Below are 111330 nucleotides of genomic sequence, written 5' to 3'. Positions count from 1 at the left end.
CTGTTCGACTGCGATGGTGTACTGGTCGATTCCGAGCCGCTGGTAGCCCGCGTGCTCTCGGAGATGCTGACCGAGCGCGGCTGGCCGCTGACCCCGGCGCAGGCCGGTGAGGTGTTCCTGGGCCAGTCCGTGGCCCACCTGGCCGGACTGATCGAAGAACGCACCGGCAAGCCGTTCACCGAGGAATGGCTGGAAGCATTCCGCCAGCAGCGCAACCGGGCACTGGAACGCGACCTGGTTGCGATCCAGGGTGCGCCCGAGGCCGTGCGTGCGATCGCCGCCGCCACCGGCGGGAGGATCGCCTGCGCGTCCGGTGCGGACCTGCACAAGGTGAAGCTGCAACTGGGCAAGGTCGGCCTCCTTGATGCCTTCGGTGCCCACGTGTTCAGCGGCCAGGACATGCCGCACACCAAACCGCATCCGGATGTCTATCTGGCCGCAGCCGCTGCGCTGGGCGTGGACCCGAAGCGTTGCGCGGTGATCGAAGACACCGTGACCGGCGCAACGGCCGGTGTGGCCGCTGGCGCTACCGTATTCGGTTTCAGCGAAGGCGGTCCGCACCACAGTACGCCGGAGGCCCTGCGTGCCGCGGGCGCGCAGGTGATCTTCCAGCGCATGGAAGACCTGCCCGCCCTGCTTGCCGCCCATGCGGTCGACGCAGTCGCCTGATCCGCTCTCAGCCCGCAGCGCCCAGCCAGGCGCTGCGGCGCTTGCCTGCGTAATGCAGGGCAAACAGATACAGGCCGGTCAACAGCTGCAGGAACAAGGGTGGCAGTGGCGCATAGGTAATCCACGCCGATGGCTCGCCCTGCCCCATCGCGCGCGCCACGAAATTGGCGACCACGGCCAGTGTGAACACAATCGATGTCCAGCGGTGCACAGGCCGTGCCCAGTGGCCGCGATTCATTGCTGGCGCCTCGCCTCGGACCGCGCTTCGATCATTTTCCAGCCATTGCCGGATGGATCACGGAATCCCGCATCCACCGCACCATAGCGTTCGATCGGTTCCTGGGTGAACTCAACGCCCTTGGCCAGCCATTCCACATGGCGCGCCCGGCAGTTCTCCACCGCCAGCACCAGCGGTGGCATCGCGCCCTTGGCCACCAGCTGCTGCAGCGCCAGAGCCGTAGCCGCGTCATGGGTGGGCGGGCCTGGCACGAACAGACCCAGCTGGAAACCGTCCTGGCCGGGGCTGCGTACGGTAAGCCAGCGATAGCTGCCATTGCGTACGTCGGTATGCACCTCAAAGCCAAGCGTGTCGACGTAGAACGCAAGCGCTTCATCTTGGTCGCGCACATATAGGCCGACCGTGTTCACAGTGTTTGTCATGGGACCTCCCTCAGGTGCGGTCCACGTTAGCAATCCGTTGCCGGCAGCGCTTCTCCAAAACTGCGGTATCGGCCGGCGACCGTCCCCATGAATGCGGGAATGCGTGATAGTACGCATTTTCCAGAAATATTAAGTGCGCATTATGTGATATCAATCACTCAAAGCGTTTCAGCAGGCGTGCGATAAGGGCCGCGACTCCCCACCCCGCTGCACTTCTGCACCTCCCTGGAGCGCGCCATGCAGGATGTCTCGCCGCACCAATGCAAGGTGGTATCCGAACGAAACTGGTCGCTCAGCACCTTCATGGAATTCTATGAGCGCGTGCTGAGCCCACGAATATTCCGTCCTTACGGAAAACTGCTGGCGCAGGAGATCGCTGCGGACATCCGTGCCGCACCGGGTGCTACCGACATCCTGGAGGTCGCCTGCGGAACAGGGGTAATAACGGCCAACCTGTACCAGGACCTGACCAAGCCGCTGGGCCTCAATCTGGTCGCCACGGACCTGTCGGCGATCGCGGTGGACGTGGCCCGGAGCGTATTGAGCGCCGAGCTTCAACATGACGTCCCACTGCTTTCCGACGTCGACATGGCCGAGCTGCCCTTCGCGGACAACAGCTTCGACATCATCGTGTGTGGTTTCGGCTTGATGTTCCCTCCCGACAAGGCCAGGGTTGCCCGCGAATTCAGGCGCGTACTTCGCCCAGGAGGCAGGGTCTATGCTACGGCGTTCCACTACAACCAGTTGTTTGAACTGGCACGCCAGCAGTCGCAGAGGCACTTTGGCATGCCATCGCGACTGATGGATGCGGCCCTGAGCCTGACCGATCCGTCCCCCATCACGCGCGCCTTCGCGATCGAGGGGCTGGATCGCAGCGACGGCGAATGCGCCGCGCTGCGCCCGCTCGCGTTCTCGCTTGGCGAAGCTGATGTCCGCGAGTTCCTCTTCAACGCGTGCATCCTGCTGGAGGAGTTCAATCAGTGCGATACCCCCAGCCGGGAACGCCACCTCGATGCGATGATGGAGGCGATCCATGTACAGGTCCCAGACCAGTGCTATCGGGTGGAGGCCTGGCTGATAAGCGGCAGGATGGATCCGACGGGTGTGGCCCTGCCAACGGTCATTCCGCCCGCTGATTTCCGGCCCTTGCTCGAGTTCCGCAACCTCTCGCGCCTGACGACGTCGCCGTGCCCTGTGGGCTCGCAAGCTCCATCCTGCGCGCAGGCCGTGGCAGCCTTCCACGATGCCAGGGTGCAGTTCCTCGCCGACCATCCCGCTTATCCCGAGCACCAGGTCGAGACAATGCGCCAGCATGAGTACGCGCGGCTGGATGAGCAACAAGTGACCTACCTGGATCATGTTGGCGGAACGCTGCCACCTGACAGCCTGCTTGAGCAGGACTACCAGGCGCTCAAGAAGACCATTCTCGGTAATCCGCACAGCGGATCGAAGGCGTCCCATGCTGCCTACCAGAAGGCCTGCGATGAGATCTACGCCTTCTTCGGATGCACGTCGGAGGAGTACGAGATCATCTTTACCGCCAATGCCAGCAGTGCGATTCGGCTGGTGGCCGAATCATTCCCCTTCCAGCAGGGTTCGCAGCTACTGCTGACCAAGGACAACCACACATCGGTGCATGGCTTGCGGGAGTACGCCACCTCAAAGGGGGCGATGGTGAAGTACATCCCCCTGGACGATGACCTGCTGCTGCATGACGGGCTGATGGAGCGTGCGTTGCAACGGCTCCAGCGCGGTGCGCCGCACCTGCTGGCATTCCCGGCGCAGTCCAATGCGACCGGCGTCCGCCACGATCTGGCGTGGATCGGGAAGGCCCAGCAGCAGGGCGCGTGGGTGCTGTGTGATGCGGCGGCCTGGGTTCCGCAATCACGGCTGGACTGCACGATCCATCGTCCCGACTTTGTCGTAGCGTCCTTCTACAAGATCTTCGGCTACCCCACCGGCGCAGGTTGCCTGCTCGCCCGGCGGGCCGCCCTCGGCATGCTAAAGCCACCCTCCTTCGCGGGCGGAGGCGTCTGCTACTACTCGGGACCGTGGTCGCCCACCGATCGCCTGCTCTACCGCGACGCCGGCCAGCGTTTCGAAGTGGGCACGCCCAACTATGCGGCCTTCCCGGCGATCGCCAGAGGCTTCGAGTTCATCGCCGCGATGGGCGGCGTAGAAGCGCTGGCCAAGCGCTCAAGCGCCCTGGCGGCGTGGACAGACACGCGATTGTCATCCCTTCGCCACCGCATCAAGGGTGACCTGCCGCTGTGCCGGATCTATGGGCCGCCTCCCGCGCTAAAGGGCGCAACACTGATGCTGAACTTCTTCGACTGCTATGGCTCGATCATGCCGCACGCACGCATCAAGCGCGCCGCAGAGCGTTTCGGCATAACCCTGCGCAACGGCTGTTTCTGCAACCTCGGTGCCGTGCAGCAGGCGACCTACGCGACGGCAGGCGCCGAACACTGCGAACTGGACAAGACCGGAAAGATCCTCGACTGCAAGACCTTCGACGAGAAGATCCTCGAGAAGGGAGATTGTGGCGCGGTCAGGATTTCATTCGGGCTCGGATCCAATTTCGCCGACGCCTACCGCTTCTGCCTGTTCGCCAGCTGCCTGCTGGATACTGATGTTTCCGGGCTGGAGGACCCGGCAGAGGAGACGCCAGCGGAGACGGCGGACACGCTGATCGCCGGCACCGTGCCAGCCTGATGCTCTTCGAGGGCACTCCCTCAGGCGCATCGCGGGAGGTTGCTTACGCGGAGCGTTCGCTGGCAACTGCGGCGCGACGGCGCTTTTCCAGCACCGCGATGTTCAGGTCCGGGCGCTGCGCGGCACGTGCGTGGCATTCCGGCACGGTGGCGGGTAGCGATTGGCCGGCGCGCTCGCGCTCCCGCACATTGCCCGGACTATCGCCGGTGATGTCACGGAAGATGCGGCCGAACGTACCCAGGCTGGACCAGCCGGTCTGGGCGGCGATCTCGGTCACCGGCAGATCGGTGTCGCGCAGCATGGCCACCGCCCGCTCGATGCGGCGACTGAGCAGGTAGCGGTGTGGCGGCAGCCCGAAGGCCTGCTTGAACGAGCGCGCGAAGTGCGCCGGCGATACCGCACTGACCTCGGCCAGGCGCGCGACTGACCACTCTTCGTGGCTGGCGCGGTCCATCCGGTCCTTGGCGCGCAGCAGGCGCCGCAGTAGTTCGGGGCTCTGGTTCATGGCGTCACCGCTTTGGCCAGATGATGACGTGCTGCACGCCGTGCCTCAGCCGCCTGCTCGCCAAGCCAATCACGGAACGCGCTGACCTTGACGCTGCCGCTGCGCGCAGTTGGTGCCACGAACCAGAAACTGCGGCCGTCACTGGCCACACCTGGATGAGCCTGTACCAGTCGCCCGCTGTCCAGCTCTGCCTGGAACAGGATCGGCGAACCAATGGCGATCCCCTGCCCCGCAATCGCCGCACCGATGTCCAGGTGCTCGACAGCAAATGGTGCAACAAAATTCTCCCGCGCCGGCGGTGGGATCTGTCCATGAGCGGAGAACCAGACTGCCCACCAGTCTGGTCGCCCGAGCAGCGCGACATCCAGCCCGCCACGACCCAGGTCACGTGCGGCTGGCAGCAGCGACGGTGCGCACAGCGGTGTGAATACGCTGGGAAACAGGGGCGTGGCCTGCAAGCCGGGCCAGTCGCCATGCCCGTTGCGGATGGCCGCGTCGAAACGACCCGCTGCCAGGTCCTGCGGTTCCGCCGATAGATCCAGCTCCAGCACAAGCTGCCGGTGACGCGCGCGGAAGCCGCCCAGTCGCGGCGTCAACCAACTGGTGCCCAGCGTTGGCAATACGGACAGGCGCAGTCGCGCTGCATCCATGTCCGCACCGCGCATGAAACTGGCACGAAGTGCATCGAATGCCCTTGTAGCCTCCTGCGCGATGCTGGCACCGGCAACCGTCAGTTCCACATGCTGTGCGTGGCGCAGGAAGAGGCAGGTACCAGTCTGGGCCTCCAGCCGCCGCACGTGGTAGCTCACTGATGCCGCAGTGGTGTCGAGCTCTTCGGCGGCACGCGCGAAGCTGCCCAGCCGCGCCGCCGCCTCGAAGGCGCGGATGGCGGCAAGCGATGGCAGCTGGCGTTGGGTGACCATAAGTGTGACTTAGCCTGAGCCCCGATATCTGCGTGGTCAATCCCCCGCGCACCCGCAACGATGGAGGCCCTTCGGTAGGGGATCACGCACATGGATCGACGGCAGTTCCTGGCCACCCTGACCGCTACGGCGGCGTCCAGCGTCCTGCCCTCCGGGTGGGCCCTGGCCAGCCACAGCGAAGACTGGAAATGGCTGCAGGGCAACTGGCATGTCCGGCACCAACGCCTCAAGGAGCGCCTGGCCGGCGATACCCGTTGGGAGTCCTTCACTGGCTCCAGCGCGGTCTGGCTGACCCTGGGCGGACTCGGCACCATCGATGACAACGTCATGGCGCTGCCTTCGGGCCCCTACAGGGGCCTGGGCGTGCGTGCGTTTGATCCGGTGTCTTCCATGTGGTCGATCTGGTGGATCGATGGCCGCAACCCTGCCCACATCGAAGCCCCCGTGCGCGGCGCTTTCGAGGGCGATGCCGGCAGCTTCCGCGGCACCGACCGGATCGACGGGCGCCCGATCGACGTGTGGTTCCGCTGGCATGACATCCACGGCGAGGAGCCGTGGTGGGAACAGGCATTCTCCGACGATGCCGGTGCGCACTGGGAAGTGAACTGGCGCAACTGGTTTCGCCGCACTGCGGCGGCCCCCTCTCCACTTCCGAGGCTGCCGGATGCACCGGGCGATTTTGATTTCCTGGTGGGCCATTGGAACGTGCGCCATCGTCGCCTGCGCGCTCGGCTGGCAGGCAGCGATGCTTGGGACGTGTTCAACGGCACCCTGCACAACTGGCCGGTACTGGGAGGCTTCGGCAACGTGGGTGACAATCTGATGCACGTACCTGGAGCGCCGCTGCGTGGCATGGGCATCCGCGCCTGGAACGCGGCTGAGCGGCACTGGCTGAGCTGGTGGCTGGATGGCCGGGAGCCGACCCGGATCGGCGTACCACTGCGCGGTGGTTTCGAGGCCGGAGTCGGCCGCTTCTTCGGCGAAGACCAGCACGACGGGCGAGCGATCCAGACGCGGGTGATCTGGTCACGCATCACACCGCGTTCGGCGCGCTGGGAACAGGCGGCCTCGACCGATGGTGGGCGTAGTTGGGAAACCAACTGGGTCAGCGATTTCGAGCGACGGGCATGAAGGCGCTGCTGGCCGTGATGCTGCTGGTGTCTGCGTCGCCTCCCGCGTCTCCATCGAGGGTGCTGCAGATCGTCGGCCCCGGCGAACGCTTTGCCCCGGGCGTTGCCTCCACGCAGTACGACGAGATTCGACTGACCTTGAGCCCCGACGGCAAGACCGCACTGTGGTTCAGCCGCAACCGGCCCGGAGGTCCGGGTGGGTATGACATCTGGGTCTCGCGCCACGACGGGCAGCGCTGGCGACCGGCGACGCCGGTCTCGTTCAACACACCGGGACGTGAGTTCGATCCCGCGTTCTCCGCCAATGGCAGTGTGGTGTACTTCTGTTCGGATCGTGCAGGCGGCCAGGGCGGCGACGATCTGTATCGGGTCAGCATGGGTAGCGAGGGTCGATTCGGGGAGCCGGTCAATCTTGGCCCCGCAGTGAACAGCGCGGCCGATGAGTTCGCGCCAATGCTCTCGCCGGACGCAGGCACACTGCTGTTCTCCAGCAATCGTGCAGGCGGTGCGGGCGGCCATGACCTCTACGTCGCAGCGATGGTCCGTGGCGTGGCGCAGCCCGCGCGGCCGCTGCCCGGAGACCTAAACACCGCGGCACAGGAGTTCGATGCCACCTTCCTGGGCGACGGCCGAACGGTAGTGTTTGCCCGCGCTCTGGACTTCGGCAATGCACCGGTGCGCCAGTTCATTTCCTACGTTCATGGGGGCCGTTATGACGCGGGCCATGCGTTGCCGGCCCCCTTGAACGATGCCTCCGGCGACAGTTACGGCGCGATGCTCGATGGCTCGCAACCCGACACGTTGACCTATTCGGCGCGGCGCGCGGACGGCACAGGGCTGGATCTGTACCGCATCCGCTACCAGATGAAGCGCCCTTGACGGTGGATGTTGTCGATTTCCGCAGCCCCGGTTCGTCGAGAGAATGAATACCCCAGGAGAAAATGTAGATGCCCTCCCATCAGTCCCTCGCCTGCGCCTGCGGCCAGGTCCGCCTGACCGCCACGGGCCAGCCCATTGCCACCGTCGAATGCTGCTGCGACAGCTGCCGCAAGGCCGGCGCCATGCTGCAGTCGATGCCTCGAGCGCCGGACGTACTGGGCCCGCATGGCCAGACGCATTTCGTAATGCATCGCAAGGATCGCGTCAGCATCGATGCAGGACATCCCTTGCTGCGCGCGTTGCGGTTGTCCAGCAGGGGCGGCAGCCGCCGCGTCCTGGCGAGCTGCTGCAATACGCCGCTTTTCCTGGAGTTCAGCGGCGGCCATTGGCTGAGTCTGTATGGCCTGTTGTGGCCGGCATCGACAAGACCCGCCGTGGAGATGCGGACGATGGTCAGTGATCTTGCTGATGCGTCTGCCCTTCTCGACGATGTGCCGAACCTGAAGACCCGGTCACTGCGGTTCTATGCCCGGTTGATGAAGGCGTGGATCGCCATGGGCTTCCGCAGCCCACGCATCGAGGTCGCCGGAGACAGCCATGTCTGAGCCCGAGCGGATCGAGATCGAAAGCATCACCACGCCCGGTCACATCCAGCGCGTGGATCGCGCCAAGTATCTCGCCATGCGCCACGCCTTGCTCTTGAGCTTGCCTGCGCAACCGCCGGGCCTGACGGTTGCGCAGGCGAAACAGGCGCTGTTGCCGCACCTGCCCGCCTCCCTGTTCCCGGCAGGGGCCACCGCCGGTTGGTGGTTGAAGGCGGTGCAGCTTGACCTGGAAGCCAAGGGCGTGATCGAGCGCGTCGCGGGCAAGCCGTTGCGCCTGTTCAAGCACCTGCCGGCCGGCTGATCAGCGCTGCGCAGGCAGTTCCAGCCGGTGCTTGCGGCACAGCCGATACACCGTGACCCGCGAGATCTGCATCTGCCGCGCGCACTCGGAGACGTTGTAGCCGGTCTGGCGCAGGGTCTGCAGCAGCACATCGCGCTCGGCCTGGCCGCGTGCGTCGTGCAGCATCGCACCCGGCAAGCTCGGGGCCGGTGCGCCCAGTTCCAGATCGCGCTCGCTGATCAGCTCGCCCTCGGCCATGATCGCCGCCCGCTGCACGCGATTGAGCAGTTCGCGTACGTTGCCGGGCCAGTCGAAGCGCCGCAGGGCCTGCAACGCTGCCGGGGCGAAGCCACGTGCGCGCACCGCATGGCGCAGGCGGAAGCAGCGCAGGAAGTGCTCGGCCAACAGCTGCACGTCGCCTCCGCGCTCGCGCAGCGGCGGCATCGGCAGCCGCAACACGTTGAGCCGGTAGTAAAGATCACTGCGGAACCGCCCCTGCGCCACTGCCTGCTCCAGCTCTACATGGGTCGCGGCAAGCACCCGCACATCGGCGCGCAGGGGCTGGCTGCTGCCGACACGCTCGAAGGTGCCCTCCTGCAGCACCCGCAGCAGGCTGGTCTGTGCTTCGGCGGGCAGGTCGCCCACCTCATCGAGGAAGACGGTGCCACCATGGGCCGACTCGAACACGCCAATCTGGCGCTTGTCGGCACCGGTGAAGGAACCGCGCTCGTGCCCGAACAGTTCCGATTGCACCAGGTTGGCCGGGATCGCACCGCAGTTGACCGCAATGAACGGCCTGCCGGCGCGGCCTGACAGCGCGTGCAGTGCATGCGCTGCCAGCTCCTTGCCGGTGCCGGTCTCGCCGGTGACCAGCACCGGCAATTCGACCGGTGCAAACTTGTGCAGGACGGTACGCACCGCGTGCAGTGCCGGGCTCTCGCCGATCAGTGCACGTGGCGTGCTGCCATTGCACGCTTCATCCGGCGGCGGGTCGTCAGCATCGAACTGCTGGCGCATTGCGCTGACCATGTCCTGCAGCCCGAACGGCAACGTAAAACGTGCCAGGCAGCGCTGCAGCAACGGCAACCACGCGGGCGGAGCGGCACCTGGACTCGGCGGCATTACCGCCAGACATGGCAGGTGCTGATGTTGTTCGATCCACGGCAGCAGCAGTTGCAGCGCGGCTGCATCCAGGTGCCGTAGATCAAGCACGGCGAGCAATCGATCGCGTCCGCGCAGGCCGATCGCCATGGCCGGATCAGGATGGATGCTGCGCACATACCAGCCCGCCGCAGCCAGCGCACTGCGCTCGCTGGCCGACGGCTCGCCAAACCACAGCACGCAACGTGATGTAGAAGCTTCCGGGACCGCTGCCATGCTTCCCCCAGCATCCGGACACCGTCGGCGGACTGTCAGCCAATCACCGGCGTGCCACCCTCCGCCGGGACCTCTACGGCCACCGCGGCGGCCTTTGTTGGGCGGATCCTAGCGCTTCGCTAAACGGCAGCGCAATGAGCGCCGCGTCAAGGAATGCACGGCTGAAGCCGCACCGTTGCAGTCCGCGCCGACGGCTGTAACAACAATGCGACAGTCCGCCGGGCGCCTTGCCCTGCGGCGCTTGGCGCGGCGCAATCGCAACATTTCTTCGACATGCCTGTAACACCCTGGCAGCAGCGATGCCTCGCACCGTGTCCGCCCCGTGTTGCCTGGTGGGCCTTCTGCAGTTGGCACGGTTGATGCGTGGTTCCGCCGCACCCATCGCGGGAGATCGGCATGGACGGTGTCACCCCAGTTCTTCGCAGACTCGGCCCCTCAGTGGCCGTCCTGCTGTTGCTGCTGCCGGGGGTTGCGGCAGCATCGGGCGCCCGCCAAGGGGTGAAGCCGCAACCGGGCGAAATCGTCCTGTTGCGCGATGTCTCGGCACGTCCGGCCTATCGCATGGCGCCACCGGGGATGGCATTGATTGCCGACCCGAAGCCGCAGCGCGAGATCGCCGCGGCCCTCGGCAGCGGTGGCGCCTCGACCGGCATGGACGAGCTCAGCGACGACGACTATGCCGGGATGGGTGCAGGCCACACTGCCATGGTCGCGGCGCCTGGCGGCACAACGGTAGAGCGCGTGACCCAACAGGCCCTGGGCAGCACCCTGGGGCGTGGCGGCGATGGCATGGTCGGCAGCAGCCTGGGCGGCGCCATGAGCGGCCCGCTGGGCGCGGTGGGCAACAGCACCCGCGGCATCGGCGATACGGTGCGCGGCGCGTTGGCCCAGTTCCCGCTGCAGGGCACGGCCCCGGCAGGTGGAAAATGAAGGCCCTGCACGGGTTGCTTCTGCTGCTCGCTGCAGCGCCCTGGGCGACCCGGGCCGATGACTACAGCGGCATGCTCGCCTATCTCGACGTCGCCCGCATCGACGGCCACGCACTGGCTGGCGCCAGCGGTGCCATCGCCGTGAACCAGGCCGCCGGCGACCTCAACCTGCAGGCCAATCTGCGCGGCATCGCCCACGGCGAACGCGCCGAAGTAGCGATCAGCGCCCAGCAGCTGCAGCGCGGCAACCGGGTGTTGTCGGCGCCGATGGAGGCGTCCGCGCTCATCGGCGGTAACGCACTGGCCGGTGCCAGCGGCATCGCTTCGATCAACCAGGCCAGCGGCATCGCCAACACGACGCTCAACGTCGTCAGCGCGACGCTGGCTCGACAGGGCATACGCGAATCCGACGACACGGCCCTGGCCGCCGAAGGTTCCGCGTTGGCAGGGGGGCGGGACGACGCCGGTCGCGGCGTTGCGACGGGGACCCGCAGCGCCGGTGTAGCCAGCACCGCACTGCGGGGATTCGACGGGGTCCTGCAACTCAATCAGATCGCGGGCAGCGGCAACGACACAGCCAACGTGCTTGGCCTGGTCGTGCAGGACCGCCCGTGACAACCACCCAACCGATGCACCACCTGATGAGAGAGAGGGCACCATGAAAGCGACCGTCAAACAGACCATGCTCGCCATGGCGATTGCCACTGCCTCGACCGCCGCTGCGGCCAATGGCTGGGACAACCAGAACGCCAATGCGAACATCAACCACAACCACACCGTCAGCGAAACCCGCAACGACACCCACAACCATACCGACAACGACGTACGCAACCGTACCGTCAACGTCAATGTGCAGAAGCACAGCAACATCCAGGCCGACGAACGCAAGGAGAAGAACAACCACGGCGTCGACGTGAACCTGGAGAAGGACCTGCGCCTGAGTACCGACATCAACTTCTCCGGTGACCCGAACATCACCGGCGACATCGATCTCGACTCCGCCGCCATCGCGGTGATCGACAACCGGCAGTCGATCAGCAACAACGCCACCAGCAACAGCCTGGTCACCAACAGTGCCTCCATCGGCGACAGTGTCGGTGCAGGCGCTTCGGGCAACCTCGGCTTCAACGTGGTGTCGGGCGACAACAACGCCCAGGACAACGCCGCGTCGCTGTCCGCTGCCGATGCATCCTTCAGCTTCGGCATGGCCGACGCTGAGGTGTTCGTGAACCAGGCCGGCTTCGGCAACGCCACCATGAACTCCGGCGTCACCAACGCCGCGGGCCTCGGCGGCAATGCCTTCGGTGGTGCTTCGGGCAACATCGGCGTGAACATCGCCTCGGGCAACAACAACGAGCAGAAGAACGCGCTCGCGGCCTCGGTAGCGACCACTGCGGTGGCGCAGTCGAGCATCAGCTCCAACCAGGTCTCCACCGGCAACACGGTCAGCAACGCCGGCTTCGTGCAGTCCTATACCGACACCGTGCAGGTCGGCATGCGCGGCGGCGTCAGCGGCCTGACCCTGGCCTACGGTGCCGGCACCTACCGCGGCACCGGCAACGCCTACCAGATGGCCAATTACTACCTGGACACCTGGAATGGCGAGCTGCCGCACCCGGGCGGCAACAGCACCGGCCACATCGACCTGGACAACGAAATCCAGAACGCCACGATGAACCCCAACCGGCCGGGGGTGGGCGGGCTGGGCTTCGATACGCGTGAGAGCGGTACCAGCCAGTTCGTCGAACTGGGCGTGGCCGATCTGTACGCCAGCCTCAGTGGCACGGTCAGCACCACGCGCTGGGTGAACGTCAACGCGACCAACACCTCGGCGTTGTCCGGCAGTGCCTTCTCTGGCGCCTCCGGCAACATCGGCGTGAACGTGGCGGCGGGCACCGGCAACCTGCAGGCCAACAGCCTGGCCCTGGCTGTCGCCCAGCCCAGCACCGGCGGCGGTGGTGGCAGCGGCGAGTAAGCGCAACACCCCGGCCGTCCGCCAATGGCCGGGTTCCCGGGAGCCCCTGTTCCTCCTCCCCCTTGGGACAGGGGCTCCCCCCTGCTGCCGGAGAACGTGATGATCCGTTGCCGCCTCTCGATGCGCCTGCTCGCGATGCTGTTGCTGCTGGGTACCACTTCCGCGTGGGCGGGCGAGGTGCGCTTCAGCGGCGTACTGCCCAATGGCGCGTTGCTGCAGCAGAGGGTGGAGAGCATGCAGGAGCGGCGCTACCGCAACGTGGTGCGCCAGCACACCGATTACAGCTGTGGGGCCGCCGCGCTGGCCACCATCCTGCGCCACGCCTACCACCTCGATACCGACGAGGCGACGGTGATCGAGGGGATGATGGGGGTCTCCGATCCCGCACTGGTGGCCGAGCGCGGCTTTTCGCTGCTCGACATCAAGCGCTACGTGGAATCGCTGGGCATGCGCGGCCGCGGCTACCGTATCGACGAATCCCGTCTGCGCACCCTGCGCGTCCCCGGCCTGGTGCTGATGGACGTGCGCGGCTTCCGCCATTTCGTGGTGCTCAAGCAGGTGCGCAACGGCATCGTGGAAGTGGCCGACCCGATCCTGGGCAACCGCAGCCTGGCGCTGCCTGAATTCCTTGCGGCCTGGCCATCACGCGCGGTGTTCGTGGTGATCGGCAGCGATTTCGATCGCAACACCGCCCTGCTGCAACCCAGCGAGCGGCCCAGTGCGCGCGCGCTCTATGCGCGGCAGGGGCCGATCACCGATGCCGAACTGGTCGACTTCGGCTTCAGCCATGCCGACCTGTTCTGAAGGAGGTTCGACCATGTTCCGCCAACCGCTGATGATGGCCCTGTTGCTGGCCTTCCCTGCCCTGCCCCTGCAGGCAGCAGAGGGCACGCCCGGTCGAGGCCTGAAGGAAATTCCGGACCCGGAACTGAGCCTGATGCGAGGCCGGTACACCGTGGGCGGCAACAACGTGGCCTGGTTCGGGGTGACCATGGTTTCGCAGTGGCAGGCCGGCAACGGCAGCACCCTGCAGGGCGCATTGACCCTGGCCATGGACTTCCGCGGCGGCGGTGCGCCGAAACTGAGCTTCCAGCCCAGCGTGCATGTCACCGCTGCAGATGCGCCACTGCCGGACACCCGCGGCCGCAGCATCGACAGCAGCGGCCTGGCCAACGCCAGCGGCCTGGTGCAGAGCGTACAGGTAGCCGGCGATGGCAACGTCGCCCGCAATGTCACCACGCTGAGCGTGCGTGATGGCGAGGTGCCTTCTGCAGTGAGCGATGGCGCGCGTTCGGTCAGCACGCAGCAGTCCGGCGCAACCGCGACCGCGGTGCTCGATGGCAACCAGGCCCGCCTGCTCCTGCAGGTGGATGGCCAGGGCCTGGTGCAGCAATGGATACGCAACGGCAGTGTCGGCCAGGGCATCGCCCTGGCCGGTGATGGCCAGATCGCCAGCAACCAGCTGCGGCTGGAGCTGGTGCGCGACACCGTGGGCGGCAACCTGCCGTTGAGCCAGAACGTGGCCCAGGCGATTGCGCTGAACCGCGGCATGGGGCCGGGCCAGTAGCACGGCGAGGCATTGGGGGAAGCGCTTCACAACGCAGGACACCAACATGCACACCCTTCTGAGGATCACCCCGCTGGCGCTGGCGGCGCTGGCGGGCACCGCGCTCGCCGCACCGCCAACAGGCGATGACGGCGCTGACGTGCAGGCCCTGGCCAACCAGCTGGAACAGCTGAAATCCAACTACGCACAGGAAGTGCGGCGGCTACGCGAACTGGACATGCAGGTGCAGGCGATGCAGGCGCGATTGAGTGGCCGGGTGGGCCCGGCCACAGCCACGCCCGCCGCGCCGCTGGCCGCGGCGGCCGCCGCGGCCGTTCCACCCAGCAGCGAAGGCTACGCCAGCACCGCTGCCGAGGCGCAACAGGCCAAGCAGGAATCACGGCGCAGCGTGGATGATGTCAAGCAGCAGCAATCCGCGCTGTTCTCGCGGCGCTTCACCATCGAGAACAGCCTCACCTACGCCCGCTACGACCGCAAGCAGCTCACCCTCAACGGCTTCCTCGCCCTGGACGCGATCTTCCTCGGCAACATCGCCATCGAGAACGTCGAATCCGATTCGTTGACCTACAACGTTGCGGCTCGCTGGGGCGTCAGCCCCAACCTGACGCTGAACCTGGATGTGCCTTACCTGGCGCGACGCACGGTCTACCAGAAGGGCGGTGCCGGTGGCGCAGCGGCGGCCGTCGCGCAGGAGGAAACCAACGGCAACGGCCTGGGTGATATCGGTCTGAGTGCGAACTACCGCCTGTTCGGCGAGCGCGGCTGGCGCCCGGAAACCGTGCTCACTGCCGGCGTGACCGCGCCGACCGGGCGCGCGCCCTACGGCCTGGACTGGAAGGTGATCGAGCGCGACGACGATGACTACATCCGTTTCGCCGTGCCGCGCGAGCAGCCCACTGGCAATGGCGTATGGCAGGCCAACCTGGGCCTGTCGATGGTGAAGACCGCCGATCCGGCGATCCTGTTCGCCAACATCGGCTACGTGCACTCGATTCCACGCGGGTTCAATGACATCGACAGCAATCCGGACACGATCAATCCCGGCGACGTGAAGCTGGGCGGATCGGTGTACTTCGGCGCGGGCGTGGCGTTCGCGTTCAACGAGCGCACCAGCCTCAGCCTGTCCTTCAGTGACCGCATCAGCGCCCGCGCCTCTACCCGCTTCGAGGGCGGCAAGTGGATGAAGGTGATCGGCAGTGACGCCAACGCGGCGTCACTGAATCTGGGCGTGACCTATGCGCTGAACCAGCACACCACCCTGGTGACCCTGCTTGGCATCGGCCTGACCCCGGATGCGCCGGACTTCACCCTGGCGTTCAAGATTCCGTACATGCTCTAGCGCCTGCGGCCCGGCCCGGCGACGGCGCGGCTGCGGCCCGCCGTCGTCGTCGATTCCGCCGCATCGGCACACATCCGCGCGATGACCCCGCATTGCGCGTCGATTCCGCCGATTCCCGCAGTCTCCCCGTTTCTAGCATGCCCCTGAGCCGGCCATTCCGGGCCTCGCGCCGAACAGGGTGCTCCATGTTGAACATCATCCGCGACGACATCATCGGCTGGATCGTGAAGGACCCGCGTCCGAAGGACGCCTTGACACACAATCACATCGTCGTCGACAGAGGCGGCGAAGCCATTCCGTGGAATACCTATGGCATGGAGATCGAATTCTGCACGCACGACAGTGCGATCTTCGCCTTCACCCACGTGGTCGCGGCACGCCTCAAACCCGGTGAAATCCCCTGGGAGAACAGCAAAAAGGTGAACCTTGGGCAGGACGGCCCATGGATGATCGAGTCGGATTCGGACAACACCTTCGAACTGGTCAGTCCGCCGCTGCGCTTCAACACGATCAGGTCCGCCTACGAATTCAAGGAGAAACTCGTACAGGCACTGCGTGACTCGGTGACCGTCACCGTGCCCCCGCAGCATGTCGGCATGCAGCTGGAAGACATCGCGGTTGATGACGTGTCGCCCATCGTCGCCTGCCTGTTCCACCGCTGGGAGGAGCGCTTCCAGTTACGCCTGCACGGCCTGCTCAGCGACGCCGCCCAGGCCAGGCAGCTTGACCTGGCCGTGCTGGACAACGATGGCTCGCATCCTGCCCCGCCGTCCAGCGAGTACGCCAGCTGGGCCAGCGTGGGCGATGAGATCAACGTGTACAACGTCGACGACGGCATCAACATCCCAGCGGGCCGCTACCGGCATCGCCTGCAGCAAGACACATGGCCCGACTACACGCGCCAGATCATCCTGGCCAAGTACAGCAAGTTCTGGTCAAGCGGGTTTTCCTCGCAGATGAACCTGCCCATGACCCTGCCTGGCTACTACCTGTACATGCTGCGCAAGACGGCCATGCCGCAGTACACCGCATTGGTGACCGGTAATGGGCAACATCCCTGCATCACCGAACGTGACAACCGCAAGCTCAATCTCTGGTACTGGCGGCACGTCCTGCTGCGGGCCAGCTGCGGCTACATCCTCAAGGTGGATCACCTGGACTCCGATCATGCCTTCGACCCGGTAGAGCTGCCGCGCTGTGCCGTGCTCTACCTGGTGGCGAGCAAGCTGCTGACCGGCGCCATGGCGTCGATCAGCGAACCGTTGCAGCTGGAGATGCAACGTGCAGCCTGGGACGCCAGCTCCACCCAGGCGATCGATGCGGACCAGGGCGCCACGCTGACCGAGGCCCAGCGCGACTGGGCGCCCTATCACAGTGGTCTGAAGGACCTCACCGGCATCTGGCTGAAGGCCTCGCTGATGGATGTGCTGCGCACGCAGGATCTGGCCACCTATCGATGGGCGGTGTCGAACCTGCCCGCCGTACTAATGGACCAGTCGATCTGGCGCAACGCGTTCGAGGACTGGGATGTGCTCAATGTACTCGAGCCGTTGCGCGAGCGTGCGGATGTGGACTGGAACGACCTGGACTACTTCCGGCGCCGCGGCCCTCGCGCGAAGCTGTGTGATCGCATACAGGGTGCTGCACAGCAGCTGGCCCAGTACCTGTTCGACCTAGGCGATGAGCAGCCGGTCATGCCTGGCCCGGTGGATCTGCCACCGCAGGATCAGCGCCGCTTTCTTGAACGCGACGGTGTCCCTGCCTGGGAAGCACGCTACGACACCCTGTACCGGCCGATCGTGACCGACGCCACAGGCCATCCGGTGCAACCGGCGCGCTATCTCGTCGAACACCGCAACAACTGACCCCCAACCACCCACACGAAGGAGAACACCAATGCCCCAGGTCTATGCCGCCGTAAGATCCGGCACCCAATGGTTGATTGCCCAGAAGCGCGTCACCAACAACTGGTGGAGCGCCTATGCCGCTCCGGTTCTGGTGATGGAGGCTGCAGCACTGTTGAACACCGCGCTGACGTCGGCAGATCGCGCCGCCCAGACCGACAGCGCCATCACGCTGCTGACCAACGCCGAGACCGCCGCCCGTACCGCCTGGAGTTCGGTGCCGGCCAATGCCGGTGCCATTGCAGCGGTCGCCGCCGCGACGGGGCAGGTTCAGACAGCCCGCAGCGTCAATACCGTCGAGGCGCTGCAGGCTGCGATTCCGTCCGTGCTGACCGCTGTCGACCGTGCCTCACTGGCGGCCGGGTTTGCGGGCCGCGTCGTGCTCGGTGCACCGCCCATCACCGTATGGCCGGATGCAGGGCTCGGCGCACGCATCGCTGCGGCACGGCTGGCGCTTGAAACCTGGGTTGCCGAACGGACGCCGGTGACCGTCAACCAGGCCGGGCAATGGGCACTTCCCGGTGGAGGAATGGGTGCTACCGAGGCGGCCGAAGCAGCGGCCCGTCGTGAGTTCGGCGAGGAAACGGGATTGACTCTGGATGCAGGCTACATCATGGACCAGGCGGTCGCGTTCTGTGACCCGCCGGACCGCGTGCTGTTCTTCCTGGTCAGCTTCGCCGCGCCCGCAGATGTCGACCTGGCGACATTGGCGACCACCCTCAACCAGAACCTTGCACCACGACCCGCCTGGATGGGCCGTCCGACATCGGAGTCGATCGTGGACTGGGAACTGTCGCGCGTACAGCAGGTGGAGCAGGCTGAGATTTCCTCCCGGCTGGGTGTACGCCAGCCGGTGGATCCGCCACCGACCGGTCCCGCGCACCGGCAGAGCATCGACTGGTATGCCGCGATCGCGCGCTACATCGAGGGCCTGCCCATCGAATGAGCCTGCGCTTGACGGGGCCGCGCCGGGTGCAGAAGCACAATCATCGAAACACCATGCCGACCAGCAATCCGCCCGTATCACGGCCCCGATCTTCACACCATTTCCCCCGCATTCTCCGTCGATTCCACCAATCCGCCAACAACGCTTCTTTCTACTCTGCATCCACGGTGAAGCACAGGCAGTTACGCACAACGCACCGTGACGCTGGATACCACGCACTTCCACCTTTTCGCAGGAGCAGGACATGGCATTTCCAACCGCGGTAAACGACCAGATCACCGATTCGGTCACCCAGGCCAACACCAAGGTGCTGGGCGATGCGCCCGCCGTGGCGGTGGGCAATCTGTACCAGGCCACCGCCCAGGCACTGGCCAACGCCGCCCACAACGCCACCAACGCGCAGCAGCAGTCCTATGTGACCGCGCAGTCGGCCACCACCATGGGCGTGGCCACGCTGTACTCGATCGATACCGCCACCACCGCCGTGGCGAGCAAGGAAATCCTCAGCACCCGCGTCCGCGGCCTGGGTTCCTGATCCGTCGTTCCGTAGCTGACCCGCCAACCTCAAGGAGCTCGACATGGCTTTTCCGACTGCAGTAAACGACCAGATCACCGATTCAGTCACCCAGGCCAACACCAAGGTGCTGGGCGATGCCCCCGCCGTGGCCATGGGCAATCTGTACCAGGCCACCGCGCAGGCACTGGCCAACGCCGCCCACAACGCCACCAGTGCCCAGCAGCAGTCCTATGTGACTGCGCAGGCGGCCACCACCATGGGCGTGGCCACCCTGTACGCGATCGATACCGCCACCACCGGCGTGGCCACCAAGCAGATCCTCGGCGCGTGATGCGCCGCCAGGCAAGGAGCTGAGCCATGGCATTTCCCACGGCCGTCAACGACCAGATCACCGACTCGGTCAGCCAGGCCAACCTGCAGGTGCTGGGCGTGGCGCCGGCCACGGCGATGGGCACGCTCTACCAGGCCACCGCGCAGGCGCTGGCCAATGCCGCCCACAACGCGACGCTCGCACAGCAGCAGATGTACGTCACGGCCCAGGCCGCGACCACGATGGGCGTCGCGCTGCTCTACGCCATCGATACCGGCGCCACCGGCGCCGCCACCCGGAAGATTCTCGGCTGAATCCAGTAAGTGCCGGCAGTCTCCGTTCCTGTAGTGCTGTCCATCCAAGGAGTTTCCACCATGGCATTTCCCACCGCCGTCAACAGCCAGATCACCGATTCGGTCTCGCAGGTCAACACCAAGGTGCTTGGTGATGCGCCAGCCATCGCAATGGGCAATCTGTTCGTGGCCACCAGCCAGGCGCTGTCCAACGCCGCGCACAACGCCACCAACAACCAGCAGCAGTCCTACGTGACCATGCAGGCCTCGACCACCCAGGGCGTGTCCACGCTGTATGCGATCGACACCGCGTCCAACGGCGTGGCCACCCGCGAAATCCTGGGTCTGCGCTGACGTGTCGGCCCGGCGTGACGCCAGCCACCGCGCCCCCGCCAAGGACGGCGTCACGCCGGGCCCCTGATCCATGCCCACATCGCCTGCCATCGGCTACCTCCTGGATGCAACCAGCAGCGGATCCGGACTGGCGATCGCTCTTGCACCATCGTTCGCGATGTCTGCCAGTTACCTGGCGATGGCCGACACCATCGGCCTTGCAATGCAGAACGCCGTCGCCAACCAGCAGCGCGGCCAGGTCACCGCCAGCGCAAGCCTGGCGCAGGTCCTCGCCTTGATCATCCAGAAGGGAGCCGTTCCGTCATGAGCACTGAGAACACCGTCAACAGCCAGATCGTCGACAGCGTCAGCGCGGCCTCCACCCTGCTGGTGGGGCAAGGACCCGCGCAGTCCTTCAGCATGCTGGACATGGTGCTGCTGGAAACGCTGGGTACCGGCATGCACAACGCCGTCGCCCGCCAGCAGGGGGCCAGCATGGTCAGCAACGCGGCGGTCACCGCCGCCTGCGCGAAGATGATCAACGCGCCCTGGCCGGTGCCACCGCCTGCTCCAGAACCGCCTCCGCCGCCACCGCCGCAGGTGATCCCCCTGCCGGGACCGGTGCCAGCCCCCCCTTCGCCTGCGGCCGTCATCGCCGCGGCCACCGCAGAAGGAAAGACCGCCATCAGCGTCCTGCAGGCACAGACCCACGGTGCCACTGCCGATGCTGCGGCCGCCAACGCCAGCCTGCACACGCTCGAGCAGCTTGCAGGCAACGGCACGGCGCCCGCGCCCGATCCTGCGCCCGACTCCACGCCTGGTCCGGATCCAGCAGCGGGTCCCGTCCAGAATTCCGCGCCAGACTCCACTCCGCACCCGTCCGCCGACGGCGCTGACGCCCCGGCCTGACACCGCGCCGGCCCTGCCCGGCCGCACCCGCCCATCAAGGAGCCCGTATGGACCCGCGCAACGTCAACGCCCAGGTCATCGATGTGATCAACCAGGTGCAGACGGCCACCATGTCCGAGACCGTGGTGACCACCAGCGGTGCCGGCAAGGCCTACCAGGCCGTGGCCCAGTCCGCCGCCATCGCCGTGCAGGATGCCGCCGATGCCCTGCGCAATGTCTCGACCATCGCCACTACCGCCGCCGGCGTGGCCATGGCCCAGTACCTGGCCACCGGCGATGAAAAGTATGCGCGGGTACTGACCCAGACGCAGACCATGATGCAGGGGGCTACCGAAGACTTCACCCGCGTTGGCAGCGCTGCTGCGAACGTCCTCAAGGGATTTCCGGCCAAGTGAGGCCGTCAGGAGCCACGCATGAGCGTTTTCATCAACGGTCGAACCACTCCGCAGACCAGCCAGCTGGGCCCGCGCAGCCGGCACGTACTTGGCCTCATCGACGGTGGCCACCAATGGCTGCAATGGGCCATCGACTCCCCTGAGCACCGCTACAGCTTCGCTGACGAAGGCGCCCTGCTGGACGGCATCCAACAGGGCCTGCATGGGTCCAGGCTGGCCTGGCTGCCCCAGGTAGGGTTGCAGGTCAGCCCGATCAAGCTGCTGAGCCTGGACAACGATGACCTTGACGTACTGCGGCGTCAGGAGCATGGCGAACACAACCGGCTTCTGGCCAACGAAGTGCAGGAGGTACTGGACAAGTACGACCTGCTGACCAATACGGCGTTGATGACGTTCCGGCCGTTCCTGGCGGCTATCGGCGCAGGCACCGCGCCGTTGTTGCAGCAACTGGACTTCCGCGAAGCCCTGCAGTTGCACGAACTGGCTTCGGAGCAGCGTGGCGCAGCCGATGCCGGGGAGACGCAGGCCGAGGCGGCGCGCTTCGCCCTGTTGCATGCACGCCGTCCCATCGAGTTTGTCGACTACTTCCACTTCTACCGCCTGGTGGCCTCCGGCGGCGGCAGCGCGGAACGACGCATCGAGGATGCCACGGAACTGCTGCGTGCCCTTTTGCCGATGCTGCTCGGCTCGCTCGACGGCCCGCAGCTTCCACAGTTGCCTTCACCGGAGCAGGTGCGCAGCGCCATTGCCGCCACGCTCGACGCCCAGCGGCAGATCGGCTATCCGCGCATTTCCCTTGCCGCCCAGCAGGCGGCGCTGTGCCTTGATCGCGGGGCAGGCGACCTGCTGGGACAGGCCCATGCACACCTGCGCAGCAGAGTGCATCGCCAGCTCGACGCTGCACAGGCATTCCTGAAGGAGCATCCGGTGGCCGGTGGCAGGCTCGGCCAGGATGGTGCCAGCGTGCAGTTCCGCATCGAAGGACGGCATCAGGAAGCGCGCGTACAGGTCGAGGACAATGTCATCACCCTGCTGGGATACCGTCGTTTTCTTGCTGATGCCGGCTCACCGGCGATGGTGGGCTACCTGGCAGGCGAGCTGTGAGCACCGCCGCATCTCCCGGACCAACCGGGCCCAGCCCCCAGCAGGTCGCCACGCAGCTGGCCATAGCCGCCAGCGCTGCGGTGGCGACCGGCCGCCAAGCTGCCCGGTTGCAGGCGCAGCAGATCCTGGCCGATGCCGAGGCAGCATTGAGCCATATCCTTGGGGGAAGCAACCAAAGCGCCCCCACTCCAAACCCACCAGGAGCACAGACCATGACCTTCCCGACCCCGCTTTCCGGCACGCAGACACCGGCGTATCCGGCCGGCAAGACCCCGATGGAGATCGCCCAGGAACTGGCGGACGCCGCCGTTACGGCCAGTGACGAAGGTGTCCGTGCCGGCATGGCGGTTTCCGAAGCGGCGCTAGAAGTGGCTGCCGAAGCCAGCCGGCGTGCAGAACAGGCCGCAGAGCTGGCGGTGCAACGTGCCGCCGAGGCGAACGCCCGATAGCGTCCGCAACGGCAGCCACGCGCCCCGGGCAGGCCTGCGCCTGCGCCGGGGTGTTGTCATTGCTCCGGAGTACGACGATAGCTGCGCGGGCTCACGCCCACCGCGCGGCGGAAGCTCTTCTCGAAATGACTCAGGTCGCCGAAACCGACCTGCAGCGCAACATCGGTGATGCGCAGTCGTTGCCCGCCGCGCAGCAGTTGCTTGGCGTGCTCGATGCGCAGCTGCTGCAGCAGCAGCTTGAAGGTGGTCCCCAGTTCGCTGCGGAACAGGAAGCCGAGGTGTGACTGGCTGACATGCGCCTGGCGGGCCAGGTCACCCAGGGTGACCGGTTCGGCGGCATGATCCTTCAGATACGCCAAGGCGCGCTTCAGCCCGTCATGCAGGCCTTCGTGCGACAGGCGGGGTGGATCCAGCACGTCGGGGTCCAGTGCGATGTCGTGCTCCGGCAATGGTGCCTGTGATGCACCACGTTCATGGACATGGTCCGTGCTGGCAGCGGCCAGCCCCGGCGCATGGCGCAGCAGGTCCTCACGACGGATGCAGCGGCCGCCGGTCATCACCGCCAGGCGTACCACCACCCGCTCCATCTCCAGCAGGTTGCCCGGCCAGTCATGCGCGCACAGCGCCAGCAGGACGTCTTCACTGAGCACATGCGGATCGAAACCGTGCAGCTCCAGCGCACGTGCGGCCAGTGCACCGATGTCCTCGACCCGCTCCCGCAGCGGCGGAATGTCCACGATGAGGAACTCCAGCCCGGCCAGCAGCGCCCGTGAGAACTGCTTCTCGCGCACCCGTTGTTCCAGGTCCGCACTGGTCGAAGCGATGACCCGTATCGGCCGGATCGCCTCCGCTTCGGAGCGTGTGGCATGCAGGCCGCGGATTCGATGCGACAGCTGCCCCTGCAGGATCGCCGGCAGCTCGTCCACTTCGTGGAAGTACAGCGTGCCGCCCTGGGCATGCGCGAACCAATCGTCGGGTTCGCCCGCAGGATGCGCACAGTTCACTTCAACGAACGGCCCCTGCCTGGCGTGGCCGCCGCTATGCAGCGCCGCAGCCAGTTCCATCTTCTCGGTACCGAACTCCCCGCGCAGCAGCACCGGCAGTCGACTGGCCGCGGCGCGTTCAATGAACTCCTCGATCTGCTTCAGTGCTTCACCCGCCCCCACCAGCAGCAGCGGCCTGCGCAGTGCCTGCTCGGCCCATGCCTTGGCTTCGTAGCGCTTGATCAGGTGCGCGCAGCGCTGTGCAAACTGCTCCCCCAGCACCAGTGCACTGCCGTCCAGCGGGCCGCACTCCCCTTCAAGATGCAGCTCGCCCAGTACCTCGCCGGCATAACGGATGGGCACCCGGTGTGATCGACCGCGCTCGGCGTCCTTGGCCGGCAGCGGCATTCCCGCTGCCATGCCTGCCATGTCGCCATGCAGCTGCACCTCGCCACCACGCATCGCCTTGTGCTGGGCCAGCTCCTTCACGAATGCGCCCAGCAGTTCGGGCAGCGACGGATAGGGCCGATAAGCGCGCTGCAGCATCTCACTGACTTGCCTGTGCATTGAAACTCCCCTTCGGAATGGCAACCCACTGCAGATGCAGCGGGCGATCACGCGATGCAGGCCGCTCCGGCGTCATCGCGGGATGCTGCGACGTCCACGCCGCATGCCGTGCCCGCAGGTCGCACCGCTGTTGCCGCGCACGCTGTCCGCTCCCGTTGCACCGGGAACTGCCTTCACCGCTGGAGGTCGGCACGGCTGACGTCGTCCAGGCCTGGGTCGTGCGCGCTGGGGCGGCACTGCCGATGACGCGCCGCCCAGTTACGTCCCGGCAATCGCATCCCTGGATTATGGAGAGCGAGTTTCCAGAAAATCGGCATGATAATGACGTGAATATCCGCGCCGGATACTCGTCGCAGCCAATCCGCCGGTTGCCGATGGATCAATCGCCTGCGGCGCGGTCTGCCACCTGGCCGGATGAATGGGAGTCAGCCGGGACGCTGGCGGCGTGGCGGCCGGCTCCACTATAGTCAGCACAGCTAGGCAGGCATGGTGCCTGCCCTCGAATCACAGGGAGTTGGACATGGGTCTGGTACAGGCGGTCAAGGGTGCGGTAGGCGGTGTGCTGGCCGACCAGTGGAAGGACTTCTACACCGTGCCGACGGGCCTGCCGTCCACGGCGGCCCTGTTCGCGGCGGTGCCGCAGGGCACCAATGCCGGCCGCGGCTCCAACACCAGCGGCTCGTCCAACATCATCAGCAACGGCTCGAAGATCGTGGTGCCGGAAGGCTACGGCCTGCTGCTGTTCCAGGATGGCGCGATCACCGCCTTCGTCGCCGAACCCGGTGGCTACGAATGGCGTTCGGATGATCTGAACTCGCAGTCGATCTTCGCCGGCGACGGCTTGGTCAGCACCTTCATCAAGCAGAGCTGGGAACGCTTCAAGTTCGGCGGCCAGCCCGGCTCGCAGCAGGCTGCGTATTTCGTCTCGCTGAAGGAACTGCCGGACAACCGCTTCGGCACCCAGTCGGAAATCTACTGGGACGACGGCTTCCTTAACACCCAGGTCGGCGCGGTCACCCGTGGCTCGTACACGCTGAAGATCGTCGACCCGATCCTGTTCGTGAAGAACTTCGTGCCGGCCAGCTACCTGCAGCCGGGCCAGGTGTTCGACTTCACCGATCTGGACAACGCCGCCGCCAGCCAGCTGTTCAATGAAGTGGTCGGTTCGCTGGCTCCCGCCTTCAGCCTGTACACGAACGATCCGAGCAAGGGCAACCGCATCACCAAGCTGCAGCAGGATTCGCTGGGCTTCGCGCAGAGCCTGTCGGCGGCAGTTGAACAGGGTTACCAGTGGAAGTCCGATCGCGGCCTGGCCATCGTCAAGACCGCCATCGTCTCCATCGAGTACGACGCCAACACCCGCGAGCTGCTGAAGACCGTGCAGCGCGCCGATGCGCTGTCCGGTTCGCGCGGCAATTCCAACCTGCAGGCCAGCGTTGCCCAGGGCATCCAGTCCGCCGGCGAGAACGGCGGCGCGGCAGGCCTGGTCGGCGTCGGCATGGCCTCGGGCATGTTTGGTGTCGGTGGCATGCAGCAGCCGACCACGCCGGCCGCCGATGATCCAGTGGCCAAGTTGAAGAAGGCCAAGGAAATGCTCGACCTGGGCCTGATCACCCAGAGCGACTACGACGCGCTCAAGGCCAAGGCGCTGGGCCTGTAACTGCAGGACGCACAACCACCATGTCTGATCCCCGAAACGGCCCACCGCCGCTGCCCGGATCCGCGCCCTCGACGCCGCCGCCCTTGCCGGCGGCGTCGCTGGATGGGCCGGGTTCGCCGCAGGACGTCCCTCCCCTGCCCGGCAGCTTCCCGCTGGACACCTCGAAGCTACCGCAGGCCATCCGCGATGAAGTGGAAGCGCCCGATCCGGTCGCCATCGACACTTCCGCCAGCGAGCTGAAGGACGGTCTCAACCGCTGCCCGAAGTGCGGCGCCACCGACATCCGGCCCAAGGCCGGTACCGATATTCTGGTCTGCCTGTACTGCCGTCACGAATGGCATGGCGCGCGGGTCGAGGAGGAATTCGGGCTGGGCGAGGCCATCGACCAGCTGCGCGGCACCGTCGTCGCCTCAGGCGCTCGTGACATCGATGCCGACACCTCGGCGTTGATGACGTTCAAGTGCACCGGCTGCGGCGCTGAGGTCACGGTCAATACCGAAAGCACGATGACGGCGCGCTGCCACTGGTGCCGCCATGTGTTCGGCGTCAACGAGCAGATCGCCAACGGCGCCGTCCCCGATGCCGTCCTGCCCTTCCATATCAAGAAGGACGACGCGGTCGCACGCATCCGCCAGTTCGTCGACAAGCGCCGGATGTTCGCGCTGAAGGCGTTCAAGGACCAGTTCACGCCGGAGAACGTGGTGGGCGTGTTCCTGCCCTATATGATCGTGGACAGCAATGTCAGCGCGGCCGTGGCCGGCAAGGGCGAGATCAAGACCCGCGAATACACGGTCGGCAGCGAGAAGAACAAGCGCACCCTGTACGACGCCGATGTCTACCAGGTCGAGCGCCAGGTGGATTTCACCGTCGATGACCTGCCGCTGGAATCCTCGGCTGAACGCGGCAATCTGGATACCCGCGCCAACACCAACAACATCATCAACACCATCCTGCCGTTCGATACCAAGAACGCGGTGAAGTGGAACGCCTCGTACCTGGCTGGCTTCACTTCGGAGAAGCGCAACCTGGATGTGGAAAAGCTGCGGCCGCGACTGGAAGACCAGCTGCTGTCGATTGCCCGCGCACAGGTGGAAGGCTCGGTGAAGCGCTACAACCGTGGCGTGCGCTGGGAACAGGAACAGCTGGAGGTGCATGGCACCCGCTGGGTGTCGATGTACCTGCCGGTGTGGCTGTATTCGTACCACCAGCCCGGCAAGAACGGCGGCATGCTGCACTACATCGCAGTGAACGGCCGCACCGGCGAAACCATGGGCAGCGTGCCCGTGCAACAGTGGAAGATGCTGCTGGCGGCCCTGGCCACCGGCACTGTCATTGAAGCCCTCGCAATCGCCTTCCTGGTGGCATCGACATGAGTGATGACAGTGGTCTCTGGCTGTTGGCGGCAGGCCCGGCCGGCGCAACCGCGCTGTACTGGGCGCTGTACCGCTATTACCGCAACACCGACAAATCGCATTCGTTCGAACACGAAACCGAGATCGAAGCCCAGCCGGTGACCGGCTCGGACCAGCAGGTGGGCCGGGTCACCGGCACCGAGGAGAAGCGCATCCGCGGTGACAACGTGTACGAGTACCGGAAACGGGTTGTGCGGGTGAAACCCGAGCCGTAGAACCAGGCCATGCCTGGCTGACGTGGGTAGTGCCGGCCGCTGGCCGGCATTCCTTTTGCTTCCAGACCTGAAAGGAATGCCGGCCAGCGGCCGACACTACCCTCAGCCAGCCTGCCCCAGCCGTACCTTCAACTGCTGGATCTCCTGTTCGCTGACCCCGATCGACTTCAGGTAACCCTCTGCACCACCGTACTGGCTGTGCAGTGCCGCCAGGAACTGCTCCATGTTGTCCGGTGCGGTACCGGACATGCCGGCCATCTTGCGGCCGATCTCCGGATTCTGCTTGATCAACGCCATGATCTGCGCGTTCATCGCGCTGTCCTTCGGCTGCCCTTCCAGGTAGTGCGCGGAGATTGCGTAGTTGTGCACGATCTCTGCCTTCGGCACACCCGCCAGGTCCAGCAGCAGGCCGGCGATGATGCCGGTGCGGTCCTTGCCTGCAGTGCAATGGAACAGCACCGCGCCATCCTGCTGTGCAGCGATGCGCTGGAACACCTGCTTGAACTGCGGCTGGCTGTGGTCCAACCATTGCACATAGGCCTCGCCCAGCGTATCCGGGAAGCTGGTCATCATCTTCTGCAGGTCCATCTTCTCCGTGCCCATCAGCGAAATGCGCTGATAGTCGAAGCGATCGTCGCGGGCCAGCAGATCCGGTGACTGTGCTTCCTCATCGGCGGTGCGCAGATCGATGTCGAGCTTCACACCGGCGGCGACGAGGGCATCACGGTCGGCATCGGTCAGGCGGCCAAGGTCGGCGGTGCGCACGAAGGCATCGGCGGGAATCGGCCCTTTGCTGCCCTGCAGGCCAGCGAAGGTACGCACATTCCAGGCACCCTGCAGCGGGATCACCCGCTGTGCATCGGCGGCGGCGGGCTTGGTGTTGGCGGCAGCCACCTGCCTGGCAGCGACGGCCTGTGGCGCATCAGCGGCAACCGCTGCGGCAGCCATCGGAAGGGCCAGTATCAGGGCCAGGGCGAGTTCGGTACGAGCGATCTTCATTGGAGTCTCCAGTCGAATCAGAAGTTGACGGCCACATCCAGGCCGAAGGTGCGCGGGTCGTTGAAGATGCCGCTCTGGCCCAGCGCTGCGCTGTTGATCTTGTAGAACAGGTGCTGCTCATCCAGCAGGTTGCGCGCCCACAGCGAGAACGACATCGTGGTGCCGGTGCTGTTGACCGGCACATCCACCAGCGCCACCCGTGCGTTCACCACGAACGAGCTGTCGGTCAGCATCTGGTCGTACTCGCTGGTGTAGTAGCCATCGGACCAGTTGCCGTCCACATGGAACTTCAGTGCCGAGAAGTTCGCGAACGGCACCAGGTAGTCGACCGACAGGCTGCCGGCGTTCTTCGGCGCCAGCAGCGGCTGGACCGTTACCTGCACCCCTGCACCGAACGGGTCCGTCGCGGTCTGCGCGTCGATCTTCGTATAGGCGTAGTTGAGGCCGAGGGTGAGGTTGTCCACCGGCATCACGTTGAACTCCAGCTCCGCGCCGCGCGACTTGCCATCGCTCAATGCATTGGTGGTGACCATTGTGGTGCGGGTCTCGCCACTGTTCGGGTCGAACGGCAGCGAGAAGTCCATCTGCTTGTGCGCGATGGTCGAATCGAACACGGCGAGGTTCAGGCGAGCACGGTTGTCCCAGAACTGCGACTTGAAGCCGAGCTCGTAGGCCGTCACTTCTTCCGGCCCGAACGCGGTGTAGTTGGTCGAGCGCGAGTTGGCACCGCCGGCCTTGAAGCCGGTGCTGTACTTGGCATAGACCATCGCGTGCTCGCCAAGGTCGTAGGCGATGTTGACCATCGGGTCGAAGCGGCTCCAGCGGTCCTTGAACGCAAGGTTGGTCGCCGCACCATTGACGATGTACAGGCTGCCCTTCTTGTCATCGCGGGTATAGCGGCCACCGGCGGTCAGGTGCAGGCGCTGCAGCGCCTCCGGGGTCCACGTGGCCTGGCCGAACACACCCAGGCTGTCGGTCCAGGCCTTGCTGGCGCGGTCGATGCGCACCCGCGAAAGATCCAGTGGATTGGTCGCCGGATTCACCGTATAGCTGTTGCCACCTGGGCCCCACACCAGCATGTTCGGGGTCTGCGCATTGTCACCGGCGGTCTCGTGGTAGTAGAACGCGCCACCGAGGAACTGCACCTGCGAGGTGTTGCCGATCAACTGGAATTCCTGGCTGTACTGGTGCTGGTAGACCTGGGCCAGGCTGTAACGTCCGAAGGGCGTACCGGCGCCACCATAGGCCGAGATCGCGTCAACCAGGCCCATGTCGAACTGGCCCTGGGTGAGTTCACGGTATGAACTGATCGACTTCAATTCCAGGTTGTCGTTCAGCGTCCACGACAGGTTCAACAGATGGCCACTGGTGCGGCCGGTATTGTCTTCCTGCGCGCCGCCGAGGATGGCGCTGTCGCGGCGATCCTGGCTGGCGCCGGCCTTTTGCAGCGGGCTCAGGTAGGCACCCGGTACCAGCACCTGGGTGTGGTACGGCGTGGTGGCGTCGTAGGAACGATCGAACGCGTACAGCAGCGAGAAGTCATCACGGGGCTGCCACAGCGCGGTCAGGCGTGCGCCACGCTTGTCGTAACTGTTGAAATCGCGCTCGCCACGCATCGGATTGTCGGTGGTGCCGCCACGCCTGGCCTGCACTGCATCGATCTTGAAGCTGACATCGCCCACCTTGGGCAGGTCGAGGTGCAGCGCGCTGTTGTAGCCGCTGAAGTTGGACACACCGGCACTGACGCTGCCGCCGAATTCACCGGTCGGCTGCTTGGTCACGATGCTCACTGCGCCGCCTTCGGTGTTGCGGCCGAACAGCGTGCCCTGCGGCCCCTTCAGCACTTCGATGCGCTCCACGTCGTAGAGCATGCTGCCCAGGCCCTGCGCACGGCCCATGAACACACCATCGACATAGATGCCGACGCCGGCATCGCGGGCCGGTTGGTTGGCGTCACCGGAGGCACCGATGCCACGGATGCCGATGTTCAGCGCAGAACTGCGGGTAGCGAACGGCGTGACCCGCAGTGATGGGATGGAGCCATCGGACAAGCTGCCCAGCGAAATCGCGCTGCGGTCCTTCAGCGCTTCGGCATCGACCACCGACACCGAGATCGGCGTCTCCTGCAGGTTGGTGGCGCGTTTCTGGGCGGTCACCATCACCTGGTCGAGGGCAACCACGGCACGGGCCGCGTCGGCGGACGCCGTGGCCTCGGCGCTGGGACTGTCTTCGGCATGGGCCAGCACCGGCAGCGCGGCGGCGATGGCGAGGGTAAGCAACGGGCGGTGCAGCGGGAGGTGGCGCATCGGACTCATTCGCGGAAGGAGGAGGCCGGCGCAGTCTGGAAGGCGGCAATTACAAATGAATGACCGTTCATTCACATCTTTTATGACGTACTATCCCGCCCTTGGACGCTCCTACCTCTCGCAATGACGCCGAAAACCGCCGTAGCCGTATCCGCTGACGACCCTGCCGCCGCACACGCCGAGGCCCAGCGCCGGCGCATCCTCGATGCCGCCCAGAAGTGCTTCATCACCCGCGGTTTCCATGCCGGTTCCATTGCCGACATCGCCGCCGAAGCCGAGATCAGCCAAGGGCTGATGTACCGCTACTTCGCCAACAAGCGCGCCTTGATCCTGGCCCTGATCGAGCGCCAGCTGCGCCACGACCAGGCCTCGATCAGCGAGATGCCGGCAGCATCGGACCTGGTGGACGGCCTGCTGGAGTGCTACCAGCAATGGGCACGCGGCGAAGTGCTGCCGATCCACGGCAACGCCATCGCCAGCGTGGCCCTGTATGCGGAGATCAATGCCGAGGCGCATCGCGACCCGGTGCTGGCCGAGGTGCTGCGCACCCACGACAAGCAGACCAGCGCTGCCATCCACGCCTGGTTGCGGCAGCGCGACGTCAGCCTGGGCCGCGTCGTGGACGAAGAGCGGATTGCCAGCCGAACCCTGCTGCTGCGGCTGCTGGTGGAAGGTCTGGCGATGCGCGCCGTGCGCGATCCGGGCCTGCCGCCGGAGCGGGTGCGGGCGCTGCTGGCCGACGCGATTGGGCGGGTGATCGCCGATTGAGCCACCCTCACACCGTCTCCCGCCTCGCCGGTTCGATACTCGCGCGGTCCACCCTTCCGAGGATCCTGCGATGGCTGCCCTGCTTGCCCGTAGCTGCCTGTCCGCGCTGTGCTGCCTGACCCTGCCCGCCCTGGCCCAGGACGCCTCGTTCGGCTTCGGCGAACAAACCACCCGCACCGAACAGACCACACAATCCAGCAGCACCCAGACCCGGACCAGTGGCGCGATGACCACCCAGACCACCACCAGCGGCAGCTCGCAGTCCGAGACACGCAGCGAAAGCAAAGGGATGGACGTGGACTTCGGCTTCCACGACAACAGCGATGACTGGGGCCATGACCGCCGGCGCGATGACCGCGATGTGCGCGACAGCGACCTGTTCGGCAGCTGGACACTGGGCCAGGAGAACGGCAGCAACTGCACCATCGAGCTGAAGAACATCGAATGGTTCGGTGGCTACAGTGCCTATGTGCCTGCCGGCTGCCCGGATGGCTTCTTCTCGGCCAATCGCTGGGTGCTGTCGGGCAACCAGTTGCTGTTGACCGACACCAGCAACACCGTATTCGGGCGCTTCCGCGCGTCGGGCGGAGGGCGTTGGTCGGGGTATCGTGAAACGGATGGGGCGCGCTTGTATCTCAATCTCAAGGGGCGCTGACCTCGAAAGCGAGGTAGCGGGCGCCGGCTGACAGCACGCCGCCGGGAACTGAATAGCGCACTCGCTAAAGAACACGCGCGCTGGGCCGATAGCAGGCCCGACCCAACGCTTTAAGGACGACGCGCCGTGTCTACGCCCGGATCCTACCCTTCAGGAATGAATTCATCCACACGCGAGGAACCCGCTCTGTGGTCGCGTGCGGCGTCAGTACTGGGAGTCATCATTGCGCATCGCTGGGCCTTCGCTGCTGCCGGCACTTTGGCGATGGTGGTGTTCTTCTGGCGCATCCGTTTCCTACCCAGCATCACCCTGACCGATATCGGTCTGGTTGCGATCGCGATCGTGGTGTTTTCCATCCTCTTGATGCTTGTTTTCCTAGCGACGCTGCTGATTCCAGCCGCGCTGCTAGTCGAATGGCATCAGAGGGGAATGATCTTCAGCGCGAGTGGTCCGCGTAGGCCAGGGTCCCGAGAGCGACACCTCGCATTAAACAGCATTCTCTCACTCCTTGTGGGGGCTGCAGTTGCACTGCTCCTTCTGTACGCGTCACTGGCCACAGCATTTGGCAAGAGCCATGACCATGCGTTTCTCATTCTCGTAGGTCTGGGCGCCATTGCCGCACTGGGCCCGGTGCTTCGCAAAACCACACCTTCAGCAACTGCTGAGCGTATAGCGAACACACGCCCTTGGAGGGGGCTGTGGCCACTGTCCCTAGCGTTTGCTTCTACGGCACTGTACCTACTGTACATGCCCATCTTCGTTCTCGTGGTGATTGGAACACATGAGGCGGCTACGGCCCTGACGGACTGGCAGTTCGGCCTCATGCTGTTGCTTCTTCCACCGCTCCACTATCTGTTCTTCCTCGTCCTGAGTTCACCCGCACGCCACAAATCCATTGCTGCCCTCGCTATAATTTTTTACGTAGTCATGTTTGCAGGCACACTCACTGAAGCGCTTGACCGCGCTGCGAACATCTTCCAGCTGGGCCTGTTGAAGCATCACAGCGTGGTGGTCTCCAGCGAGGGTTGCCGCATCGCTAAGTCCTCGCGCGTGGTGAGAGCGTGCCACAAATTGGAAGGATCCGGTGAAGCCCTTTACGAGATCCGGGACGTCCAAATCCTGACTCGCCTTGGCAGTCACGCCGTCATTGCCCGCAACCAATGGACCCCCGCGCAGCGAACCGGATCGGTGCCCATACCCAGTGCACATGTCCGGTCATGGTTCCCTACCGCTCCTGTGAAGGGCTTGCCACGGGCACCTCATTCAAGGGCACCCGCCGCCATGGTCGACATTCCAACGCAAAGACCCGTCCCCACGCCCCGAGCATCCCGAAAGGCGCCCGCTCAGCGCAAGACGGTCAGCTGCGTGGCGCGGTAGTCCGCCAACGCTGGCCAATAGCAATATGTGCGCGCGATCACAAGGTGGTCGTGGCACCCATTGGACTCACGTCGGCATCACCCGTCGGTGGCGATACATAACAAGGTTCGCACTACCGTAGCACCTGACTGCCGCCGCGCCCGCCCTCGCCACCCCGCCCTGAAAAGTGCCATGGACGAAGCCGAACGACTGCTTGAACTCGACCGCCTGCACCTGCTCGACACGCCACCAGAGCCTGTTTTCGATGCGATCGTCGCCGCCGCGCGTGCCGCTACCGGCATGACCATGGCTCTGATTTCAGTTGTTGCCGACGAGCGCCAGTGGTTCAAGGCCAACATCGGGCTGGAAGGTGTCAGCGAAACCGCGCGCGAGATTTCATTCTGCACCCATGCCATACAGCAGGACACGCTGTTCGAGATTCCGGACGCGCGCCAGGACCCTCGCTTCTCCACCAATCCCCTGGTGACCGGCGGCCCGCGCATCCGTCACTACGCGGGAATCTCGCTGGGCTCGGCGCACGGCGCGCGCATAGGAACACTGTGCCTGCTCGACCCGATGCCCGGTGTGCTGTCGCCTTCGCAACGCGAACTGATGGTGCATCTGGCCCGGGTCACCACCCAGGTGCTTGAACAGCGCAGCACCTTGATGGCACAGGTCGGCCAGGCCAAGGCCCTGCATCGTGAGCTGAAGCGCAGCGAGGACTTCCTGGAGCGCACCAACCGCGCGGCCCGGGTGGGTGGCTGGGAAATGGACCTGGTCAGCAACGAGGTCCGCTGGACCCGCGAAACCAAGCAGATCCACGGCGTGCGCAGCAACTTTGAACCGACGCTCGAAACTGCGCTCTCGTTCTATCGCGAGGACAGCCGAAACATCATCCGCACGGCGGTGCAGCGTTGCATCGATGAAGGCACGTCGTGGGAGGTGCAGCTGCCGATGACCACCGCCGACGGACGAGCCATCTGGACCCGCGTGGTTGGAGGCCGGCAGCAGGTCGATGGCCGGCCGCGGCTGGTCGGGGCCATACAGGACATCACCGAGGAGCGCGCCGCGCTGGATGCACTGGAAGCCAGCGAAACCCGCTACCGGCGGCTGTTCCACTACAGCCTTGGCCTGATCTGCACCCACACGCTGGAGGGCGTGCTGACCTCGGTGAACCCAGCGGCCGTGCAGTCACTGGGCTTCGATGAGAGCTACATGATCGGGCGCAGCTTGTGCGACCTGATGCCGCCGGAGAAGCGGGCCGCGTTCAAGGCGTATCTGGAACGCATCGCAGTCAACCACACCGATGCCGGCGTCATCGAGCTGATCGCCGCCGATGGTACCCGGCATTTCTGGGCGTATCACAACGTGCTCGACAACGAGGCCACCCAACCCTACGTGCTCGGCCATGCGCAGGACGTCACCGCACTGCGGATGCAGGAACAGCAGTTGCGCGAGATGTCCTTCAAGGATCCCCTCACCCAGAGCTACAACCGCCGCTTCCTGCCCCGCCTGGACGAACTGATCGACCAGCCTTGGGCTTGCCTGATGTTCGATCTGGATCATTTCAAGCAGATCAACGACACCCAGGGCCATGCACGGGGTGACACGGTGCTGGTCGAGTTCGCCGCCTTCCTGCGCGCTCCACTGGGGTCAATGGAAAGCGTAGTGCGTATGGGTGGCGACGAGTTCATGGTGGTGCTGACTGCACCGGAACCGGGACGGCTGGCCACGCTGGAGCAGTGGTATGCGCAGCATGCCGGGCAGTCACCCACACCCTTCTCGCTGGGCGCGACCCACCACGCACCCGGCGAGACGGTGGCCGACACCCTGCAGCGCGCCGACAGCCGTCTGTATCGCGAGCGTGCACGCGTGCGCACGCATCCGCGCCCCTCATCCTGAGGCTGCTCCTGTGGAGCCGAAGGCAACGGCTCCTGCCGTTGCCTTCGGCTCCACAAATGCCTGCACCGGGCCTGCGCCTACTCCGCTGCCAACGCCTGGATCGGGTCGAGCTGTGCGGCACTGCGCGCCGGGAAGTAGCCGAATCCAAGCCCGATCGCAGACGAACATGCCAGCGCGGCGAGCACCGGCCCCGCCGTGAACAGGAACGGCACACCCAGCGACAGCAGGCTGGACAGCGCACCGACCCCGAACGCGAACAGCACGCCCAGCACGCCACCGAACAGGCAGATCAGCACCGCCTCGATCAGGAACTGGCGCAGGATGTCACCCTGCCGCGCACCCACCGCCAAGCGCACGCCGATCTCGCGCACGCGCTCCTTCACCGACACCAGCATGATGTTCATCACCCCAACTCCACCCACCACCAGCGCCACCGCGGCAATGGCGGAGACCAGAGCCGCCATGGTCTGGCTGGACTTCATCACGGCCTTGCGGATCTGATCGGCGTTGTAGATGAAGAAGTCACGCCGCCCATGCAGCCGTTGCAGTTCGGCTGCCAGCGAGGCTTCGGCGGCGGTGGTCGGCACGTTGTCGCGCACCCGTACCGTGATGCTCTCCAGGCGCTGGCTGCCCAGCAGCCGTGAGGCGGCCGAGGTGTACGGCACGTAGACCGTCGGCGTCGCACCGCCGGCAAAGGCGCTTGCACCCACCACCCCGATCACCTCCACCGGCATGCCGCCCAACAGCACCGTACTGCCGATCGGGTTGCCGGTGAACAACGCCTTGGCCGCCTTCTGGTCGACCACGCCTACCGCACGATGCGCATCCACTTCGGCATCGGTGAAGAAGCGCCCAGCCTTCAGCCGCAGCCCGCGCACACGCGGCAGGTCCGCGCCCACGCCCTGCACCTGGGTGTTGGCACGGCGGCTGCCCTGCAGTGCTGCCACCGAGCCCGTCAGATTGGGGCTGACGCTGTCCACGTAGCTCAACGCGGCCAGATGGTCGGCATCGCCCACCACCAGTGTCTCGATCTCCGCCGAGCGCGGGTCGCCGAAATCGGCGCCGGGGAATATCTCCAGCGTGCTGGCGCCCAGTTCGTTGATCTGTGATTCCACCTGCGCCTGCGCGCCCTTGCCCAGCGCGACCACGGTCACCACGGCGGCCACGCCGATGATGATGCCGAGCATCGTCAACAAGGTCCGCAGTCGATGGGCCAGCATCGAACGCACCGCCATCCGCGCGGCCTCGCGCACCGCGTCCAGGCGTGCACGGCGCTCGGCGATCAGGGACGACCCGCGTTCGGCGATGGATGCAGCGGGCGCCACCACCGGCGCCCTCTCACCGCGATCGGAGACCACTCTTCCGTCGGCAATCTCGATCACCCGGCCGGCATGTGCGGCAATTGCAGCGTCATGGGTCACCAGGATCACCGTGTGGCCTTGCCCATGCAGGCGCTTCAGTTCGGCCATCACCTGCTGGCCGCTGGCGTGATCGAGCGCGCCGGTCGGCTCGTCGGCCAATACGATGGCGCCGCCGTTCATCAACGAACGGGCGATCGACACGCGCTGCTGCTGGCCGCCGGACAGCTGGCTCGGTCGGTTCGCGGTGCGTTCGCCCAGGCCCAGCGTTTCCAGCAGCCCGCGGGCACGCGCGGTGCGCGTCTCTGCATCCACGCCCGCATAGACCGCCGGCAATGCCACGTTCTCGGTGGCGCTCAGGTTCTCCATCAGGTTGTAGCGCTGGAAGATGAAGCCGAAGTGCTCGCGGCGCAGCCGGGCCAACGCATCCGGCGCCATCTGCTCGGTGGTCTCGCTGTTGACGCGATAGCTGCCTTCGGTCGGCCGGTCCAGGCAGCCGAGGATGTTCATCAGCGTTGATTTTCCCGAACCGGACGGGCCGATGATGGCGATGAACTCACCGGCGTCGATACGCAGCGAGACATCCTTCAGCACCACCACTTCACCGGCGGCCGAGCGATAGGCGCGCGATACGCCATGCAGTTCCAGCAGAGCGTCGGCCATGCTCACATCCCCAGCAGACTGGCAGCTTCCGGCTCAGCGCCGCTGGGCGCCTGGCCGACCACCACGTTCTCACCCGCCTTCAGCCCGGACAGGATCTGCACCGCCGTAGCAGTGCGCAAGCCCGTGCTGACCTCACGCTCGGTGACGCGGCCCTTGGCATCGACCACCTGCACCGTGCCGCGGTTGCTGTCCTTGTCTTCGGATTCGGTCAATGCGGTCAACGGCACCTGCAGTGCGTTGGCAGCACGTGCCAGTTGCAGGGTGACCTTCACCGTCATCGACGGTTTCAGCTTCAGGCCCGGATTGGCCACATCGAACAGGCCGGCGTAGTACACCGCCTTGGGCGTCTGCGCCGAGCCACCCGCACTGCTGCCGGCCACATCGGCAATCGTCGACGGCGCTGGCTCCAGCTGCTGCAGATGGGATTCGTAGCGGCGGCCACTCGGCCCCAGTGTCGAAAACCACAGCGGCTGACCGGGCGCGACCAGCTCGACATCAGCCTCGGCGATCTCGGCGCGCACGGTCATCGTATCCATCTGCGCCAGCATCACGATGGTCGGCGTGGTCTGCATCGAATTCAACGTCTGCCCGGCCTTGGTGACGATCGCCACGATGTAGCCGTCGCTGGGCGAAACGATGCGGGTATAGCCGAGGTTGATCCGCGCGGTTTCGACCTGGGTCCCGGCCTGGTCGATCTGCGCCTGCAGCGCGGCCATCTCTGAGCGCGCCGTATCACGTGCCACTCGCGCGGCCTCGAAACCTTCCTGTGACACAAGGCGCGACGCCACCAGTTGCGACTGCCGCTCGTAGACGCGGCCGGCCTGCACGTAACGGGCCTGGCTGGCGGCATGCTGGGCACGTAGCGTATTGGCAGCCGCCTCGGCGCTACGCAAGGCGATGCGCTGCGGCTGCGAGTCGACCTCGGCAATCAGGTCGCCGGCCTGCACGCGCTGGCCCAGCACCACATGCAGGCGCTTGACCTGGCCGGACACCTGCGCACCCACCGCCACCAGCTCCTTGGGATGGACCCGGCCCACCGCCTGCACGGTCTTCTCCAGATCCGCCACCCTTGCCGGCGCGGTGATCAGCGCGGCATCATCGCTGTCTGCAAAGGCCCACCAGCCGGCGGCGCCCGCAATGAGAGCCACGGCTGCGGCGATGGTCCAGATCCTGCGGTTGTTCATCGAAACGCCCGGCTGCGGGCGGCCACCCAGTGCGACCGCTGAGGCCGCAGTCTGCAAGCCAGGGGTGGACGTTTCTTGGAGCCACTGTGGAGATTGCATGGAGATCCGGCAGCCGTTCAGGCACGCCGCCGGCGGCTGAACCAGTCGATCCGTGTCCACGCAATCTCGACACAATCTCGACCGAGTCTCCATCAATGGCGGCTAGCCTCGGCAACCTTGCCGACTGCCTGCCCATCGTGCTCCGTCCCCATCCAGACCTGCCGTCGATCGATGTGTGTCGTGCCTACCTGGCCTGGTGCGCGCCTGCGCCGTGGCTGCTCGCCCTGGTGCTGGCATCGACCACGGCCTGGACGCTGGCCAGTCCGCATGTGCTAGCGCCCCTGCTGGCAGGCTTCGGTGCTGCCGCCCTGCTGTGGTTCCGCAGCGATGGGCCAGGCCACGCGAGCCGCCTCGGATCGCCCGCTTCGCTGGCGCTGATCGGCCTGGCGGTCTCGTCGGAGACGAAGCCAACCGCCGCCGGTGCCACGCTGCATCTGCCGCTCGCCCTCGCCACCCTGCTGGTCGCCACCCAGATGACGCTCCGCCTCCGCGCCATCATGCGCATGGCCACCCGCCTGCAGGCACGGGTGGATGCGGCGGACATGGCATCGCGCTGGGCCCGTTTGTCGGCAGCGCTATCCGCCCTCGCTGCGCGGAATCTGCGCGAAGGGCGGCCGCTGGCGCCGTCGCTGCATCGCACGCTGGTGCTGGCCACGCTGGCCTGGGCCGCCAACGAGGAAGCACAGGCCATGGAACGCCGACGATGACCTCGCCACTGACATCGCCCTCGCCCTCACCTGCTCACTTTCCAAAGCCGCATCACGCAATGAAACCCGATACCCGCATGCGCCAGGCGCCCCTGGTCCTGATTGCCGAAGACGAAGGCGAGATCGCCGACATCCTCGGTGCATACCTGGCGCGTTCCGGCCTGCGCAGCGTCCGCGCGGTCGATGGCGAGGCGGCCCTGGCCAGCCATCGCCAGCTACGCCCGGATCTGGTGCTGCTGGATGTGCAGATGCCGAGGATGGATGGATGGCAGGTGCTGAGCGAACTGCGCAGGCGTGGCAATACGCCGGTGATCATGCTCACCGCACTCGACCAGGACGTGGACAAGCTGACCGGCCTGCGCGTCGGCGCTGACGATTATGTAGCCAAGCCATTCAATCCGGCCGAGATCGTCGCCCGTATCCAGGCGGTGCTGCGGCGGAGTGCCAGAGAACCCAGCGATGCGCCCGGCGGGGTGATCCGCCAGGGACCGTTCGAGATCGACCTGCGCAGCCATGAAGTGACCGTGCGCACAGATGAGCAACTGCACGCGCTGACCTTCACGCTCACCGAGTTCCGCCTGCTGGTACACATGGCGCGCGCACCACGCCAGGTGCACAGCCGGTTGGATCTTCTGCACAACTGCCTGCCCGAGGGCGATGCGCAGGAACGGACGGTGGACAGCCACGTCAGCAAGCTGCGCCGCAAGCTGGAGGACGTGGGCGTCATCGGCATTCCGGCCACCATCCGTGGCGTTGGCTACCGTTTCCTGGACTGAATGATGAACCCCAAAGGCAAGAGCATCGGCCGCCAGATCACGCTGTCCATCACGGTCGCCTCGCTGTGCTCGACGGTGCTGTCGATCAGCGGCTTCTACCTGTTCTACTACCTGATGGAAGTGTTCTACCCGCGTTGGTACGACGAGCCGGAAACGATCATGCCATCGGGGCTGGAGTGGCTGTGGATCGGCTTGACCGCCTCCGTTGTCGTCATCTTCGCCACGCTGGTCGCCTCGCGCCTGACCCGCCGCATCATTACCCCGTTGAACTCGGTGGCCGAAAGCCTGCGCCGGGTCGCCAGCGGTGATCTGGAGGCACGTGCACGCGGTGGCGATACCTCGATGACCGAAGCCGCCACGCTGGTCAGCGACTTCAACTCCATGGCAGAGCGGCTGAACCGGATGTCCGAGAACCGGGTGTTCTGGAACGCCGCGATCGCGCACGAACTGCGCACGCCGATGACCATCCTGCGCGGCCGCCTGCAGGGCATTGCCGAAGGGGTATTCGAGCCCGGGCCGGAGCAGTTCAACAGCATGCTCACCCAGCTGGAAGGCCTGACCCGGATCATCGAGGACCTGCGCGTGGTCAGCCTGGCCGAGAGTGGTCATCTGGATCTTCGCCTGCAGCGCAGCGATGTCAGCGTGCAGGTGGCCGCGGTGGTGGAAGCCATGTCCGAAGCGCTGACCGAAAGCGGCTTCTCGGTGACCGTGGATGCGCGCCCGTCACTGGCCGACTGCGATCCCGCACGCATCCGCCAGGCCGTGCTGGCACTGCTGGAGAACGCGCGGCGGCATGCCATTCCGTGCCCGCTGCGGGTGGCCGTCACCCTGGCCGAAGGCCATTGCACCGTAGCGGTGGAGGACGGCGGCCCCGGCGTGCCGGACGAGTTGCGCGACAGCATCTTCGAGGCCTTCCAGCGCACCGATGTCTCGCGTTCCCGGCAGAGCGGTGGCTCCGGGCTTGGCCTCGCGGTAGTACGTGCGATTGCCGTTGCCCATCACGGAACAGCGCAGTGCCGGGCCACCGAACGTGGTGGCAGTTCGTTCGAGATCCGCTGGCCAGTGCATGCGCGCCGTTGAGGGCGCAAGGTTGCGGCAGACGCTGCTCTGGTAGCGGCCCACCTTGGTGGGCATTCGCATCGCTGAACGGCGCCGATTTCTCCACGCAATCTCCATCGTCCCTCCATGCCCGCTCCAAAGGGCTGCAGATACTGGGCGTGACCAGGGAGGCGGCAGGTATCCAGCCCCCTGCCCTGTCTCCACTTTGCCCAGGCATCCCCATGAAACACCCCCACGATCCGGCGGCCGCCGCCGGTAGCATCGGCCAGCAGAACGCGGCCGCCACCCTCAAGGCCATCCTGCGCACCTACCCGTGGCAGCTCACCGGCACGTTCTCGCTGGTGGCGATGGAAAATGCACTGTTGCTGGCGTATCCGCTGTTTGCCGGCTTCGCGGTGGACGCGATCATCCGCGGCGACATCGGCCACGCAATCTCCTACGCCGGCGTGGTGCTGTTGTTCTGGCTGGTCGGTGCCGCCCGCCGTGCGGTCGATACCCGTACCTTCACCCGCATCTATGCCGACCTGGCGGTGAACGTGGTGCAAGCACAGCGCAGGCTGGGCCAGGCCACCTCCACCTCAGCCGCGCGCGTTGTGCTGGCCCGTGAGTTCGTCGACTTCTTCGAGAAGCACGTGCCGATCATCGCCACCGCGCTGGTATCGATGTTCGGTGCGGCAGCGATGCTGCTGGCGATCGAGCCGCTGGTGGGCGCTGCAAGCCTGGTCGCACTGCTGGGTGCATTGTTGCTGCTGCCATCGTTCGCACGCCGCAACGAACAGCTGCATGGACGCCTGAACAACCGGCTGGAGCATGAGATCCGCCTGGTTGACCGGGTCAGTCCCTCGGTGCTGCGTCGCCACTACACCACGCTGTCGCGGCTGCGCATCCTGCTCTCCGATCGCGAAGCCGGTGCCTTCGTGGTCGTTGGCGCAGCGGCAGCGGTGCTGTTCGCGCTCACCATCGGCCGTCTCGCCACCACCGACGGGGTTACCCCGGGCCATGTGTATGCGGTGATGACCTATCTGTGGACGTTCGTCGGCAGCCTGGATGATGCACCGTCGATGGTGGATCAGCTGGCGCGGTTGAAGGACATCGGCCGGCGCGTCAGCCCCGGCATGGATGATACGGAGCACAAGGACGCCGCTTGACCGGTAGATGCCCACCTTGGTGGGCAACGATGTATCGCGGCGCCAACCAAGGTTGGCGACTACCGGGGCAACGGTGCCAACCAGGATTGGCGGTTACCTCGCGGAAGGACATCGGCCGCCGCGTCAGCCCCGGCATGGAGGATGCTGAGCGCAAGGACGCCGCTTGACCGGTAGACGCCCACCTTGGTGGGCACCGACACATCGCGGGGCCAACCAAGGTTAGCCACTACCACGGCAACGGCGCCAACCTGGAATGGGGCTTACCCGGAGGCTGCCGTGCGCCCGCACATCGCCAATGCACCGATGATCAACGCTTCCATGCTGCGGTCGAACTCGGCCTCCTGCGCCTTCCGATCCAGCGGGCGTCGCGTGGTATCCACCACCGCATGGCGTGAGTACACGGTGTCGGCCAACGCCACGGCGTGATAGGCCACGGTCGACAGCAGCCACGCCGCCTGCTCGAGCGGCAGATCATGCACGCGGCTGAATTCGGCATGGTGGCGCTGGATGCGCGCCAGCATCTCCGGTGTCTTCGCGCCGTGGCTGACCAGGAACGGCGCCAGGCCCGGATTCCCGTCCACCAGCGTCCGCAGTGAACGTTGGAACGCACGCAGATCCTCCTCGATGCTGCGCCGGCCAGCGGCATCCAGTGCCGGTGCCTGCCAACGCTCGAAGATCGCCTCGGCCACCAGCTCGCGCAGTGCCGCCAGATTCGCCACATGCTTGTACAGCGCGATGTGGCTGACCCCCAGCGCCGCCGCCACGCCCACGAAGCTCAGCCCCGGCAGCGTCATGGCAATGCCGGCGTCGGCGATGCGCTCGCGGGTGATGGTGGGCGGTCGCCCACGGGCAGCGGTCTTTTTCGGTGCAGCCATGCGGTAACGGTTCCTGCGCGGTGCGCGGGCAAGGGCTGTCATGGTGGACCGCAGCGACGCCGCGGTCAACGCGTCGCTGCGGTCCGTGGACAGGCCCCGGTTACGGCACGATCAATTTAGTTTAATATGATGTAAATAATTCGCATTTGCAGTGTCCAGGATCGTTGTCGATGTCCGCGTCCCCCACTTCAATCACCCCGGCCGGGCCGCTGCGCGGCGCCGACCATGATCGCGGCCTGCAGGCGCTGCAGGTCCAGGTGGTCGCGGTTGCACAGCCGTGCGCCAGCCTGCTGCGCCTCGTGGTCCAGCTGCCGGAACATGCAGAACTCGCGCCCTGGCAGCGTGCCAACACCGCCGTGCGCATCCAGCTCGGCGCCACGTTCGGCGATGTGTCACGGATCTACACCGTGCGCAGCCTCGATCCCAACACCCGCCAGTTCACCCTGGACGTAGTGCTGCACGAGGCGCCGGGGCCGATGCTGGCCTGGGTACGTGCGCTGCGCCCCGGTGATGCCTTCGATCTGACCGGACCGCGCCCCCATCTGCAGGTACCGCAGCGCGAGGGCACCTGCGCCCTCCTGTTCGCCGACCCAAGCGCCATCCCTGCCCTGTTTGCATTGCTGCAGCAGTGGCCGGCCGACCTGCGCGCAGAGGCCTGGATCGCCTCGGATGATGCATTCCCGGTAGACGAACTGCCCGCCATTGAAGGTGTCCGCGTGCTCCGCCTCGCCACCGGTGACGTGCCGTTGCTGCAGCAGGCGCGCCAACTGCGGCCGGAGCCCGGCAGCACGGTCTGGGCGGCCGGCGAGCGCGAGGAAATGCGTGCCCTGCGCCGCCACTTCATCGAAACGGTCGGCCTGCCACGCAGCGACGTTGCCGTGGCCGGCTACTGGAAACGTGGCGAGACCACCACCGAGACCGACCAGCGTCGCCGCCGCAACTACGAGCGCGTGCTGGCACGCGGCGGTGGCCTGCAGGACCTCGACGACCTCGCCGACGATATCTGATCCACCCCGCAGTATCCGCGCCCCGCGCTTCGTTCCACCCAGCCACAGATCGCCCACGCACCTCGCGTGCAGCACTGCCACAGCGGCAGTGCCGTGCCCTCTGCCAGCCATTCCACAGCCCGCGTCGTCCTGCCCCTGCAGGTCACAGACGGCGCCGTGCTGGCCGATCGCACGACCCACCACACGAGAACCGCCATGTCCCTCCCCCTGCGAACCCTGCCCCTCCCACGCCGCTCGGCGCTGTCCCTGGCCGCCCGTGCAGCGTTGCTGCCCACCCTGTTGATCGCCATCGCCGCGCACGCCAACGATGCACCCGATGGCGCCCGCCAGTTGCCCACAGTGAACGTGCGCGCCGACAAGACCACGCCTACCGATGCCTACGCCGGTGGCCAAGTGGCCCGCGGCAGCCGCGTCGGCCTGCTCGGCGAGCTCGACTTCATGGACACGCCGTTCAACACCACCCGCTACACCGCCGACTTCATCGACAACATCCAGGCGCCGGACCTGGTGCGGGTCATCGCACTGACCGACCCCAGCGTCTACAACAGTGGCTCCAGCGGTGGCATCACCGACTACTTCAACATCCGCGGTTTCGGTGTCGCCTCGTCGGATATCGGCTTTGGTGGCCTGTACGGGCTGATCCCCTACTACCGCGTCACTCCCGAACTGGCCGAGAGCATCGAGGTGCTGAAGGGCCCGTCCGCGCTGCTCAACGGCATGCCGCCCGGTGGCTCGGTGGGCGGTGCGGTGAACGTGGTGCCCAAGCGTGCCGGCGACACGCCGCTGACCCGCTTCACCGCCAGCTACGGCAGCGACGCGCAGTGGGGCGGTCACCTGGATGTCGGCCGCCGCTTCGGCGCGGACAAGCAGTTCGGCGTGCGCCTCAATGCCGTGCACCGCGACGGCGACACCGCCACCGACCACCAGCAGCACAAGACGCAGCTCGCATCGCTCGGCCTGGACTGGCGTGGTGAGCGCTCGCAGGTGTCGCTGGACCTGTTCAGCAGCCGCGACCATGTGGATGGCCTCAACCGTGGCGTCTCGCTGGCGCCCGGCCTGGCCGTGCCCCGCCCGCCGAAAGCCAGCACCCTGTTTGCACCGGACTGGACCTTCAGCACCGTCAAGGACCAGGCCGCCGCACTGCGCTGGTCGTTCGACATCAATGACTACCTGCAGGCGCATGCCAGCTACGGCCACGGCCATACCGATTTCGACTCCATCGCCAGTGCCACCACGCTGATCACCAACACCGCCGGCGACTTCCGCAACAACTTCGCCCACCAACGCTTCATCTACAGCAAGGACACCGTCGAAGCCGGATTGTCGGCGCGTTTCCGCACCGGCGCGGTCGATCACGCGCTGGCCATCAGTGCAGCCTGGTACCAGCACGACCAGAAGTTCGGCTTCAAGCGCAACCTGCTGGCCCGCGATTGGGTAACCAATATCTACAACCCGCAGTGGGGCCCTGCCATCGACCGCAGCTTCAGTGATGCGTCGCTGCCGAAGACCGCGGAAGTGCGCACCACCAGCTTCGGCATCGCCGATACGCTGTCCTTCATCGATGATCGTGTGCAGCTGACCCTGGGCATCCGTCACCAGACCGTGCTCAGCGATACCTTCGATGGCGGCACAGGCAAGCGCACCGCACGCTACGACGCCAGCGCCAACACCCCGGCCGGTGCACTGCTGTTCAAGGCCAGCGACCGCCTGTCACTGTATGCCAATTACATCGAAGGCCTGAGCCAGGGCAGCACCGCCCCGGCAACCGCCGCCAACGCGGGCGACGTGTTCCCGCCGTTCAAGACCCGCCAGCGCGAGGCCGGTGCCAAGTTCGACTTCGGCCGCTTGGCCAGCGCATTGAGCGTGTACGAGATCGAAAAGCCCAGCTCCTATACCGACCCGACCACCAATGTGTTCTCGTTCGGCGGCCAGCAACGTAACCGGGGCGTGGAATGGACCGTGTTCGGCCAGGCCACCGAACAGCTGCGCCTGCTCGGTGGCATCGGCTGGCTGCAGCCGAAGCTGACCCGTACCCAGGGCGGCATCAACGAAGGCCGGTTGGCGACGGCCACACCGCAATGGCAGGGCAAGCTGGGCGTGGAATGGGATGTGCCGACCGTGGCCGGCCTCACCCTCACCGGCAATGCGGTCAGCCTGTCCAAGGGCTACATCACTGCTGACAACAGCCAGTGGGTGGCGGGCCGCACCGTGTTCGATCTCGGTGCCCGCTATGCGACGCAAGCGGCCGGCCATCCGCTGGTGCTGCGCGCCACCGTGCAGAACGTGACCAACAAAGCGTACTGGGCGGGCAGCCTCGGCTCCGGGCTGGGCACGCCGCGCACCGCCCTGCTGTCGGCCACCGTCGATTTCTGATGCCTGATGCACGGGCGCTACGCCATCGCGCGTGGCGCCCCGGAGAACTGATGTGAGCGTTTCCCGTACCACCGCCGTGCTGGCCTGGCTGCCGCTGGTCTCACGCATCCTCGCCGCGCTGTTCGGCGGCTATGTGCTGGCCGCGCTGTGCAGCATCGCCGCACTGGCGCTGCCCATCGATGGCCGCCAGGCCGTGTTCACCGGCATGCTGGCCAGCTTCCTGCTGTACGCCGGCGCCGTGGTCTGGGTGTTCGCGGTGCGTTCGGCCTGGCGCGCATGGCTGGGCCTGCTCATCGCCGCGTTGCCCCTGTGGTTGATCGCACAGACGGTCGGCAACGGAGGTGGTGCATGAGCAAGGTCGATCGCACTCCGAAGCCACGCGGCATCCGCCAGACCATGTCCGACCTGCATATCTGGGTGGGGCTGCTGGCCGGATGGATCCTGTACGCGATGTTCCTCACCGGCACCGCCAGCTACTTCCGCGACGAGCTCTCGCGCTACACCCGCCCGGAAATCGCCACACCGTCCGTGTTGCCGGACGCCGCTGTGGTTGCGCAGCGTACCGTCACGGCGATCATGGCCGACACGCCTGCGGCCAGCCAGATCAACCTCAGCCTGCCGAGCACGCGCATGCCGTGGGTGTCGGCGATGTGGGCCAGCCCGGGCGGGCGTGGCCGGCATGGCTTCGACTCGGGCCTGTTCGACGCCAGCACCGGTGCACCGCTGCAGGCACGTGACACCGGCGGCGGCGACTTCTTCTATGCCTTCCACTTCAACCTGCACTACATGCCGGCGATGTGGGGCCGCTGGATCGTCGGCCTGTGCGCGATGTTCATGCTGGTCGCCATCGTCAGCGGCGTAATCACCCACAAGAAGATCTTCGCCGACTTCTTCACTTTCCGCTGGGGCAAGGGCCAGCGCTCTTGGCTGGATGGACACGCGGCGCTGTCGGTACTCGGCCTGCCGTTCCACTTCATGATCACCTGGAGCGGCCTGGTGATGCTGGCGGTGCTGTACATGCCGTGGGGCCTGGCAAAACTGCCGGACAAGCGCCAGCAGGCCGAAGTGGTCAGCGAGATGCGCCTGTTCCTGCCACCGCAGAAGGCCGCGGGCCAGCCTGCCCCGCTCACCGATGTCGGCGCACTGGTGCAACAGGCCGAGCAGCGCTGGGGAACCGGATCGGTGGGCAGCGTGCAGGTGCAGAACCCCGGCGACCAGAACGCACGCGTGGCCGTGGTGCGTGCGCAGTCCAGCCGTGTTTCGACAACACCGAACTATCTGCTGTTCGACGGCAGCGGCGGGCAGTTGCTGCAGGTCAAGGAGCACTCGGGCGTCGCCGCCGATACCCAGGGCGTGCTGTATGGCCTGCACCTGGGCCGCTTCGCCGATGCCGCCCTGCGCTGGCTGTACTTCATCGTCAGCCTGGCCGGCACTGCCATGGTCGGCACTGGGTTGGTGCTGTGGACGGTGAAGCGCCGTGCGCAGCTGCCCGATCCGCAGCGACCCTACTTCGGCTTCCGTCTGGTCGAGCGGCTCAACATCGCCACCGTCGCCGGCCTGTCGGTGGCGATGACCGCCTACCTGTGGGCTAACCGCCTGCTACCGACTGCCATGGACGGGCGCGCAGCGTGGGAGGTGCATGTGTTCTTCCTGGTCTGGGCGGGCATGTTCGTGCATGCCACGCTGCGTACACCCAAGCGAGCGTGGATCGAACAGTTCCTGCTGGCGGCGTTGCTGCTGGCACTGCTGCCGGTGCTGACCGCTATGACCACACCGCATCCGCTGTGGCGCACGCTGGCCGCAGGCGATTGGGCGTTTGCCGGGACCGACCTGACCCTGCTGACATTGGCCGCCCTGCACACGCTGCTGGCCTGGCGCACCTGGCGGCATGCACCGAAGGTGAAGCGCACACGGCCGTCTGCAGCCTCACGCAATGCGGTTTCCGAGGCCAGCGCATGATCCACGTCATTCTGTTTGCGTTGTCGCTGGCCGCGTTCGCCTGCCTGGCACTGGCGATGGAGCGCCATCAGCGGGACGTATTGCGGCGTGTGTTGAGCGCGCAGGCGACCGAGAAGCTGCGCGCGGTCGGCTGGGCGCTGCTGGTGTTCAGTGCGGTGTTCGCCATGCGCGGGCTGGGGGTGGGTTCTGGTCTGGCCGCGTTGTCCGGGCACACCAGCGTGGCCGCAGGTGTGGTGGTGGTGGCGATGGTGGCGCAAGGGCGGCGGGATCGGTAGCTGCCCACCTTTGTGGGCACCGGTGAAAGCGGCGCCAACCAAGGTTGGCGACTACCGGGCCTGCGCGGCGCTGCTTTGGTAGCTGCCCACCTTGGTGGGCACCGATGGAAGCCAGCGCCAACCAAGGTTGGCGACTACCTGGACCTACAGGCACCCATGCGCCGCTCGGCTCTACAGAAAAGAGGCCATGCGCTGCAGTTCGTCTTCAAGCGCGCCACGAAACACCTTGTCGCGGGCCAGTGACTTGCCGGCGTAGCCCACGCTGGACGCCAGTTCACCGTCGCGCACACTGAGATTGGCCCAGCCCACCACCTGGTCGTGCCACAGCATCGGCAACGCGTAGTAGCCGTATTGGCGCTTCGGCGCCGGCGTATACGCCTCGAACTTGTAGACCCAGTCCCACAGCAGCTCGAAGCGACGGCGGTCCCACACCACCGGGTCGAACGGGGCCAGCAGGCGTACCTGGTCGTCCGGCGCATGCCGGCGCGAGCGCGGATTCTCGTCGGCAGGCCAGTACCAGGTGGTGCCGTCCAGCGTGCAGCTGGCCAGCTGTTGCTTGGCCAGCTTCAACGCCTGCCGGGTCTGCTCGGCCAGATGTGGTGCGCCGTAGCCCAGCAGGCGTACCAGGTAGGTCAGGCTGGCCGATGGCAGCGGCGCGTACTTGCGCACCACCAGGTCGATCAAGGCGGCCGCGCGTTCAATCTGCGCCTGCGCGCTGGCATCGGCTTCTACGTGGTCGGCCACGGCGTAGATGCGGGTGCCGCTGTCGCGCCGCTCCACGCGCAGCAGGCCACGGTAATGCATGCCATCCAGCAGGTGCGTGCTGGCATTGCTGGTGCCGCCCCAGTAGTTGGTCACTCGCCCATGCGCGAACGCTTGGTCAACCTCGCGTGGATGCACGCTGCCGCGCTCGCGAACAAAGGCCAGCACATCCGCCGCACGGCGCTGGGTCTCGGCATCCCACGCACGCTTGGAAACGCGCGGGTGCATCAACGCCAGATGTTCGCGTGGCAGGAAGCCGTAGTTCACCAGGCAATCCTCTTCCACCGGCAGGCGCGCATAACGCCGCTCCAGATCACCGGCGCGGTAGTCCTTCACCCGGTGGCGCAGGGTCAGGTCCTGCGCGCGTGCCGGCGCGCGGATCGGGTCGGCCTGCACGAAGCCCAGCCGACGGATCGCGGTCAGCAGCGAGGTGGGTTTGAACAGCGTGCGCGCCACCGCGTGGCGGCGCAGATCATCGAGGGTGGGCGTGGCAGGCATGGCCGCATTGTAGATCCACGCCATGCATGGATGGGGCCGTGGCGAACCGTGCAACGACATCCACGCATGGCGTGGATCTACCGAAGCTCCAACACCTCCAGCGAACCGATCACCAGCGCACGCATGCCCTGCTTGAACTCGGTGATCACTTCCTCGTCCTGCACGCGGCGGCCGGTCAACACTTCGGTCTCGTCATCCACCAGCCCGTAGACCGTATCCGCACCGGCAATGCAGTAGAACGCGACCGTGGCCAGCAGCCAGCGTGCCTTGTCCAGCGGCAGGTCGAACACCTCGGCCACATGCGCCTGGTGCGAGGCGATCTTCTCCAGCATCGGCGTGGTCGCCACCGAACGGCGCAGCAGGTACGGCGGCAATCCCGGGTGCGCTTTCACCACCTCGCACAGTGATTCCACGAACCCCAGCAGATAAGCCTGCAGCCCACCCGGCGCATCGGCCGAGGCGCGCGGAATCTGCCAGCGCTGGAACACCGTATCGGCCACCAGCCGTTTCAAGGCCTCCAGATTGGCCACGCGCTTGTAGAGCGCGGCCTGGGTCACCGCCAGCTCGGCGGCCACATTGGCCATGGTCAGGTTCGGCAGGCCCAGCTTGATGCCGATGTCGGCCAGCCGATCGGGGGTGATGGTGGGCGGGCGGCCACGGGCCGGCGCCGGGATCTCAGGGTGCATGCTCATACCGTAGCGAGGGTGCCAGCAAAGGGACCCTCTTGTCCGCTTCATATAATTTAGTTTAACTTACTCAACTAATTCGGAATGCGTGTGGTTCGCAACCCCGCCGCCGTCCGCAATCGAGCCCGTGGCTCACTTCCCGCCAGGTCCCCACCCAGCCGACAACCCTGCGCTGCGCCCTCCCCCGTGCTTGCCGATGGCAGCGCGCCAGGCGCGTTCGCACCTGCGATTCACAGGAATCTGGCATGACCGTGTACCACCTTCCCTCCCCGCTGCAGCGCGCAGCTGCTGATCCGACTCGCCCGGTGATGCTCCCGCCGGGCATGGCCCGGCGCTACCAGAGCACCCCCAATGCGCGTAGCGGCCAGACGCAGGCGCTGGGCATCCGGGTGTCGGCCCTGGCACTGGGCCTGCTGGCCTCATTCGCCGCGCTGGCCGAGTCGACGCCGTCCACCCTGCCCTCGGTGCAGGTGCAGGAACAGCGCCGGGTGACCGGCGACTATGTCGGCGGACAGGTGGCCTCCGGTGGGCGGGTCGGCCTGCTCGGCGACAAGGATTTCATGGACACGCCGTTCAGTACCGTCAGCTACACCGAAGCCTTCATCCGCGACCGCCAAGCCAAGGACCTCACCGACGTCATCGCCGCCACCGACCCCACGGTGTTCAGCAACGGCGTCACCGGTTCATGGAGCGAAAACTACGCGATCCGTGGCTTTGCCTCCAACACCAGCGACACCACCTTCAACGGCCTCAGCGGCATGGCGCCGTACTACCGCACCTCGCCGGAAATGTTCGAGCGCATCGAGGTATTGAAGGGCCCGTCCGCCCTGCTCAACGGCATGCCGCCGGGCGGCTCGGTTGGTGGCAGCGTCAACCTGGTACCCAAGCGTGCCGGTGAGCAGCCGTTGCTGCGGATCAGCGCCAACTTCGCTTCCGACGCGCAGTTCGGCACCCACGTCGATGTGGGCCGCCGGCTGGGTGCCGACAAGCAGTTCGGCATCCGCTTCAACGGTGCCTACCGTGATGGCGACGGTGCAGTGGGCAAGCAGAGCAAGAAGGTGCAGTTGGGTTCGCTGGCGCTGGACTGGCGCAGCGAACGTGCGCGACTGTCGGCCGATCTGTACAGCGCCGACGACCGCGTCGATGGCCCGGCCCGTGGTGTCGGCCTGGCACCGGGCGTGGCAATTCCGCGGCCGCCGCGTGGCGACACGCTGATCAACCCGGATTGGGCCTACGTGGACAGCCAGGACAAGGGCGCGATGCTGCGTGGCGAGCTGGACATCAACGAACACCTGATGGCCTACCTGGCCTACGGCACCAGCAAGACCGACTACCGCTACAACGGTTCGATCAGCGCGCAGATCCTCAATCCGGCCGGCGACTTCACTACCGTGATCGGCCAGCTGGCGTTCGACATCAAGAAGCAGTCTGGTGACGCTGGCCTGCGCGGCAGCTTCCGCACCGGCAGCGTCGGCCACCAATGGGCCGCAAACGTGACCCACTACCAGCACACCCAGAACGACTACGGCCGCCGCAGCGTGCCGGGCTGGGACTGGACCACCAACCTATACGACCCGGTGTGGGGCCCGGCCGCGCCGTTCGTGGCACCGCATATCTCGCACACAGAGCTACAGCTGGACAGCATCGGCTTCGCCGACACCTTGTCCTCCGCCAATGACCGCGTGCAACTGACGCTGGGCGTGCGTCGCCAGCAGGTGGTCAGCGAGACCTTCAACGTGGCCAGCGGTGCGCGCACCTCGCGCTATGACGAAAGCGCCACCACCCCTGCCGCCGCGTTGCTGGTGAAAGCCACCGATAAGCTTTCGATCTACACCAACTACATCGAAGGCCTCAGCCAGGGCGCCACCGCGCCGATGACCGCCGCCAACGCCGGCGATGTGTTCGCACCGTTCCGCACCAAGCAGAAGGAGCTGGGCCTGAAGCTGGACCTGGGCAGCTTCGCACACACCTTCAGCGTGTACGAGATCAAGCGCCCGAGCAGCTACACCGACCCGGTCACGAATATCTTCTCGTTCGGTGGCGAACAGCGGAACCGTGGCGTGGAATGGGGCTTCTTCGGCTCACCGCTGGACGGCATGCGCCTGCTGGGTGGCGTGGCCTACGTGCAGCCGAAGCTGACCCGCACGGCCGGTGGCGTGAATGAAGGCCGCATCGCTACCGCCGTTGCACAGCGCCAGGCGAAGCTGGGCGTTGAATGGGATGTGCCCGCGCTGGAGGGTTTGACCCTGACCGGCAATGCCACCGCGATGTCGAAGCAGTACATCAGCGCAGACAACCGGCTGTCGGTGCCGGGGCGCACGTTGTTTGATGTGGGTGCGCGCTACAGCACCACCGTAGCGGGTCGACCGCTTGCGCTGAGAGCCAGCGTGAACAACGTGACCAACAAGGCGTACTGGGGTATGCCGTTGCTTTCCAGCCTGGCGCTGGGTGCACCGAGGACGGTGCTGTTGTCGGCCACGATGGATTTCTGACGGTTCACGATGACTCCATGACAGTCTGGCCCGGCGAACGCCGGGCCAGCTGCTGGAACCCGGCGCTTCAACAGGCGCGAACGCCCAGCAACTCGTCCAGCATGAGAAAGCGACTGCGACGGCTGAGCAGACGGTCCAGGAAGATGCCGATCCCCGAGCCGCCCATGCCGTAGTCATTGCAGATCCGGTAGTGCGCCGGTCCAGCGAATGCGACGCCGCCCTCACAGTCGAGTGCGTGCGGCAGGATCGCCTCGGCTTGGTAGTACGCCGCATTGCTGAAGCGCTCGTCCTGCAGCAAGCAGGCCAGATCCAGCAGGTACTCGCCGAACCCGGCATTGCCGCTGTCCTGCCAGATCTTGTTGGTGATCCGCGGGCGCACGGAATGTGCGCAGTCCAGCGCAACATCACGGAACCGCTCGGTGCCTGTGGCGACGTAATGGCGCAGGCATGCCATTCCGACGCCTGCCGAGCCAAAGCGGGTGTGCGGGCTCGCCGGCGCGCCGGCGGCGCCTTCAACATGCGTCGGCCAGACCAGTCTGCCTGCAATGCGAAGACCATGGGCGATATCGAAATCCAACGCCTCGGCCGCGGCCGCCAGGTAACGTCTGTCCCCGGTCACCTTGCCGAGATAGGTCAGGAACAGCGCGATGCCGCTTTGGCCGTCTCCCAGCCCCAGGCCCGTGCGGTCGCCGGCTTTCCAGTAGCGGCCCTGTGGGGCGCGTTGCCCAGCCGCCAGCAGCGTGTCACCGATCCGCGCGGCCACGGCAAGATGGGTCGGATCGCCCAGGCCCTGCCAGGCGTGCAGGTTCAACAGTCCCACTCCGGCTGCACCAAAGTACAGCCCGGGCAGCAGGAGCGCAGATGCATCCTCATTGACCTCATCCAGCAGGCGATGCGCCGCCTCGTGCCGGCCCGCGCAGATCAGCAGCAATGCGACACCACCACGACCGGAATACAGCCCCGAGGGGCAGCGCTGCGGTGTGGCTGCATTCTCGATCCAGTCAAGCACCCCTGGGGCCAGCGTGCCGGTGCGGCGCAGCAGGAAGAACGCAACACCGGTCGCTCCGAACTGGAGCGATACCGGATTGGTCATGAACATCTGCAGCCCTGCAGGCCACAGCCGGTCGGCGCGCGAAAGGTCACAGGTGGATGAAAGGTAGCGCTCGTAGCCTTCAAGCACAGCCGCAATCCGCCTTTCGGTCTGCGCGGCGGCCGGCGGTGCCGCGAGCAGCGCTGACCGTGTCGGGAACATCAACACGCCTGACTGCGGAGAGGGTGCCGTACGCAGGTGCCGCAGTGCACGGCCAATGTCCCAGCGCTGGCCGGGATCCTGATGCGTCAGTCCTACCACGATATCGTGCAGATCCATCGGCAGACCCAGATCGCCCAGCACCTGCTTGAATTTGTGCTCCAGCAGCGCGTCACGGGACAGATCCAGTCCGGACGCACAGAAGGTGATCATGTCGAAGATCAGCGCACCCAATGCATGGTGATCTTCCTGCACGGTCGGCCGCTGCGCCTGCAGCTGCTCCTGCGACGCGTAGCCGGGTGTCCAGCCCTTGGCCCAGTGAGAGTCGTGGCCGATCTCGTGTGCGAACTCCAGATCGATGAACTTCACCTCGCCGGCAGCGGTGAACATGACGTTGCTGCGGGTCAGGTCACGCAGCACCACGCCATGCTCGTGCACCACCTGCAACGCCTCGGCGATCTGGCTGATTCTGCGGCGGATACGCTCGAATCCGTCGCAGGCACGTTGTTCGTCCTCCGCGAAGTAGAACGCCATCGCACTGTCCCACAGCGAGATCGCATCCAGTTGTTCCTGCACCAGGAACCAGTTGTTCCATTCCTTGAACAGTTCCACGAACACCGGCACCAGGCCGGTTGCCGACAGCTTCTGCAGAATTCTGGCCTCGCGCTTGATGCCATTGACCATGCCATTGACCAGCTCGGCGCCATCCGCATCCGAGAAGCCGCGCACCTCCCGGATGACCACCTTCTGCCCGGTCGTGGTATCGCGCCCACGATAGATGCCACCGGTGCCGTTGAATTTCAGTACACCATGGACCTGGTAGCGGCCATTGAGAACGATGGGGCCTGCCGGCGTCGGCGCTGCGGCAGCGGCAACGCATGGATCGTCGACCCCGGGCGGCAGCCGGAAACCGGCACCACGTACATCCTCGTGCCAGGTACCGTCGGCCAGCAGGTAGCCCTGCTGCAGGCTGCCGTAGGGATCGGGCCGCGAAACACCCGCGTGGGCCCCGTACCGGTAGTAGACGACAGTGCTGTCACGGTATGCGCGATCGGTAAGGACATGAGGCCCGGAAAGACCTTGCGTCACCTGGTACAGGCGCTCGAGAAGTTCCTGGAACTGTTGCCGGTCCCGCGGATAGATCGTGATGAACTTTCCAGCCTGGAAACGCGACCATCCCTTTCCGAGCGAGAGTCCAAGCATGAAGGGATCCGAACAGAACTTGAAGGAAACACCGGCTTCAACGACGACCGGTGTCATCACGGCCAACGTCTGTTCGGCATTCTCCGGAATGCAGGAAAGATGGATCTTCCACCCATGCGGAAGGGCAACATCCTGCGGGGGTCGGCAGAAGGTCCAGAACCCCCGCGGTTGCACTCCCCATCCAGACGGCAGGCAGCTGCGGACAACCGCCCCGTACTCGTCGCTGGGTGCGTAACGATCCGGGGACTCGAAATGCACACTGTCAACCAGCGTGTACAGGCGCGCGGTCACGTCACTCACTGCCAACCTCCTTGTCCAACGGTTACATACACTCCGTACGCGTGGTCCGCAGTCAAACTGCACCGCCCACCCGGGTGGACGGTGCAGAAACTCCTGCGCCGCGAAACCCTGCCTCCAACGCGACAGCCCGTGCCCCGTGGCAGTCAGGATCGGCCGGCTCCCAGTGGCTTACGCCTTGTCGGAGCCTTCATCGATGCCCAGTCCCGAGCTGTACCAGGACAGGCAGACCACACACTCAGCTTCAGCTTCCAGCGACTCGATTTCCAGCGACTGCAGGGCAAGTACGTTGTTCATTCTTCACTTCCTTATTTTGTTGGGAGATGAACACTGCTGAACACGGCGTCATAATCGATCCTCATTAACGCCGCTTGAAACTTATAAGCGCCCCTCCAATTGCTGTCAAACGCGAACGCAGCAATCACATGCGCTCATTCCTGCTAACGATGGCCCGTCCAGCTGCTTCAACTGAACATCCACGCGAACACCGCCAGCACCGCCAGATGCCCCACGTAGTACCCGTAGAACGCCCACCGCCAGCGCGGCAGTTGCCAGGTCACCCGCGCCGCCAGCAGCACTACCGGAATGGCCAGCAGTGCCCAGCCGTTGTAGTTGGCCCAGCACACCGCTGCAAGCCCAACCAGCAACAGCCACCACGCCCGGTGCCGGAACGCGATCCAGGCCAGCAGCACGCTGCCAACCCCGGCCCACTGGTAATCCACGAACATCGGCAACACGCCGGCGGCCAGCAACAGCTGCACCGGCCGATTGTTCGCCAGCGCATGCACGGCCACTGCCGCAAAAGCAAAGGTGAGCAGGATGTTGAGCGGCAACCAGGAACCGAACGCCAGTGCATGCAATGGCTGCGCAATCAGCCCCCATAGTGTTAACCGGCGTATCGACTTGCGCAGGTCGGCCCCCGGCTGGGCCAGGTTGCAGGCCATCACAATTGCGAACAGCGGAAAGGCGATGCGCCCCAGTTCACTGACCACCAGCACATAGCCGCCGAACAGCACCTTGGCCCCATGGTCGCCGGTCATGGCCAGCAGCGCGATCCACTTCAGCAGCTCGCGCGCGCCGCTGCTGAGGACAGGGTCGAAGGTGAACATCCGTGTCGGGGTCGCTTGCATCATCGAAGCTTATGCGCATCGGCAAGCGCATTTCCATCACCGGGCAGGCAACCAACGCTGCCGGGTGCCACGGGCGGGGGTATGCTGGCCGCCCCTGCTTGTGAGACACGCCCCATGCGCACCCTGTATCCCGCCATCGAGCCCTACCGCGAGTTCACCCTGCCAGTGAGCGATCTGCACACCCTGCACATCGAGGAATGCGGCACGCCCGACGGGATTCCGGTGGTATACCTGCATGGCGGACCGGGTGCGGGCATTTCGCCCACCCATCGCCGCTTCTTCGACCCGGCACGCTACCGCATCGTGCTGATCGACCAGCGCGGCAGCGGACGCTCCACACCGTTCGGCGAGCTGCGCGACAACACCACGCAGGATCTGGTGGCCGACATCGAGAAGGTGCGCGAGCACCTCGGCATCGAGCGTTGGCTGGTCTATGGCGGTTCCTGGGGCTCGACCCTGTCGCTGGCCTACGCGCAGGCACATCCCGAGCGTGCCACCGGCCTGATCGTGCGTGGCGTGTTCCTTGGCCGCGAGATGGAGAACCGCTGGTTCGCGGAAACCAACGGCGGTGCACGCTGGATCTTCCCGGAGCGTTGGGATCGCTATGAGGCCTATATTCCTGAAGCCGAGCGTGGCGACATGATTGCGGCCTACTGGACGCGCATGGACAGCGCCGATGAGGCCACCCGCATCGCAGCCGCGCAGGCCTGGCTGGGCTGGGAAGACAACGCCGCCACCCTGCAGCACGACGTGGATGCTGTTTCCACGGATGACCCGCTGGACACTCTGGCCAAGGCCCGCATCGAAGCGCACTACTTCCGCAACGGCATCTTCCTGGAACCGAACCAGCTGTTGCGCGATATAGATCGCATCCGGCATCTGCCCGGCGTGATCGTGCAGGGCCGCTACGACATCATCTGCCCGCCGCGCAGTGCCTGGGACCTGGCCAAGGCCTGGCCGGAAGCCAGGCTGGAGATGGTGACCTCGGGACATAGCGCGAACGAGCCGGCGACGGTCGATGCACTGGTGCGCGCGACGGATGCGTTTGCTGACAGGTTCTAAGACACGGGGTAGTGCCGGCCGCTGGCCGGCATCCCACTGTTCGAGGGCAGAGTCGACTGTCGGTCGACTACTCTAGGCGGGAAACCGAAAACCCCGCGCTACGCGCGATAGTCGACCAGCAGTCGACTCTACCGAGCCACCACCGAACAACCGGCTCTGCGCCTTCGATCACGGCAGCCCGGTGAATGGCAGCCCACTGCGGCTTCCTGGCCGGGTACTTTCTTCGCAGCTCCCTTACAGCCCCCCGCCGAAGATCCGGCCGTGGCCACCACATCGGTGGGCCGCCCCCTCCTCAGGAGCATGCCATGACAGGTTTCCGCTACCTTCCCACTCTCCTCATCCTCTCGGCAGGCCTGCTGCTGGGCGCTTGTTCCAAAACCCAGGAAGCCAGCAAGGCCACCGCCGCCGAGGACGTGACCGAAGTGAAGCTCATCCCTGCCTATGAATCGCTGGACAAGGACAAGGATGGCATCGTCACCTTGGCCGAAGTGGATGCGGTGGCACCAGACTGGGCTGAACGACTGCACGCCTGCGATACCGATCGCAACAAGACGTTGAGCCGCGGCGAGTACGACGTGTGCAAGCAGACCAGCACCTCGCATTGATTCCTTGATGCGCCGCCGATTGGCGCGATGCTTGCCCGGCTATACCAAGGTATAGCCGGGCTAACCCACGAGCCTCTAGGACTACCCCATTCAGGGGCGGACAATAGCGCCACTGGCCAGGGCAACCCTGGCTGGCTCCCTCCCCTCATGGAGACGCAGATGGACCCCGACCCTGCCGGGCGCACCGCGCCCCGTATGCCCGCCTGTTGCCTGTTCCTGGCGCCTGCCCGCTGGTCCCTGCCTGCCTGAGTGACGGGGGATCGCCAGGCGCCGCCTGCCTGGAGATCACCCCCATGTCCTACAAGATCCTCTACATCACCCTGCGCCGCCTGATCGGCGAGCGCGATGTTGCCGCCCTGCGCAGCCACCTGCTGCAGCACGGCCCCGTGGTTTTCGCCCGTTCGCTGTCGCTCGGTTCGCCGCGCGTGGTCGCCGACGCACTGTCGCTGCTGCCGATCAGCGAACGCATCAACGTGCTGCGCCATCTGCCCTACCCCCTTCGCGATGCGATGAAGCCGCTGTGCATCGGCGGCAGCCAGCGCCTGCACATGCAGCCGTGGTCGCCGGCGGTGCTGGCGATGCGCCACGCCTGAACCGTTGCATCCGTTCCGTTCGTGTTCCGGCCGCGGCCGGCTCTGACATTCAAGGAGTTCCCATGAGCCTGCTCAACGCCTGGTTCAATGCCTTCCTGCGCAGCCGTCGCGCAGGCAACCTGTTCGGCCGTCGCGCCATGCCCGAAGCCGGCTTCGGCCCGGGCAGTGCCGAGGCCGCACCGTTCGCGCTTACCACCGGCCTGGTCACCCTGTCGCAGCTGGACGAGCCGCGCCTGCTGGCTGCGCTCGACTCGCACGTCGATGGCCTCAGCCCGCACGAGGCCGAGGAGCGGCTGGTCACGCTCGGCCCCAACGAGGTCGATCACGAAAAGCCGCTGCCGTGGTGGCGCCATCTGTGGCAGTGCTACCGCAACCCGTTCAACCTGCTGCTGACCGTGCTGGCGGCGGTGTCCTGGCTGACCGAGGACATCAAGGCCACTGTGGTGATTGGTGCGATGGTGCTGCTGTCCACGCTGATCCGCTTCGTGCAGGAAGGCCGTTCCAACCGTGCCGCCGAGCGGCTGAAGGCACTGGTCGGCAATACCGCACGCGTGCTGCGTCGCAATCCGGGCACCGAGGCGGCCGATGTGGCCGACCAGTACTTCGGTGCGCACCTGCACAGCCGTCGCCCGGCGCGGTTGCTGGACCTGCCGATCCGTGAGCTGGTGCCCGGTGATCACATCGTGCTGTCCGCCGGCGACATGATTCCAGCCGACTGCCGCGTGCTGACCGCCAAGGATCTGTTCGTGGCGCAGGCAGCGATGACCGGCGAGTCGCTGCCGGTGGAGAAGTTCGCGCACCCGGGCGATGGCCTGGCCGGTCTGCTGGAGCAGCACAACCTGCTGTTCATGGGCACCAATGTGGTGTCCGGCACCGCCACCGCCGTGGTGCTGGCCACCGGCAACCGTACCTACTTCGGCACCCTGGCCCAGCGCAGCACCGCCACCGACCGCGCGCCGACCGCGTTCCAGGCCGGCGTCAACAGCGTCAGCTGGCTGCTGATCCGCTTCGCGCTGGTGATGGTGCCGTTCGTGCTGCTGATCAACGGCTGGACCAAGGGCGACTGGACCGAGGCGTTCCTGTTCGCGCTGTCGGTGGCGGTGGGCCTGACCCCGGAAATGCTGCCGATGATCGTCACCTCCACCCTGGCCAAGGGTGCGGTGCTGCTGTCGCGGCGCAAGGTGATCGTCAAGCGCTTGGATGCGATCCAGAACTTCGGCGCGATGGAAGTGCTGTGCACCGACAAGACCGGCACCCTCACCCAGGACAAGATCGCGCTGGAACGGCAAACCGACGTGTTCGGCCACGATTCGGAGGATGTGCTGAAGTTTGCCTATCTCAACAGCCATTTCCAGACCGGGCTGATCAACCTGCTCGACCGTGCGGTGCTGGAGCACGTGGAGCTGCAGAGCTCGCTGCGGCTGTCGCAGGACTACCACAAGGTGGATGAGATTCCGTTCGACTTCGAGCGCCGCCGCATGTCGGTGGTGGTGTCCGAACGCGAGGACCACCATGAGCTGATCTGCAAGGGTGCGGTGGAGGAAATGCTGGCGGTGTGCAGCACGGTGCGTGAGAACGGCGAGGACAAGCCGTTGGATGAGCAGCGGCTGGCGCGCGTGCGGCAGACCACCGAGGAACTGAACGAACAGGGCCTGCGCGTGGTAGCGGTGGCGATGAAGGAGACCGCCGCCAGCCAGACCGTGTATTCGCAGGCCGACGAATGCGGGCTGACCCTGGTCGGCTACGTGGCCTTCCTCGATCCGCCCAAGGAATCAGCCGCACAGGCATTGCAGGCGCTGGCCGCGCATGGCGTGGAAGTGAAGGTGTTCACCGGTGACAACGAACTGGTGACCGCCCGCGTCTGCGCGCAGGTCGGGCTGGAGGCAGACACCATTCTGACCGGTCCGCAGATCGAGCGCATGGATGACGGCGCGCTGTCGCGGGCATTGCACCACCACCGCGTGTTTGCTCGCCTGACCCCGCTGCACAAGGAGCGCCTTGTGCGCGAGCTGCGTGCGCAGGGCAAGGTGGTCGGTTTCCTCGGCGACGGCATCAACGATGCGCCGGCACTGCGTGCTGCGGACATCGGCATCAGCGTGGACAGTGCGGTGGACATCGCCAAGGAGGCGGCCGACATCATCCTGCTGGAAAAGAACCTGATGGTGCTGGAGGAAGGTGTCATCCAGGGCCGGCGCACGTTCAACAACATGCTGAAGTACATCCGCATGACTGCCAGCTCCAACTTCGGCAACGTGTTCTCGGTGCTGGTGGCCTCGGCCTTCCTGCCGTTCCTGCCGATGCTGCCACTGCAGCTGCTGGTACAGAACCTGCTGTACGACATCTCGCAGATCGCCATTCCGTTCGACAACGTGGACGAGGAGCTGGTGCGCAAGCCGCTGAAGTGGAACCCGGCAGACATTGGCCGCTTCATGGTGTTCTTCGGGCCGATCAGCTCGATCTTCGACCTGAGCTGCTTCGCGCTGATGTGGTACGTGTTCGATGCGCGCACACCGGCCGACCAGGGCCTGTTCCAGTCCGGCTGGTTCGTGGTCGGCCTGCTGACCCAGACGCTCATCGTGCACATGATCCGTACGCCGAAGGTGCCGTTCCTGCAGAGCATCGCCGCACCGCCGCTGCTGGTGATGACCGGCCTGATCATGGCCATAGGCGTGGCCCTGCCGATGAGCCCGCTGGCTGGCTACTTCAAGCTGCAGGCCCTGCCGACCGGCTACTGGCCGTTCCTGGTGGCGATCCTGTTCGGCTACGCGGTGCTGACCACTGTGCTGAAGAAGATCTACATCCGTCGTTACGGCTGGCAGTAAGCGCTCGCCGCCTGGTCCAGGGAGAAGCAGAATGGACATCAATCCGAACCTGCCGGCGTTCAACGCCGGCGCGACCCTGAGCTCGCTGATCAGCCTCTCGGTGGCCTTCGTGCTTGGCACCGTCATCGGCCTGGAGCGGCAGCTGCGCCAACGCACCGCCGGCCTGCGCACCAATACCCTGGTGGCGGTGGGTGCTGCCGTCTTCGTCGACCTCGCCGTGCGTTTCCACGACCTGTACGGCGGCCCGCCGTCGCCACTGCACGTGGTGGCCTATGTGATCTCCGGTGTGGGCTTCCTCGGCGCCGGCGCGATCATGAAGGACGGCGCGCAGGTGTCTGGCCTCAATACCGCCGCCACCCTGTGGGGCTCGGCGGCAGTGGGTGCCTGCGCGGGTATCAAGCTGCTGCCGGAGGCGGTACTGGCGGCCGTGTTCGTGCTGGCCGCCAACACCCTGCTGCGGCCGGTGGTGAACCGCATCCAGCGGCAGCCGTTGCCGGAGGCGTTCAGCGAGGCGACCTATGCGATCAACGTGGTCTGCCAGCGTGAGCAGCAGGCCGAGGTGCTGGACCAGCTGTTGCTGCTGCTGGAGCAGGCGCACTACCCGGTGCGCGCGGTGGACCAGCGCCCTTTCGGCGAGCGCGACGTGGAGATCGAGGCGGTGCTGTATGCCACCACGGTGGACGCCGGTGAACTGGATGCGGTACTGGCCACGCTGGCGACCACCCCCGGCGTGCTGCAGGGATTCTGGAACGCCAGCCTGGAAGAATAGGTAGCGCGGGGCCATGCCCCGCGAGCGCGCAGCGCGGAGCCGGACGCATTCCGCCGGGCATGGCCCGGCGCTACCGGAACCCAGGGCCACCTTTGCTATTCTTCCACCCCACGCTTGGGAGCTTCCTCGATGCCATCGCTGTCGCCCCGCCGCCCTCTGGTGCTGCTGGCCCTGATCGTCGTGATGGCGGCGATCTTCCTGGTCGATACCGTCACCGACTACGCCGTGGCGGCCGCCTGCTTCTACGCAGCGGTCATCCTCGCCGCATCGCGCGTACTGGCCGCGCGCGGGCTGATTAGCCTGGCCATCGCCTGCATCGCACTCACCGCCCTGAGCTTCTTCCTCACCCGCTTCGGCACCTACCGCATCGGCCTGGTCAATTCGGTGATCGGCATGCTGGTGATCGGCATCACCACCTACCTTGCGTTGAAGATGGAAGCGGCCAAGGCTGCGGTGCAGGAAGCACAGGGCCGGTTGCTGCGGGTGGCGCGCGCATCAACCGTGGGCGAGCTGACCACATCAATCGCCCATGAAGTGAACCAGCCGCTGGCGGCGATCGCCAGCAGCGCCGAAGCCTGCCAGCGCTGGCTGGCACAGGACCCACCGAACGTGGACAAGGCACGGCAGACCGTGGCCCGCATCCTGGCCGATGCGCATCGCGCTGGTGACGTGATCGCCCGCATCCGCGGCCTGACCCAGGGTGCGGCACCGGAACGACGCGCCTTCGACCTGAACCAGGCGGTGGAGGAAATGCTGGCGCTGTCGCGCAGCGAGCTGGACCAGCACGGCGTGACCGTGGCCCTGCTGCTCGATGCCGACCTGCCGCTGGTGCAGGCCGATCGCGTGCAGGTGCAGCAGGTGATCGGCAACCTGATCCTCAATGCGGTGGACGCGATGGAAGCAGTGCCGGCTGCCGACCGCCGCCTGTCCCTGTTGACCCAACGCGACGGACAGCGGATCAGCCTCAGCGTGCGCGACCGCGGTGTCGGCCTGCCAATCGACCATCCTGAGCGCGTGTTCGATGCGTTCTGGACCACCAAGTCACACGGGTTGGGGCTGGGATTGAGCCTGAGCCGTTCCATGATCGAAGCCAATGAGGGCAGGATCCGAGCCGAGCGCCCCAGCGGCGGAGGTGCCTGCTTTGTGTTTGACCTGCCCGTTGCCACGGAACTCCCCCATGCGTAAGCCCGCTGCACCCGCCGCCGATCCAGCGCCCATCGTCTACGTGATCGACGACGATCCGTCGGTGCGCGCCGCGCTGGAAGACCTGCTGGCCTCGATGGGCCTGCAGGTACGGGCCTTCGCCTCCACCCAGGCATTCCTCGAGCACGAACTGGAAGATGCACCGGCCTGCCTGGTGCTGGATGTGCGCATGCCCGGCCAGAGTGGGCTGGAGTTCCATCGCACGATGGGCAGCCACGGCCTGCAGCTGCCGGTGGTGTTCATCACCGGCCACGGCGACATCGCGATGGGCGTCAACGCGATCAAGGACGGTGCCATCGAGTTCCTGACCAAGCCGTTTCGTGACCAGGAACTGCTGGATGCGATCCACAAGGGGATCGACATCGACCGCCAGCGCCGTCGTGACGGCGAGGCGCTGGACGCCCTGCAGCAGCGCTGGAACACCCTCAATGCCGGCGAGCGCGAGGTGGTCGATGGTGTGGTGCGCGGCCGCCTCAACAAGCAGATCGCCGGCGATCTCGATGTCAGCGAGATCACGGTGAAGGTGCGCCGCGCGCAGGTGATGCGCAAGATGGGCGCGCGTACGCTGGTTGACCTGGTGCGCATGTACGACCGCTTGCAGGCGGGCACCCCATGAGCGTGCACGTCGCGCTGCTGCGTGCGGTGAATGTGGGAGGTACCGGCAAGCTGCCAATGGTCGAACTGGTGGCGATGTGCGAGGACGCAGGCTTCACCGACGTCCGCACCTATATCGCCAGCGGCAACGTGGTGTTCCGCAGCGGACTTGACGAAGCCGGCGTGCGGAAAGCCCTTGGCCAACGGCTACAGGCCTATGCAGGAAAACCGGTGGGTGTGCTGGTGCGCTCGGCAGCCGAGATCGCGGCGGTTGCCGCCGGCAATCCGTTCCCGCACGCCGCCGGCAATCGCGTGGTCGCGCTGTTCGTGGATGAGGCACTGCCCACTGATCCCTTGACCGGGGTGACCGGCCTGCGCGATGAGCAGCTGGTGCTGGGTACCCGCGAGATCTTCGTCCACTATGGCGACGGCATGGCCGACTCACGCCTGCGGATTCCCTATGCCCAGCAAGGCACCGCCCGCAACCTCAACACGGTGGGCAAGCTTGCAGCAATGGCCGCCGCGCTTGGCCAGGCCACCTCAGACAGTAGAGGGCGGCGGTAGAGTCGACTGTCAGTCGACTATCGCGCGCAGCGCGGGATTCTCCGCAACCTTGTGGAAGAGCAGTCGACTAACAGTCGACTCTACCCGGCACGTGCTGGATACCGGACAAGATCACGCTCGTTGCAGGCGGTGCTTCAACCGCGTATCCATCAGCCCCACCGCCAGCAGCACCGCACTGGTCAGCCAGCCAGCGGCCAGCAGATGGGTCTGCGGCAATACGAAACCCATCACGCCCAGTGCCACCGCACCGATCAGATGCGAGTACGGTGCGCGACCGTACACCACGCGCTTGTACAGCGCGCTGCCCAGCAGGTAGATCAACGGGCCGGCCACCAGCACGGCCGCATACACCGACGTCACCGCGGCATGCGGGTGGTCCATGACCAGGTCATTGCCCACCGCCGTAGCGATGATCCCGGCGATCAGCAGCGCGTGCACATAATGGAAGTTGGCCCCCATCCGCCCGGGGTCTTCAGCATGGCTGATGGCCTCGGTGGCGTCGCGGCTGGAGATGCCGAAGTACAGCCACCACATGGCGATCGTGCCGGCGAAGGTGGCAAGCACCGCCGACACCACCGCCCCGCTCCACTGCTCGACTTCGCTGAGCACACCGCCGGTCGCCAGCAGCGTCTCGCCCAGTGCGACGATGACGAACAGCTGGCAGCGCTCGGCCAGATGCCCGCCCTCGATGGTCCACTCGCGGGTGTGCGAACGGCCCAGCCCCGGGAACGCGAAGCCGAACATCGGCGAGACGTACTCGCAGGCCACCGCCACCGCCCACAGCGCCAGCCGCGTATTGCCCTCGGCTGCCGCGCCTGCCAGCCAGAAGCAGGCCGATACGCTCACCCAGGCCAGCATGCGGCGGAAGTTCGGCGCCAGCGGATGCGTGCGACCGACCTCCAGCAACACGAAGGCGGTGCGCCCGACCTGCATGGTGGCGTAGGCCCCGGCAAACACCCAGGCGCGATCGGCGAAGGCCTCGGGAATGGACGACGACATCAGCAAAGCCAACAGCATGGTGGCAAACAGCAGGCCACGGATGCGCGGTGCCTCCGGATCGAACCAGTTGCTGACCCAGCAGGCGTACTGCCAGCCCAGCCACACCGCAAACCACAGCACCAGGGTCTGCAGCACGCCGGCCAAGTCCAGATGGTGCAACAGGTGGTGGCTGAGCTGGGTGACCGCGAACACGTAGACCAGGTCGAAGAACAGTTCTTCGTAGGTCACGCGGGCGTGGTGGCCGTCGCGCTGGCGCAGGGCCGGCAATCGCAGTCGTGTACTCATGGCCTTCCTTCAGCGCGCCAGGCGCCAGTAGAGCAGACCGGCCAGCAGGGCCGGCACCGCGAACACCAGCAGCAGGATCGGCAGTTCTTCACGAACCCCGTAGCCGGCCTTGCTGACGCCCACCCACAGGTTGGCCACCGTCACCAACAGCCAGGTGGCAATGAACGCGATCAGGGCCGTGGGCAGCTGTGAGGTGCCTACGCTCCACAGCCGTCCGAACAACAGGAACACTCCCAACAGCACAATGCCGCCCACCATCACCAGAAGCACATGCATGGTCCACCTCCTTGAGCCTGCAGGCAGGCTAGCCGTGGGCGATTCTGCGCTCCAGCCGATGATCGTGGATTCACTTTCCAGACGCGGCGAACAATCGCCCTGACGATCGCGGCATGGCAAACGAGAACAGTTCCCATTAGTATTGCGTCATTGCGCAGGGATGACCTCCCGGCACCCGCCTCTCACCCTTGCTGCCCGTCCGGATGTCCCAGCCGACACTTCCCCGCCCACCTGCGCTGCCGCTGGTGACCTCGCTGGTGCGCCACTACGAGGAACTGGTGGACTACCTGCATCGCCGGTTCCGCTCGCCCGGGCTGGCCCGCGAAGTGGTGCACGATGTCTGTGTGCGCCTGCTGGAACGCCCGGCCGCGCATGACGCCCGCCAACCGATCGCGCTGCTGCGCAGGATCGCCCACGATGCGGCGGTCGACCGCTGCCGCGCCGAGGATCTGCGCCGGCACTGGGTGGAGCCCCGCGCCGAGCTTCCCGAAGGCGCCTGCGAGCGCCCCGGACCTGAGCGCCAGGCGCAGGGCCAGCAGGCGCTGCAGCGGCTGACCACCAGCATCGAGCGCATGCCCTGCCGGCGGCAGCAGGTGTTCATCCTGCACAAGATCCACGAGCTGCCCCAGGCCGAGGTGGCGCAGCGGATGGGCATCGGCCTGAAGGCAGTGGAACGTCATCTGCGCCTGGCCATGGCCGACTGCCGGCTGCACGGTGCGCTGTGGTGAGCCCTGCATCACCCGATCCGGCAACGCCGTCGGCGCCCGCCGAACCGTCCGCCGAGGACACGCTCGATCAGCACCGGGAGGCACTGAAGGAACGCTTCCCGTTGCCAGGCCCGGAGCAGTTGCAGCGGCGGCGCGGCGGATCTGGCGCGAAACGGGTACTGCCGGTGCTGTTGCTGGCGGCCGCCGCGCTGCTGCTGGCCGACCCGGCCTGGCAGGTGCGTGACTACCAGACCGCCGTCGGCGAGCGCCGCGACATCGAGCTGCCGGACGGCAGCCGCGTGCTGCTCGACGCGGGAACCCACCTGCAGGTCCGTCGCCATCTGCGTTCGCGGCAGGTGCTGCTGGCGCAGGGCCATGCGCGCTTCGAGGTGCAGCATTCGGCGTGGCGCCGCTTCCAGGTCGATGCCGGGCCGGTACAGGTACGCAACTACGGCACGGTGTTCGATGTTGACCGCCAGGGCGATCTCAGCGAAGTCACGCTGTGGCGCGGCGAGGTCGGTGTCAGCGTGGATGGCGGCGACACCGAGCAGCGGCTGAAGCCGGGGCAGCGCCTGCTGGCCCAGCCAGGCTCGCTGTCTCCGCCGGAAGCCGTGGATCCGGACCGGGCCGACTGGACCACCGGCCGGCTGCAGTTCGACCGCATGCCACTGAGCGAGGTGCTGCGCATCCTGCAGCGCTATCACGACCGTCCGATCGTGCTGGACGACCCGGCACTGGGTCCGCTGCAGGTGTCGGGCGTGTTCGATGCCGATCGTGCCGAGACGGCGGTCGCCTTGTTGCCGGAGATCCTGCCGGTCCAGGTGCATACCGCCGCCGACGGCAGCCTGCATCTGCGCGCCCGCGATTGATTGCCACGCCGAGGGTGGGTTGCGCGCCGTCCCATCCGGCAAGTGCTTGAACCCTTCCGAAGGACCCCCGCATGACCCGCCCTGTTCCGCCCGCCGCGCTGCGCCGGCTGGCCCCCACCCTGCTCGCAGCCTGCCTGTGTGCGGCGCTGCCCGCCACCGCGCAGACCGCTGCGTCCGCACCCGTCGAACTGCACCTGCCGGCCGGCCCGCTGCAGGCTTCGCTCACGACACTGGCGCGGCAGAGTGGCATCCAGCTGCTGTTCGCGGCCGACAGCGTGAGCGGCCGCAACGCGCCCGCACTCGACGGCCGCTACACCCCGCACGACGCCCTGCAGCGCCTGCTGGCCGGGCAAGGCCTGGCGATGCAGGAGCGCTCGCCGGGGGTGTTCGTGGTGAATGCCGCGCCGGCATCGCCCAAGCCCCGCGCTCCGGCCCGGGCCGCGTCATCGGCAGCGTCCCCGGCCACGACCACTTCGCTGGCCCGCGTCACGGTATCGGCCTCGACCGCGCGCATGCCGCAGGGTGAGACTGCGATGCCCAACACCATCACCGTGCTGACCCGCGAGGACATCGCGCAGCAGCTGGCGCTGGGCTCGGACGTCTCGCGCGTGCTGTCGGCGCAGATCCCGGCGTTTGCCCCGGCGCGCGAGAAGATGTCCAACTACGGCGAAACCATGCGTGGCCGCGGCATCCTGTACATGGTCGACGGCGTGCCGCAGTCGACGCCGCTGCGCGATGGCTCACGTGATTCGCACACCATCGATCCGGCGATGATCGAACGCATCGAGGTCATCCACGGCGCCAACGCACTGCAGGGCATCGGCGGTACCGGTGGCATCGTCAACATCATCACCCGCAGCGCGCCCAGCGAGCCGGGCGCCTTCCTGCTCGATACCAACATCAGCTACAGCTCGGCGCTGCCCAGCCGCCGTGATGACAACGGCCAGCGCGGCTCGGCACTGGTCGGCGTGCGCGGCGAGCAGTTCGATCTGGTGGCCGGCCTGGCCTATGAGAAGCAGGGCCTGTACCACGACGGCGAGGGCCGTTCGATCGGTACCAACGCCCAGGGCGAACTGATGGATTCGACCTCGTCGAACGTGTTCGCCAAGCTGGGCTGGAACATTGCCGAGGGCCACCGCCTGCAGCTGATGGCCAACCGCTACGAGCTGCGCGGGCTGGACAACTACCTGGCGGTGAACGGTGATTACCGCACCGGTCGCCCAACCATTTCGGTGCCCGGCGATACCCCGCTGGAGCCGCCGATGAACCGCTCGCGTTCGTTGACGCTGGACTACAGCGCCGCCGACCTGCTCGGTGGCCGCTTCCAGGCGCAGGCCTTCGCGGTGGACTTCGAAGGCCGTTATGGCGCCAGCCAGTGGGATCCGTGGGGCAACACCGGCGCCAACGCCGCCTGGGACCAGACCCAGAACGAATCGGACAAGCGCGGCTTCAAGCTGACCCAGAGCTGGGCCCGCATCGCCGACACCACGCTGGACGTGACCCTGGGCCTGGACGGCCTGCGCGATCGCACCCACCAGGTGCTGCTGGCCAGCGGCATGAACTGGGTACCGCAGACCACCTATCAAAGCCTGTCGCCGCTGCTGCAGCTGCACTGGTGGCCGACCGACCATCTGATGCTGTCCGGCGGCCTGCGCTACGAAAAGGGCGAGCTGGAAGTAGGCGACTACACCACCCTACCCCGCTACGGCGCACGCAAGGTGGCTGGCGGCAAGCCGACCATGAGCGAGACCCTGCCCAACTTCGGCGCGGTCTGGTACATCAACGATCGCCTCAACGCCTACGCCTCGTATTCGGAAGGCTACACCGTGGCCGACGTCGGCCGCGTGCTGCGTGCGATCAACCGCGACGGCCAGCGCGTGGACAATCTGATTGATCTGTCACCGGTGGTGTCGGACAACCGCGAGATCGGCCTGGAGTACGACGATGGCCGGTTCAGTGGTGACATCGCCTATTACACCTCTGAATCCAAGCTGGGCTCGGTGCTGATCTACGACCCGGGCATCGACGCCTATGCGGTGCAGCGCCAGGCCACCCGCGTGGAAGGCTTCGAAAGCAACCTGCGCCTGCACCTGGGCGACAGCCGGCTGGGCCTGGGTTATGCGCGCGCCAACGGCCGCTACGACGCCAACGTCGACGGCCGCCTCGACAGCGACCTGGCTGGTGTGAACATCGCGCCGAACCGGCTGACCGCGTTCTGGGAGCAGAGCTGGACGCCGCAGCTGAGCACCCGCCTGCAGGCCAGCCACGCCTTCGACCGCGACTTCGACCTGCGTGGCGCGCGGGTGGCAGAGTTCAAGGGCTACACCACGCTGGACCTGGTGGCTCGCTACGTACTGGACAAGCACAGCTTCACCCTGGGCGTGCAGAACCTGGCGAACAAGCAGTACATCAGCTACTACTCGCAGACCACGCCGTCGAACCCGAGCTATTTCTCGGGCCGTGGCCGGGTGCTGACGCTGGGGTGGCAGTACCGGTACTGAACCATAGCGCCCTTATGGGAGCCATGAAATCTATGCGCGACGCGATGAAGGAGGCCCATGCTAGTTTCTGGGCCTCCTTCAAACGGACGTGAACCATGCGTTTTTCCCTGCTCGCCGTCACACTGGCCGCTGTTCTTCCGGTCGCGCACGCCAGCGCCGCCGAGGCACCACTGCCGCAGTTGCGGGCCTACACCGTGGATGCTTCCTGGCTGCAGCCGATGGCACCGCTGCAGATTGCTGACCACACCTGGCAGATCGGCACCGAGAACCTGACCGCACTGCTGGTGCAGACCGCCAAGGGGGGAGTGCTGCTGGACGGCGGCATGCCACAGATGGCCAGCCACCTGCTGGACAACATGAAGGCGCGCGGCGTGGCCCCGCAGGACCTGCGGCTGATCCTGCTCAGCCACGCACACGCCGACCATGCCGGGCCGGTGGCGGAGCTGAAGCGCCGTACGGGCGCCAAAGTAGCGGCCAACGCCGAATCGGCGGTGCTGCTGGCGCGCGGTGGCAGCGACGATCTGCACTTCGGTGATGACATCACTTATCCGCCAGCCAGTGTCGATCGCATCATCATGGATGGCGAAGTGGTCACCGTGGGCGGCATCGCGTTCACCGCGCACTTCATGCCGGGGCACACCCCGGGCAGCACCGCGTGGACCTGGACCGATACCCGCGAGGGCAAGCCGGTGCGCATCGCCTACGCCGACAGCCTGAGTGCACCGGGATACCAGCTGCAGAGCAACCCCCGTTATCCGCACCTGATCGAGGATTACAGGCGCAGCTTCGCGACGGTGCGGGCGTTGCCCTGCGACGTGTTGCTGACCCCGCATCCGGGTGCCAGCAACTGGGACTACGCCTCCGGCAGCAAGGCCAGCGCCAAGGCGCTGACCTGCAAGGCCTACGCGGATGCGGCCGAACAGAAGTTCGACGCACAGCTGGCCAAGGAAACAGCCCGCGCCCGCTGATTCTGTAGAGTCGAGCTTGCTCGACTGAAGCAGAGCAGTCGAGCATCGCTCGACTCTACAAAAAAGCAAGTCGAGTGTGGGCTCGACTCTACAAAGAGCAAGCCGAGCGTGGGCTAGGCTCTACACAGGACGCGTGGAAGGGTGCCGGTCAATACCACCGGCACCCGTGACTGTCAGCCGCCCTGGCCGTGCTGCGCGAACGGCTCGGTGGTGCCATCGGTGCGCACCAGCTCGACGGTATACGGCTGCACGTAGCCGTCCGGCATTTCCATGCCCGGCGAACCGGCCGGCATGCCGGGTAGCACCAGCCCACGCGCCGCCGGACGTTCGGCCAGCAGTCGCTTGATGTCCTCGGCCGGGATGTGGCCTTCAACCACGTAACCACCGATCTCGGCGGTGTGGCAGGACGCCTTGCCGACCGGCACACCCAGCCGGACCTTGATCGGGTTCATGTCATCGGTATCGCGCACATCCACCTGGAAGCCTTCGGCCTTCAGGTGGTCGACCCATATGCCGCAGCAGCCGCAGCTGGCGGTCTTGTGCACGATGGCGATGGGTAGTGCCGGATCCACCTGCGACGGGCTGGCCTTGATCGGTGCCGCCGGGGCTTGGCTGTCAACCGGCGCAGCAGGCGATTCTTCGGCAGCACGCGCGCAGGCGGTGGTGGCCAGCACGGTGCCCAGCAGCAGGCCGAGGGAGAGAGAGCGGTTCATGGTGTTGATTCCTTTGCAGATGCGGGCAACGCGGCCCGCTGCCTGCGCATCGAAGGCACAGGCAGAGTCGAGAATGAGTCGAGCAGCTACGGCAGGCGCTTGAGGCCTGCAGGGAATCACACGATGGGCGGCCGTAGCGGATCCGGCATCGGCGGCGGTGCGCGTTGCTGGGCGCTGGCTGGCAAAGGCGCCTCACGCCAGGGTGACGCTGGCGTTCCGCTCAGGGTGGCCAGCATGCCGAGGCTGGCCGGCGGGCATTCGCACTCATTGCTCTGGCAGACCGTTGATGCTGCCTCGTCGCAGCATCCGGCCATGGCCGCCGAATGCGGTGCGGCGCAATGGTCCGCGCTGGACTGCGCCGCGTACGAGGATGAGGCAACCGCAAGCGCCGGTGCGTTCAGCACCAGGGCAAGGAGGAGCATCCATCGCAGCAGCAGGCCAGGCAGGTTCACCCGACGATGATAGCCGATGCGCGGGTCACGCAATCGCCGCCACCATTGCGCTCATCCGCACCGGGATCGACTTGGCCGCTGGGGTACCGCTGACCCGGTCGTAGTAGTCCAGCGGCAACAACGGGTTCAGTTCCGGGTAGTAACCGGCCAGGGCGCCGCGCGGCATCGGGTAGTCCAGCACGGTCAGGCCTTCGATGCGCCGCTGCACGCCATCGCCGCTGATCGTCTCCAGGCAGACCAACGCCTCCTTCTCCAGCCCGCGCGCCAGCCGGTCCTCGATGTTCATGAACAGCACCATGCGGTCGTTGTACACGCCGCGGTAGCGGTCGTTGTAGCTGTAGATGGTGGTGTTGTACTGGTCGTGCGAGCGCACCGTGGCCAACCGCAGCATCCCGGGATCGTCCACCGGCGCGTCCACGTCCAGGCCTGGCATCACCAGGATGTTGGCCTTACCGTTGGGCGTGGGCCACACCCGACGGCGCGGTGGAATGTCCAGGTGGAAGCCATGCGGCTGCTGGATCCGCTCGTTGAAGCCGGCGTAGATCTCCGGGTACACCGCCGCGATCAGCTCCCGGATGGGAGCGTAGTCATGCATGCACCCCGCCCAGTCGACCTTGCTGTGCGGCAATGTTGCCATCGCCATGCGGCAGACGATCTCGACCTCCGGGAGCACGTCCGTGCTGACCGGCTCGAGCACGCCGCGCGAAGCGGTCACGTTCGACATCGCGTCTTCGATGGTGACGAACTGCTCGCCGGCAGGCGTAACGATGCGCTCCGAACGCGCGACTACCGGCAGAATCAAGGCATCGCGGCCATGCACCAGGTGACCCCGATTGAGCTTGGTGGCGATGCCGACCGTCAGCTCCAGGCCGCGCATGGCCTCGTACGCGCGCGGCGTATCGGGCACGGCGTGGATGAAGTTGCCGCCCATACCGATGAACACCTTGGCGCTGCCGTCCAGCATCGCCTCGATCGATTCGACCACGTGATGACCGTGCTCGCGCGGCGGATCGAAGCCGAACACCCGCTGCACGCGATCCAGATAGGCCGGCTTGGGTTTCTCGTCGATGCCGACGGTACGGTCGCCCTGCACGTTGGAATGGCCACGGATCGGTCCGATGCCTGCGCCGGGCTTGCCGAAGTTGCCACGCAGCAACAGCAGGTTGGCCACCTGCTGCAGCAGGGTCGATCCATACTGATGCTGGGTCAGTCCCATGCCGTAGCAGATCACCGTGGCCTTGGAGCGGATGTAGATCTCGGCGCAGCGGCGGATCTGCGCCTGCGTGATGCCGGAGACCTGCACGATCTCGTTCCAGTCCTGTGCCATCACGTCCGCGCGCAGTGCGTCCAGGCCTACCGTGTGCTCAGCCAGGAAATCGTGGTCAAGCACGCGCTCGCCCTGCGCTTCGCGCTCGAACATCACCTTCATCATGCCCTTGATCAGGGCCAGGTCGCCGCCGATGCGGATGTGCACGAACTCGCTGGTGATCTCGGTCGAACCGAACGTGGCCATCTGCACCATGTCCTGCGGTTCGGCGAAACGGATCAGCGCGCGCTCGGGCATCGGATTGACCGCCACGATCGGGATGCCGCGTTTGCGCGCCTCGACAAGGTTGCTCATCATCCGCGGCGAATTGGTGCCGGTGTTCTGGCCGATCACGAAGATCGCCTCGGCGTGCTCGAAATCCTGCAGCACGATGGTGCCCTTGCCCACGCCGATGGCCGGCGGCAGGCCGCGGCTGGTCGGCTCGTGGCACATGTTCGAGCAGTCCGGGAAATTGTTGGTGCCGAACTCGCGCACGAAGATCGAATACAGGAATGCAGCTTCGTTGGGCGTGCGGCCGGAGGTGTAGAACTCCGCCTGGTGCGGGCTGTCCAGCGCCTGCAGATGACGGCCGATCAAGGCAAACGCCTCGTCCCAGCTGCACGGCACGTAATGATCGGTGGACGCGTCATAGCGCATCGGCTCAGTCAGCCGGCCCTGCATCTCCAGCCAGTAGTCGGTCTGCGCCATCAGCTCGGTGACCGTGTGCTGGGCAAACAGCTCGCGGCCGGCACGGAACTGGGTGGCTTCCCAGGCCAGCGCCTTGGCACCGTTCTCGCAGAATTCCAGCTTCTTGCGTTCGTCGGCATCGGGGAACGCACAGCTGGGGCACTTGAAGCCACCGGGCTGGTTCATTGCCAGCAGCGCCTTCGAGCCCTTGCCGATCACACTCTGCTGCAACAGCACCTTGGCCGTGGCACCGGCGGCACCCCAGCCACCGGCCGGCTGGTTGTAGGGCTTGTAACGCGGCGGCTTCTGCTCGGACATGTTCGGGAACCTGGCGGGAGGAACACAACAATCAACGGCGCGAGACGGGCCGGATGCGGCTTCTGCAGCGCGACCAGCCCCGCAGTCAAGCACGGACAAGGCCGCTTCGCCAGAGGCAGACGCTGTTTTCAGCGCAGCCTGCCATGACAACGGTTACACCCGCGTCAGCGCCCGGCCACTGCGCTATTCTCGAAGCCGTGGGTGGTCCACCACCTGCGTATTTCCCTTGCCCGGACGCGCTGCATGCCTGACTCGACCCCGCCGCACACCCCGCCTGCCGGCACGGCCCAGCGCCCGTTGCAGCGCTGGCGCAGCGAGGGGCACCAGCAGCAGGTCGACGTGGTGGCCGAGGAAGTGCCGGTTGCACTGCGCTACAACGGCGCCGCCTTCGCGGTGATGATGGCCACGCCCTGCGACCTGGAAGACTTCGCGCTGGGTTTTTCGCTCAGCGAGGGGCTGATCACTACGCCCTCGCAACTGCTGTCGATCGAGGTCCGCCCGCAGCTGGAGGGCATCGAACTGCAGATGACCGTTTCCGACGACGCACCCGGCGCCGATCTGGATCCGGCCAATGGCCGCCTGCTGCCCGGTCGCGGTGGCTGCGGCCTGTGCGGCACGCGCCAGCTGGAGGATGTGCTGCGCCCGCTGCCGCAGATCCGCGAGCGCCGCACCTATCCTCATGCCGCGTTGCAGCGGGCGCTGGCCACGCTGGCGCAGCATCAGCCGATGAATGCGGTGAGTGGATCGACGCACGCCGCGGCCTGGGCCGATGCCAGCGGGCGGATTGGCTGGGTGCGCGAGGATGTGGGCCGTCACAATGCGTTGGACAAGCTGATCGGCGCCCTGCATCACAACGAGCACGCCATCGACGGTGGATTGCTGGTGATTTCCAGCCGCGCCAGCTATGAGATGGTCAGCAAGGCGATACGTGCGGGTGCCAGCGTGCTGGCAGCGGTGTCGGCGCCGACCGCGCTGGCGATCGACCTGGCCCGCAGTGCGGGACTGTGCCTGGTCGGGTTCGCGCGGGAGAGCGGGTTCAATGTGTATACCCATCCCGAACGGCTGCAGGCGGACGACAGCCACGATAACTGAGAACGGCCGGGAGCAAGACGCCCCCGGCCTGATGGACCTCAGCGCAGCGCCACCTTGGGGAAGTCCACCGGCACGTCGAACGCCACGTTGACGTAGTTGGTGAACAGGTTGAGCGCCACATGGGCGAGGATCTCGACGATCTGCTCGTCATCGAAGCCGGCTGCGCGCAGCGCCTGCACATCACCGTCGGTGATCTGTGCACGCTGTTCAACCACCTTCAGCGCGAAGTCGAGTGCCGCCGAGGTGGCCGGATCGCTGGACTGGCCGATCTGCGCGGCGGCCATCTGCTCGCTGCTGGCGCCGGCCTTGCGACCCAGCGCCGTGTGCGCGGCCAGGCAGTACCCGCAGGCATTGTGGTTGGCGATGGCGACGGCGATCTGCTCGCCCAGCAACGGCGACAGGCGACCGCCGCCCAGTGCGCCGAACGAGCCCCACATGCTCTGCAGGGCGGCCGGCGAATTGGCCACGGCGCGGAACATGGCCGGGGTGGCGCCGAAGGCGGCGTGGACCTGGCCCAGCAGCGCCTCGCGGTCGGCGGTGGTGGCGGAAGCATCGATCAGGGGGACACGGGACATGGTGGATCTCCTTGGGAAAGCGCCCGGGATTGGACGACCCGCTCATCCTAGGTAGACTCGACGGACGTATTGGTCGCAATCAGCCACACATGTTGTCCATTCGTCCATGAGCATGCCCGCCGACACCTCCGCACCCGACCGCCTCTCCTCTCTGCTGGAACGCTTCCGGGTGCAGGCCGCGCTGTTCCACAGCGGTCCTCTGTGCGGGCGCCATGTCTTCGAGCCGCAGCCCGGTCGGGCGTTCCTGCACATCCTGCGCCAGGGTGAAATGGAGGTCCGTCATCCCGACGGCGATATCGCGCTTCCCCGCTTGAAGATCGACGCGCCCAGCCTGCTGCTGTATCCGCAACCGCTGCACCATGTGTTCTTCAATGCGCCGCTGGATGGCCCCGACTTCACCTGCGCCACGCTCGACTTCGATGGCGGCGCGCGCAATCCCATCGTGCAATCGCTGCCGCCGGTGATGGTGGTGCCGCTGTCCGCGATCAGCGAGCTGGACGACACCCTGCATCTGCTGTTCACCGAGGCCGACCGCCAACGCTGCGGTTCGCGGCTGCTGACCAACCGGCTGTTCGAGGTGGCGCTGATCCAGATCCTGCGCTGGGTGGTGGATCATCCCGATGCGGCCGGGGTCAGCCACGGGCTGATGCGTGGGCTGTCAGATGCACGGCTGGCACGCACACTGGTGTCGATGCACCAGGCGCCGCAGGACGAGTGGACGCTGCCACGCATGGCCGCGACAGCCGGCATGTCGCGCAGTGCGTTCGCAGCGGTGTTCAAGGAGGTGATGCAGGCGACGCCGGCCAGTTATCTACTCGACTGGCGGCTGAGCCTGACCTGCGCGCAGTTGCGTGCGGGCGTGGCGGTCAAGCAGGTGGCGATCGAGGTGGGGTTTGCCGATACCGCGTCGTTGTCGAAGGCGTTCCGCAAGCGGTTGGGGGCCTCGCCGAGGGCGTGGTTGGCGGCGACCGCAGCACAGGTCGGGTAAATGGGTGAGGGGTAGAGTCGACCGCTGGTCGACTATCGCGCGCAGCGCGGGGTTTTCGTGAGCAGCCGACCAGCGGTCGGCTCTACCAAGAGCGATGCCGCGCGTTGGCCGATGGCCTAGCTGGCCGGTCCATCGTTCTTCGCCAGCAGCCCGGCGATGCGCTCCGCTACCTGGGCGCGCACGCTTTCATCCAGCTGCCCTTCGTACATCGCTTCGTAGATCCACAGGCCATCGGCCGCCAGCCGCGCCACGAAATTGTCGAGCGCGGCCGGATCCTGTTCCGCGGCCGACGGTGGCAACGGCGCCCAGCGCCGCACTGCCGGTCCCCACGGACGCTCGTCGGCGTCCGGGTCAGCCGATTCGAGCATGAACATCAGCTCGGCACGGGTGGCGCTCTGCGCCGACACACGCACGAAGGTCTGGTAGCGCTCCAGCGCCGTGGCCTCGCCTGCGGTCTTGCCCAGCAGCGCCTCCATCGACGCTTCCCAGGCCTGCACCAGATGCTCGTCGATGCCGCGCAGCAGCGCTTCGCGCGACGGGAAGTGGTACAGCAGGCCGCCACGGGTCAGCTTGGCCTCGGCGGCCACCGACTCGAAGGTCACCGCGCGCACGCCGTCACGATTGATCACGTTGACGGCGGCGTCGAGGATGCGGTCGCGCTTGCTGGTTCTCATCGCGTCATTTTACGCGATCGGCCGCACCCTCGCGGCCACCGACGCGCCCCCGCAACAGGCGCGCGATGATCGCCGCGCCCACTGCCAGCACCACCGTGATCACCAGCAGCACGATCTGGTAGCCACGGTCATACGCGGCCGTGGCCAGTGCGAACCACTCGCCCTGCCCGCTTTCGCGTGCGGCATGCAGCGCCTGGGTGAAGCCCTCGCGGGCAAGCTCGGGCATGTCCGCCGGGACCGGCAGGAAGGCGCCGTACATTGCCGCACTCAGGCTGCCCAGCATCGCCACCGCGAGCAGGCCACCAAACTCGTAGGACACCTCTTCCACCGACGAGGCCATGCCCGCGCGGTGCGCCGGTACGTTGTTGAGGATGGCAGTGGACGCCACCGAGATGGCCGAGCCCATGCCGAAACCGGTGATCGCCATTCCCGCCACCACCCAGCCGAGGCCGTGCGGGAAGCCGAACGCCACAACACCGACACCCACGGCGCCAGCCGCCAGGCCACCGCAGATCAGCGGGCGCAGGCCCACGCGGTGCAGGATGCTGCCACCCAGCAGCGCACTGGGCAGGCTGCCCAGCGCCGCCACCGATACCAGCAGGCCTGCCTGCAGCGGTGTGAAGCCCGCCACCAGCTGGAAACGCTGGGTGGTAACCAGCTGCAGGCCAGCCATCGCGAACAGGGTGAATACCGCCGACAGCGTGCCGGCCAGGAACGCCGGATTGCGGAAGATCGCGAAGTCCAGCAACGGGTACGGCAACTGCCGCTGGCGACGTGCGAACGCCGCGCCGCTGATGACGGCCAGCAACAGCGCACCGGCACCCAGCGCATACGACGGCGGCGTGGCGATCAGCGACTTGATGGCCAGCACCAGGCCGGACAGCGCCGCCAATGCCAGCAACGAAGACACCAGGTCCCACGGCCGCGAGGTATCGCGCTGGCCTTCCGGTGCCAGCAGCAGGGTTGCAACGAAGGCCACCACCACCACCGGCACGTTGATCAGGAACACCGAGCCCCACCAGAAGTGCTGCAGCAGCCAGCCGCCGATGATCGGGCCGAGACCCGCACCGACGATGGCCACCGAGCCCCAGATCGCGATGGCAATGTTGCGCTCGCGCTCTTCGTGGAAGCTCAGGCCGATCAGCGCCAGCGTGGCCGGCATCATCGCCGCCGCACCGACCGCCAGGAACGCACGGGCGGCAATCAGCTGTGCGGCGCTGTCGGCGAAAGCCGCCGCCAGCGAGGCGGTGCCGAAAACCACCAGGCCGATCAGGAACATGCGGCGGTGACCGATGCGGTCACCAAGCGTACCGGCGCCCAGAAGCAGGCCGGCCATCACCAGCGGATAGGCGTTGATGATCCACAGCGCCTGGCCGGCACTGGCCGAGAGTTCCTCGGTGAGGGTGGGCAGCGCGGTGTACAGCACGGAGTTGTCGAGCGTGACCAGCAGCAGGCCAGCGGCGACAGTGAACAACAGTGCCCAGCGACGGGCACGCGACAGGGCCGGAGCGCCGGCCAAGGGCTGGGACAAAGCCATGGGGAAACCTGATGGGGTGGAGTACAGCCATAACTATACAGGATGTCCTGTATAGTTATGAGAAGGGCGCCAGACGTTCAGATTTCGTCCCGGGCAGTGTTCATGTTCCGGAGAACGGTAGCGCCGGGCCATGCCCGGCCAACGGGGTACCCGCAACAAGGCCGCCAGGCATGGCCCGGCGCTACCGGCAGTCTTCCGGCAGCGCGACGATCACCGACACCACCGCACCCTGCATGCCCTGCCCCACGGCCATGTCCAGCTCCCCGCCCGTTGCCCCATGCTGGCGCCGCAGTTCGTCCTCGCACAGGCCCCGCACCCGCGCACGCGCATTGGCACGCAGGCTGCTGCACCGCCAATCGGTGCCCCCCAGCGGCAACACCGAATACACCACGCTGTTGCAGGCGTTGCCTGCCCGCTGCTGCAGCGACAGGCCACCGAAATCACGCGGTTCGCTGCTGCTCTGTGGATCGAAATAGCTGTCCGGGAAGGTGCGCGCGTACTGTTCGATGTCCACCTGCATGCTGCGCCCACCGGCCAACGGCATCTGCAGCGGCTGGCCACAACGCGTGGCGTCTGCACGATGCTGGATGTACTGGTAGATCGGCCGGTCCAGCGTTGGATCCTGCTGGGTCACCGCACTGACCGCCGCCAGCACCGGCAACGATGCACGATTGGCCATACGCGCCAGCAGCCCCGTCTGTGCCGGCTGGCAGCGGTCGCGCAACGTGGCCGCCAGCAGGAACAGCACATCATTGCGAAAGGCGTGGTCTTCGCCCAGGCGTTGCTCGATGCGCTGGCTGGCATCGGCTGCCGGTGCCGGAAACGCGACCGCCGGAGGCTCCGGGACTACGGCGCGCCGCTGCCAGCACACCGCCAACGCTACGCCTGCTGCCGCCAACACCACCGCAGCGATGATCCAGCGCGCGCGCATCAGTTGTGGATCGCCGTCAGCGTCGCCGCTGCGGCGTCGTAGGACGCGCTGGCGATATCCGCATCGAAGCGCTTGACCTGCAGGCGACCGGCCAACCGGTACGGATCCCACAGGTCGCCCAGCGCGATCGGCGTGGCCAGGGTCACATGGATGATCTGGTTCGGCGGCGGTGGCGGCACATGGATGCAGGCCCCGTAGAACGGCACGAACAACAGTTCGTCGACCAGTCCTGCGTCGTTGGTGCCCAGCGGCACCACGTAGCCATCCAGGTCAACGGCGCGGCCATCGGCAGTTTCGACCACCTGCGATGAACCGAACTGCTTGGCGCGATCGGGACTGGAATGGTCGATCTCCTGCCCCGGTGGCGTGCCCGAGCCGGTGTCGTCGATCAGCCCGCCCACCCCGTCCATGCCATTGCGTGACAGGCCGATCAGCGGCGGCGGGCGCTGGTAGGTCACTTCGTCAGGCCGCAGTGCATCCCAGCGGTCGATGGGCGCCTCGGTCGTGGCCGGCTGCGCCGCTGCCGGTGCCGCGGTGACGGTCGCGGTGCCCCCACCCGCCTGCGTACACCCCAGCAAGCCCAGGCAGCACGCCAATCCGATCAGGACGCTACGGTTCATACGGCCTCAGCTGCGCATCGCGCATGGTGTAGGCGGAGCCGGCCAGATCATCGTCCAGCCGTTCGGCGCGCAGGGTGCCGGCCAGGAAGAACGGCGAATACATGTCCGGCATCTCGATCGGGCGCGGCAGCACTACGTGCACGATCTGGTTCGGCGGTGGCGGCGGCACATGGATGCAGGCGCCGTAGTACGGCACGAACAGGAATTCGGTCAGCCGCCCGTCCTGCGCGTTGGCCAGCGGCACCACGTAACCCGGCAAGCGCACCGGCCGTTGCAGCACGGTATCCACGGTGCGGAACGTACCGAACTGCGGCATGCGCCGGTTGCCGTTGTGCTCGACCTCCGGCCCCTCGCCCCGCTCCAGCGCGGCCAGCTCGTCCTTCGGCATCATCTGCAGCCAGTCCAGCTCCTGTTCTTCGGCAGCTGCCGAGGCATCGTGATCGACCACCGGTGACGGCGGCAGCGCCTGCACGCCGGTATCGACCGGGCGTTCGCAGGCGGTCAGCACCAGCAACATTGGCAACAGCGGCAACCAGCGCATGCTCAGCCCCCGGGTGACAGGCCATCGGCCAGCGTGCGCCGATAGGCCAGCAGCGCCGGTACCAGGCCGGCCACCCCGCTGATCGCCAGCACACCTGCGACCCACGCCAGTTCGCGGCCATCCGGCCAGATGTGGGTGATCGACAGGCCAAAGTTGGCCAGCGCCCAGCCACGCCCGGCCAGGCTGGCCACCACCAGTGCGGCCAGTGCGAGCACGCAGGCAAGCGCGCTGGTCGCCACCGCCTCCACCACCAGCAGGCTGGCGATATAGCCCGGGCGTGCACCGATCGCACGCAGCACCGCCATCTCGCGCCGGCGCTCCTGCAGGGTCGAGACCAGCAGCGCCACCAGCGAGACCATGCCCAGCAGCACCACCATTGCACTGATCAGCTGAAGTGCCCGCTCGGCCGTGCCCAGTGACTGCCACAGCTGCTGCAGGGTCACGCCAGGCAGGATCGCCAGCATCGCCTCATCCGGATACTCGTTGATCCTGCGCTGTACCGAGAACGTGGCGATGCGCGAGTTCAGCCCGAGTATGAAAGCGGTGATGCTGGTCGGGGTCAGGTCCAGGTGGCGCGCCTGCTCGGCGCTGACGCTCTGGCTGCGCAGCTGCACGCCGGAGCGCCAGTCGACATGGATCGCCTCGATGGCCGGCAGCGAGACCAGCACCGAGGAATCAACCGGCGTGCCGGTGCGCTGCAGGATGCCAGCCACACGGAACGGCTTGTCGGCATGCGTGGCCAACGTGACCGCGCCGGTGCCATGGGCCAGCACGATCTCGTCGCCGAGGCCGACCTTCTGCGCGCGCGCCACCTCTGCGCCGATCACGGCGTCGTACAGGTCGTCGAACGGCCGCCCCTGTGCAAACGCCAGCGCATGCCCCGCGCCGTAGCGGTAGTGCTCGAAGTAGCCGCCACTGGTGCCGACCACCCGGTAGCCGCGCCACGAATCGCCCAGCGACAATGGCACCGCCCACTTCACCTGCGGCAGCGAGGACAGCTCCTGGTAGGACTGCCAGGACACGTTGTTGGTCGGGTCACCGATGTGGAACACCGAATACAGCAGCAGGTTCACCGGCCCGGAGCGGGCACCGACGATCAGGTCCGTGCCTGAAACGGTGCTGGCGAAACCTTCATGCGCCTGCGTGCGCACGCGCTCAACACCGAGCAGCAGCACCACGCTGAGGGTGATCACCAGCACGGTGAGGCTGACGCTCAATGCGCGGCTGCGCAGGCTGGCCCAGGCAAGTTCAAGCATGGGTGCCACCTGCGTGATTGACCTGCGACAACGCGATGGTGCGGTCGAACAAGGGCTGCAGGCTTTCATCGTGGCTGACCACCAGAACCGTGGTACCGGCGGCCCGGCACTGTGCGGACATCAGCTGCAGGAAGGCGGTCGCGGCTTGACGATCCAGCGCCGAGGTCGGCTCGTCGGCCAGCAGTACTGCGGGGCGGCCGATCAGGGCGCGTGCAGCGGCCACGCGTTGCTGCTGGCCGACACTCAGGGTGCCGGCCGCACGCTTGGACAGCGCCGGATCCAGCTGCAGCGCTTCCAGCAGGCGCAGGATCTCGTCGTCCAGCGGCCCGCTGATGCGCTCACTGCGCACCGGAGAAAAGCGCAGGCCAAGCGCGATGTTGTCGCGCACGCTGAGGAACGGCAGCAGGTTGAACTGCTGGAAGATCACGCCCAGGTGATCGGCACGGAAGCGATCGCGCGCGGCACCCCGCATCATCTGCAGCGCGTGACCCGCCACTTCGACGCGCCCCCTGCCGGGTAGCAGGACGCCGGCCAGCAGGCCGAGCAAGGTGCTCTTGCCGCCCCCGCTCACTCCACGCAACAGCACGCTGCTGCCCTGCTCTATCAGCAGCTGCGGGATGTCCAGCACCAGGCGTGTTGCGTAGCCGAACTGCACATCCTCCAGTGCGATCACCGCTGGCGTGCTCACGGCGCCAGCACCACGCGCAGGTTGTCGGCACTCAGCACGCTGCGGTCCTGGCCGTTGGCCGTCGCACTGTTGACGATGACTTCGTGCAACCCGGGGAACAGCACCGGCAGGCGCACGACCAGGGCGCGCAATGCACTCGGATTCGTGCAGCGATACTGCAGGTTGGCACTGAAACCGGCGTGGCGATGCTGCCCGGCCGCTGGCGCAGCGGCGGTCGCAGCGAAGCCTTCGGCACTGGCGTCACTGCTGGCCAGGCGGCAGTTGGCGGCGGTGGGCAGGGTGACCCAGCTGCCGCCCTTCAGCAATGCCGTGGCGCGCGACAGTGCCGCCTGCTCGGTCGCGTTGGCGGGCGGTCGCTCGAAATCAAGAATGCCGATGCCCGGCGCCTGCAGGGCGAACTCCAGCGTTCCCTGGTCGAGAGCGAGATCAACAGTGGCCTGGCCGTGCACGTGTGGCGCGTGCTGGCGGACATCGTGTGCCTGAGCCGCGTTGGCAGCCAGCAGCAGGAAAAGAGCAGCAGGAAGCTTCATGGGGGAGACTCCAATTGTTACTATGTAACATAATGGACCACATCCCCCCGACCCCCGCAAGGGCTCTGGCCCAGCCGCCAACTTCGGCACGCTGGCATCCCCGTTTCGATCTGGCCGGCGCCTGGCTGTCGCTGGCCTGCGCCGCCCATTGCATCGCCCTGCCACTGCTGCTGGCCTTCGTGCCAGCGGCAATGATGGCGCTGCGCTCGTTCCAGCACCCCGGCCACGGTGTGATGACGCTGCTGTTGATGATGTCGCGCTGGGAATGGTTGTTCGCATTGATGGCCTCGACGCTGGCGCTGGCCAGTACCACGGCCGGGCTGTACCGGCATGGGCGCTGGCTGCCGGTGCGGCTGGCCCTGGTTGGCGCGATCCTGCTGGTGTCAGCGTCGCTGTACCTGCCGTTGAAGGAATCGCTGCTCTGGCATGGCGTGGCCACCGCCTGCGGTGGCGTGCTGCTTGCATGCGCGCACATCGGCAACCGGCGGGCATTGCACCAGCACCGGTAGCGTTCCGAAGATGCCGGCCAGCGGCCGGCACTACCGTTTCGTTGGAAGCGCGGGCCGTCTGCGCCGCACCACCGCCGGTAGCGCCGGCCGCTGGCCGGCGCACGGCCCGCCTCCTCAGAAGCGGTAACCCACTTCCGCGCCGAAGATGCGCGGGCTGTCGACCGGTCCGTAGTAGTTGCCGTCGCGGCCGAAGGCCAGGTTGTCGAAGATCAGGCCGTTGATGCGGCGCTTGTTGGTCAGGTTCTGCACAAACACCCGCGCGCTCCACGGCCCGGTCTCGTAGCCCAGCTGAGCGCCGAGCACGGCCACTGCGGGCTGGAACGCGCGGTTGCGTTCATCCAGTGCACTGGAGCCGGTGAACTGCGATTCCAGCCGTGCATAGATGCCCGAGTCGAACTGATAGCGCGCCGCCAGATAGCCAGTGTAATGAGGGGTCAGCTTGACCCGCTTGCCATCCAGGTTCTGGTCCACGCTGACCCACAGCTTGGTGTACTTCGCATCGACGTAGCCCACATTCGCCATCAGGGTGAAGCCCGGCAGCACTTCAAACACGCCCTCCAGCTCGGCACCGCGGGAACGGATCGAGGCATCCGAACCTACGTAGTCCGACGAGATCGGGCGGCCGTTGGCATCGGTGGCCACCTGGATCTCCTGCCAGTTGTCCGAGGTGATGTGGAACAGCGCGCCGCCGATGTGGCCACGACCGCCGGCCAGGTTCATCTTGAAGCCCAGCTCATGGCTCCACATGCGTTCAGACTCGTAGCGCAGCACCTTGTCGTTGACCACATCGCTCTGCGCCGCAGCCAGATTGAAGCCACCCGGAATGTAGCCCTTGGCCGAGGCCGCGTAGAAGGACAGGTCGTCAGTGGCGTCGTAGCGCAGCGACACCCGCGGCAGCGTGGCCGAGAAGGTATGTGCCAGCGCGGCATCGCGGTACAGCACACGGCCACCGGCGCCCAGATCCAGCGCACCGGCACGCTGTTCGGTGGCGCGCCGTGCCTGCTCATGGCGCAGGCCGGCGCTGGCCGTCAGCTTCGGCACCGCCGGGAAGGTATAGCTGGCGGTGGCGAAGACGCTGTAGTCCTCGCCCTTGGAGGTCTGCCGCGGTGCCAGGTTGTAGCTGTCCAGCCCGTGCAGCGCCGGGCCGACGAAGGTGCCGAGGATCGAATCCTTGCTGTTGCGGTAGGTCGACACACCGGCCATCCAGGTCAACGCCTGGTCGCTGAGCGAGCTGAAGCGCGCCTCGGCCGTCCATTCCTTCTTCCTGTCGTAGATGCGACCGGCCAATGCCGGGCTGTTGGTCATGTCGAAGTCGTAGCCGGCCGAGGTCACCTCCTCGTCCCGCCAGGAAGCGGCCACGTCCAGCGTGCCGGCCTGCAGCTGCCATTGCGCACTGAGGCCGGCCACCGTTTCGTCCTTTTCGGTGCGCTTGGGCGCGTCGTTGATGTAGGTGAAGTCACCGGCACGGCGGCCGCCATTGAGCGATGTGCCGTAGGTGCGGTTGTAGAGGCCGGTATCCAGCGGCAGGTATTCATACTCGAACATGCCCGGCGCGCGGGTGCGCAGGTGATAGGCCAGCGCGTTCACCGAAACGTAGTCGCTCGGCCGCCAGCGCAGCTTGCCCTGGAGGTAGCCTTCGCCGACCTTGCCGCGCGCACCGGAAGGCGTGAGGTTCTTCAGGTAGGCGTCCTCATCGGAACCCATGAACGCCACCGAGCCGGACAGGCTGCCGTCCCGGCTCAGTGGCCCGGCGAGGAAGCCATCGATGGCGGTGCCGTTGCCGTTGCCGAACCAGGTGCTGCGCAGGTTGACCTCGCCTTCGCGCTTGTCCGCAGGACCACGCGTACGCACCAGCACCAGGCCGGATTCGCTGTTGGCGCCATACAACGTGCCCTGCGGACCGCGCAGCACCTCCACCGACTCGACCTGGTTGAGCACGGCATTGCTCAGTTCGCGGAACGGAATGCCGTCGATGTAGACCGAGGCACGATTGACCAGGAATGGATTGGACTCGATGCCGCGGATCGAGATGAACATGTTGCTGAGCTGGCCCATCGCATTGAACTTGACGTTCGGCGCGAGCTTGTCGAGGTCACGGAACTCGGTGACGCCCGCTTCTTTCAGGGCCTGCCTGTCGAGCACCGTCACCGACAGATCGCTCTTCAGGTAAGGGGTATCGCGCTTGGAACCGGTGACGCGGACACCGTCGAGCGTGGCCGGGTCGGCCTGCTGGGCAAGGGCGGGCAAGGCAGGAACGAGCAGGGATGCTGCGATGAGCGCGGCAGCAGGCGTAGACGACTTCAAAGCGGGAACCTCGACGGATGGAGTGGCGGACGCGCGGGCGGCGGCAGCGCGGGACAAGAGTGTTATCCTGTAACATTAGCGTCCTGCCGCCACTCCATTTCCGGCAGCGCCGCTCCATTCCCGGATCCGTGATGCCCGCCCTCGCCGACCAGTTGCTGCAGGAAACCCGGTCGCAGGCCCCTGCTGCCTACGCCAGCGATGACGGTGCGGTGGTGCTGCTGCGCCATCGTTTCGACGCCAGCGAAGGCGAGATGGGCCATCCGCACCAGCTTCGCCTGGGCCTGGCCGTGGACGGCGGCGGACGGCTGCAGCAACGCACCCTCAACGGCCTGCTGCAGGCGCCGTGGCGGCCCGGCCAGTTCAACCTGGTGCTGCCGGGAGACACCGGCACCTATGCCAGCCCCGCGGTCGATCTGCTCGGCATCGCCATCGATACCCGCCTGCATCCGCAGGATCCGCAGCGGTTGCAACACCTGCAGCCGCTGGCGGCGCGGCTGCACCACGACCCGGTGATCACTTCGGTACTGCAGGCGTTGTGGTGCAGCGCGCAGGCCGATGTTTGCCTGCCCGGCTTCCTCGAGCATGGCGCCCAGGTCCTGCTGCATCGCCTGGGTCAGCTTGCCGGACTTCCCTGCAGGGAACGCGGCAGGGACACGGCACTGTCCACGCGGCGACTGCAGCAGCTGGAGGCTTACATCGATGCACAGCATGGCCAGCCTCTTGAAGTCGCACAGTTGGCCGCTGCGGTGCAGATGGACCCGTCCACGTTCGGTCGTGCGCTGCGCGCCGCCACCGGCCTGCCACCCTATGCGTTCCTGACCCGACGCCGCATGCAATGGGCGCGCGGGGCACTGGCCCAGGGATGCAGCGTCACCGAGGTTGCGCTGGCCAGTGGCTACGCCAATCCCAGCAAGTTCAGCGCGGCCTTCCGGCGTGTGGTCGGTTGTTCGCCGTCAGCCTGGATCGCGCAGTCGCGGGCCCGGTAGCGCCGGCTGCGGGCCGGCAGCCAACATTACAGACCGGTAATGTTCGCGTCAGGGCAGCGAAAGGCGCGCTGCATCACCCTGAGGGCAACTTCCCGACAGGCGTTCCCGCACATGATCCGCTCCCTGCTCCGCCCCACCTCGCTCGCCCTGCTGCTGTCCGGCCTTGCGGTCGCACCGCTGGCGCTGGCCCATCCCAGCCTGGTGCGCGCAACGCCGGCCGCCGACGCCACCGTGGCCCCGGCCAGCCAGATCGAGCTGCAGTTCAGTGAAAAGGTGATGCCGCGTGCCACCCGCATCGAACTGAGCATGGACCATGGCCGCATGAAGATGGCGATGCCGACCACTGCGCAGGAGATCTCAGAGGACGGCCACACCCTGCGCGCGCGCTTCGCCAAGCCGCTGCCTGCCGGCACTTACGCGCTGCAGTGGCGCGCGGTCGGCCAGGACAGCCACCCGATCACCGGCAACTACCGCTTCACCGTGAAGTAAGGCCACCGCTGTGGCCGAGCTTTCGCCGTATGCGCTGCGGCTGGTGCTGTATGCCGTGTTGATGCTGCTGTTCGGGCGGATGCTGTTCGTCCGGCCCGGGCTGCCGCGCGGCGTCTCGCTGACGCTCACCGTGATCGCGTTGGTACTGGTCATCACCGACGCGGTGACCCGGTTGTCCGGCGTGCTTGGCGTATCGCCGGCCGACATCGACGGCGAGACCGCGCGCTGGTTTCTTGCCGGTACGCCGGTGGGTGAAGCGGGCCTGCTGCGCATCCTGGCCGTACTGGCAATGTTGCCACTGCTGGCCATCAACCGCCCCGTACAGGGCCTGCGCCGCCTCGCACTGCTGGCACTGTCTGCCAGCGCATTGGCCAGCCTTTCCTGGAATGGCCATGCCGCCGCCGGCGACGGGCTCGGCGGCACGCTTCGGCTCGGCGCCGGCATGCTGCATCTGCTGGCCGCCGGCGCCTGGGTCGGGGCGATCGCCGCCATCCTGCAGCTGGCGCTGCGACCGCAGGGCCTGCGTCTGCGCGAACGCACCCGCGAGCTGTGGCAGGCCGCGCACAGCTTCGCTGTGCCCGGCACAATCATCGTCGCCCTGCTGGCGATGACCGGCACCTATACCTATGTCGATCTCGGCGGCTCGCTGCACACCCTGGCCGAAACCGCACATGGGCGCTGGCTGCTGCTCAAACTGGCCCTGGTCGGCGGCATGCTTGGGCTGGCCGCGCTGCATCGCTGGCGGCTGGTGCCGGCGCTGGCGGTTTCCATCCGCGGAGGCTGGCAACCCAGGCCACTGCGTTCGCTGCGCCACAGCCTGGCCTGCGAAGCGGTGCTGGCGCTGCTGGTGCTGGCCTGTGTAGCGGTACTCGGCACCCTGGACCCGGTGGCATGAACCACCGCTGCCGACCCACCCGCAAGCTGCGATGATGGCCGCATCATGAAACTGCTGATCGTCGAAGACGAACCCAAGACCGGCAACTACCTGCGCCAGGGCCTGATCGAGGCCGGCTATGTGGTCGACCTCGCCAGCAACGGCATCGACGGCCTGCATCTGGCCGAGAGTGGCGAGTACCAGCTGGTCATCCTCGATGTGATGCTGCCCGGCCTGGATGGCTGGACCGTGCTGTCGCGGCTGCGTGGAGCCGGCTGGCCGCTGCCGGTGCTGTTCCTGACCGCGCGCAGCAGCATCGCCGACCGCGTGCAGGGCCTGGAGCTGGGCGCCGATGACTACCTGGCCAAGCCCTTCGCTTTCGCCGAGCTGCTGGCGCGCGTGCGCACGCTGCTGCGCCGCGGCCAGGCGGTGCCGCAGGTTGAACGCATCGTCATTGCCGACCTGGTGGTGGATACCCAGCGCCGCCGGGTGGAGCGTGGCGGCCAGCGCATCGCGCTCAGCCAGAAGGAGTACACCCTGCTGGAGCTGCTGGCACGCCGCCGTGGCGAAGTGCTGCCGCGCTCGCTGATCGCCTCGCAGGTGTGGGACATGAACTTCGACAGCGACACCAATGTCATCGATGTGGCGATCCGCCGCCTGCGCGCCAAGATCGACGATGATTTCGCCGACAAGCTGATCATTACCGTGCGCGGCATGGGCTATGTACTGGAGGCGCCGGACGACGGCGCCGCGCGCAACGGATGAGCCTGCGCCGCTCCATCGCGGTGCGGCTGACGCTGCTGTTCGCCACCGTGGCCACGCTGGTGCTGGCGGCACTGGGCGTGGCGATCTATGTCAGTGCCCGTCACGATCTGGTCGCACAGGATTTCACCGAGCTGGAGAACAAGGTCGCGTTGATCAGCGACCTGGCCGGCAATGGGCCTGCGTCCGTTCGCTGGCAGCGACTGGCAGAGGCGCTGAGCCACCATCCGGATATCGCCTTCCATATCGTTGATGGAGACGGCACCGTGCTGTTTTCCACCGCGCCAGCGCTGCTGCGCGAACACGCACGCAGCCAGCCTGTCGACAGTGCCTTCCGTCGGCACGACTGGATCCTTGCCGACGGAACGTGCATGCATGCACTGCACCTGCGCCAGACCCTGGCCGACGGCAGCCAGCTGCTGATCCTGCTGGCCATTGATGACGCCCGCCATGCAGACTTCCTGCAGCGCTTCCGCCACCTGCTGGCGATCGCCATCATCGGTGCCGCCGTGGCCAGCAGCCTGCTGGGTGGCTATGTGGTGCGGCGAACGCTGCGGCCGCTGCGGACGCTGGCCGATGAAGCCCGTCAGATCACCGCAGGGCGCCTGCAACGGCGGTTGAACGCGCGCAGCGCGCCGGCCGAGCTGGAACAGCTGGCGCAGACCCTCAACGGCATGCTGGCGCGATTACAGCAGGACTTCGCGCGCCTGACCGAATTCTCCGGTGATCTGGCCCACGAGCTGCGCACGCCGATCACCAACATGCTGACCCAGGTACAGGTGGTGCTGGCCCACCCGCGCAGCAACGAGGCCTACCGTGAGACGCTGGCCTCGTGCGCCGAAGAACTGCAGCAGTTGGCGCAGACCGTGGGTGACCTGCTGTATCTGGCGCAGGCCGAGGCGCCGGGCGCACTGCCTTCGCGCGAGCCGGTGGCGCTGGATGCGGTGGTGGATTCGCTGCTGGAGTTCTATGGGCTGCTGGCCGAGGACCGGCAATTGGCCCTGCGCCGCGACGGCGACGTGCGCGTGGAAGGCAACCGGCTGATGCTGCATCGGGCAATCGCCAACCTGTTGTCCAATGCGTTGAAGCATGCGGTGCCAGGAAGCGAAGTGGTCGTGCGGCTTTCCGGGATTGATGGCGTGTGCCGGATCAGCGTGCACAACAGAGGCACGCCGATTGCCGCCGAAGCCCTGCCGCGCCTGTTTGACCGTTTCTACCGGGGCGAGCGAGGCCGCCATGAAGGCGTCGGGCTGGGTCTGGCGATTACCCGTGCCATCGTGCAGGCGCATGGCGGCAGCGTGAGCGTTGCGTCGGACGAAACCGGCACTGTGTTCGAACTGGTGTTGCCAAGCGCTGCCACCTGGTAGTGCCGGCCGCTGGCCGGCAGCCCATGCACACCCGGCGTATTGCAGTTGCCGGCCAGCGGCCGGCACTACCCCATTTGGTCGAACACCGCGGCCACCCAATCGATGAACACCCGCAGCCGCGGCGACGGCGTGCGGTTGCGCGGGTAGACCAGGCTCAACGGGCTCGGCGTCGGCGGTGCGTCCGGCAACAGCTCGACCAGCTGCCCGCGCGCAATGTAAGGGTTCATCCGGTAGCGCGGCGCCTGGATGATGCCCAGCCCTGCCAGCGCGGCACCGAGGAAGGCATCGGCGCCGGAAACCCTCACCCGCGCGGGCAGCGGGACATAGCGGATCTGGCCAGTCTGCTGGAACTCCAGTGGTATCAGCTGGCCGGTGGCACTTGAGCGGTAACCGACCATCTGGTGGCCGTCCTGCAGGGCATCGATGCTGCCCGGCACGCCTCTGGCCTGCACGTAGCTTGGCGAGGCCACCGTGACCTCGCGCAGCATCGTCAACCGGCGCGCCGCCAGATCGCTGTCGGCCAGCGTCCCCACCCGCATCGCCGCATCCACGCCTTCGCGCAGAAGATCGACATAGCGATCGCCCTCGTTGACCTCCAGTTCGATCTCAGGGTAGCGCTGCAGAAAGTCCGGAAGGTGCGGAAACAGCAGGTGCCGGCCCAGCGTGCCATGCACTTCAATCCGCAGCGGGCCGCGTGGTGGCACGTCACGGAACGCGGCTTCAGCGTCGTCCATGTCGGCGATCAGGCGCAGGCAACGGCCATAGAAGGCCTCGCCTTCCAGGGTCGGCACCACCAGCCGCGTGGTCCGGTGCAGCAGGCGCACGCCCAGCCGATTCTCCAGCGCCTTGATCGCATCGGTCACCGTGGCCCGCGGCAGGCCGAGGTCCTCGGAGGCACGGGTGAAGCTGCGGCGCTCGACGATACGGACGAAGGCGCGCATGGCCGTGAAACGGTCCATTGTTCGGCTACCCGGATGATGTTGGCGGATTATGCATGATTATCCGGACTGATGAGATGGCGAAGATGGCACTGCGCCAGTCCGGCGCGCCCTGCTGGAACCGACCATGCCCACCTCCTCCACCCGCCGTGTCGCCCTGGTCACCGGTGGTTCCCGTGGCATCGGCGCTGCCATTTCGCGCCGCCTCGCCGCCAACGGCCATGCCGTGGCGATCAACTACGCCGGCCGCCGCGATGATGCCGAGGCACTGGCCGCCGAACTCACGGCCACTGGTGCGCAGGCCATCGCGCTGCAGGCCGATGTGGCCGACCCGCAGGCGGTGCGCCAACTGTTCGACGCCATCGAAGCCCGCTTCGGCGGCATCGACGTAGTGGTGAACAGTGCTGGCGTACTGCAGCTGGCGACGCTGGCCGACAGTGACGACGCACTGTTCGAACGGGTCATCGGCATCAACCTGAAGGGCGCCTTCAACGTGCTGCGCGAGAGCGCGCGCCGGGTGCGTGACGGCGGCCGCCTGATCAGCCTGTCCACCAGCGTGGTCGGCATCAAGCTGGAGAACTACAGCGTGTATGCCGCCAGCAAGGCGGCGGTGGAGACGCTGGGCGCGATCCTCAGCAAGGAGCTGCGCGGGCGCAACATCACCGTGAACGCCGTGGCGCCCGGCCCGACTGCCACCGACCTGTTCCTGGATGGCAAGGCACCGGAGCTGATCGAGCGGCTGGCAAAGATGAATCCCCTGGAGCGACTGGGCACGCCGGAGGACATCGCCGGAGCGGTGGCCTTCCTGGCCGGTGCCGATGGCGGGTGGATCAACGGCCAGGTGCTGCGCGCCAATGGCGGGATGGTGTAACTGCGCGGACGGCATCCACGCATGGCGTGGATCTACTGATCGCATCTACGCGTGGCGCGGAGACTCGGTAGAGCCGAGCCCATGCTCGGCTGCTCTTCACGCAAAGGCCAGAAGCAGCCGAGCATGGCTCGGCTCTACACGTCGTCAGCCGGCGCGGGCCTCGCGACGCCGGTGCACCCAGTAGTACAGCGTGGGCAGTACCAGCAGGGTCAGCAGCATCGCTGACAGCAGGCCGCCGATCACCACCACCGCCAGCGGCTTCTGGGTCTCGGCACCGATCGCATGCGAGGTCGCCATCGGCAGCAGGCCGAACATCGCCAGCAGCGCGGTCATCAGCACCGTGCGCAGGCGCTGCAGCGAGCCCTGCACCACCGACTGCAGCAGGTCCATGCCCTGCTCGCGCAGCTGGGCGAAGCGACTGAGCATCACTACCCCGTTCAGCACCGCTTGTCCGAACAACGCAATGAATCCGATCGCCGCCGACACCGACAGTGGAATGCCGGTCAACCACAGGGCCAGGATGCCGCCGATCATCGCCAGTGGCACGTTGGCCAGGATCAGTGCGGCGCTGCTGATGTCCTTGAAGGCATCGAACAGCAGCACGAAGATGAGCAGCACCGACAGCGGGATGACCCAGCCCAGCCGTTTCATCGCGCGCTGCTGGTTCTCGAACTCGCCGGACCATTCCAGCCGGTAGCCTTCCGGCAGCTGCACGCTGGCATCCACGCGCTTGCGCATGTCTGCCACCACGCTGCCCATGTCACGGCCGGCGATGAAGATGCTGACCGCCTTCACCCGCTGCGCGTTCTCGCGCGAGATGTTGATCGCGCCGCTGGCCATGCGGAAGTCGGCCACGTCGGACAGCGTCACCGTGTGGCCATCGCCGATACCCACTGGCACCGTACGCAGCCGTTGCAGGTCGCGGTCGGCATCGTCCAGGCGCAGCGTGATCGGGAACTTGCGATCGCCCTCCCACAGCTCGCCGACCTGGCGCCCGCCCAGCGCGGTCTCGATCACCTCGTCGATGTCGCGCACATTCAGGCCATAGTGGGCTGCACGGTCGCGGTCGATCTCGATCTGCAGCTGCGGCAACGAACCATCGCGGTCGATGAAGGCGCTCTCCACGCCCTCCACCCCGCGCACCTGGCCCAGGATGGCCTGTGCGTGCTGGTTGAGCACATCCAGATCAGAGCCGCTGACCTTGATCACCACCTGGCCCTTGATCTGCGAGATGCTCTCCAGGATGTTGTCGCGCACCGGTTGCGAGATCGAGAACTCCGGCCCCGGAATGCGTTGCTCCAGGGTGCGCTGCAGGTCGCTGACCAGCTGCCGCTTGTCCACACCCTTCGGCCATTCCTTCTCCGGCTTCAACGCCACCAGTGCCTCGATCTGGTTGGCGCCCTTGGCATCGGAGCCGTCTTCCGGGCGCCCCAGCTTGGCCACCACCGTCGACACCTGCGGGAAGGTGCCGACCAGCTCGCGGATGCGCCGCGACTGCTGCTGCGCTTCGGCCAGGCTGGTGCTGGGATCGAGTGTGGCGGTCAGCCAGATCGACCCTTCGTCCAGCTCGGGCAGGAACTCCGAGCCCAGGCGGGTACCCAGTGCCAACGTACCCACCAGCAACGCAACTGCGGTCAGCACCACCGCACGTGGCCGGGCCAGTGCGCGCTCCAGGATCGGCCGGTACCAGTCGGTCAGGCGGTCCATCAGCGGGTTGCCGTCGCGCATGCGGTCGCGCCGCAGCCACCAGTAGCAGAACAGCGGCACCACGGTCAGCGCCAGGATCAACGCACCGATCAGCGCAGAGGTCACCGAGTACGCCATCGGCGCGAACATGCGGCCTTCCTGGCGCTGCAGGGTGAAGATCGGGATGTGCGCGGCGATGATGATCAGCATCGAGAAGAACGTCGGTCGGCCCACTTCCGATGCGGCCGAAAGAATGGTCGAGAACCGCGTCTTCCGATCGGCCGTAGGTGGCAGCTTCGACAATCGCGAGACGATGTGCTCGGTGACGATCACCGCGCCATCGATGATGATGCCGAAGTCCATCGCACCCAAGGACAGCAGGTTGGCCGGCACGCCCCACAGGTGCAGGCCGAGGAAGGTCGACAGCAGCGCCAGCGGCATCATCGCCGCCACGATCAGCGCGGCGCGGGCGTTGTACAGGAACAGCCACAGCACCAGGAACACCAGCACCGCACCTTCCAGCAGGTTGCGGAAGACCGTCTTCAGCGTGGTCGTGACCAGCCACGAGCGGTCATAGAACGGCTCGATGCTGACCCCGGCCGGCAGCTGGTTCGCCTCGATCTCGGCGATGCGCGCATGCAGAGCGTCGAGCACGTCGGACGGATTCTCGCCCTTGCGCATCAGCACCATGCCGAACACCGCATCGTCATTGTCGTCCTGGCCGACCAGGCCCTGCCGTGGCAGGCCGGTATCGGCGATGCCGGCGAGGTCGCGCACCAGGATCGGCGTGCCCCCACGCTGCGCCACCACCACGTTGCCGATGTCGGCCGGCGAACGCATCAGGCCCACGCCGCGGATCAGGAACTGCTGCTGCCCGCGCTCCACGTAGCCGCCGCCGGCGTTGGAGCTGCCCTTTTCCAGTGCCTCGGCGAACTCGCCGAGGCTGATGCCGCGGTCACGCAGCTTGTCCAGGTCCGGCTTGACCTGGAAGGTGCGCGCGAAGCCACCGAAGCTGATCACATCGGCCACGCCCGGCACGGTGCGCAAGCTGCGCTCCATCGTCCATTCCTGGACGGTGCGCAGCTGGGTCGGCGTCATGTGCGGGCCCTTGAGCACGTAGCGGTAGATCTCGCCCACCGCAGAGCTCATCGCCTCCAGCTCCGGGGTCACCCCTTCTGGCAGCTCCACACCCTGCAAGCGCTCCAGCACCTGCTGGCGCGCGAAATAGTCGTCGGCCTTGTCGTCGAAGGTCAGGATGATCATCGACAGGCCGAACTGGGTATGCGAGAACACCCGCACCGAATGCGGGATGCCGGACAGCGCCACTTCCAGCGGCATTGTCACTTCGCGCTCCACCTCTTCGGCGGCGCGGCCCGGGTGCAGCGACACCACCGTTACCTGGGTGTCCGACACATCCGGGAAGGCTTCCACCGGCAGTACGCGGAACGCGGCAATGCCAGCGCCGATGAACAGCAGCAGTGCCAGCATCACCATCAATGGCTGGCGCAGGCAGTAGGCAATCAGGCGATCGATCATGGCGCAGCGTGCCCGCTACCGGTGCTGACGGCTGCCGGAGCGCTGTCGACCAGCTGCTGCAGCAGCAGGCCGCCTTCGACCACCACCCGGCTGCCGGCGGCGAGGCCCTCACGTACCCACAGCCGGCCGTCACCCAGCTCCTCCGCGTGCACGGCGCGACGCACGAAGCAGCCCTTGCCCTCTTCCACGAACACCACCTGCGTGCCGTCGATCAGCAGCACCGCGGCATCGGGCAATGAGACACCGCCCTCGGCCGGCAACGCCACCTGGGCACGCACGTACTGCCCGGCCTTGAAGGCGCGCGCGCGATTGTCCAGCTCGGCGCGTGCCTGCACCACACGGCGTTCGCTGTCGACGAAGTCATCCACGTGCTGCAGGGTCGCCTGCAGTGGCTGTCCATCGGCGCCGGGCACGCTCACCTGCATGCCCGCCTTCAAGCGTCCGGCGAGGCTCTCAGGAACATCCAGCAACAGCCACAGGCGGTCCGGATCGCCGATCACTGCCAACGGCTGTTCACTGTCCGGGCTGACCGACATGCCCGGGCTCATCCGCCGCTCCACCAGCACGCCATCGATGGGCGCGCGCAGCGGCAGGCGCTGATCGACGCGCTGGCCGTTGCCATAGGCCTTGGCGAAGGCAGTCGTGCGCGCATGATCGGCCTGGCTGCCAGCGAAGTTGGCCTCGGCCTCGTCCAGTTCACGACCCGACGCCACTCCCGCCGCATGCAGTTCGCGGGTACGGTCCAGTTCCTTGCGTGCCTGCTGCAGCTCGGCGCGGCCACGCGCACCTTCAGCCTGGGCCTGGCCGAACTCGGGCGAGGTGATCCAGGCGATCACCTGGCCAGCCTTCACCTTCTGCCCCGGCTGTGCCTCGATGCGCGCCACCTGCCCCGGCAGCGGCGTGTGGAGTGCGCTGGAGCGCGTCTCATCCCAGACCACCCGGCCCGGCAACTGCAGGCTGGCGCTGGCGCCGGCACTCACCGCCTCGCTGCGCAGCACGTCCAGCTGGCGGCTGTCGGCGGGAAACTGGATCTGGCCGGCGCTGACCTGAGGCGCATCCTCAAGATAGGATGCTGGCTCTCGACCGCAGCCGCCCAGCAGGGCCAGCGCCAGCAAGGCCGGCAGCACGGCGTGTCGCGCCTGCGGGCGATAAGTGACGGTGGACTTCATCGGGACTCTCCTTCAGCAACGGCTGTGGCCGCTTCCCAGCGCGCCAGGGCAATGGCATGGTCGGCACGCGCTTCAATCAGCGCGGCCTCGAACTCGCGCCAGCTGCGGCGCGCGTCCAGCAGGTCGGTCAGGCTTGCAGCACCACGCCGGTAGGCCAGCTCGATGCCCTGCACCGCCTTGCGTGCGGCGTCGGACTGCAGTCCTTCGTAGTCGCTGCGACGCTGCGCGGCGGACTGAGCGCTGGCCTGCAGCTGGTCCAGTTCGGCGCGTGCTTCGCGCTGCAGCACCTGCATTTCCAGTGCGGCGCTGTCGCGGTCGGCCTCGGCACGCTGGATCGCGCCGCGCGCCCGCGACGGCCCACCCAGCGGAATGGTCAACGACACGCCCCAGGTGACACCGCTGATGTCGGTCGGCTCTCGTTCGGCCTCCATGCCCAACTGGATATCGCGGTGGCGCTCGCTGCGTGCCAGTGCGACGCCTGCATCAGCAGCCGCCAGGCGCGAGCGCGCGGCACGCAGATCGGCGCGCTGCTGCGGGTCGAATGCACGCGAGTCGGCCCTGCCAGCAGGGTCTGGCCAGGGATCATCTGCGCTGAGGTCACGGCTGTCGTCGCGGCCCAGCAGCAGGCCCAGCGCATGCCGCGCGTCACGCAGATCCAATGCTGCCTCGCGCGCCGCGTCTGCCACAGCCAGGTCGTCCACCGCCAGCCGCGCGCGATCCACCGGCGCCATCGCCCCTGTCGCAACCTGTTTGTCCGCCGCCGCCATCTGCTCGGCCGAACTCCGGCGGTTGGCGTCGGCAATCAGCGTCCGCTCCTGCGCGCCCTTCAGGCCGAAATAGGCTTCGTGCAACGCCACCTGTTGTCGGCGCCGGGTATCGAGCATCTCAAGCCCCGCCACTTCCAGCAGCGCGTCCGCCTGGCGGATGCGCAATGCACGCTTGCCGCCACGTTCCAAGGTCCAGCCCAGGCCCACGGTGCTGTCCACCCGCTTGTCCTGCCAGCGCCCCGGGCCGATGCCATGCTTGGGGCTGATCTTGCTGGTACCGAGCGACAGCTCGGTGGCCGGGCGCAATGCCGCCGTCTGCGCATCGCCCTGCACACCGCGCAGCTCCAGTGCCGCCGCGCGCAGGTCCGGGTTGTGTGCTTCCATTGCACGCTGCGCTTCTGCAAGGGACAGCGCCGAAGCCGCAGGCGCGCACAATAGAGCGGCCAGCACCGCCGCAAGACGAGGGGAGAAATTCATGCACGTCACGGTAAGGTGACGGACTTGCGCCAAACTTGCCCCAACCTTGCACGAAGCTTGCAATGCGAATCCTGCTGATCGAAGACGATGCCGCCCTGGCCGATGGACTGATCCGCGCCCTGCAGGGTGCCGGCCATCTGTGCGACCACCTCTCGCGCGGACTGCACGCGCCTGCGGCGCTGGCCAGTGCTCCGTATGACGTGATGGTGCTCGACCTTTCATTGCCGGACGTGGATGGCCTCGACCTGCTGTCGCGCCTGCGCAACGATGGCGCCACCTTGCCGGTACTGATCCTGACCGCACGCGATGGCGTGGAGGACCGCATCCTCGGCCTCGACCGCGGCGGCGATGACTATCTGGCAAAACCATTCGCGCTGGGCGAGCTGGAAGCGCGCCTGCGTGCGTTGTCGCGCCGCCGCAGTGACGCACCGGCGCAGAAGCGATTGGGCCGGCTGTGCTTCGACAGCATCCGCAACGAAGTGCAGGTGGACGGCCAGCGTATCGAGCTGACCGCGCGCGAGCTGTCGCTGGTCGAAGCGTTGATGCAGCACCCCGGCCGCACCGTGACCAAGCAGCGCCTGTTCGATGCGCTTTACAGCTGGGACCACGAGGCCAACCTGTCGGTGATCGAGGTGCACGTCAGCCGCCTGCGCCGCAAGCTGGAGCAGGCCCACGCCGGCGTCGGCATCCGCATGCTGCGTGGCCTCGGCTACCGGCTGGAGGTCGTGGGTGACTGAGCGCGTGCACAGCCTGCGTGGCCTGCTGCTGCGGCGCCTGTGGCTGCCGCTGCTGGTGCTGCTGCTGTGCAGTGCGGTGGGTTCATTCGCGTTGGCGCGCTTCTATGCCGGCCAGGTCTACGACCGCTGGCTGCTGGATTCGGCGATGTCGTTGTCCGAACTGGTGACGGTGCAGGACGGCCGCGCATCCATCGAAATCACCCCGTCGGTATCGCGCATGTTCACCTGGGACACCGCCGACGAAGTGCATGGCGAGGTGGTCGATGCGGATGGCGGGCGCCTGTATGGCGACCTGCCCGAGGCACTACCTCGCCCCATGGCCGCCGCTGGGAATGACGACGCGGTGTACTACGACGCGCGGCTACGCGGGCAGGCCGTGCGCATGGTTGAAGTTGTGGTCAGCGCCGGGCCGGGCCATGACATCCGGCTGCGCGTGGCCGAGACGCTGCGCAAGCGCCACCGGTTGGAACGCAAGCTGCTGCTGACCAGCGTGCCGTTCCAGGCCGCGATCCTGGCACTGGCGGCGTGGCTGGCCTGGTCCGGCACCGGCGCCGCCGCACGCCACGCCAACCTGGTCGCGAGGAAGCTGGCCAGCCCGCGGCCGGATCCGTTGGCACCGCTGGATCCAGCGCAGGAAGCCCCGCGTGAACTGTGGCCGGCGGTGGAGGCGTACAACGCGCTGCTGCAGCGCCTGGACGCGATGCAGGATGCGCAGCGGCGCTTCGTCAGCAACGCTGCACATCAGCTGCGCACACCGTTGGCGGCCATGCAGGTGGAGCTGGAGAGTTCATTGCGCCAGCATGATCCGCAGGCCCAGCAGCTGGCGTTGTCCGGCACGCTGGCCGGGTTGGCCCGCTTGCAGCATCTGGTCAACCAGCTGCTGATGCTCAGCCGATCCGAAGATCCGCATGGCAGTGCACTGCCGCTGCAGCCAGTGGACCTGGCCGCGTTGGCGCGCGCCGTAGTGGAGCGCTACGCCGACCGAGCGCTCGCGGCAGGCGTGGACCTGGGTTATGACGGGCCCGACGACGGCATGCAGGTACAGGGCGATCCGCAGCTGCTGCGCGAGGCACTGGGCAACCTTCTGGACAACGCGCTGCGCTACGGTGCCTCGCGTGGCGTTATCACCCTCGGCGTTGGGCAGGAGGCCGAAGGCGTGCTGGTGTGGGTGGACGATAACGGCGCCGGCATCGCCGAAGCCGAGCGCGCACGCGTCACGGAACGCTTCTACCGGGCCAGCACGGAAGGCGACGGCTGCGGGCTGGGGCTGGCGATCGTGGCCGAGATCGCGCAGCGGCATGATGCGGCGCTGGTGATCGATACCGCCCCGATCGGTGGCGCTCGGGTGGGATTGTGGTTTCGCTGACCTTTGTCGAATTGCCCTTGTAGAGCCGAGCCCATGCTCGGCTGCTCCTGGCACGATGCCTGAGCCGAGCATGGGCTCGGCTCTACAGTTCCACGCATCGGAATCACGCCGGGCATGGCCCGGCGCTACCGTTACAGCGTGCTCATCGAGTACGGCGCCTGCGCGCCCTGCCCCGGCCAGTCCCTGTTCGGCTCGGCCTGCATGCTGAAGCGCAGTTCGCCACCTGCCAGGATCTCGTCGTGGCGCAGGAAGGTGCGCTGCAATGGCTTGCCGTTGAGGCTCACATTGCCCACATAGGTGTGCTTGTCATCCAGCCCATCGGCCACGATGGTGAACGTCTTGCCGTTCGGCAGGCGCATTGCGGTCTTCGGCAGGAACGGGCGACCCAGGATGTACTCGCCCGAGCCCGGGGCCACCGGATAGAAGCCCAAGGCGGTGAACACGTACCAGGCCGACATCTGGCCGACGTCATCATTGCCGGCCAGGCCATCGGGGCGGTCGGCGTACTGGGTGTCCATGATCTGCTTCAGGCGCGCCTGGGTGCGCCACGGCTGGCCGGCGTACGAGTACAGGTAGGCCACATGGTGGCTGGGTTCGTTGCCATGTGCATACCAGCCGATCAGCCCGGTGATGTCTTCCATGTGCTCGAAGATGGACGGATCGACCTTGGCGTTGAACACCTCGTCCAGGCGCGCGAGCAGCTTGTCACTGCCACCGTGCGCTGCCGCCAGACCGGCCACATCCTGCGGCACGTACCAGGAGTACTGCCAGGCATTGCCCTCGGTGTAGTCGGTGCCGTATCCACTGGCGCTGGGGTCGAATGGCGTGCGGAAGCTGCCATCGCGCTTGCGTGCGCGCATGAAGCCGGTGTCTTTGTCGAAGGCGTTGCGCCAGTTGCCGGCGCGCTTGTCGAAGGTGGCCGCAACATCGGTCTTGCCCATCGCCTGTGCCATGCGAGCAATGGTCCAGTCATCGAAGGCATATTCCAGCGTCTTGCTGGCCGCCTCACCTTCCTCGTCGATCGGCACGTAGCCCAGCTCGCGATACTGCGCGATGCCATCGTACGGGCCGTAGTTGGCGGTCTCGACCATTGCCTTCAGCGCCTTGTCGGCGTCGAAGCCGCGGATACCTTTCACGTAGGCGTCGGCGATCACCGGCACGGCGTGGTAGCCGATCATGCACCAGTCTTCCAGGCCATGGAATGACCACACCGGCAGCATGCCGTAGGGGCTGTGCTCATGGTGGGCCAGCATGGAATTGACGAAGTCGCTGTTGCGCTTCTCCGGCTGCACCAGGGTCAGCAACGGATGCAGCGCGCGATAGGTATCCCACAGCGAGAACGTGGAGTAGTTGGTATAACCCTTGGCCTGGTGCACGGCGTTGTCCGAGCCGCGGTACTGGCCATCGGCATCCATGAACAGCGTCGGCCCCAGCAGGGTGTGGTACAGCGCGGTATAGGCACTGCGCCGGGCGTGCTCGGGGGCGTCGATATCCAGCACCGACAGCGCCTGCGTCCATTCCTGCTTGGCCTGCGCGCGAACGCGGTCGAAATCGAAGCCGGCCACTTCCGCGTCGAGGTTGGCAATGGCACCGGCTTCGCTGACCGGCGAGATCGCGACCTTGACCACCAGCGGTGCGTCCAGCTTGCCGAAGGCGAAGGTGCCGACCAACTGGCGCCCTTCGATCTGCGCACGCTGCGCCGGATCCTTCTCGCCCGGCGGCGGGAAGCCCTTGTAGACAATGTCCTGCTCGGTGTTGTGCAGCTCATGCCCGGAAAGCGGCCGCGAGAAACGCATCGCGAAATACAGCTGGCGGCCCGGCGCCCAGCCACGGGTTTCGCGGAAGCCGGTCACCGTGCCGTCGGCGCGCACCCGTACCCGCGACCACAGCACCTTGCCCGGGTAGTCGTACATGCTGGTGCGCATGTCCAGCAGCACCTTGGCGTCGGTGCCCTTGGGGAACGTATAGCGGTGCACGCCCACGCGCGCACTGGTGGTCAGTTCGGCGCGCACCTTGTAGTCATCCAGGGTGACCGCGTAGTAGCCCGGCTCGGCCTTCTCGTCAGCGTGCCGGAAGCGCGATGCATAGCCGCTGCGCGGCTTTTCCGGATCACCGCGCTCCAGGCCGGGAGTGCCGGTGAACGGCATCAGCAGGATGTCGCCGAGGTCCGAATGACCGGTGCCGGAAAAATGCGTATGCGAGAAGCCGACGATGCTGCTGTCGTCGTAACGGTAGCCGGCCGCCCAGCCATAGGCCTTCTCGCGCGGCTGGATGCGTGTGTCCGGGCTGAGCTGGACCATGCCGAACGGCACCGTGGCACCGGGGTAGGTGTGGCCTTCACCTCCAGTACCAATGAACGGGTCGACCGAGGCGTAGGCCTTGTCGGCGGCGGTTTTGGCGGGAGCGGCCGACGCCAGGCCGGAGGCGAGCATCGCCGTGGCGGCGACGGCGATCAGGAGACGACGGTCCAGCGTGGGCATCGGCATTTGGATCGATTCAGGTGGTTGCCGGATGCTAGCACCGGGCCTGCCACACCGCATGCTGCAGTGCGACTGCCCGGTGCCCCGCGCCCGGTTCAATCGTCAACCGGGAAGTGCGCTCTGCAACGACATGAGATCCGCGCTGTTCAGCGGCCTTACCACCCGCGCGATCTCTTCGCCATTGCGCAGCAGCACCACCGTCGGCCACAGCTTCACCTTGAACGCGCGGCCCAATGGCTTGCCCTTGCCATCTTCGATCTTCCGGTGCGGAAGATCGTTCGCCTCGACGAAAGCTCGCAACGCCGGCTGTGCGGCCTGGCAATGACCGCACCAGGCCGTCCCGAATTCCAGCAGCTGCCAGCCCGCCTGCGCCTCCACCTCCGCAGAGGTGGGCTCGGTCAGCAGGTGATCACGCATGAACGACATGAGCGCTATGCCGCCAGTGCCTTCTGGATGTCTTCCAGCGGCGCATTGGTCAGATCCTTGGCGATATCGCCCAGCAATCGCGCCTGGACCTCCTTGTGCAGCAGCGGGCGGATGCGGCCCAGCGTGGTCGGGTCGGCGATCAACACCAGGTGCGCATAGCGGTTCTTCAACGCATCTTCGTTGAGCTGTTCGGCCACCTGCTTGGCAAACGTCGCTTCATTGAGCTGCGAGATCGACATGTCCTTGGGCACAGCACGGGCCGGGCCCTGCCCTGACACGCCCTGCTCGCTGATGTCCTGCAGGCGCAGCTCGCCTTCCTGCTTCAACGCAACCTGGTGCGCGCTACCCACGTTGGTGAACACCCGTGCCGAACCACCATCGGCCACCACGATCAATGTTCCTTCGGGAATCGTACGCGCCATTGCACCCTCCATCAGTCAGAAAAAATTGCTGTGTGCTCCACCCTATGCACATCGATGTCACCGGCGCGCGTACAGGACGTGATCCGGTCATCGCAATCTGCAATCCTCCCTAAATTTGTCCAGCGGCCTGCCGCTTGACCTCCATCATCGCGAGGAACCACTGTGCACGCTGGCTCACTGTTCCACGTCAACTTCGCCACCAGCCTGGCCATCCTGGCTGCGCAGGGTGCATCCATCAGTTCCTGCAGGGCCAACCGCTGTTCTCACTCGCCATCATGTTCTCCGTGTTGACCGTGGTCGGTGCCGCACTGGTTACGCGACGGCTGGCGTTGCCGGGTGCGGTGGCGGTGGTCTGCACCGTGCTTGGATTGATGGCAAAGTCGGCCTGAGTCATCTGAACAGGCGACGTGGAACACAGCGTGCAGATCAGCCCGCTTCGCTGCACGCTCACGTCGATGCCGTTATCATGAACGGATGATCGACACGACCCACTACGTGACGGGCGCACCTGTTACGTGGAAAGCACTGCCGACCGGCGCTTCGCTTGCCACGATTGCTCCCACCCTGAATTTCCATCGCCTCGCGCTGGATCCCGGCGGCTGACGCCCGCAGGCCCCCTGCCTGCATCCCCCACGCTGCTGTGACACCCGGCCGCTGACTGCGCTGCCGATGTGATCCCGTTGCTGCGTTTCCGCCCCTGCGGCGGTGCTTTGCCGTGCGCGTGGCGTTGTGCCTGCACACATTCCCCGGCCCCCACGCCGCGCTCCGATGCCCCTGCGCCACTTGCGCCTGCATCGCCGTTTCCGATTTCCGGGACACATCACATCGCCCATCCCCTATTCCATACCTACAAGGGAGCCCCCATGCAGGACACGCCTGATTCCCATGCCCATTTTGGCTGGTTCAAACGCCGCCGCCACCTCAAGGTCGATGAGATCACCGTCGTCGACAAGCCCATGCTCAAGCGTGCCGTCGGTGCCGCCGCACTCGGCAACGCGATGGAATGGTTCGACTTCGGTGTCTACGGCTATCTGGCCGTCACCATCGGCCAGGTGTTCTTCCCGTCCAGCAACCCCACCGCACAGGTAATCGCCGCGTTCGCCACCTTCACCGTGGCGTTCCTGGTGCGCCCGCTGGGCGGCCTGGTGTTCGGCCCGCTCGGCGACCGCTACGGGCGCCAGAAAGTGCTGGCGTTCACCATGATCCTGATGGCGCTGGGCACGTTCTCGATCGGCCTGATTCCCTCCTATGAGCGCATCGGCATCTGGGCGCCGGTGCTGTTGCTGCTGGCGCGCGTGGTGCAGGGCTTTTCCACCGGTGGCGAATATGGCGGCGCGGCCACCTTCATCGCCGAGTATTCCACCGACCGCAACCGCGGGTTGATGGGCAGCTGGCTGGAGTTCGGCACGCTGGGCGGCTACATCGCCGGCGCCGGTACGGTCACCGCACTGCACATGCTGTTGAGCAACGCACAGATGCTGGACTGGGGCTGGCGCATTCCGTTCCTGGTGGCTGGCCCGCTGGGCCTGCTCGGCCTGTACATGCGCATGAAACTGGAAGAGACCCCGGCGTTCCGCGCCTTTGCCGAGGAAGCCGAGAAGCGCGAGCACGAGCGTCCGGGGCTGGGTGCACTGTTCCAGGTGCACGGCCGCCAGCTGCTGGTGTGCATGGGCCTGGTACTGGTGTTCAACGTCACCGACTACATGCTGCTGACCTACATGCCCAGCTACCTCAGCGTGACCATGGGCTACGCAGAGAGCAAGGGCCTGCTGCTGATCATCATCGTGATGCTGGTGATGATGCCGCTGAACATCGTCGGTGGATTGTTCAGTGACAAACTCGGCCGCCGGCCGATGATCATCGGCGCCTGCATCGCGCTGCTGGTGCTGGCCATTCCGTGCCTGCTGCTGGTCGGCAGCGGCAACGACTGGATGATCTTCCTCGGCCTGATGCTGCTGGGCCTGGCCTTGGTGTGCTTCACCAGCTCGATGCCGTCCACCCTGCCAGCGCTGTTCTACACACCGGTGCGCTACAGCGCGCTGTCGATCGCCTTCAACGTCTCGGTGTCGCTGTTCGGTGGCACCACGCCGCTGGTGACCGCGTGGCTGGTGGAACGAACCGGCGACCCGCTGGTGCCGGCCTACTACCTGATGGGCGCAGCGGTGATCGGCCTGATCACGATGCTGTTCGTGAAGGAAACCGCCGGCCTGCCGCTGCGCGGTTCACCGCCGGCGGTAGGCAGTGACAAGGAAGCCGCTGCGCTGCTGAAGAGCGATCTGCCAGTGACAGTGGACCCGAGCCTGCCGCCGTTGCCGGAAGCAAGTGAAGGTGAGGCGCCCAAGCCGGCCTGATACCACGCCGGCACCGATGTCACACCCCGTCCGGGGGCGCCTCGGCGTCCCCGCCCTCGCGGGCCAGCTGTCCGGGCGTCCAGCGCAGGGTCCACTCATAGGGCCCCTCTGGCGGGCAGACGTGGCGAAAATCGCGGGGAATTTCGCAGACCGTTGCGCCCGCGGTAACAGTGAAGGCAACGATGATCCGGTTGCCCTCGATTCGGATCGCCTGCACCGCACCAGGAATCTGGATGCCGGCATCATCGCCATAGCCTGACTCCCGGATGGCCGCGAAATCCTCGGCCTCCATCCGCGACAGACTCTTCGGATTTGCCTGGCCGCGCGGATCGTTCGCCGTCAGCTCCGTCATCACCGCCACCACATTGCTTTGCGCGAAGCTGCCACCGGTGTAGGTAGATGTGTAGAAGTACACAACCTCCGAACGGCCATCACCATCGAGATCGGCAACAGCCGTCCACGCCGGGCGGAAGTCCGATTCGATATCGCCGCCTGGAATAAGTCGCAGACTGGCTTCGGCGGCGTGCAAGGCCTGCACCAGGCTGGGCGGCGATGGTCGCTTGGCGGCGGGCGACGCGGCCATCGCCGGCGTGCAGGACAGCGCCAGCGCTGCAAGCGTCAGGCGGATCGGGGTCGAGCGGAGCGTTGCAGGTCCGTGCATGTCATCCTCCTTGAGTGTGCGGTCAGTCTAACCGCAGCTCCGGTGGCGCCCAGTCATGCACGGCGTGGTTTCGCGCGATTTGTGGAGGGCATCCACGCCTGGCGTGGATCTACTGCGGGGTGTCCAACTCCATCGCACGCATCACGATCGGCTTGGCCCAGTCAGGCGTATGCAGCAGTTCGGCCACCGAGACCGGGTATTGCAGCTGGCCGCGCTCCATCGCCAGCACTGGCAGCGGCTCGACACAGCCCTCGGCATCGGCCGGTGCGCTGTTGTCGTAGACATGCAGCTCGGCCAGGTGTGGCAGCAGCTCCAGCAGGTTCTCGCGTGCCGAATCAAAGCGGGCGTGGATCTTCTCCACTGGAATGTCGTGGCCACCAGCCGCCACCCGCGCCGCAACGCGGGCGATATGCAGCTCGACCGTGGCCAGGCCGCAGAACCATACCGCCACATGATGCTGCTCGCAGGCCTCGCGCAGCAGGCGTGGAATGGTGTTGCCACCCAACGTGGTCTCGAAGGCGAAATCCGTGCCATCGGCCATGGCCTGGCGGAGGCGGCGGGTGCCTTCCTGCCAGGCCTCGGCATTGGCTTCGGGCAGCGGCCAGCCGGCCTCGACCAGGCGGCGGGTGAACGAATCGGGATTGAACCAGCCCAGCCCTTCGGCTTCCAGCCAGGTACCCAGCAGCGAACTTTTGCCGGCGCCATTGACGCCGGCCAGCACCAGGATCCGCCCCATCGGTCAGAGCGGACGGCCGAGGGTGACCTTGCGGCCGCGACGGATCGGCTGACCCAGCACCTTGCCCAGCCCTTCCCCGCGCTGCAGGCCGGCCAGGGTCTGGTCGAACTCGCTGCGCAGGCGCAGCAGCTCCTCGCTGCGCTCACCCGCATCACCGCCGGCGGCCTTGGCCAGCAGCTCCTGATACGTGCGGATATCCACGATCACCGCTTCCGGATGATTATGGTTGGTGATGACCAGCGCCTGCTTCTCGCGCACGGTGCGCATCAGGCTCGGCCAGCCCCGGGTCTTCACCGACGAGGCCGGGGCCTTCTCAAGGCCTGGCAGATCCAGCGGGAGGGTCATGGCACGGCTCCAGACAGAAGTGGACTATGGCCATTATACCCAATTTGGCGAAATTGGGGATTAATGGCATTCACCTGCCGGTTCCAGCCTGAGGGGCGTCGGTCTGCAACAGGCTGTCGCGCTCGCGCAGCGGGAAGCGGATCCAGGCATCCAGGCCCTGCGCGCCAAAGCGCAGCTCGCCACTGCCGGCCAGTTCATAGGGAACGCGCTGCTCGATCAGGGACCGGCCAAGGCCCCGCTGCCGGGGCAGCTCCCAGTCCTCCACCTCGGCATGGCGCTCGCACCAGTGCAGACCCAGCCACGGCTGCCCTTCCTGCACCTGCAGGTGCCAGGACACGTCGATATGCCCATCCTCATGGGTCAGCGCACCATGCCGCAGCGCATTGGTGGCCAACTCATGGATGGCCAGCGACAACACTTCGGCGGCCTTCGGTGGCAGCAGCACGTCCTCGCCTTGCAGGCGGTAGACCGCAGCAGGCGGGGATTGCGCCGCGATCTCCTCATCCAGCATGCCGCGCAGGCACACCCCCGCGTTGGCGCCACGGGTCAGCAGGCTCTGCGTGCGCGCCAGTGACATCAGCCGCCCGCACAGGCGTTCGGCATACTCATCCACGCTGCCGACCGACTCGCGGGTACGCCAGGCGATGGCATGGATGGTCGACATGATGTTGCGCACCCGGTGCTGCAGTTCGGCCAACAGCACCGATTGGCGCTCGGTCGCACGCTTGAGATCATCGATGTCCACGGCGATGGCGAACACGCCGCTGACCTCACCGTCGGCATCGCGCAGGGGCGCGGCAGCGACCCGGGTCCAGCGCGCGCGGCCATCATCATGCAGGTACTGGAACTCCAGCCCCGGCACCACAGTCTCGCCGCGCATCGCACGGGCGATGGCGAAGTCGTCCGGTGCGATGGTGGTGCCATCGGGATGGCAGCCGTGCCAGCGATGCTGGTTGTCCGCGTCCCTGGAAGGCACCTTGCCGGTGGGCAGATAGGCGCGCATCTGATCATTGGAGAGCAGCATGCGACCCTGCAGATCGACGATGCACAGGCCCACCGGCAGCATCCTGAAGGCCAGTTCCAGGCGCCGGTCACTCTCGCGCCGCCGCAGCTCCTCGCGCTCACGCGCGGCCAGCGCCATGTGTGCCGCGGTGGTCTCGAACATGGTCACCAACACCCCGTTGATCCGCCCCTCTTCGCCACGGATGGGGCTGTAGGTGATGGTGAACCAGACGTCTTCCAGGCGCCCATGGCGGGCCAGCGGGTAAAGCTTGTCTTCGAAGGTGAGCGTCTCGCCCTGCCATACACGGGTGTAGAGCGGACCGTTGATGTGCCAGACCTCGGGCCAGCATTCACGGGTCGGCTGTCCAAGCCCGCCAGGATGCTTGTCGGCCAGGATCTCGGCGTAACCATCGTTGTAGAGCTGCACCAGCTGCTCGCCCCACAACACGATCATCGGGAAGCCGTGGGCCAGCATCAGATCGACGGTGGCGCGCAGGTGCGGCGGCCATTGCTCGATCGCGCCCAACGGGCTGCGTGACCAGTCATGGCGGGCGATACGCGCGGCCATGCCATCGTGGCGCGCGTGCGGGCGCGGCGTGGGTGGCATTCCGCCACGCAGCTCGGCGGCGTGAATGCCTTCAGGACGGCGCGACATGCCGCTCAATCAGGCGATGCCCGCAGGGACCTGCGGCGTCGCCACCAGCCCGGCCAGCTGCTGGACCAGGGCTTCGATGTGATAGGGCTTGGTACAGCGCGGCGCGCTGGCGAAGCGGCTGGGCAGGTTGTCGTCGTAGCCGGAGGTCAGCAGGAACGGGGTACCGGCCTCGGCCAGGCGGTCGGCCAGCGGATAGACCTGCTCGCCGCCCAGGTTGATGTCCAGCAACGCTACATCGATGGTATGGGTATCGACTAGCTGTGTAAACCCACTACGTTGTTCAGCCGTACTCTTGAGATAGGTGGCTGGCCGCCGATCGCCATATGGGGACGGTGCCAGTTGTAGTGGTGCAG

At 66.5% G+C, this 111330-nt stretch carries 107 protein-coding genes and 3 pseudogenes (1 of these 110 only partly in view); 66 read left to right on the top strand and 44 right to left on the bottom strand.

Annotated elements, in window-relative coordinates; all coding sequences use genetic code 11:
• Window positions 1–669, top strand: the 3' portion of a protein-coding gene (locus tag AC0Z6F_RS08445; RefSeq protein ID WP_153675695.1) for an HAD family hydrolase. Its footprint begins 27 nt before the window's first position; the window shows 669 of its 696 coding nt (coding positions 28–696); the start codon falls outside the window, past its left edge; its stop codon occupies window positions 667–669.
• Between the two features lie 7 nt (window positions 670–676).
• On the opposite strand, the gene AC0Z6F_RS08440 is transcribed toward AC0Z6F_RS08445, so the two are convergent.
• Together AC0Z6F_RS08440 and AC0Z6F_RS08435 are read right to left on the bottom strand one after the other, a co-directional pair.
• Window positions 677–907: a hypothetical protein gene (locus tag AC0Z6F_RS08440; RefSeq protein ID WP_485617038.1), complete on the bottom strand. Its 231-nt coding sequence runs from the start codon at window positions 905–907 to the stop codon at window positions 677–679.
• Entirely contained in the window at window positions 904–1329 is a 426-nt protein-coding gene (locus AC0Z6F_RS08435; RefSeq protein WP_006368453.1) for a VOC family protein, read from the bottom strand. The genes AC0Z6F_RS08440 and AC0Z6F_RS08435 overlap by 4 nt, the downstream gene beginning before the upstream one ends.
• A 237-nt stretch (window positions 1330–1566) precedes the next feature.
• Between AC0Z6F_RS08435 and AC0Z6F_RS08430 the strand changes: the two genes are divergently transcribed.
• Window positions 1567–4044 (top strand): aminotransferase class V-fold PLP-dependent enzyme, encoded by a 2478-nt coding sequence (locus AC0Z6F_RS08430; RefSeq protein WP_485617036.1) that lies wholly within the window; start codon window positions 1567–1569, stop codon window positions 4042–4044.
• 43 nt (window positions 4045–4087) lie between these two features.
• Here the strand turns inward: AC0Z6F_RS08430 and AC0Z6F_RS08425 are convergent, their stop codons facing one another.
• Together AC0Z6F_RS08425 and AC0Z6F_RS08420 are read right to left on the bottom strand one after the other, a co-directional pair.
• The gene (locus tag AC0Z6F_RS08425; protein ID WP_485617035.1) at window positions 4088–4549 is read right to left on the bottom strand and encodes a helix-turn-helix domain-containing protein; all 462 of its coding nucleotides are present in this window, start codon (window positions 4547–4549) and stop codon (window positions 4088–4090) included.
• The gene (locus tag AC0Z6F_RS08420; RefSeq protein ID WP_485617034.1) at window positions 4546–5472 is read right to left on the bottom strand and encodes a LysR substrate-binding domain-containing protein; all 927 of its coding nucleotides are present in this window, start codon (window positions 5470–5472) and stop codon (window positions 4546–4548) included. Before AC0Z6F_RS08420 ends, AC0Z6F_RS08425 begins: the two co-directional genes overlap by 4 nt.
• Window positions 5473–5562: 90 nt before the next feature.
• Between AC0Z6F_RS08420 and AC0Z6F_RS08415 the strand changes: the two genes are divergently transcribed.
• From AC0Z6F_RS08415 to AC0Z6F_RS08395, 5 genes and pseudogenes are all read left to right on the top strand, one after another.
• Window positions 5563–6603, top strand: coding sequence for a hypothetical protein (locus AC0Z6F_RS08415; RefSeq protein ID WP_485617033.1), 1041 nt, complete (start codon window positions 5563–5565; stop codon window positions 6601–6603).
• Window positions 6600–7481 (top strand): TolB family protein, encoded by an 882-nt coding sequence (locus tag AC0Z6F_RS08410; protein WP_180889214.1) that lies wholly within the window; start codon window positions 6600–6602, stop codon window positions 7479–7481. The genes AC0Z6F_RS08415 and AC0Z6F_RS08410 overlap by 4 nt, the downstream gene beginning before the upstream one ends.
• 68 nt (window positions 7482–7549) lie before the next feature.
• A pseudogene (locus AC0Z6F_RS08405) lies at window positions 7550–7651 on the top strand (GFA family protein); the annotation flags it as partial.
• Between the two features lie 75 nt (window positions 7652–7726).
• Complete coding sequence (locus AC0Z6F_RS08400; protein WP_485617119.1) at window positions 7727–8086, top strand: GFA family protein; 360 nt, start codon at window positions 7727–7729, stop codon at window positions 8084–8086.
• A complete protein-coding gene (locus AC0Z6F_RS08395) occupies window positions 8079–8387 on the top strand; it encodes a DUF6958 family protein (RefSeq protein ID WP_006368465.1) in 309 nt (102 codons plus the stop codon). The genes AC0Z6F_RS08400 and AC0Z6F_RS08395 overlap by 8 nt, the downstream gene beginning before the upstream one ends.
• On the opposite strand, the gene AC0Z6F_RS08390 is transcribed toward AC0Z6F_RS08395, so the two are convergent.
• The gene (locus AC0Z6F_RS08390) at window positions 8388–9743 is read right to left on the bottom strand and encodes a sigma-54 interaction domain-containing protein (protein WP_006368468.1); all 1356 of its coding nucleotides are present in this window, start codon (window positions 9741–9743) and stop codon (window positions 8388–8390) included. It lies immediately after the preceding gene.
• A 396-nt stretch (window positions 9744–10139) separates the two neighbouring features.
• On the opposite strand from AC0Z6F_RS08390, the gene AC0Z6F_RS08385 reads away from it, so the two are divergent.
• From AC0Z6F_RS08385 to AC0Z6F_RS08305, 17 genes are all read left to right on the top strand, one after another.
• Window positions 10140–10673, top strand: coding sequence for a hypothetical protein (locus tag AC0Z6F_RS08385; protein ID WP_006368470.1), 534 nt, complete (start codon window positions 10140–10142; stop codon window positions 10671–10673).
• Window positions 10670–11287: a hypothetical protein gene (locus AC0Z6F_RS08380; protein WP_153675702.1), complete on the top strand. Its 618-nt coding sequence runs from the start codon at window positions 10670–10672 to the stop codon at window positions 11285–11287. Before AC0Z6F_RS08385 ends, AC0Z6F_RS08380 begins: the two co-directional genes overlap by 4 nt.
• Window positions 11288–11330: 43 nt before the next feature.
• Window positions 11331–12647 carry a hypothetical protein gene (locus tag AC0Z6F_RS08375; protein ID WP_012511147.1) on the top strand — a complete coding sequence of 439 codons (1317 nt, stop codon included), beginning with the start codon at window positions 11331–11333 and terminating at the stop codon, window positions 12645–12647.
• 99 nt (window positions 12648–12746) lie between these two features.
• Entirely contained in the window at window positions 12747–13451 is a 705-nt protein-coding gene (locus tag AC0Z6F_RS08370) for a C39 family peptidase (protein ID WP_485617032.1), read from the top strand.
• Between the two features lie 13 nt (window positions 13452–13464).
• A complete protein-coding gene (locus AC0Z6F_RS08365; RefSeq protein ID WP_485617030.1) occupies window positions 13465–14214 on the top strand; it encodes a hypothetical protein in 750 nt (249 codons plus the stop codon).
• A 46-nt stretch (window positions 14215–14260) separates the two neighbouring features.
• Window positions 14261–15553, top strand: a complete 1293-nt coding sequence (locus tag AC0Z6F_RS08360) for a transporter (protein ID WP_485617029.1) — start codon at window positions 14261–14263, stop codon at window positions 15551–15553.
• Window positions 15554–15738: 185 nt separating this feature from the next.
• On the top strand, window positions 15739–17418 hold the full coding sequence (locus AC0Z6F_RS08355) for a hypothetical protein (RefSeq protein WP_485617027.1): 1680 nt from the start codon (window positions 15739–15741) through the stop codon (window positions 17416–17418).
• 31 nt (window positions 17419–17449) lie between these two features.
• Window positions 17450–18403: an NUDIX domain-containing protein gene (locus AC0Z6F_RS08350; protein ID WP_485617026.1), complete on the top strand. Its 954-nt coding sequence runs from the start codon at window positions 17450–17452 to the stop codon at window positions 18401–18403.
• A gap of 244 nt (window positions 18404–18647) precedes the next feature.
• Window positions 18648–18938, top strand: a complete 291-nt coding sequence (locus tag AC0Z6F_RS08345; RefSeq protein WP_005416648.1) for a RebB family R body protein — start codon at window positions 18648–18650, stop codon at window positions 18936–18938.
• Window positions 18939–18981: 43 nt separating this feature from the next.
• Complete coding sequence (locus tag AC0Z6F_RS08340) at window positions 18982–19251, top strand: RebB family R body protein (protein ID WP_006368769.1); 270 nt, start codon at window positions 18982–18984, stop codon at window positions 19249–19251.
• A gap of 26 nt (window positions 19252–19277) precedes the next feature.
• A complete protein-coding gene (locus AC0Z6F_RS08335; RefSeq protein WP_006368771.1) occupies window positions 19278–19544 on the top strand; it encodes a RebB family R body protein in 267 nt (88 codons plus the stop codon).
• 60 nt (window positions 19545–19604) lie between these two features.
• Entirely contained in the window at window positions 19605–19877 is a 273-nt protein-coding gene (locus AC0Z6F_RS08330; protein WP_005416651.1) for a RebB family R body protein, read from the top strand.
• Between the two features lie 70 nt (window positions 19878–19947).
• Window positions 19948–20184 carry a RebB family R body protein gene (locus AC0Z6F_RS08325; RefSeq protein ID WP_006368775.1) on the top strand — a complete coding sequence of 79 codons (237 nt, stop codon included), beginning with the start codon at window positions 19948–19950 and terminating at the stop codon, window positions 20182–20184.
• A complete protein-coding gene (locus AC0Z6F_RS08320) occupies window positions 20181–20765 on the top strand; it encodes a RebB family R body protein (RefSeq protein WP_485617024.1) in 585 nt (194 codons plus the stop codon). The genes AC0Z6F_RS08325 and AC0Z6F_RS08320 overlap by 4 nt, the downstream gene beginning before the upstream one ends.
• Before the next feature lie 47 nt (window positions 20766–20812).
• Window positions 20813–21160 (top strand): hypothetical protein, encoded by a 348-nt coding sequence (locus AC0Z6F_RS08315; RefSeq protein WP_006368778.1) that lies wholly within the window; start codon window positions 20813–20815, stop codon window positions 21158–21160.
• 18 nt (window positions 21161–21178) lie between these two features.
• The gene (locus tag AC0Z6F_RS08310; RefSeq protein WP_197583767.1) at window positions 21179–22264 is read left to right on the top strand and encodes a hypothetical protein; all 1086 of its coding nucleotides are present in this window, start codon (window positions 21179–21181) and stop codon (window positions 22262–22264) included.
• A gap of 212 nt (window positions 22265–22476) precedes the next feature.
• Window positions 22477–22713, top strand: coding sequence for a hypothetical protein (locus AC0Z6F_RS08305; protein ID WP_012511154.1), 237 nt, complete (start codon window positions 22477–22479; stop codon window positions 22711–22713).
• Window positions 22714–22769: 56 nt separating this feature from the next.
• Here AC0Z6F_RS08305 and AC0Z6F_RS08300 read toward each other — a convergent pair whose 3' ends face one another.
• Window positions 22770–24263: a helix-turn-helix domain-containing protein gene (locus AC0Z6F_RS08300; RefSeq protein ID WP_012511155.1), complete on the bottom strand. Its 1494-nt coding sequence runs from the start codon at window positions 24261–24263 to the stop codon at window positions 22770–22772.
• 520 nt (window positions 24264–24783) lie between these two features.
• On the opposite strand from AC0Z6F_RS08300, the gene AC0Z6F_RS08295 reads away from it, so the two are divergent.
• Genes AC0Z6F_RS08295 through AC0Z6F_RS08285 form a run of 3 tightly spaced genes read left to right on the top strand, consistent with a single transcriptional unit; the run spans window position 24784 to window position 27550 of the window.
• A complete protein-coding gene (locus AC0Z6F_RS08295) occupies window positions 24784–25923 on the top strand; it encodes an SPFH domain-containing protein (protein WP_012511156.1) in 1140 nt (379 codons plus the stop codon).
• Window positions 25924–25943: 20 nt separating this feature from the next.
• Entirely contained in the window at window positions 25944–27296 is a 1353-nt protein-coding gene (locus tag AC0Z6F_RS08290; RefSeq protein WP_012511157.1) for a membrane protein, read from the top strand.
• Window positions 27293–27550 carry a hypothetical protein gene (locus AC0Z6F_RS08285; RefSeq protein ID WP_006368914.1) on the top strand — a complete coding sequence of 86 codons (258 nt, stop codon included), beginning with the start codon at window positions 27293–27295 and terminating at the stop codon, window positions 27548–27550. Before AC0Z6F_RS08290 ends, AC0Z6F_RS08285 begins: the two co-directional genes overlap by 4 nt.
• Before the next feature lie 102 nt (window positions 27551–27652).
• Here AC0Z6F_RS08285 and AC0Z6F_RS08280 read toward each other — a convergent pair whose 3' ends face one another.
• Both AC0Z6F_RS08280 and AC0Z6F_RS08275 read right to left on the bottom strand, forming a co-directional pair.
• Window positions 27653–28549, bottom strand: a complete 897-nt coding sequence (locus AC0Z6F_RS08280; RefSeq protein WP_012511158.1) for a tyrosine-protein phosphatase — start codon at window positions 28547–28549, stop codon at window positions 27653–27655.
• A gap of 17 nt (window positions 28550–28566) precedes the next feature.
• Window positions 28567–30855, bottom strand: coding sequence for a TonB-dependent receptor (locus AC0Z6F_RS08275; RefSeq protein ID WP_198283141.1), 2289 nt, complete (start codon window positions 30853–30855; stop codon window positions 28567–28569).
• A gap of 123 nt (window positions 30856–30978) precedes the next feature.
• Between AC0Z6F_RS08275 and AC0Z6F_RS08270 the strand changes: the two genes are divergently transcribed.
• The 4 genes from AC0Z6F_RS08270 (at window position 30979) to AC0Z6F_RS08255 (ending at window position 35536) form a co-directional block, all read left to right on the top strand.
• Entirely contained in the window at window positions 30979–31623 is a 645-nt protein-coding gene (locus AC0Z6F_RS08270) for a TetR/AcrR family transcriptional regulator (RefSeq protein WP_012511160.1), read from the top strand.
• A 70-nt stretch (window positions 31624–31693) separates the two neighbouring features.
• Complete coding sequence (locus AC0Z6F_RS08265; protein WP_012511161.1) at window positions 31694–32278, top strand: AprI/Inh family metalloprotease inhibitor; 585 nt, start codon at window positions 31694–31696, stop codon at window positions 32276–32278.
• A 126-nt stretch (window positions 32279–32404) separates the two neighbouring features.
• Window positions 32405–33655 (top strand): hypothetical protein, encoded by a 1251-nt coding sequence (locus AC0Z6F_RS08260; protein ID WP_012511162.1) that lies wholly within the window; start codon window positions 32405–32407, stop codon window positions 33653–33655.
• Window positions 33656–33826: 171 nt separating this feature from the next.
• Entirely contained in the window at window positions 33827–35536 is a 1710-nt protein-coding gene (locus AC0Z6F_RS08255) for a sensor domain-containing diguanylate cyclase (RefSeq protein WP_012511163.1), read from the top strand.
• Window positions 35537–35613: 77 nt separating this feature from the next.
• Here AC0Z6F_RS08255 and AC0Z6F_RS08250 read toward each other — a convergent pair whose 3' ends face one another.
• A complete protein-coding gene (locus AC0Z6F_RS08250) occupies window positions 35614–37557 on the bottom strand; it encodes a MacB family efflux pump subunit (protein ID WP_012511164.1) in 1944 nt (647 codons plus the stop codon).
• Window positions 37558–37559: 2 nt separating this feature from the next.
• Window positions 37560–38741, bottom strand: coding sequence for an efflux RND transporter periplasmic adaptor subunit (locus AC0Z6F_RS08245; RefSeq protein ID WP_012511165.1), 1182 nt, complete (start codon window positions 38739–38741; stop codon window positions 37560–37562).
• A 194-nt stretch (window positions 38742–38935) separates the two neighbouring features.
• On the opposite strand from AC0Z6F_RS08245, the gene AC0Z6F_RS08240 reads away from it, so the two are divergent.
• The 4 genes from AC0Z6F_RS08240 (at window position 38936) to AC0Z6F_RS08225 (ending at window position 42530) form a co-directional block, all read left to right on the top strand.
• Window positions 38936–39547, top strand: a complete 612-nt coding sequence (locus AC0Z6F_RS08240; RefSeq protein ID WP_012511166.1) for a hypothetical protein — start codon at window positions 38936–38938, stop codon at window positions 39545–39547.
• 59 nt (window positions 39548–39606) lie between these two features.
• On the top strand, window positions 39607–40323 hold the full coding sequence (locus AC0Z6F_RS08235) for a response regulator (RefSeq protein WP_012511167.1): 717 nt from the start codon (window positions 39607–39609) through the stop codon (window positions 40321–40323).
• A 3-nt stretch (window positions 40324–40326) separates the two neighbouring features.
• The gene (locus AC0Z6F_RS08230) at window positions 40327–41403 is read left to right on the top strand and encodes an ATP-binding protein (protein ID WP_012511168.1); all 1077 of its coding nucleotides are present in this window, start codon (window positions 40327–40329) and stop codon (window positions 41401–41403) included.
• 200 nt (window positions 41404–41603) lie between these two features.
• The gene (locus AC0Z6F_RS08225; protein WP_012511169.1) at window positions 41604–42530 is read left to right on the top strand and encodes an ABC transporter six-transmembrane domain-containing protein; all 927 of its coding nucleotides are present in this window, start codon (window positions 41604–41606) and stop codon (window positions 42528–42530) included.
• A 260-nt stretch (window positions 42531–42790) separates the two neighbouring features.
• Here AC0Z6F_RS08225 and AC0Z6F_RS08220 read toward each other — a convergent pair whose 3' ends face one another.
• Window positions 42791–43405: a TetR/AcrR family transcriptional regulator gene (locus AC0Z6F_RS08220; protein WP_012511170.1), complete on the bottom strand. Its 615-nt coding sequence runs from the start codon at window positions 43403–43405 to the stop codon at window positions 42791–42793.
• A 170-nt stretch (window positions 43406–43575) separates the two neighbouring features.
• Here AC0Z6F_RS08220 and AC0Z6F_RS08215 point away from each other — a divergent pair, with 170 nt between their 5' ends.
• The 5 genes from AC0Z6F_RS08215 (at window position 43576) to AC0Z6F_RS08195 (ending at window position 49019) form a co-directional block, all read left to right on the top strand.
• Window positions 43576–44412, top strand: a complete 837-nt coding sequence (locus AC0Z6F_RS08215; RefSeq protein WP_012511171.1) for a siderophore-interacting protein — start codon at window positions 43576–43578, stop codon at window positions 44410–44412.
• 195 nt (window positions 44413–44607) lie between these two features.
• Window positions 44608–46785, top strand: a complete 2178-nt coding sequence (locus tag AC0Z6F_RS08210) for a TonB-dependent receptor (RefSeq protein ID WP_012511172.1) — start codon at window positions 44608–44610, stop codon at window positions 46783–46785.
• Between the two features lie 52 nt (window positions 46786–46837).
• Window positions 46838–47137 carry a DUF3649 domain-containing protein gene (locus AC0Z6F_RS08205; RefSeq protein ID WP_012511173.1) on the top strand — a complete coding sequence of 100 codons (300 nt, stop codon included), beginning with the start codon at window positions 46838–46840 and terminating at the stop codon, window positions 47135–47137.
• A complete protein-coding gene (locus AC0Z6F_RS08200) occupies window positions 47134–48744 on the top strand; it encodes a PepSY-associated TM helix domain-containing protein (RefSeq protein ID WP_012511174.1) in 1611 nt (536 codons plus the stop codon). Before AC0Z6F_RS08205 ends, AC0Z6F_RS08200 begins: the two co-directional genes overlap by 4 nt.
• Window positions 48741–49019, top strand: coding sequence for a DUF3325 family protein (locus AC0Z6F_RS08195; RefSeq protein WP_012511175.1), 279 nt, complete (start codon window positions 48741–48743; stop codon window positions 49017–49019). Before AC0Z6F_RS08200 ends, AC0Z6F_RS08195 begins: the two co-directional genes overlap by 4 nt.
• Window positions 49020–49190: 171 nt before the next feature.
• On the opposite strand, the gene AC0Z6F_RS08190 is transcribed toward AC0Z6F_RS08195, so the two are convergent.
• Both AC0Z6F_RS08190 and AC0Z6F_RS08185 read right to left on the bottom strand, forming a co-directional pair.
• Entirely contained in the window at window positions 49191–50303 is a 1113-nt protein-coding gene (locus AC0Z6F_RS08190; protein ID WP_012511176.1) for a DNA glycosylase AlkZ-like family protein, read from the bottom strand.
• A 53-nt stretch (window positions 50304–50356) separates the two neighbouring features.
• Window positions 50357–50971: a TetR/AcrR family transcriptional regulator gene (locus AC0Z6F_RS08185; RefSeq protein WP_012511177.1), complete on the bottom strand. Its 615-nt coding sequence runs from the start codon at window positions 50969–50971 to the stop codon at window positions 50357–50359.
• A 239-nt stretch (window positions 50972–51210) separates the two neighbouring features.
• Between AC0Z6F_RS08185 and AC0Z6F_RS08180 the strand changes: the two genes are divergently transcribed.
• Window positions 51211–53457, top strand: coding sequence for a TonB-dependent receptor (locus AC0Z6F_RS08180; protein ID WP_041864525.1), 2247 nt, complete (start codon window positions 51211–51213; stop codon window positions 53455–53457).
• A gap of 67 nt (window positions 53458–53524) precedes the next feature.
• Here the strand turns inward: AC0Z6F_RS08180 and AC0Z6F_RS08175 are convergent, their stop codons facing one another.
• The 3 genes from AC0Z6F_RS08175 to AC0Z6F_RS08165 form a co-directional block, all read right to left on the bottom strand.
• Entirely contained in the window at window positions 53525–56209 is a 2685-nt protein-coding gene (locus AC0Z6F_RS08175) for a class III lanthionine synthetase LanKC N-terminal domain-containing protein (RefSeq protein WP_012511179.1), read from the bottom strand.
• Window positions 56210–56377: 168 nt separating this feature from the next.
• On the bottom strand, window positions 56378–56503 hold the full coding sequence (locus AC0Z6F_RS08170; protein ID WP_012511180.1) for a hypothetical protein: 126 nt from the start codon (window positions 56501–56503) through the stop codon (window positions 56378–56380).
• Window positions 56504–56670: 167 nt separating this feature from the next.
• Window positions 56671–57336, bottom strand: coding sequence for a TraX family protein (locus AC0Z6F_RS08165; RefSeq protein ID WP_041864657.1), 666 nt, complete (start codon window positions 57334–57336; stop codon window positions 56671–56673).
• A 114-nt stretch (window positions 57337–57450) separates the two neighbouring features.
• Between AC0Z6F_RS08165 and pip the strand changes: the two genes are divergently transcribed.
• From pip to AC0Z6F_RS08125, 8 genes are all read left to right on the top strand, one after another.
• Window positions 57451–58398, top strand: a complete 948-nt coding sequence (gene pip, locus AC0Z6F_RS08160) for a prolyl aminopeptidase (protein ID WP_012511182.1) — start codon at window positions 57451–57453, stop codon at window positions 58396–58398.
• Window positions 58399–58703: 305 nt separating this feature from the next.
• Window positions 58704–59003, top strand: coding sequence for an EF-hand domain-containing protein (locus tag AC0Z6F_RS08155; RefSeq protein ID WP_012511183.1), 300 nt, complete (start codon window positions 58704–58706; stop codon window positions 59001–59003).
• Window positions 59004–59296: 293 nt separating this feature from the next.
• Window positions 59297–59596: a hypothetical protein gene (locus AC0Z6F_RS08150; RefSeq protein WP_006369764.1), complete on the top strand. Its 300-nt coding sequence runs from the start codon at window positions 59297–59299 to the stop codon at window positions 59594–59596.
• Window positions 59597–59658: 62 nt separating this feature from the next.
• Window positions 59659–62418 (top strand): magnesium-translocating P-type ATPase, encoded by a 2760-nt coding sequence (gene mgtA / locus AC0Z6F_RS08145; RefSeq protein ID WP_012511184.1) that lies wholly within the window; start codon window positions 59659–59661, stop codon window positions 62416–62418.
• A 31-nt stretch (window positions 62419–62449) separates the two neighbouring features.
• Window positions 62450–63187 carry an MgtC/SapB family protein gene (locus tag AC0Z6F_RS08140; RefSeq protein WP_012511185.1) on the top strand — a complete coding sequence of 246 codons (738 nt, stop codon included), beginning with the start codon at window positions 62450–62452 and terminating at the stop codon, window positions 63185–63187.
• A gap of 129 nt (window positions 63188–63316) precedes the next feature.
• Window positions 63317–64372 (top strand): sensor histidine kinase, encoded by a 1056-nt coding sequence (locus AC0Z6F_RS08135; protein ID WP_012511186.1) that lies wholly within the window; start codon window positions 63317–63319, stop codon window positions 64370–64372.
• On the top strand, window positions 64365–65006 hold the full coding sequence (locus AC0Z6F_RS08130; protein WP_012511187.1) for a response regulator transcription factor: 642 nt from the start codon (window positions 64365–64367) through the stop codon (window positions 65004–65006). The genes AC0Z6F_RS08135 and AC0Z6F_RS08130 overlap by 8 nt, the downstream gene beginning before the upstream one ends.
• Window positions 65003–65548: a DUF1697 domain-containing protein gene (locus AC0Z6F_RS08125; protein WP_012511188.1), complete on the top strand. Its 546-nt coding sequence runs from the start codon at window positions 65003–65005 to the stop codon at window positions 65546–65548. The genes AC0Z6F_RS08130 and AC0Z6F_RS08125 overlap by 4 nt, the downstream gene beginning before the upstream one ends.
• Window positions 65549–65659: 111 nt before the next feature.
• Here AC0Z6F_RS08125 and AC0Z6F_RS08120 read toward each other — a convergent pair whose 3' ends face one another.
• Complete coding sequence (locus AC0Z6F_RS08120) at window positions 65660–66832, bottom strand: low temperature requirement protein A (RefSeq protein ID WP_012511189.1); 1173 nt, start codon at window positions 66830–66832, stop codon at window positions 65660–65662.
• Between the two features lie 9 nt (window positions 66833–66841).
• Window positions 66842–67108 (bottom strand): hypothetical protein, encoded by a 267-nt coding sequence (locus AC0Z6F_RS08115; RefSeq protein ID WP_012511190.1) that lies wholly within the window; start codon window positions 67106–67108, stop codon window positions 66842–66844.
• 203 nt (window positions 67109–67311) lie between these two features.
• Here AC0Z6F_RS08115 and AC0Z6F_RS08110 point away from each other — a divergent pair, with 203 nt between their 5' ends.
• From AC0Z6F_RS08110 to blaL1, 4 genes are all read left to right on the top strand, one after another.
• The gene (locus AC0Z6F_RS08110; protein ID WP_012511191.1) at window positions 67312–67836 is read left to right on the top strand and encodes an RNA polymerase sigma factor; all 525 of its coding nucleotides are present in this window, start codon (window positions 67312–67314) and stop codon (window positions 67834–67836) included.
• A complete protein-coding gene (locus AC0Z6F_RS08105) occupies window positions 67833–68684 on the top strand; it encodes a FecR family protein (RefSeq protein WP_012511192.1) in 852 nt (283 codons plus the stop codon). Before AC0Z6F_RS08110 ends, AC0Z6F_RS08105 begins: the two co-directional genes overlap by 4 nt.
• 71 nt (window positions 68685–68755) lie before the next feature.
• Window positions 68756–71185: a TonB-dependent receptor gene (locus AC0Z6F_RS08100; RefSeq protein ID WP_012511193.1), complete on the top strand. Its 2430-nt coding sequence runs from the start codon at window positions 68756–68758 to the stop codon at window positions 71183–71185.
• Between the two features lie 95 nt (window positions 71186–71280).
• Window positions 71281–72153 carry a L1 family subclass B3 metallo-beta-lactamase gene (blaL1, locus tag AC0Z6F_RS08095; protein WP_012511194.1) on the top strand — a complete coding sequence of 291 codons (873 nt, stop codon included), beginning with the start codon at window positions 71281–71283 and terminating at the stop codon, window positions 72151–72153.
• A 173-nt stretch (window positions 72154–72326) separates the two neighbouring features.
• Here the strand turns inward: blaL1 and AC0Z6F_RS08090 are convergent, their stop codons facing one another.
• The 3 genes from AC0Z6F_RS08090 to AC0Z6F_RS08080 all read right to left on the bottom strand — a co-directional run bounded on the left by AC0Z6F_RS08090 (window position 72327) and on the right by AC0Z6F_RS08080 (window position 75629).
• The gene (locus AC0Z6F_RS08090; protein WP_012511195.1) at window positions 72327–72866 is read right to left on the bottom strand and encodes a DUF411 domain-containing protein; all 540 of its coding nucleotides are present in this window, start codon (window positions 72864–72866) and stop codon (window positions 72327–72329) included.
• A gap of 116 nt (window positions 72867–72982) precedes the next feature.
• Complete coding sequence (locus AC0Z6F_RS08085) at window positions 72983–73318, bottom strand: hypothetical protein (RefSeq protein WP_079993562.1); 336 nt, start codon at window positions 73316–73318, stop codon at window positions 72983–72985.
• Window positions 73319–73343: 25 nt separating this feature from the next.
• A complete protein-coding gene (locus AC0Z6F_RS08080; RefSeq protein ID WP_012511196.1) occupies window positions 73344–75629 on the bottom strand; it encodes an FdhF/YdeP family oxidoreductase in 2286 nt (761 codons plus the stop codon).
• Between the two features lie 243 nt (window positions 75630–75872).
• Between AC0Z6F_RS08080 and fdhD the strand changes: the two genes are divergently transcribed.
• Window positions 75873–76721: a formate dehydrogenase accessory sulfurtransferase FdhD gene (fdhD, locus tag AC0Z6F_RS08075; RefSeq protein ID WP_012511197.1), complete on the top strand. Its 849-nt coding sequence runs from the start codon at window positions 75873–75875 to the stop codon at window positions 76719–76721.
• A gap of 38 nt (window positions 76722–76759) precedes the next feature.
• Here fdhD and AC0Z6F_RS08070 read toward each other — a convergent pair whose 3' ends face one another.
• Complete coding sequence (locus tag AC0Z6F_RS08070; RefSeq protein WP_012511198.1) at window positions 76760–77296, bottom strand: carboxymuconolactone decarboxylase family protein; 537 nt, start codon at window positions 77294–77296, stop codon at window positions 76760–76762.
• Window positions 77297–77402: 106 nt separating this feature from the next.
• Between AC0Z6F_RS08070 and AC0Z6F_RS08065 the strand changes: the two genes are divergently transcribed.
• On the top strand, window positions 77403–78284 hold the full coding sequence (locus AC0Z6F_RS08065; RefSeq protein ID WP_485617016.1) for an AraC family transcriptional regulator: 882 nt from the start codon (window positions 77403–77405) through the stop codon (window positions 78282–78284).
• Between the two features lie 116 nt (window positions 78285–78400).
• On the opposite strand, the gene AC0Z6F_RS08060 is transcribed toward AC0Z6F_RS08065, so the two are convergent.
• From AC0Z6F_RS08060 to AC0Z6F_RS08025, 8 genes are all read right to left on the bottom strand, one after another.
• Complete coding sequence (locus AC0Z6F_RS08060; protein WP_485617014.1) at window positions 78401–78958, bottom strand: TetR/AcrR family transcriptional regulator; 558 nt, start codon at window positions 78956–78958, stop codon at window positions 78401–78403.
• Window positions 78959–78962: 4 nt separating this feature from the next.
• The gene (locus AC0Z6F_RS08055) at window positions 78963–80495 is read right to left on the bottom strand and encodes an MFS transporter (RefSeq protein WP_485617012.1); all 1533 of its coding nucleotides are present in this window, start codon (window positions 80493–80495) and stop codon (window positions 78963–78965) included.
• A 181-nt stretch (window positions 80496–80676) separates the two neighbouring features.
• The gene (locus AC0Z6F_RS08050) at window positions 80677–81426 is read right to left on the bottom strand and encodes a hypothetical protein (RefSeq protein WP_012511202.1); all 750 of its coding nucleotides are present in this window, start codon (window positions 81424–81426) and stop codon (window positions 80677–80679) included.
• Complete coding sequence (locus AC0Z6F_RS08045) at window positions 81426–82046, bottom strand: DUF3299 domain-containing protein (RefSeq protein ID WP_012511203.1); 621 nt, start codon at window positions 82044–82046, stop codon at window positions 81426–81428. The genes AC0Z6F_RS08050 and AC0Z6F_RS08045 overlap by 1 nt, the downstream gene beginning before the upstream one ends.
• Window positions 82036–82587, bottom strand: a complete 552-nt coding sequence (locus AC0Z6F_RS08040; protein WP_485617011.1) for a DUF3299 domain-containing protein — start codon at window positions 82585–82587, stop codon at window positions 82036–82038. The genes AC0Z6F_RS08045 and AC0Z6F_RS08040 overlap by 11 nt, the downstream gene beginning before the upstream one ends.
• A 2-nt stretch (window positions 82588–82589) precedes the next feature.
• A complete protein-coding gene (locus AC0Z6F_RS08035; RefSeq protein ID WP_485617009.1) occupies window positions 82590–83843 on the bottom strand; it encodes an ABC transporter permease in 1254 nt (417 codons plus the stop codon).
• Window positions 83836–84531 (bottom strand): ATP-binding cassette domain-containing protein, encoded by a 696-nt coding sequence (locus AC0Z6F_RS08030; RefSeq protein ID WP_485617007.1) that lies wholly within the window; start codon window positions 84529–84531, stop codon window positions 83836–83838. Before AC0Z6F_RS08030 ends, AC0Z6F_RS08035 begins: the two co-directional genes overlap by 8 nt.
• Window positions 84528–85061: a ZrgA family zinc uptake protein gene (locus tag AC0Z6F_RS08025; RefSeq protein ID WP_012511207.1), complete on the bottom strand. Its 534-nt coding sequence runs from the start codon at window positions 85059–85061 to the stop codon at window positions 84528–84530. The genes AC0Z6F_RS08030 and AC0Z6F_RS08025 overlap by 4 nt, the downstream gene beginning before the upstream one ends.
• Window positions 85062–85093: 32 nt before the next feature.
• On the opposite strand from AC0Z6F_RS08025, the gene AC0Z6F_RS08020 reads away from it, so the two are divergent.
• A complete protein-coding gene (locus AC0Z6F_RS08020; RefSeq protein ID WP_485617006.1) occupies window positions 85094–85570 on the top strand; it encodes a MerC domain-containing protein in 477 nt (158 codons plus the stop codon).
• A gap of 114 nt (window positions 85571–85684) precedes the next feature.
• Here the strand turns inward: AC0Z6F_RS08020 and AC0Z6F_RS08015 are convergent, their stop codons facing one another.
• Window positions 85685–87817, bottom strand: a complete 2133-nt coding sequence (locus tag AC0Z6F_RS08015; protein ID WP_041864527.1) for a TonB-dependent receptor — start codon at window positions 87815–87817, stop codon at window positions 85685–85687.
• Between the two features lie 188 nt (window positions 87818–88005).
• On the opposite strand from AC0Z6F_RS08015, the gene AC0Z6F_RS08010 reads away from it, so the two are divergent.
• From AC0Z6F_RS08010 to AC0Z6F_RS07990, 5 genes are all read left to right on the top strand, one after another.
• On the top strand, window positions 88006–88860 hold the full coding sequence (locus tag AC0Z6F_RS08010; RefSeq protein ID WP_012511210.1) for a helix-turn-helix domain-containing protein: 855 nt from the start codon (window positions 88006–88008) through the stop codon (window positions 88858–88860).
• Window positions 88861–88971: 111 nt separating this feature from the next.
• Window positions 88972–89349 carry a copper homeostasis periplasmic binding protein CopC gene (gene copC / locus AC0Z6F_RS08005; RefSeq protein WP_012511211.1) on the top strand — a complete coding sequence of 126 codons (378 nt, stop codon included), beginning with the start codon at window positions 88972–88974 and terminating at the stop codon, window positions 89347–89349.
• Between the two features lie 10 nt (window positions 89350–89359).
• On the top strand, window positions 89360–90244 hold the full coding sequence (copD, locus tag AC0Z6F_RS08000; protein WP_012511212.1) for a copper homeostasis membrane protein CopD: 885 nt from the start codon (window positions 89360–89362) through the stop codon (window positions 90242–90244).
• Window positions 90245–90289: 45 nt separating this feature from the next.
• A complete protein-coding gene (locus AC0Z6F_RS07995) occupies window positions 90290–90988 on the top strand; it encodes a heavy metal response regulator transcription factor (protein WP_006370165.1) in 699 nt (232 codons plus the stop codon).
• Window positions 90985–92352, top strand: a complete 1368-nt coding sequence (locus AC0Z6F_RS07990; RefSeq protein ID WP_012511213.1) for a heavy metal sensor histidine kinase — start codon at window positions 90985–90987, stop codon at window positions 92350–92352. The genes AC0Z6F_RS07995 and AC0Z6F_RS07990 overlap by 4 nt, the downstream gene beginning before the upstream one ends.
• 65 nt (window positions 92353–92417) lie before the next feature.
• Here AC0Z6F_RS07990 and AC0Z6F_RS07985 read toward each other — a convergent pair whose 3' ends face one another.
• Window positions 92418–93311, bottom strand: coding sequence for a LysR family transcriptional regulator (locus AC0Z6F_RS07985; protein WP_012511214.1), 894 nt, complete (start codon window positions 93309–93311; stop codon window positions 92418–92420).
• Window positions 93312–93417: 106 nt separating this feature from the next.
• Here AC0Z6F_RS07985 and AC0Z6F_RS07980 point away from each other — a divergent pair, with 106 nt between their 5' ends.
• Window positions 93418–94161, top strand: a complete 744-nt coding sequence (locus AC0Z6F_RS07980; protein WP_012511215.1) for an SDR family oxidoreductase — start codon at window positions 93418–93420, stop codon at window positions 94159–94161.
• Window positions 94162–94305: 144 nt separating this feature from the next.
• Here AC0Z6F_RS07980 and AC0Z6F_RS07975 read toward each other — a convergent pair whose 3' ends face one another.
• From AC0Z6F_RS07975 to AC0Z6F_RS07965, 3 genes are read right to left on the bottom strand one after another with little or no spacing between them, the layout of a single operon-like run.
• Window positions 94306–97383 carry an efflux RND transporter permease subunit gene (locus tag AC0Z6F_RS07975; RefSeq protein WP_012511216.1) on the bottom strand — a complete coding sequence of 1026 codons (3078 nt, stop codon included), beginning with the start codon at window positions 97381–97383 and terminating at the stop codon, window positions 94306–94308.
• Window positions 97380–98552, bottom strand: a complete 1173-nt coding sequence (locus AC0Z6F_RS07970; RefSeq protein ID WP_012511217.1) for an efflux RND transporter periplasmic adaptor subunit — start codon at window positions 98550–98552, stop codon at window positions 97380–97382. The genes AC0Z6F_RS07975 and AC0Z6F_RS07970 overlap by 4 nt, the downstream gene beginning before the upstream one ends.
• Window positions 98549–99796 (bottom strand): TolC family protein, encoded by a 1248-nt coding sequence (locus AC0Z6F_RS07965; RefSeq protein WP_485617005.1) that lies wholly within the window; start codon window positions 99794–99796, stop codon window positions 98549–98551. The genes AC0Z6F_RS07970 and AC0Z6F_RS07965 overlap by 4 nt, the downstream gene beginning before the upstream one ends.
• A 62-nt stretch (window positions 99797–99858) precedes the next feature.
• Between AC0Z6F_RS07965 and AC0Z6F_RS07960 the strand changes: the two genes are divergently transcribed.
• Window positions 99859–100533, top strand: a complete 675-nt coding sequence (locus AC0Z6F_RS07960; protein ID WP_012511219.1) for a response regulator — start codon at window positions 99859–99861, stop codon at window positions 100531–100533.
• Window positions 100526–101899 carry a sensor histidine kinase gene (locus AC0Z6F_RS07955; RefSeq protein WP_012511220.1) on the top strand — a complete coding sequence of 458 codons (1374 nt, stop codon included), beginning with the start codon at window positions 100526–100528 and terminating at the stop codon, window positions 101897–101899. Before AC0Z6F_RS07960 ends, AC0Z6F_RS07955 begins: the two co-directional genes overlap by 8 nt.
• Window positions 101900–102030: 131 nt before the next feature.
• Here AC0Z6F_RS07955 and AC0Z6F_RS07950 read toward each other — a convergent pair whose 3' ends face one another.
• From AC0Z6F_RS07950 to AC0Z6F_RS07940, 3 genes are all read right to left on the bottom strand, one after another.
• Window positions 102031–104385, bottom strand: coding sequence for a GH92 family glycosyl hydrolase (locus AC0Z6F_RS07950; protein WP_012511221.1), 2355 nt, complete (start codon window positions 104383–104385; stop codon window positions 102031–102033).
• A gap of 96 nt (window positions 104386–104481) precedes the next feature.
• Window positions 104482–104805, bottom strand: coding sequence for a thioredoxin family protein (locus AC0Z6F_RS07945; protein WP_006370285.1), 324 nt, complete (start codon window positions 104803–104805; stop codon window positions 104482–104484).
• A gap of 5 nt (window positions 104806–104810) precedes the next feature.
• Entirely contained in the window at window positions 104811–105227 is a 417-nt protein-coding gene (locus tag AC0Z6F_RS07940; protein WP_012511222.1) for a host attachment family protein, read from the bottom strand.
• 474 nt (window positions 105228–105701) lie between these two features.
• Here AC0Z6F_RS07940 and AC0Z6F_RS07935 point away from each other — a divergent pair, with 474 nt between their 5' ends.
• Window positions 105702–105830: a hypothetical protein gene (locus AC0Z6F_RS07935; RefSeq protein ID WP_485617003.1), complete on the top strand. Its 129-nt coding sequence runs from the start codon at window positions 105702–105704 to the stop codon at window positions 105828–105830.
• A 260-nt stretch (window positions 105831–106090) separates the two neighbouring features.
• Window positions 106091–107578: a glycine betaine/L-proline transporter ProP gene (gene proP, locus AC0Z6F_RS07930; protein WP_012511224.1), complete on the top strand. Its 1488-nt coding sequence runs from the start codon at window positions 106091–106093 to the stop codon at window positions 107576–107578.
• 19 nt (window positions 107579–107597) lie between these two features.
• Here proP and AC0Z6F_RS07925 read toward each other — a convergent pair whose 3' ends face one another.
• The 6 genes and pseudogenes from AC0Z6F_RS07925 to AC0Z6F_RS07900 all read right to left on the bottom strand — a co-directional run.
• Window positions 107598–108239 carry a hypothetical protein gene (locus AC0Z6F_RS07925; protein ID WP_012511225.1) on the bottom strand — a complete coding sequence of 214 codons (642 nt, stop codon included), beginning with the start codon at window positions 108237–108239 and terminating at the stop codon, window positions 107598–107600.
• A gap of 109 nt (window positions 108240–108348) precedes the next feature.
• Window positions 108349–108975, bottom strand: a complete 627-nt coding sequence (locus AC0Z6F_RS07920; RefSeq protein ID WP_012511226.1) for an ATPase — start codon at window positions 108973–108975, stop codon at window positions 108349–108351.
• Between the two features lie 3 nt (window positions 108976–108978).
• Complete coding sequence (locus AC0Z6F_RS07915; protein ID WP_012511227.1) at window positions 108979–109320, bottom strand: type II toxin-antitoxin system prevent-host-death family antitoxin; 342 nt, start codon at window positions 109318–109320, stop codon at window positions 108979–108981.
• Between the two features lie 70 nt (window positions 109321–109390).
• Window positions 109391–110977, bottom strand: a complete 1587-nt coding sequence (locus tag AC0Z6F_RS07910) for a sensor histidine kinase (RefSeq protein ID WP_012511228.1) — start codon at window positions 110975–110977, stop codon at window positions 109391–109393.
• 9 nt (window positions 110978–110986) lie between these two features.
• A pseudogene (locus AC0Z6F_RS07905) lies at window positions 110987–111238 on the bottom strand (response regulator); the annotation flags it as partial.
• Window positions 111232–111330, bottom strand: a pseudogene (locus tag AC0Z6F_RS07900) (IS481 family transposase); the annotation flags it as partial. The pseudogenes AC0Z6F_RS07905 and AC0Z6F_RS07900, both read right to left, overlap by 7 nt.

The sequence above is a fragment of the Stenotrophomonas sp. 1L-E-5-B-C3 genome, from assembly GCF_057292075.1.
This window is presented reverse-complemented; position numbering and strand designations above follow the sequence as displayed.

What these genes read in the sequence shown, in the direction of transcription:
- AC0Z6F_RS08250 (WP_012511164.1), bottom strand. Translation starts at nt 37,557, where the DNA reads ATGGCCGACGCTCTGCTGGAACTGCATGGCGTATCGCGCGCCTATCGC.
- AC0Z6F_RS08315 (WP_006368778.1), top strand. Translation starts at nt 20,813, where the DNA reads ATGGACCCGCGCAACGTCAACGCCCAGGTCATCGATGTGATCAACCAG.
- AC0Z6F_RS07935 (WP_485617003.1), top strand. Translation starts at nt 105,702, where the DNA reads ATGATCGACACGACCCACTACGTGACGGGCGCACCTGTTACGTGGAAA.
- AC0Z6F_RS08225 (WP_012511169.1), top strand. Translation starts at nt 41,604, where the DNA reads ATGAAACACCCCCACGATCCGGCGGCCGCCGCCGGTAGCATCGGCCAG.
- AC0Z6F_RS08235 (WP_012511167.1), top strand. Translation starts at nt 39,607, where the DNA reads ATGAAACCCGATACCCGCATGCGCCAGGCGCCCCTGGTCCTGATTGCC.
- AC0Z6F_RS08255 (WP_012511163.1), top strand. Translation starts at nt 33,827, where the DNA reads ATGGACGAAGCCGAACGACTGCTTGAACTCGACCGCCTGCACCTGCTC.
- mgtA (WP_012511184.1), top strand. Translation starts at nt 59,659, where the DNA reads ATGAGCCTGCTCAACGCCTGGTTCAATGCCTTCCTGCGCAGCCGTCGC.
- AC0Z6F_RS08165 (WP_041864657.1), bottom strand. Translation starts at nt 57,336, where the DNA reads ATGCAAGCGACCCCGACACGGATGTTCACCTTCGACCCTGTCCTCAGC.
- AC0Z6F_RS08430 (WP_485617036.1), top strand. Translation starts at nt 1,567, where the DNA reads ATGCAGGATGTCTCGCCGCACCAATGCAAGGTGGTATCCGAACGAAAC.
- AC0Z6F_RS08050 (WP_012511202.1), bottom strand. Translation starts at nt 81,426, where the DNA reads ATGCGCGCGCGCTGGATCATCGCTGCGGTGGTGTTGGCGGCAGCAGGC.
- AC0Z6F_RS08270 (WP_012511160.1), top strand. Translation starts at nt 30,979, where the DNA reads ATGACGCCGAAAACCGCCGTAGCCGTATCCGCTGACGACCCTGCCGCC.
- AC0Z6F_RS08345 (WP_005416648.1), top strand. Translation starts at nt 18,648, where the DNA reads ATGGCATTTCCAACCGCGGTAAACGACCAGATCACCGATTCGGTCACC.
- AC0Z6F_RS07950 (WP_012511221.1), bottom strand. Translation starts at nt 104,385, where the DNA reads ATGCCGATGCCCACGCTGGACCGTCGTCTCCTGATCGCCGTCGCCGCC.
- AC0Z6F_RS08100 (WP_012511193.1), top strand. Translation starts at nt 68,756, where the DNA reads ATGACCCGCCCTGTTCCGCCCGCCGCGCTGCGCCGGCTGGCCCCCACC.
- AC0Z6F_RS08010 (WP_012511210.1), top strand. Translation starts at nt 88,006, where the DNA reads ATGCCCGCCCTCGCCGACCAGTTGCTGCAGGAAACCCGGTCGCAGGCC.
- copC (WP_012511211.1), top strand. Translation starts at nt 88,972, where the DNA reads ATGATCCGCTCCCTGCTCCGCCCCACCTCGCTCGCCCTGCTGCTGTCC.
- AC0Z6F_RS08200 (WP_012511174.1), top strand. Translation starts at nt 47,134, where the DNA reads ATGAGCAAGGTCGATCGCACTCCGAAGCCACGCGGCATCCGCCAGACC.
- AC0Z6F_RS08210 (WP_012511172.1), top strand. Translation starts at nt 44,608, where the DNA reads ATGTCCCTCCCCCTGCGAACCCTGCCCCTCCCACGCCGCTCGGCGCTG.
- AC0Z6F_RS07915 (WP_012511227.1), bottom strand. Translation starts at nt 109,320, where the DNA reads ATGACCCTCCCGCTGGATCTGCCAGGCCTTGAGAAGGCCCCGGCCTCG.
- AC0Z6F_RS08035 (WP_485617009.1), bottom strand. Translation starts at nt 83,843, where the DNA reads ATGCTTGAACTTGCCTGGGCCAGCCTGCGCAGCCGCGCATTGAGCGTC.
- AC0Z6F_RS08135 (WP_012511186.1), top strand. Translation starts at nt 63,317, where the DNA reads ATGCCATCGCTGTCGCCCCGCCGCCCTCTGGTGCTGCTGGCCCTGATC.
- AC0Z6F_RS08265 (WP_012511161.1), top strand. Translation starts at nt 31,694, where the DNA reads ATGGCTGCCCTGCTTGCCCGTAGCTGCCTGTCCGCGCTGTGCTGCCTG.
- AC0Z6F_RS08375 (WP_012511147.1), top strand. Translation starts at nt 11,331, where the DNA reads ATGAAAGCGACCGTCAAACAGACCATGCTCGCCATGGCGATTGCCACT.
- proP (WP_012511224.1), top strand. Translation starts at nt 106,091, where the DNA reads ATGCAGGACACGCCTGATTCCCATGCCCATTTTGGCTGGTTCAAACGC.
- AC0Z6F_RS08395 (WP_006368465.1), top strand. Translation starts at nt 8,079, where the DNA reads ATGTCTGAGCCCGAGCGGATCGAGATCGAAAGCATCACCACGCCCGGT.
- AC0Z6F_RS07910 (WP_012511228.1), bottom strand. Translation starts at nt 110,977, where the DNA reads ATGTCGCGCCGTCCTGAAGGCATTCACGCCGCCGAGCTGCGTGGCGGA.
- AC0Z6F_RS08060 (WP_485617014.1), bottom strand. Translation starts at nt 78,958, where the DNA reads ATGAGAACCAGCAAGCGCGACCGCATCCTCGACGCCGCCGTCAACGTG.
- AC0Z6F_RS08410 (WP_180889214.1), top strand. Translation starts at nt 6,600, where the DNA reads ATGAAGGCGCTGCTGGCCGTGATGCTGCTGGTGTCTGCGTCGCCTCCC.
- AC0Z6F_RS08305 (WP_012511154.1), top strand. Translation starts at nt 22,477, where the DNA reads ATGACCTTCCCGACCCCGCTTTCCGGCACGCAGACACCGGCGTATCCG.
- AC0Z6F_RS08130 (WP_012511187.1), top strand. Translation starts at nt 64,365, where the DNA reads ATGCGTAAGCCCGCTGCACCCGCCGCCGATCCAGCGCCCATCGTCTAC.
- AC0Z6F_RS07975 (WP_012511216.1), bottom strand. Translation starts at nt 97,383, where the DNA reads ATGATCGATCGCCTGATTGCCTACTGCCTGCGCCAGCCATTGATGGTG.
- AC0Z6F_RS08180 (WP_041864525.1), top strand. Translation starts at nt 51,211, where the DNA reads ATGACCGTGTACCACCTTCCCTCCCCGCTGCAGCGCGCAGCTGCTGAT.
- AC0Z6F_RS08110 (WP_012511191.1), top strand. Translation starts at nt 67,312, where the DNA reads ATGTCCCAGCCGACACTTCCCCGCCCACCTGCGCTGCCGCTGGTGACC.
- AC0Z6F_RS08360 (WP_485617029.1), top strand. Translation starts at nt 14,261, where the DNA reads ATGCACACCCTTCTGAGGATCACCCCGCTGGCGCTGGCGGCGCTGGCG.
- AC0Z6F_RS07920 (WP_012511226.1), bottom strand. Translation starts at nt 108,975, where the DNA reads ATGGGGCGGATCCTGGTGCTGGCCGGCGTCAATGGCGCCGGCAAAAGT.
- AC0Z6F_RS08425 (WP_485617035.1), bottom strand. Translation starts at nt 4,549, where the DNA reads ATGAACCAGAGCCCCGAACTACTGCGGCGCCTGCTGCGCGCCAAGGAC.
- AC0Z6F_RS08335 (WP_006368771.1), top strand. Translation starts at nt 19,278, where the DNA reads ATGGCATTTCCCACGGCCGTCAACGACCAGATCACCGACTCGGTCAGC.
- AC0Z6F_RS08440 (WP_485617038.1), bottom strand. Translation starts at nt 907, where the DNA reads ATGAATCGCGGCCACTGGGCACGGCCTGTGCACCGCTGGACATCGATT.
- AC0Z6F_RS07940 (WP_012511222.1), bottom strand. Translation starts at nt 105,227, where the DNA reads ATGGCGCGTACGATTCCCGAAGGAACATTGATCGTGGTGGCCGATGGT.
- AC0Z6F_RS08155 (WP_012511183.1), top strand. Translation starts at nt 58,704, where the DNA reads ATGACAGGTTTCCGCTACCTTCCCACTCTCCTCATCCTCTCGGCAGGC.
- AC0Z6F_RS08170 (WP_012511180.1), bottom strand. Translation starts at nt 56,503, where the DNA reads ATGAACAACGTACTTGCCCTGCAGTCGCTGGAAATCGAGTCGCTGGAA.
- AC0Z6F_RS08025 (WP_012511207.1), bottom strand. Translation starts at nt 85,061, where the DNA reads ATGAAGCTTCCTGCTGCTCTTTTCCTGCTGCTGGCTGCCAACGCGGCT.
- AC0Z6F_RS08300 (WP_012511155.1), bottom strand. Translation starts at nt 24,263, where the DNA reads ATGCACAGGCAAGTCAGTGAGATGCTGCAGCGCGCTTATCGGCCCTAT.
- AC0Z6F_RS08185 (WP_012511177.1), bottom strand. Translation starts at nt 50,971, where the DNA reads ATGAGCATGCACCCTGAGATCCCGGCGCCGGCCCGTGGCCGCCCGCCC.
- AC0Z6F_RS08190 (WP_012511176.1), bottom strand. Translation starts at nt 50,303, where the DNA reads ATGGCGTGGATCTACAATGCGGCCATGCCTGCCACGCCCACCCTCGAT.
- AC0Z6F_RS07995 (WP_006370165.1), top strand. Translation starts at nt 90,290, where the DNA reads ATGAAACTGCTGATCGTCGAAGACGAACCCAAGACCGGCAACTACCTG.
- AC0Z6F_RS08400 (WP_485617119.1), top strand. Translation starts at nt 7,727, where the DNA reads ATGCATCGCAAGGATCGCGTCAGCATCGATGCAGGACATCCCTTGCTG.
- AC0Z6F_RS08325 (WP_006368775.1), top strand. Translation starts at nt 19,948, where the DNA reads ATGCCCACATCGCCTGCCATCGGCTACCTCCTGGATGCAACCAGCAGC.
- AC0Z6F_RS08310 (WP_197583767.1), top strand. Translation starts at nt 21,179, where the DNA reads ATGAGCGTTTTCATCAACGGTCGAACCACTCCGCAGACCAGCCAGCTG.
- AC0Z6F_RS08355 (WP_485617027.1), top strand. Translation starts at nt 15,739, where the DNA reads ATGTTGAACATCATCCGCGACGACATCATCGGCTGGATCGTGAAGGAC.
- AC0Z6F_RS08195 (WP_012511175.1), top strand. Translation starts at nt 48,741, where the DNA reads ATGATCCACGTCATTCTGTTTGCGTTGTCGCTGGCCGCGTTCGCCTGC.
- AC0Z6F_RS07990 (WP_012511213.1), top strand. Translation starts at nt 90,985, where the DNA reads ATGAGCCTGCGCCGCTCCATCGCGGTGCGGCTGACGCTGCTGTTCGCC.
- AC0Z6F_RS08380 (WP_153675702.1), top strand. Translation starts at nt 10,670, where the DNA reads ATGAAGGCCCTGCACGGGTTGCTTCTGCTGCTCGCTGCAGCGCCCTGG.
- AC0Z6F_RS08245 (WP_012511165.1), bottom strand. Translation starts at nt 38,741, where the DNA reads ATGAACAACCGCAGGATCTGGACCATCGCCGCAGCCGTGGCTCTCATT.
- AC0Z6F_RS08120 (WP_012511189.1), bottom strand. Translation starts at nt 66,832, where the DNA reads ATGAGTACACGACTGCGATTGCCGGCCCTGCGCCAGCGCGACGGCCAC.
- AC0Z6F_RS08150 (WP_006369764.1), top strand. Translation starts at nt 59,297, where the DNA reads ATGTCCTACAAGATCCTCTACATCACCCTGCGCCGCCTGATCGGCGAG.
- AC0Z6F_RS08070 (WP_012511198.1), bottom strand. Translation starts at nt 77,296, where the DNA reads ATGTCCCGTGTCCCCCTGATCGATGCTTCCGCCACCACCGCCGACCGC.
- AC0Z6F_RS08415 (WP_485617033.1), top strand. Translation starts at nt 5,563, where the DNA reads ATGGATCGACGGCAGTTCCTGGCCACCCTGACCGCTACGGCGGCGTCC.
- AC0Z6F_RS08090 (WP_012511195.1), bottom strand. Translation starts at nt 72,866, where the DNA reads ATGAACCGCTCTCTCTCCCTCGGCCTGCTGCTGGGCACCGTGCTGGCC.
- AC0Z6F_RS08065 (WP_485617016.1), top strand. Translation starts at nt 77,403, where the DNA reads ATGAGCATGCCCGCCGACACCTCCGCACCCGACCGCCTCTCCTCTCTG.
- AC0Z6F_RS08220 (WP_012511170.1), bottom strand. Translation starts at nt 43,405, where the DNA reads ATGGCTGCACCGAAAAAGACCGCTGCCCGTGGGCGACCGCCCACCATC.
- AC0Z6F_RS07980 (WP_012511215.1), top strand. Translation starts at nt 93,418, where the DNA reads ATGCCCACCTCCTCCACCCGCCGTGTCGCCCTGGTCACCGGTGGTTCC.
- blaL1 (WP_012511194.1), top strand. Translation starts at nt 71,281, where the DNA reads ATGCGTTTTTCCCTGCTCGCCGTCACACTGGCCGCTGTTCTTCCGGTC.
- AC0Z6F_RS07985 (WP_012511214.1), bottom strand. Translation starts at nt 93,311, where the DNA reads ATGGACCGTTTCACGGCCATGCGCGCCTTCGTCCGTATCGTCGAGCGC.
- AC0Z6F_RS08240 (WP_012511166.1), top strand. Translation starts at nt 38,936, where the DNA reads ATGGCGGCTAGCCTCGGCAACCTTGCCGACTGCCTGCCCATCGTGCTC.
- AC0Z6F_RS08385 (WP_006368470.1), top strand. Translation starts at nt 10,140, where the DNA reads ATGGACGGTGTCACCCCAGTTCTTCGCAGACTCGGCCCCTCAGTGGCC.
- AC0Z6F_RS08420 (WP_485617034.1), bottom strand. Translation starts at nt 5,472, where the DNA reads ATGGTCACCCAACGCCAGCTGCCATCGCTTGCCGCCATCCGCGCCTTC.
- AC0Z6F_RS08290 (WP_012511157.1), top strand. Translation starts at nt 25,944, where the DNA reads ATGTCTGATCCCCGAAACGGCCCACCGCCGCTGCCCGGATCCGCGCCC.
- AC0Z6F_RS08055 (WP_485617012.1), bottom strand. Translation starts at nt 80,495, where the DNA reads ATGGCTTTGTCCCAGCCCTTGGCCGGCGCTCCGGCCCTGTCGCGTGCC.
- AC0Z6F_RS08340 (WP_006368769.1), top strand. Translation starts at nt 18,982, where the DNA reads ATGGCTTTTCCGACTGCAGTAAACGACCAGATCACCGATTCAGTCACC.
- AC0Z6F_RS08350 (WP_485617026.1), top strand. Translation starts at nt 17,450, where the DNA reads ATGCCCCAGGTCTATGCCGCCGTAAGATCCGGCACCCAATGGTTGATT.
- AC0Z6F_RS08140 (WP_012511185.1), top strand. Translation starts at nt 62,450, where the DNA reads ATGGACATCAATCCGAACCTGCCGGCGTTCAACGCCGGCGCGACCCTG.
- AC0Z6F_RS08020 (WP_485617006.1), top strand. Translation starts at nt 85,094, where the DNA reads ATGGACCACATCCCCCCGACCCCCGCAAGGGCTCTGGCCCAGCCGCCA.
- AC0Z6F_RS08330 (WP_005416651.1), top strand. Translation starts at nt 19,605, where the DNA reads ATGGCATTTCCCACCGCCGTCAACAGCCAGATCACCGATTCGGTCTCG.
- AC0Z6F_RS07960 (WP_012511219.1), top strand. Translation starts at nt 99,859, where the DNA reads ATGCGAATCCTGCTGATCGAAGACGATGCCGCCCTGGCCGATGGACTG.
- AC0Z6F_RS08230 (WP_012511168.1), top strand. Translation starts at nt 40,327, where the DNA reads ATGAACCCCAAAGGCAAGAGCATCGGCCGCCAGATCACGCTGTCCATC.
- AC0Z6F_RS07925 (WP_012511225.1), bottom strand. Translation starts at nt 108,239, where the DNA reads ATGCACGGACCTGCAACGCTCCGCTCGACCCCGATCCGCCTGACGCTT.
- AC0Z6F_RS08365 (WP_485617030.1), top strand. Translation starts at nt 13,465, where the DNA reads ATGTTCCGCCAACCGCTGATGATGGCCCTGTTGCTGGCCTTCCCTGCC.
- AC0Z6F_RS08370 (WP_485617032.1), top strand. Translation starts at nt 12,747, where the DNA reads ATGATCCGTTGCCGCCTCTCGATGCGCCTGCTCGCGATGCTGTTGCTG.
- AC0Z6F_RS08275 (WP_198283141.1), bottom strand. Translation starts at nt 30,855, where the DNA reads ATGCGCCACCTCCCGCTGCACCGCCCGTTGCTTACCCTCGCCATCGCC.
- AC0Z6F_RS08320 (WP_485617024.1), top strand. Translation starts at nt 20,181, where the DNA reads ATGAGCACTGAGAACACCGTCAACAGCCAGATCGTCGACAGCGTCAGC.
- AC0Z6F_RS08115 (WP_012511190.1), bottom strand. Translation starts at nt 67,108, where the DNA reads ATGCATGTGCTTCTGGTGATGGTGGGCGGCATTGTGCTGTTGGGAGTG.
- AC0Z6F_RS08125 (WP_012511188.1), top strand. Translation starts at nt 65,003, where the DNA reads ATGAGCGTGCACGTCGCGCTGCTGCGTGCGGTGAATGTGGGAGGTACC.
- AC0Z6F_RS08045 (WP_012511203.1), bottom strand. Translation starts at nt 82,046, where the DNA reads ATGAACCGTAGCGTCCTGATCGGATTGGCGTGCTGCCTGGGCTTGCTG.
- AC0Z6F_RS07945 (WP_006370285.1), bottom strand. Translation starts at nt 104,805, where the DNA reads ATGTCGTTCATGCGTGATCACCTGCTGACCGAGCCCACCTCTGCGGAG.
- AC0Z6F_RS08080 (WP_012511196.1), bottom strand. Translation starts at nt 75,629, where the DNA reads ATGTCCGAGCAGAAGCCGCCGCGTTACAAGCCCTACAACCAGCCGGCC.
- AC0Z6F_RS08435 (WP_006368453.1), bottom strand. Translation starts at nt 1,329, where the DNA reads ATGACAAACACTGTGAACACGGTCGGCCTATATGTGCGCGACCAAGAT.
- pip (WP_012511182.1), top strand. Translation starts at nt 57,451, where the DNA reads ATGCGCACCCTGTATCCCGCCATCGAGCCCTACCGCGAGTTCACCCTG.
- AC0Z6F_RS08295 (WP_012511156.1), top strand. Translation starts at nt 24,784, where the DNA reads ATGGGTCTGGTACAGGCGGTCAAGGGTGCGGTAGGCGGTGTGCTGGCC.
- AC0Z6F_RS08285 (WP_006368914.1), top strand. Translation starts at nt 27,293, where the DNA reads ATGAGTGATGACAGTGGTCTCTGGCTGTTGGCGGCAGGCCCGGCCGGC.
- AC0Z6F_RS08390 (WP_006368468.1), bottom strand. Translation starts at nt 9,743, where the DNA reads ATGGCAGCGGTCCCGGAAGCTTCTACATCACGTTGCGTGCTGTGGTTT.
- AC0Z6F_RS07970 (WP_012511217.1), bottom strand. Translation starts at nt 98,552, where the DNA reads ATGAAGTCCACCGTCACTTATCGCCCGCAGGCGCGACACGCCGTGCTG.
- AC0Z6F_RS07965 (WP_485617005.1), bottom strand. Translation starts at nt 99,796, where the DNA reads ATGAATTTCTCCCCTCGTCTTGCGGCGGTGCTGGCCGCTCTATTGTGC.
- fdhD (WP_012511197.1), top strand. Translation starts at nt 75,873, where the DNA reads ATGCCTGACTCGACCCCGCCGCACACCCCGCCTGCCGGCACGGCCCAG.
- AC0Z6F_RS08215 (WP_012511171.1), top strand. Translation starts at nt 43,576, where the DNA reads ATGTCCGCGTCCCCCACTTCAATCACCCCGGCCGGGCCGCTGCGCGGC.
- AC0Z6F_RS08040 (WP_485617011.1), bottom strand. Translation starts at nt 82,587, where the DNA reads ATGCGCTGGTTGCCGCTGTTGCCAATGTTGCTGGTGCTGACCGCCTGC.
- AC0Z6F_RS08280 (WP_012511158.1), bottom strand. Translation starts at nt 28,549, where the DNA reads ATGAAGATCGCTCGTACCGAACTCGCCCTGGCCCTGATACTGGCCCTT.